Consider the following 114,715-nt stretch of genomic DNA (forward strand, 5'->3'; position numbering starts at 1 on the left):
TCGAAGACACCGGCGAGATCCAGTGCGCGGCCAAGAACTTCGTGCAGTACCACACCACCGTCGATGTGAGCATGACCCACTTGCTCAAGACCTCCCTGCGCATGCGCCCGGATCGCATCCTGGTGGGCGAGGTGCGCGGTGAAGAAGCGCTCGACCTGATCGATGCCTGGAACACTGGCCACCCCGGCGGCGCGGCGACGTTGCACGCCAACAGCGCCAGCGAGGGGCTGACCCGCCTCAAATCCCTGGTTTCCCGCAATAAATCGGCCCCGGCCGAAATCGAACCGCTAATTGGCGAAGCGGTTCACGTCGTCATCTCCATCGCCAGAACCCCAGAAGGCCGCCGCATTCAGGAAATCCTCGAGGTTTCCGGGTACGACAACGGCCGCTACATCATGCGCAATCTTTAAGGAAAACACTGCACATGCACGCCAACACTTCGCTGTTCCGTTTCAATGCCCAAACGTTTGGCTACCTTGCCTTCAGCCTCCTGCTGCTGGCGGTGATGGTTGCGCCGGACAATGCCTTTGCTGCTTCCAGCACGGGTGGCAAGTTGCCGTACGAAAGCTGGCTCACCTCCCTGCGCACGTCGGTTACCGGCCCTGTTGCCTTCGCGTTGTCGATCATCGGCATCGTTGTGGCGGGTGGCGTGCTGATCTTTGGTGGCGACCTGAACGGTTTCTTCCGCACCTTGATCTTCCTGGTGTTGGTCATGGCGCTGATCGTTGGTGCAAACAACATCATGACTGGCTTCTTCGGCACTAGCGCCGAGTTGGCGCAACTGCTGCCGCAGCAGAGCGCGACATTGAGTCAGGTCTGAGCCATGGCCCTGCGCACGATTCCCATCCGTCGGGCTGGCAACCGGGACAACCTGTTCATGGGCGGGGATCGCGAGCTGGTGATGTTCTCCGGGTTGCTCGCCTTCGCGCTGATATTCAGCGCCCAGGAGCTACGGGCAACCGTAGTGGGCCTGGTGCTTTGGTTCGGTTCGCTGTTCGTATTCCGCGTAATGGCAAAGTCCGATCCAAAGATGCGCCACGTCTACCTGCGTCACCGGCGCTACAAGGCCTATTACCCGGCGCGTAGCACACCGTTCAGAGACAATCCTCCAAGTCAGGGAAGTCAATACAAATGATCGAAGGTATTGCGTATGCCATCGCAGCCCTCGGTGCTCTGCTGGTATTCATATTGATCCAGCGGCTGCTGCAGGTGGATGCGGAACTCAAGCTGAAAAAGCACCGCTCGACTGAGGCAGGGCTGGCTGATTTGTTGAATCATGCGGCGATGGTCGATGATGGCGTGATCGTGGGTAAGAACGGCGCGTTCATGGCCGCCTGGCTCTACCGTGGGGACGACAACGCCAGTAGCACTGAAGCGCAGCGAGAGTTGGTCTCACTGAGGATCAACCAAGCCCTGGCAGGCCTGGGCAATGGCTGGATGATTCACGTTGATGCGGTGCGCCGCCCTGCGTCGAACTACTCGGCCAAAGGCGTATCTCATTTCGCCGACAGCCTCACCGAGGCCATGGACGAAGAGCGCCGCGCGTACTTCGAATCGCTGGGGACCATGTACGAAGGGTACTTCGTGCTCTCCCTCACCTTCTTCCCGCCGATGCTGGCTCAGCAGAAGTTCGTCGAGCTAATGTTCGACGACGACACTGCGCCGCCGGATGCCAAAGTTCGTACCCGTAACCTGGTTGAGCAATTCAAGCGCGACTGCGTCAGCGTCGAGGGCAGCTTGTCCTCCGTGCTCAAAATGACGCGCCTCAAGGGTAACCAGCAAATCACCGAGGAAGGTGCGCGGATAACCCATGATGATTTGCTCAGCTGGGTGCAGTTCTGCGTCACCGGCGTAAGCCAGCCTGTGTTGCTGCCTAGCAACCCGATGTACCTGGATGCCGTCATCGGTGGCAAGGAACTGTGGGGTGGCGTGGTCCCGAAGATCGGTCGCAACTTCGTCCAGGTGGTCGCCATCGAAGGTTTCCCGCTGGAGTCGGCGCCAGGCATCCTCGCCGCGCTGGCCGAGCTGCCGTGCGAGTACCGTTGGTCCAGCCGTTTCATCTTCATGGACACCCATGAAGCGGTGCAGCACCTGGAAAAGTACCGCAAGAAGTGGAAGCAGAAAGTCCGCGGCTTCTTTGACCAGGTGTTCAACACCAACAACAGCAACATCGACCAGGATGCGCTGTCGATGGTGCAGGACGCCGCCGATGCGATCGCCGAGGTGAACAGCGGCCTGGTCGCACAGGGTTACTACACCAGCGTGGTGGTCCTGATGGGTGAAGACCGCGCAAGCCTTGAAGAGTCTGCGCGCAGTGTCGAAAAGGCCATCGAGCGACTGGGCTTTGCCGCACGTATCGAGACCATCAACACCCTCGATGCCTACTTGGGTAGCCTGCCCGGCCACGGCGTAGAGAACGTGCGTCGCCCGTTGATCAACACCTTGAACCTGGCCGATCTGCTGCCCACCAGCAGCATCTGGACCGGCAGCGCCGAGGCGCCCTGCCCGCTCTACCCACCGCTGTCGCCAGCGCTGATGCACTGCGTGACCAGTGGCGCGACGCCATTCCGCCTCAACCTGCACGTGCGTGACCTGGGCCATACCTTCATGTTTGGGCCAACCGGTGCGGGCAAGTCGACGCACCTGGCGCTGATCGCAGCCCAGTTGCGTCGTTACAAGGGCATGTCGATTTTCGCGTTCGACAAGGGCATGTCGATGTACCCGCTGGCGGCTGGTATTCGCGCCGAGAGCAATGGCCGCTCCGGGCGCCACTTTACGGTGGCGGCTGACGACGAGCGCCTTGCCTTCTGCCCGTTGCAGTTCCTCGAGACCAAAGGCGATCGCGCCTGGGCGATGGAGTGGCTGGACACTGTGCTGGCGCTCAATGGCCTGGAAACCACTGCGGCACAGCGCAACGAGATTGGCCATGCGGTGATGACCATGTACCGCGACGGCTCTCGCACGTTGTCCGAGTTCTGCATCATCGTGCAGGACGAATCGGTCCGCGAAACCCTGCGCCAGTACACCGTTGACGGCACCATGGGCCACCTGCTCGATGCCGAGGAAGACGGCCTGTCGCTGTCCGATTTCACCGTGTTCGAGATCGAAGAGCTGATGAACCTGGGTGACAAGTACGCCCTGCCGGTGCTGCTGTACCTGTTCCGCCGCATCGAGTGCGCGCTCAAAGGCCAGCCAGCGGTGATCATTCTCGACGAAGCGTGGCTGATGCTCGGCCACCCAGCCTTCCGCGAGAAGATCCGCGAATGGCTGAAAGTGCTGCGTAAGGCCAACTGCCTGGTGCTGATGGCCACGCAGAGCCTGTCCGACGCGGCCAATTCGGGGATTCTCGACGTCATCGTCGAGTCCACCGCCACCAAGATCTTCCTGCCCAACGTCTATGCCCGCGACGAGGACACCGCTGCCCTTTATCGCCGCATGGGCTTGAACGCCCGGCAGATCGAGATCCTCGCCACGGCTGTGCCCAAGCGCCAGTACTACTACGTGTCGGAAAACGGCCGACGCCTTTACGACCTTGCCCTTGGGCCCCTGGCGTTGGCCTTCGTCGGTGCTTCCGACAAAGAGTCCGTGGCAGCCATCAAGCGCCTGGAAGCCAAGTTTGGCAATGCCTGGGTGGCTGAGTGGCTGGCTTCAAGGGGCCTGAGACTGAATGATTATGGAGTCGCTGCATGAGCCTTGCTGACAGCATCAAGGGACTGGTTTTCAAACGTCCCGCCAATGCCACCGAAAAGACGGAGGCACCTCAGGGCGCCGTCCTCGACAACCCGTACCTCACGGCTCGCCGTACCTGGAACGACCATGTCGGCAGCCTGGTGACCTCGCGCCAGTCCTGGCAGGTAGTCGGCATCCTCTCGATGATGGTCGCGCTCGCCGGAGTCGGCGGCATCATCCACATCGGCAGCCAGTCGAAGTTCGTTCCCTATGTGGTGGAAGTCGACAAGCTTGGCCAGCCCATGGCGGTATCGCCCGCACAGGCGGCAGCGCCGGTGGACCTACGGGTGATGAAGTCGCAGGTCGCGTCTTTTATTGCTGATGCGCGCACGGTAACGCCAGACGTCGCGTTGCTGCGTAAGTCCATCTTCCGTTTGTATGCCTTGCTCGGGCCGAACGACCCCGCGACCCAGAAGATGAACGAGTGGCTCAACGGCAGCAAGGAATCGAGCCCGTTCGTACGCGCCGCCGAAGAAACCGTCAGTGTCGATATCCGTTCGGTCATGCAGCAGACCCCGGAGACCTGGCAGGTGGATTGGGAAGAAGTCACCCGTGACCGCCAGGGCATGCTCAAGGGCAAGGCCACCTGGCGCGCCCTGGTCACCACCTACACCGCCGAACCCACTACCCAGACCAGCGAGGAGCAAGTACGGATGAACCCGATCGGGACCTACGTGCGTGACTTCTCCTGGTCCAAGCAACTTTGAAGGATCGACCATGAACCGTTACCTTTGCGCCATGCTTGCGGCGCTCTTGCCCGCGCTTGCGCAGGCTGCGCCGGGCACCAATGCCGCCGATCTGTATTTCTCCGATGCCAACCCGACCCTGACTCCTCAGGAAAAGGCTGCGCTGGCGATTTCCCAGCGTTGGCAGAAAGCCAGTGCCACTGGCATCAAACCGGTGGACGGTGGCGACGGCACCGCCCGCTTCATTTTCGGCGCTCAGCAACCGAGCATCGTCTGCGCCGTGCTGCAGGTCTGCGACATCGCCTTGCAGGCGGGTGAACAGGTCAACTCGATCAACCTCGGCGACACCGCGCGCTGGACGGTCGAGCCTGCGATTACCGGCGTGGGTGAGAGCGAAGTTCAGCACCTGATCATCAAGCCGATGGATGTCGGCCTGGAAACCTCGTTGGTGGTCACCACCAACCGTCGCACCTACCATTTCAAGCTGCGTTCGCACCGTACCGAGTACATGCCGCAAGTCGCCTTCACCTACCCGGAAGAAGCGCTGGCGAAATGGAACCTGATCAAGAACCGCGAAACCACCGAGCGCCGCAAGGCGACCATCCCGGAGACCGGCGAATACCTGGGCAACTTGAACTTCGACTACAGCGTCAGTGGTGAAACCTCCTGGAAACCGGTGCGTGTTTACAACGACGGCAGCAAGACGATCATCCAGATGCCACGCACCATGGCTCAGACCGAAGCACCGGCCTTGGTAGTAGTGCGCAAGGAAGGCGGCTGGTTCACGGATGATGAGACCGTGATGGTCAACTACCGCGTTCAGGGCGACCGCTACATCGTCGACACCGTTTTCGACAAGGCCATCCTGATTGCCGGCGTCGGCAAGTCGCAAGACCGCGTCACCATTCAGAGGGGTAAATAACGATGCGAGCATGGATCGCACCTTTTGCCTGCCTTTGGCTTGCGGCGTGTGCCAATGGCCCCTATGGCAACTTTGCCGAACGCGCCACGCCAGCGATCAACCAACAGTTGGCCAGTGCCACCGCTCGCCAGTTGGCGGTGGTGCACCCGCCGGCCAGTACGCGGCTGCGGGTCAACCAGAAAACCTCCGACAGCTACGGCGCATCCTTGGTGACTGCATTGCGTGCATCGGGCTTCTCGGTGCAGGAATTCAACCCCGAAGCTCAACCGGCGCCAGCGCCGACTGGCACGGCAGTGCCGCTTGCGGTCAATTACGTCCTCGACATGCCCAAGGATAGCGAGCTGTTGCGCGTCACCTTGTTGGTCGGGCGTGAGTCCTTGAGCCGCGTCTATGCGGTGCAAAGCGGCCGCGTGCTGCCTGCCGGAGCCTGGGTGCGCAAGGAGTGACGAACGATGAGTAGCAGCAACGATGTCATGTCTCCCGATGCATCGCCCGGCAAGCTGAACCGCAAGAGCGGTGTGCGCCGGGTCAACAACTGGCCGATGTACCTCATTGGCGGCGCCGCCATGGTGTTCCTGCTGATCATGTTACTCGTGGCCGCGGACCGAGCGGACCAGCAGGATCAGCCGGAGGATACAAAAACCGAGAAGGCCGGCAACAGCAGCGTGTTTGCCCAGCAGATCAACGGCATGGACCAGGATGGCATCATCCCCAGCAAAGCGGAGCCGCCGGTTTTGCCCACATTGGATGATACGCCAGTGCCGCAACCGTCCGGCTTGCAAGTGGTGCGCCCCAGCAACCTCGATGCGCCGCCACTCCCGCCGCGTGAGCTGCCACCGAACGTCGACGCTGAAGAGGTGGAGCGCATTCGTCGGATGAAGGCGCAGCAGTTCCAGGAAGCCGTTCGCGCACACAGTACCGTACGGGTCGATGCGCCGCGTAGCGCTGGCTCGAGCGCAGGTGCCGCAGGCGACCCGGTCAGCCAGCAGGATGCCCTGGCCCGCATCGCCGCTGCCCGACAGCGTCTGCAGGAGGAATCACGCAATGACCCGACCGCTGCGTACAAAGCGCGCATGGCCGAACTGCGTGCCATTGGCTCAGGCGGGGGGGGCGTGGCGCACGCAGAGCAGGGTGATTCACCGTTTCTGTTGACAGCATCTGCTAACGGCGGGAAGGACTATAACCAGTTCGACAGCGCTGGCGACAGCGACCGTTGGCGTATGGAGGCGGCCGTTCAGGCACCGCGTAGCCCTTATGAACTGCGCGCCGGCTATGTAATCCCTGCCACGATGATTTCGGGCATCAATTCCGACTTGCCTGGGCAGATCATCGCTCAAATATCGCAGGCTGTGTACGACACCTCTACAGGTAAGCATGTGCTGCTGCCTCAGGGCTCGCGCCTGGTCGGCTCCTACTCCAGCAGCGTGGACTACGGCCAGTCGCGGGTGCTGGTGGCATGGCAGCGCATCATCTTCCCTGACGGCAAAGCGATGGATATCGGTTCGATGCCTGGCAGCGACAGCGCCGGTTATTCGGGCTTCAACGATAAGGTCAACAACCACTATGTAAGAGTCTTTGGCTCGGCGTTGTTGATGTCTGGCATCGTGGCCGGTGTCAGCCTCAGCCAAGACCGCGGCAACAGCAATGAAAGCGACCGTGAGTCGGCCAGCAGTGCCATGAGCGAGGCGCTTGGCCAGCAGTTGGGGCAGGTGACCGCGCAGATGATCACCAAAAACCTGAACATCGCGCCGACCCTCGAAATCCGTCCGGGCTATCGCTTCAACGTGATGGTGACCAAGGACCTGACGTTCTCGAAGCCCTACCAGTCCTTCGATTACTAAGCACATGCCAAGGAGAGCAGTATGACGCACATGCCTTTGTTGAAACCCGCCATTGCGCTATTGGCCGGCATTGGCTTCACCCTGCAGGCTCACGCCGGTATTCCTGTGGTTGATGGAGTACACGCTGCGATCAGCCAGCTGGGCGTAGCCGAGAACATTGCCCAGACCGCCAAGCAGCTTCAGGAATACAAAACGCAGATCGATCAGTACACGACCCAGCTGGAACAGTACGAGAACATGATCAAGAACACGACGGCACCCGCCGCCTACATCTGGGATCAGGCGAACTCGACGATAAACAAGTTGATGCAAGCTCAGGACATGCTCAACTACTACACAGCTCAAGCGGGAAGCCTGGATTCCTACCTGAGTAAGTTCCAGGACGTTAATTACTATCGCAGCTCTTCCTGCTTCCAGTTGGGCGGGTGTTCAGAGAGCGAAAAAGCGGCCATCGAGCGCGTTGAAGACACGCATTCTGAGGCGCAAAAAGAGGCCAACGCTGCGATGTTCAAGGGCATTGCCCAGCAACAGGAAAACCTTAAGTCTGACGCACGACGGCTTGAACAGCTTCAGGGCGCAGCCAGCACTGCAGATGGCCAGGTCAAGGCGATTCAGTATGCGAGCCAGATTGCCAGCCAACAGGCGAATCAGCTGCTGCAGATTCGTGGCCTGATGCTCGCCCAGCAAAATGCAATGGCTGCGAAAGCGGCCGCAGAGCAGGACCAGCAAGCGCGAGACACCGCAGCGGAGCGCAACATGACCAGCGGTAGTTTCAAGAAAACCAGCCCACAAACTTGGTAAGGAATAAACACTATGAAGATGATCGTACAGTCTGTAGCCACGCTGATGGCCGTATTTGCGCTGAGCGCCTGCGGCAATAACGCCGACTACGAGGTCAATGACAAGAACTGCGCCCCCGACCATGTCCGTACGCTGCCTGAGGATGCCAAACGCGACACCTTGGTAGAAGGGTGCATGACGCGGTGATACGTCACGTGTTCGCGATCCGGTTCCGCTGGCTAGTGCTGCTGGGTGCAGCACTGCTGGCGGGATGCCTGGAAAAAGAGGAGCAGCTGATAGAAGCGAGCTCGGAAACGTGCACGCCGCAGTACTGGAAGACACTTGCGGCTGGCAAGACCCGGGACTCGTTGGTGGAGCGTTGCATGACCCGTGGTGGTTACAAGCATCGTGTGCCCCAGACCTTCTGATCGGATTGAATGGAAGCTATGAAACTCAAGAATGGATCTATGTCCGTGGCCTCCCTGGTGTTGGGGGCTGCGTTACTGCTTCTGGCTGTACACGCCAATGCGGCGGACTCGGCCCCTGACATTGGCTTCTTCGATACCATTCTTCAGCGCTTCAGCGATGCGGCCAAAGGATGGCGAACCATTATCCTGCAGGCCGCAACGCGCTTATTCTGGACACTGGCTGTCATCAGCATGGTCTGGACGTTTGGCCTGATGGCATTGCGTAAAGCTGACATCGGTGAGTTCTTCGCCGAGATGCTGCGCTTCATCATGTTTGTCGGTTTTTACTTTTGGCTCCTCACCAACGGCCCTAATTTTGCCGACTCGTTGGTCAAGTCGCTCTCCAAGCTGGGCTCACAGGCAGGCGGGCTACCGGTCTATAACGACAAGTTCGGCCTGAGCCCATCGGAAATCGTCCAGCTGGGCTTCGATATCTTCGGCAAGATCGTCGACAACATGTCGATGTGGCCCAGCAAGATTGCCTTCAGTATCGCGGGCGTAGTCATGGGCTTGGCGATTTTGATGGTCTTGGTCGTGATCGCCATCAATATGTTGCTATTGACGGTCTCGGCCTGGGTACTGGCCTACGCAGGCATATTTTTCCTGGGGTTCGGCGGTGCCCGTTGGACATCGGATATGGCGATCAACTATTTCAAGACTGTGCTGGGCATGGCTGTCCAGATTCTTGCGATGTTGCTGCTGCTGTCCGTTGGCAAGACGTTCCTTGACCAGTACTACGCAGCGCTGTCGGCTGACATCAATGGCACCAACCTCAAAGCGATGGCGGCATTGCTTGTGTGTTGCGTCGTCCTGATGGCGCTCGTCGCCAAGATCCCGCCCGTCTTGGCAGGCATCATCAACGGGTCGAGCGTAGGCGGCGGCGGTATTGGCAACACGATGGGCATTGCAACACTGGCGGGTGCTGCTGCAATGGCTGCTTCGGCAGGTGCATCGATAATGAGCGGTGGCGCATCGGCGATTGCATCCGGCATGGCCAACGCTGCTGGCGGTGCACAATCCATGTATTCAGCCTTCAAGAGCGCCCAGTCGAATGTGGCGTCGGGCTCTGACATTGTTTCACGCATGTCCGGGATGTTTGGTGGCGGTGGAAGCAGTGGCAGCAGCAACGGAGGCAGCGGTAGCAGTGCAAGCCCATTGAGCTCCGCAATGGGCCTTGCCAGCGCTGCGTCCGGGGGTATGGACGGTGGCGTAGCAAGCTCGGCGATGGCAGCGATGTCCTCTGCTGGCGGCCAATCTTCTGGCGGTGGAGCAGAGCAATCGTCGGAATCTGAGAGCGGGTCCGGCGGTGAGTCCGGAGGAGGTTCCTCTGGCTCAATGGACCCGTCTGGCAGCAGTGGAGCGGAAAGTGGGGGCGGGCAATCGTCGGGTGGCGGTGAAGCCAGCGCGCGCGTCGCTGATTCCGGCTCCGGTAGCCAATCCGGTGAACAAAGTGGTGCCAAAACGACCACGGGTTCAGGTGGGGGCTCAGCCTCTGCCAGCAAGCTAGGCAATGCGGGCCGTATTGCCTTGGACATGGGCGCGAACCTGGCTGCTGGCGTCGGGCGCATGGCCCAGGCGCGTATCGATCAGACAGCAGCCGGGCGGCTCGCTGCTGAGATTTCGAACCCAGGCTCCAGCCGCGCAAGCTCGAACCTGAATACGAGCTCGACCAGCCGTAATTTCGATCCAGCTTCCGAAGTGGCGGATTTCCGCGACAGCAAACAGGAAAGAAGTTGAACAAGGAGTGCATATGACTACCGCAAAAGTTCTCCCAGCCGTCGTGCTGGCCGTCAGTTTCGCCGTCGCCCTACCCGCCCAGGCCAAAGACCCCTGCGCCACTGTCCTGTGCATGTGGGGCAAGCTCAAGGGGGCGGGTGTGGTCGATAACTGCAGTGGCCCGGTCAATGACTACTTCAGCATCGTCAAAAAGAAGAAGGGCAAGATCAAACTGAGCCAGACCTCGGACGCTCGCCAGTCCTTCCTCGACAGCTGCCCGAAGGCAGACCGGGGCGCGACCAAGTCGATCAACAACAAGTTCGGCAAGGTCATCTGAGGCGCGCCACAATGCCATTCGTCGCTGACGTTCCGCCCCCGGCCCTGAGCGAACCCATCGCCTGCTCGATCATGGCGGCGGTCAAATACGAGCTGCCGGTGAACATCGTCCTGGCCGTGTCCGGCCAGGAAGGTGGCAAGCCTGGCCAGTGGGTGCGCAACCACAATGGCACCTACGACGTCGGCCCCATGCAGTTCAATACCGCCTACCTGCGCGAACTCTCGCGCTACGGCATCACCCCTGAGGATGTCGAGCAAGGCGGCTGCTACTCCTATGAACTGGCCGCTTGGCGCATCCGTGGTCACGTGCGCAATGACCGCGGCGACTTGTGGACGCGGGTGGCGAATTACCACTCGCGCACCCCCGCCATCAATGCGCGCTACCGCCAACAGATCATGCGCCGCGCTGTCTATTGGGCCGATTGGTTGGATGCCCGCTTTGCCACCCAGCAGGTGGCGCAGAGCGCGGTATTCTCCGGCGCACCGGCCGAGGCGTCCGTGGCAGTGGTCGAAGCAGTGCCGGCGGTGAAGGCGGCTGTCGTGCAGCAGCCGGTTATGCCGCAACCCGTGGGCACGTCAGCCTATGTGCCCCGGGGGCTGGTGATGGGGAGCAAATGATGGATTCGCTGGTCACAGTAGCCGCCTCTCGAAACGATACAGGGACCCGCCGCGAGGCGGATGCAAGGAGAGAAAGATTGAACCTACCCACTCTCGGTATGGGCACCCCCGTTACCGACAAGGCATCGCGCCGCCCCAGCCGCCTCTGGCCGCGGCTGCGCCTTGGCGCGCTCGTACCCCTCGTGCTGGGAGCCTGCATGCTCCTGCCTGCCACCTCTTCTGAAGTTCAAGCCAAGGAGTTTTCCATGCAAGGCAATCAAGGCCAGTACCAGCCCTACACCCCAGGCATGAAACTCCCCGAAGGCGTGTTCCCGCCGATGAAGGGTTATACCCATGAGGACTTGATTGGCGCTGCTGCCCTACCCGCAGAAGCGGTGCTGAAGGCTGAGGGAATAGACCCCACCCTGATCAGGGAATCGCTCTTCGCGCTGGCCAAACACCTCAATGAGGCACTGGAGGCGCAGAACGTCGAGTATCAGATTTCGACCTGGTACCAGAAGCCTTACGACAATCCCACGGACCGCACCAAGAGTGTTGCCGCCATGGGCGAGAGCTTTGGTGCTTTGGCGATCCGTGCTGCTGGGCAGTCGCTGCGAGGGTCCCCACTCTTGAACAAGGGCGAAGCATTCTTCGAACGCTACACCCGAAGCGCCGGTGATGGTGTCCACGATCTGATCGTGACCTTGAACAAGCCGAGCGCCTGAAAGCGACGTCTCGCCAACTAGGGACATGAGCAGGATGATGCCTTGGTGAACCCATCATCAGTAGCTTTGAATCGAAACAAGGAACCGTCGCATGGCGGGTGCAAGGAGAGATTGATTGAAACGACCAAACCACGCAGTCATGAGGGCTTATTGATGCGACTTCGCCTAAGCGCGCTCGTCCCTCTCGTGCTGGGAGCCTGTGTGCTCCTGCCTGCCACCTCTTCTGCAGTTCAAACCAAGGAGCTTTCCATGCAAGACAATCAAGGCCAGTACCAACCTTACACCCCTGGCATGAAACTGCCTGAGGGTGTGTTTCCTCCCATGCCGGGCTATACCCACGAGGACTTGATCGAGGCGGCGTGCAAGCGGGTCGAGGGCGTACTGAAAGCCAATGATGTCGATCCTACGCTGGCCAAAGAAACGCTCTTTGCCCTGGCCGACCATCTGAACCGTGCGTTCCAGTCGCAAAACGTCGAATACCAGATTGCAACTTGGTTCAAGAAACCCTACGACGACCCTGCTGCCCGCGCCCAAAGTGTTTCTGCCATGGGCGAAACCTTTGGCTCGCTGGCCATTCGGGCTGCAGGTGACTCGCTGAAGGGCTCTCCATTGCTGCACAAGAGTGACGCATTTCTGGGCAGCTTCATTGATGGCGCCGGTGATGGTGTGCACGATTTGATCGTGTCGCTGAACAAGCAGGGTTCCTGATACGAATTGGTTTGGAGAGGTGATCCCGCCCAAGGGGGGGATTATCCATAGGGATATGGCATGAGCGATGCTAAGCGCTTTACGGTGTACTTCGATGGCACCGGTAACAACAAAGACCTGGATGTACCTGAAGGCAAGCAGACCAACGTCGCTCGCCTATATGAACTGGATACGGCCCAGGGCACCAACCTGGCCCGTAACTCTGGGCAGCCTCCCCAGCAGTACGATGCCAATGAGCGCTCCGGGCAATCGGAAAAAATCTACTTCGATGGCGTTGGCAGCCAAGCCAATACCACGGGGCGTTCCTTGCTCGAGGGCGGTACCGGGCTGGGTGGCCAGGAGCGTATCGATCAGGCCTACGACGCTATCGTAGCCTTTCATAACAAGTACCCGGACGAAAAAGTCGACGTCAACATTGTCGGTTTCAGCCGTGGCGCGGCGCAGTCCCGTGCATTGGCCAACGAGTTCATCGAGCGCGGTGTGCCAAAACTGGATGGTCAGGGGCAACCCACTGGCGATTTCCTGATCCCCCCCGGCCAGGCCCATGTGAATAAGCTGGGCATCTTTGACACCGTCGCCTCGTATGGCAACGCGAAGTCCGATACCCATTTGGGCAAGAACCTGGAAATCGGCAAGAACGTCGACTCGACCACTCACCTGGTCGCGATGAACGAATACCGCGATACGTTCCGCCTGACCAGTGCGTTGCGCAATGACGACAACTCGCGTATCGAAGAGCTGAAATTCGCTGGCGCGCACTCGCAAGTCGGCGGCGGCTACCAAGACGACGTGCTGGCAGCAGGGCCGCTGGCAGTGATGTACGACCGCCTGCAGTCCGCTGGCATCGAGATGAAGCCGATGCAGCAGGAAGACGTGCAGCGCATCGAGCAGTACAACGACGTGGTCAAGAGCCCCGAAAAGGTCCAGGAAGCCCTGATCGATTCGCGCCTGAAGGAAGGTAACAAAGCGTTCAGTCGTGGCGAGGACGGTTCGTACCAGGCTGTTAACAACACGCCCTTCGCGATGGAACGCGGCACGTTCAACCCCTTTGATCGCCAGGCACGCCCCTTCGATCACGAGACCAATGGTCGGGGTGTCATCTTCGAGAATGATGACAGCCTTAGCCGCAGTGCGCTGGTGCGCGGATTTGAGGGTGTGGGCGGCAAGATTGCGGATATCGGGCGTCAGGCGCTATCGGCGTCGGCGCAGTTCTTGGGCTTGGAGGAGCGCACGCACGCGAAGTCCGAGACCCTGGATAGCTTGAAGCAGGCACGTGCACAATTGAATGCCGCTTCGCAGGAGCAGGTTGCGACGCTATCCGGCGAGCTCAAGGCTTCGCGGCCCAGCACGGACTACATCGAGGGCCTGAAGCTGCAAGCCGTACCGGTTCCACAAGGGATAACGCCGGGCCCGCAGGTCGACCCCCAAGCCCAGCAACGCAGTGACTCATTCAAGTCGATGGAAGACAAAGCCCGCGGCCTGAACCCGTCGGCCAGCATCGGTGAAGCCTCGGAAAGTGGGCGCAAGGCCGTCAGCGGGATGGTCGTCGACATGGACGAGCACCACATCCTGCAGAAGGTCGGCCAGACCGACCAGTTCGTCATTCATGACCGCCGTGACGTCGACCCGAGCCGCAACTTCCAGGTAGGCAAGAGCACGGCGATCGTCCACGAGAAAGGCATCGGCGACCTGGCCCGTGATGTGGCGCCGAAGCTAGAGCTCGATACCGGGCTTTCTCAGGCGATGCGTCGGTGATTTCGATGCCGCGCCTGCAACTCGCCGACGGTACGGTAGAAGCGCTGAAGTGGCTGGCGCTGTTGCTGATGACCGGCGACCACGTGAACAAGTACCTGTTCAACGAGACCTTGCCTTACTTGTTCGAGGCAGGGCGCTTGGCGATGCCGCTGTTCGTGGTCGTGCTGGCGTACAACCTGGCGCGGCCGGGAACAGTGGAAAACGGTGCTTACCGGCGCACTGCGCTGCGCCTGTTTCTGTTTGGGGTGTTGGCGACGCCGCCGTTCATTGCCCTTGGAGGGCTGCTGTACGGCGGCTACCCGCTGAACATCCTCTTCACGTTGCTGGTGATTACCCTGGCGACCGAGGCCTGCGACCGTGCCGCCCAAGGGCGGCCGCTGTTCTGGGGGCTGGCGTTACTGGTGGTGGTCGTGGGCGGTGCCTGGGTCGAATTCTGGTGGCCGGCCGTGCTGCTGGGGCTGGGTGTGGGGTGGTACGTGCGGCGCCCGAACCTGCTGGCTGCTGTGGGGGCCGTGCTTGCACTTGCGGCGTTAACGCCGATCAACGGCAATGCCTGGGCGCTGGCCGCGTTGCCGGTGCTGCTGGCCGCCCGCTGGGTCAGGCCTGACCTGCCGCGCTGGCGCTGGCTGTTCTACGCCTATTACCCGCTGCACCTGCTGGCGCTGTGGCTGATTCGCATCCCAATGGCCAAGGCCGGATACCTCTTCCTGATATGAAGCAGATGCCCATGAACGAGCCTAAACCGCCCAAGCCGCCGCTCGACGATGCCGGGCAGGCATTGGAGGCGCAGGCTCAGGCGCTGGCCGCCGAGCAGACCGCGCTGCTGGACGCCAGCCCGGTGCAAGCACGCTACAACCAGGCCCTTGGCGAATGCGTCGAGCAAAAGGCCGAGCAGGCCGGGGCCCTGGAGCAGCGCCTGGAGGCCATGCTGGACCGCCAACAGGCGCAATTGCAGCAGAACCAGGCCTCGCGCCCGGGCTGGCTGGCCCTGCCCTCCACCCGCGCCGCCTGGGAGCAGGGCAACCAGCGTTGCCAGGCGCGGCTGCAGCAGTTGCAAGGCCGCCTGGAGCGGGTGCAGGAGCTGCACCACGGCATGGGCCTGTACACCCCACGCATCGAGGAGTTGGCGGTGCGCCAACTGCGCGCCGAGCAGCCAGAGCTGGTCGAGCAATGGAGCTTGCAGCGTCAGGCCGAGCGCACGCTTTCTGAGGCGCAGCGGCGTACCCAGGCCCAGGACATCGGGCGTTCGCGCACAACCTCGCCATGAACCAGCACCTTCCCTATCCCATCCTTTCGTTCACGGAGCGAACCCATGAAACATAACAACGCTGTGGGCCCGCAGATCCGCGGCGGCCAGCGCAGTGGCGGCAACACGGGGCAGGCCATCCTGGCCATTTTCTGCCTGCTGGCCGGCCTGGCTACTGCCACCCAGTACTTCGCCTACCTGTTCAATAACCATGCGGCGTTGGGGGCCAACCTGAATGGCGTCTACGCCCCATGGATGATTCTGGTGTGGGCCGCCAACTGGTCCGATCAGTACCAGGACACCCTGCTGCGCGCCGGGTCCCTGGGGGTTCTGGTCAGCGGCGTCGGCATGATGGCGATGGTCGTGATCCGCATGATCAGCAGCAACAGCTCCAAGGCCAATCAGTTCCTTCATGGCTCTGCGCGTTGGGGCGAGCGCAAGGATATCGAGAGCGCCGGCCTGTTGGCTGATGATGGCGTGTACGTAGGCGCCTGGCTGGACAAGCGCAACAAGCTGCATTACCTGCGGCACAACGGCCCGGAGCATATCCTCACCTTCGCCCCGACGCGCAGCGGTAAGGGCGTTGGCCTGGTGATTCCGACGTTGCTTTCGTGGAAGCACAGCGCGGTGATCACCGACCTCAAGGGCGAACTCTGGGCGCTCACCGCTGGCTGGCGCCAGCAGCATGCGGGCAACCGGGTATTGCGTTTCGAGCCGGCCACCGCCAATGGCTGCGTGGGCTGGAACCCGCTGGAAGAAATCCGCCTGGGCACCGAGTTCGAAGTGGGCGATGTGCAGAACCTGGCCACGCTGATCGTCGACCCGGACGGCAAGGGCCTCAACGACCACTGGCAGAAGACCTCGCAGGCGATGCTGGTGGGTTGCATCCTGCACCTGTGCTACCGCTCGCAGGACGAGGGTGGTGTCGCCAGCCTGCCGGCGCTGGACGCCATGCTCGCCGACCCGTCGCGGCCAATCAGCGAGCTGTGGGCGGAAATGACCCATTACGGCCACCTCGATGGCGAAAACCACCCGCTGGTGGGGTCGGCTGCACGCGACATGCTCGACCGGCCTGCCGAAGAGGCCGGCTCGGTGCTGTCGACCGCCAAATCGTACCTGTCGCTGTTCCGTGACCCGATCGTGGCGCGCAACGTGAGCCGCTCGGAGTTCAAGATCCGCGACCTGATGAACCACGACGACCCGGTCAGCCTGTTCATCATCACCCAGCCCAACGACAAGGCGCGCTTGCGCCCCTTGGTGCGCATCCTGGTGAACATGATCGTGCGCTTGCTGGCCGACAAGATGGACTTCGAGGACGGCCGGCCCAAGGCGCACTACAAGCACCGGCTGCTGATGATGCTCGACGAGTTCCCGAGCCTGGGCAAGCTGGACATCATGCAGGAGTCGCTGGCTTTCGTGGCCGGTTATGGCATCAAGTGCTACCTGATCATCCAAGATTTGTCGCAGTTGCAGGAGTTCTACGGGCAGAACGAGAGCATCACCTCCAACTGCCACATCCAGAACGCCTACCCGCCAAACCGGGTGGAAACGGCGGAGCACCTGTCCAAGCTCACCGGGCAGACCACCATCGTCAAAGAGCAGGTGACCACCAGCGGGCGACGTTCCAGCGCATTGCTGGGCCAGGTGTCGCGCACCCTTCAGGAAGTGCAGCGACCGCTGCTGACCACCGACGAGGCCCTGCGCATGCCAGGCCCGCGCAAGGATGGCCATGGCAATATCCAGGAAGCCGGCGACATGGTGGTGTATTGCGCAGGCTACCCGGCGTTTTATGGCAAGCAACCGCTGTACTTCCAGGACCCGGTCTTCCTGGCCCGCGCCAAGGTGCCGGCACCGCGTGAAAGCGACCGCACCATCGAGTTGCCGGCATGAAGCGGCCGTTGAGCGTGGCCGCTGTCGTGGCCATTCTGGTGTTTTGCGCAGTGCCGCTGGTGCTGTGGGGTGGTGCGCGGCTCAACGTCACCAGCAGTTTTCCGCCGGGCATTTACTGGGTGGTCGACAAGGCACCGGAAAAAGGCGACCTGGTGATGTTTTGCCCGCCGCAGGAGGCTGTGTTTCAGCTAGCGCACGCGCGCGGCTACCTGGCTGGGGGAACCTGCCCTGGGGGATACATGCACCTGCTCAAGCGGCTGGTCGCGGTATCGGGTGACGACGTGCAGATCACTGCCGAGGGGGTCAGCGTCAACGGGCAGTTGCAGGTGCGTAGCCAGCCGTTGCAGCAAGACCCCAGTGGCCGCCCCATGCCGCAGCCACCGTTGGCGCACTTCCGCTTGGGCAGCGACGAGGTGCTGATGCTCTCCGATTACAGCCGCTTGTCGTTCGATGGCCGTTATTTCGGGGCCGTGCCGCAAGCGCAATTGGACGAGGTGGTCGAGCCTTGGCTGGTTTGGCGAAAAACGCCGTTGTAACCCAGCCGCTCGATCGAGCCGTTGTAGGAGCAGCCTTGCGCTGCGAAGAGGCCGGTAGCCGCACCAAACATCCATTGCAGGCTACTGGCCTCTTCGCAGCACAAGGCTGCGCCTACAGGTAACCCTAGTACCACTAATCCAAGTGAATAATTACAGTAATGGTACTAGGCAATTGATGTTTTTTTGCTATTATTCAAATCCCGCCTTACCTATCTGGAACGCCTGTTCTAGAGCCTCCGAATTAAGTTTCAGTTAAGTTTTCCCCGCTAGCGTAGGCAATCAGTCAACGAAGACTGTGATCTGTGGCCTGTGCGCGTCATCTAAATCCCTGCATAGCCTGAATCTTTCACCGGTAAAATGGACTTACCTTCACACCGTCAAGAGGATGAATCATGCCCGTCAAGGACCCATCCAAGGTCGTTCCGGATGTACCCGCCGAGAGCGCCGATGCCGCCCTGAAGCACATCGTCGACGGCTTTCTGCGCTTTCACCATGACGTCTTCCCCGAGCAGCAACAGCTGTTCAAGAAGCTCGCCACCGCGCAAACGCCACGCGCCATGTTCATCACCTGTGCCGACTCGCGCATCGTCCCCGAGCTGATTACCCAAAGCTCGCCAGGCGACCTGTTCGTGACCCGTAACGTCGGCAACGTGGTGCCCCCGTATGGTCAGATGAACGGCGGCGTCTCCAGCGCCATCGAATACGCGGTACTGGCACTGGGTGTACACCACATCATCGTCTGCGGCCACTCGGACTGCGGCGCGATGCGTGCAGTACTCAACCCGCAATCGCTGACCAAGATGCCGACGGTTTCCGCCTGGCTGCGCCACGCCGAAGTGGCACGCACCGTGGTTGAGAACAACTGCTCCTGCGGCAGCGAGCACGAGACCATGCAGGTGCTGACCAAAGAAAACGTCATCGCCCAGCTGCATCACCTGCGCACTCACCCCTCGGTCGCCTCGCGCCTGGCGGCGGGTGAGTTGTATATCCATGGTTGGGTCTACGACATCGAGACCAGCAAGATCGAAGCCTATGACGCTGCCAGCGACAGCTTCCTGCCCCTGGCTGCGGGCGAGCCGATCCCCTGCGCTACCCCGAGAGGCCGCTACTAAGCGACCCTTCCACCGCTAGAACCTTGATAGCCGGCTGCACCCTGTAGGGGTGTGGCGCGGCCTTCGGCTGCCTTGAATTCCCTGATTGCCTTGCCGGCATGCTCGCTGGCGGCCCGCGCCTGCGCGTTTTTCAGGGGCCAACGTGCTCACGGCCAGAGGAATGGCCGTGCAACAGACAAATGGAGAAACACGGTGAACATGACACAGTTGAAAGCGGCCTTGCCGCGAGAGTTGTTGGCGTCGGTGGTGGTATTTCTGGTCGCCCTGCCCTTGTGCATGGGCATCGCCATCGCCTCGGGGATGCCGCCTGCCAAGGGCCTGATCACCGGCATTATCGGTGGCGTCGTGGTGGGCTTCCTGGCGGGTTCGCCGCTGCAGGTCAGTGGCCCTGCCGCCGGCTTGGCGGTGCTGGTGTTCGAGTTGGTGCGCCAGCACGGCGTGGCCATGCTCGGGCCGATCCTGCTGCTGGCCGGGCTGTTGCAATTGCTGGCGGGGCGCTTGCGCCTGGGCTGCTGGTTCCGCGTCACGGCACCGGCCGTGGTGTACGGCATGCTGGCGGGTATTGGTGTGCTGATCGTGCTGTCGCAGGTGCATGTGATGTTCGACACGGCGCCGCAGCCTTCGGGCATGCAGAACCTGCTGGCGTTTCCGGCAACCCTGGCCGCAGCCCTGCCGTTGGAAAGCGCAGGGGCCGGCTGGCAAGCCGGTGCACTTGGGCTGGGTACCATCGCCATCATGTGGGGCTGGGAGCGCTTGCGGCCGCAACAGCTGCGGTTCGTGCCCGGTGCCTTGCTGGGCGTAGCAGCGATGACCGCCATCAGCCTGTGGCTGGCGCTGCCGGTGAACCGGGTGCAGGTGCCGGCAGACCTTTCCGAGGCCATCGACTGGATCCGCCTGGATGACCTGATGAACCTGGCCGACCCGACCCTGCTGGTGGCGGCATTCGCCCTGGCGTTCATTGCCAGTGCCGAAACCCTGTTGTCGGCTGCCGCGGTGGACCGTATGCACAGCGGCCAGCGCTCGGACTTCGACCGCGAACTGTCCGCCCAGGGCATCGGCAACATGCTGTGCGGTGTGCTCGGCGCCCTGCCAATGACCGGGGTGATCGTGCGCAGCTCGGCGAATGTCCAGGCCGGCGCGCAGACCCGAGCCTCGGCGATTTTCCATGGCTTGTGGCTGTTGGCGTTTGTCGTGGTGTTGAGCAGTGTGCTGCAGCAGATCCCGGTGGCGAGCTTGGCGGGTGTGCTGGTGTTTACCGGCATCAAGCTGGTGGACTTCAAGGCGTTTCGTGGGTTGGGCCGGTATGGCCGCATGCCGATGTTCACCTATGCGGCGACGGCCTTGGCCATCATCTTCACCGACCTGCTGACCGGTGTACTGCTGGGCTTTGCCTTGACCTTGCTCAAGCTGGCCTTCAAGGCGGCGCGGTTGAAAATCAACCTGGTGAGCCTGGGCAAGCCTGGGCACATGGAACTGCGCCTGAGTGGCGCTGCGACCTTCCTCAAGGTGCCGGCGTTGACCCAGGTGCTGGACACGGTGCCGGCGGGGACCACCTTGCATGTGCCGTTGGGCAACCTCAGCTATATCGACCACTCATGCCTGGAACTGCTTGAGGACTGGGGCCGGAGCAATGCAGCCAATGGGTCGCGCTTGTTGATCGAGCAGCGGCGCTTGAAGCGGCGCATCGAGGGGCGGCTGCGGACGACGGCTGGGGTTGGGGCTTAGTATTTAGCTGTTGTGTTGACTGATCTGGCCTCTTCGCGGGCAAGCCCGCTCCTACAGGGTGAATTGCATACCCTTTGTGGGAGCGGGCTTGCCCCGCGAAGAGGCCGGGACAGGGGTATCAGGCAGGTTGGCCCAGCTCCACACCCAGCTGACGCGACAGGCACGGCCAACGCTTCCAGGCGTTGCCGGTTTCCGGGCTGCTCAGTTTCTCGCGATAAGCCTCCACCGATTCCACCGCAAAGCTCTCGTCATTGAGCATCTCGTCGACCGAATGATGTACCACTTCATCGAGCTGGTTGGCGAAGGTCTCGCCGATCAGCTGATGGGCAATCAGGTTGGCCATCGTGGTGTCGAACGGAATCAACGGCTGCTTAAAGTGGCGGATGTACAGGTCGTTGACCTCCTCCACCAGGCGATGCGCCAGGTAGGCCTCGTCCAGCAGGCAATCCAGCCCGACATGCCCTTGCATTACCGTGGGCGGCTGCTGGAAATAAGCTTCGGCAATTTTCAGTACCGGTTTGATCTGCGACTCGATCCCCGCTTCACGGGCTACCTCGTGGGCAGCCTCCAGCAGCTCTGGAACCTGGTCGATGTAGGCGCTGACGAAACGCGCCAAACTACCCTGGGCGTCCTGCTCAGGTAGCTGGATCGAGGGGTGCAAATGCGGCAGTTGTAGCTCTAGACGTTCTTTCAGTTGGCCGGTTTCAAGTTCGTGTTGATGGGCTTGGCTAATCTGCTCGCGTACAGCAGCGATGTTCATGACAACTCCAGGGACATTACGTGTCAAACGGAAGACACTAAATTAGCTCGGTATACAGAATACCTAAGACGTATTTGTTATAAACCGCGCAAACGTGTGCTTGCTCTGGCATATCGGTATGCCACTATTGCGCCATATCCTATCAAGCGCGCGGTTTTCAGGGCATTGGGCAATTTCGTGAAGTTCATTTCACAGGCTGCATTGCGTGCCATTGGTCGCTGTCTATACTCCCGTTGAACGTGATTCGTTGATGAGGCCCGTCTGCTTTTGCAGGGGCTCGGTCGTCGAAGCCAGGCAGTCTTGACCGCCGTTCCCTCTTGCCGCAGGCCACGCCTTCGGGACTACAAGAATTAGAAGGGGAACCCGCAATGATGCGACATCCACATGTCTGGATGGGCCTCCTGTTGTGGACGGTTTTCGGACAGGCCAACGCCGCCTGGACCGTCAACATGCACCCGGGGGCGACGGAAGTCTCCAACGCCGTCTTCGACCTGCACATGACCATCTTCTGGATCTGCGTGATCATCGGCATCGTGGTGTTCGGCGCGATGTTCTGGTCGATGGTCGTCCACCGCCGTTCCACAGGCCAACAGGCAGCGCATTTTCACGAGCACACCTGGGTCGAAATCATGTGGACCGTGGTGCCGTTTCTGATCCTGGTGGCCATGGCCATCCCCGCGACCAAGACCCTGATCGACATCTACGACGCCAGTGAGTCGGACATCGACATCCAGGTCACCGGCTACCAGTGGAAGTGGCACTACAAGTACCTGGGCCAGGACGTGGAGTTCTTCAGCAACCTGGCCACCCCCGCCGATCAGATTCACAACAAGGCCCCCAAGGACGAGCACTACCTGCTCGAAGTCGACCAGCCGCTGGTGCTGCCGGTGGGTGCGAAAGTGCGCTTTCTGGTAACTGCGGCCGACGTGATCCATTCCTGGTGGGTGCCGGCGTTCGCGGTCAAGCGTGATGCCATCCCAGGCTTCGTCAACGAGGCCTGGACGCGCATCGAGAAGCCCGGCATCTACCGCGGCCAGTGCACCGAGCTGTGCGGCAAGGACCACGGCTTCATGCCGGTGGTGGTCGAGGTCAAGTCCAAGGCCGATTACGACACCTGGCTGGGCGAACGCAAGGCCGAGGCGGCCAAGCTCAAGGAGCTGACCAGCAAAGAGTGGACCCTCGAAGAGCTGGTCGAGCGCGGCGACAAGGTCTACCACACCACCTGCGTGGCCTGTCACCAGGCCGAAGGCCAGGGCCTGCCGCCGATGTTCCCGGCCCTCAAGGGCTCGAAGATTGCCACCGGGCCGAAGGAAGGCCACCTGAGCATCGTCTTCCACGGCAAGCCCGGCACGGCCATGGCCGCGTTCGGCAAGCAGCTCTCGGAAGTCGACATTGCCGCCGTGGTCACTTACGAGCGCAACGCCTGGGGCAACAACAAGGGCGACATGGTCACGCCGAAGGATGTGCTGGCGCTCAAGCAGGCAGAAGCGCAATGAACCGGGTTACTCGCGGCAATCAATGGATTGCAGGAGACAGGACATGAGTGCAGTAATCGACGACCACGCCCACGGCCATGAGCATGCCCACGGCCCGGCCAAGGGCCTGATGCGCTGGGTGCTGACCACCAACCACAAGGACATCGGCACGATGTACCTGTGGTTCGCCTTCATGATGTTCCTGCTCGGTGGCTCGTTCGCCATGGTGATCCGCGCCGAGCTGTTCCAGCCGGGGCTGCAGATCGTTGAGCCAGCGTTCTTCAACCAGATGACCACCATGCACGGGCTGATCATGGTGTTCGGTGCGGTGATGCCAGCCTTCGTCGGCCTGGCCAACTGGATGATCCCGCTGATGATTGGCGCGCCGGACATGGCCCTGCCGCGGATGAACAACTTCAGCTTCTGGCTGTTGCCTGCGGCCTTCCTGCTGCTGGTCTCGACCTTGTTCAGCCCCGGCGGCGGGCCTAACTTCGGCTGGACCTTCTACGCGCCACTGTCGACCACCTATGCCCCGGCCAGCGTGACCTTCTTCATCTTTGCCATCCACCTGATGGGCATCAGCTCGATCATGGGCGCGATCAACGTCATTGCCACCATCCTCAACCTGCGCGCCCCCGGCATGACCTTGATGAAAATGCCGCTGTTCGTCTGGACCTGGCTGATCACCGCGTTCCTGCTGATTGCCGTGATGCCGGTGCTGGCTGGTGTGGTGACCATGATGCTGATGGACATCCACTTCGGCACCAGCTTCTTCAGCGCCGCGGGTGGCGGTGACCCGGTGCTGTTCCAGCACGTGTTCTGGTTCTTCGGCCACCCCGAGGTGTACATCATGATCCTGCCGGCGTTCGGCGCGGTCAGCTCGATCATCCCGGCGTTCTCGCGCAAGCCGCTGTTCGGCTACACCTCGATGGTCTATGCCACGGGGGCGATCGCCTTCCTGTCGTTCATCGTCTGGGCACACCACATGTTCGTGGTCGGCATCCCGGTGGTGGGCGAGCTGTTCTTCATGTACGCCACCATGCTCATTGCCGTGCCGACCGGGGTGAAGGTGTTCAACTGGGTCAGCACCATGTGGGAAGGGTCGCTGACCTTCGAGACGCCGATGCTGTTCGCCATCGCCTTCGTCATCCTGTTCACCATCGGCGGGTTCTCCGGGTTGATGCTGGCCATCGCGCCTGCCGACTTCCAGTACCACGACACGTACTTCGTGGTCGCGCACTTCCACTACGTGCTGGTGCCTGGGGCGATCTTCGGCATCTTCGCCTCGGCCTACTACTGGCTGCCGAAATGGACCGGCCACATGTATGACGAAACCCTCGGCAAGCTGCACTTCTGGCTGTCGTTCGTCGGCATGAACATGGCCTTCTTCCCCATGCACTTCGTGGGCTTGGCGGGCATGCCGCGGCGTATTCCGGACTACAACCTGCAGTTCGCCGACTTCAACATGGTCTCCTCGATCGGCGCGTTCATGTTCGGTGCCACGCAGATCTTCTTCCTGTTCATCGTCATCAAGTGCATCCGCGGCGGCGCCCCGGCGCCGGCCAAACCCTGGGACGGTGCCGAAGGCCTGGAGTGGTCGATCCCCTCGCCTGCGCCTTACCACACCTTCCAGACGCCACCGGACGTGAAATAGCCATGAACGGCCTGTCGCTCAAACGCCTGGTCATGCGCCTGCTGATGCTGACGGTGGTGATGTTCGCCTTCGGTTTCGCCCTGGTGCCGATCTACGACGTGATGTGCAAGGCCTTTGGCATCAATGGCAAGACCGGCGGCCAGTACGAAGGCAGCCAGGTCAGCGACCCGTCGCGCTCGGTACGGGTGCAGTTCATGTCGACCAACGCCAGCGACATGGTCTGGGATTTCTACTCCACGGCCGACCAGATCGACGTGAACCCAGGTGCGGTCAACCAGATGATCTTCGTCGCGCGCAACCCGACCGACCGGCCGATGAGCGCCCAGGCGATACCCAGCATCACCCCGGCCGAGGCCGCGGCGTACTTCCACAAGACCGAGTGCTTCTGCTTTACCCAGCAGGTGCTGCAGCCCGGCGAACGCATCGAGATGCCGGTGCGCTTCATCGTCGACCGCGATCTGCCGGCCAGCGTGAAGCACCTGACACTGGCTTACACCTTGTTCGACATCACCGCTCGCCACCCGCCGGTCGCGCATGTTGCGGCCCAGGACGTCCAGGGCGCCCGTTAAGGGAAGGAGAACAGCAATGGCAAGTCATGAGCACTACTACGTTCCGGCGCAGAGCAAGTGGCCGATCATCGCGACGGTCGGCATGTTCATCACGGTGTTCGGCCTTGGCACCTGGTTCAACGACATGAAAGCCGGGCACCCCGACTCCCATGGGCCGTTGATTTTCTTCGTCGGCGCGCTGTGCCTGGCCTACATGCTGTTCGGCTGGTTCGGGGCGGTGGTGAAAGAAAGCCGTGGCGGGCTGTACAGCCCGCAGCTGGACCGTTCGTTCCGCTGGGGCATGAGCTGGTTCATCTTTTCCGAGGTGATGTTCTTCCTGGCCTTTTTTGGCGCGCTGTTCTACGTCCGCGTACTGGCCGGGCCGTGGCTGGGCGGTGAAGGGGCCAAAGGCGTTGCGCACATGCTGTGGCCCAGCTTCGAGTTTGCCTGGCCGCTGCTGCACACGCCTGACCCGAAACTGTTCCCGCCGCCCAAGGAAGTCATCGACCCTTGGCACTTGCCGTTGATCAACACCATTTTGCTGGTGAGCTCCAGTGTGACCATCACCATTGCCCACCATGCCTTGCGGCGTGACCACCGGGGTGCGCTGAAACTGTGGATGGCGCTGACCATCGCGCTGGGCATCAGCTTCATCACGCTGCAGGCCTACGAGTACCACGAGGCCTATACCAAGCTGGGGCTGACGCTGGGCTCGGGGATCTACGGCGCGACCTTCTTCATGCTCACCGGCTTCCACGGCGCCCACGTGACGCTAGGCACGATCATCTTGATCGTGATGTTCGTGCGCATCCTGCGCGGGCACTTCAACCCCGACAAACACTTCGGCTTCGAGGCGGCCAGCTGGTACTGGCACTTCGTCGATGTGGTGTGGGTGGGGCTGTTCATCTTTGTGTATGTGCTTTGACACATCTGCAGGCCAGTCAAGGCGATACAGGTTCAGAAGGGGGCGTGTGACACCAGCTGGCCACTGATGAAGCCGTAGGCCACCAGGCCGATGGTCAGGGCCGCCAGGGTCACGCGCACGGTCAGTGCCTTCAGCAAGCGGGTCGAGTTTTCGTCGTCCTTGACCAGGAACACCAGGCCACTGAACAGGCTGGCAACCGTGGCCAACAGCATCAGGACAATCGCGGCCTTGAGCATGGCGCTTCTCCGGGGGGATGCGGTGATGTGGATAAGTATAGCGAGGCGCCTGTGAGGCCGTTTCGCCCAGGTTGGGTCCCGACCCTGGTGGTGCTTGCGCTGCTACCGGGGTTGATCGCGCTTGGCTGCTGGCAATTGGGCCGCGCCGACGAAAAGCGCGCGCTGCTGGCGACCTATGCCGAGCGCAGCCTCGACACGCCGCTCTCCACTGCCCAGTTGCAGCAACGCGACGATGCCGCCTACCGCCGTGTGCACCTGTACGGCCGTTTCGATGGTGAACACAGCCTGCTGCTGGATAACCGAATGCGCGACGGCGAGGCCGGCGTCGAGCTGTTGCAGCCCTTCCATGACCAGGCCAGTGGGCTGTGGTTGCTGGTCAACCGCGGCTGGTTGCCGTGGCCGGACCGCCGCGTGCCGGTGCACTTCGCCACCCCGGCGCAGCCGCTGGCGCTGGACGCGTCGGTGTATGTAGCGCCTGGCAGCACCTTCCAGCTGCACCCGGACCCCGCCGGCGGCCAATGGCCGCACCTGTTGACGGCCATCGATGCCGCCCAGCTGTGGCAGCAATTGGGCCGTGAAGGCTATGCCCACGAGCTGCGCCTGGAGCCCGGGCCGGCCAGCTATCGGCTGGGTTGGCCGGTCGTCGCACTGGGGCCGGAAAAGCACCTGGGCTATGCGGTGCAGTGGTTTGCCCTGGCCACCGCGCTGGTGCTGCTTTACCTCTACTTTGGCTGGCACAACAACAAAAAGGAGAACAACCATGGCCGCCGCCACCCGTCCACTGGACGTGCCTGAACGCAGCAAGCCCAGAACCCGCGGGCGTTTGCAGCTGATTCTGATTCTGCTGGTAGTGCTCGGCCCGATGATCCTGGCCACCAGCATGTACAAGCTCAAGTTCTGGGTGCCCGAAGGCCGCAGCTACCACGGCGCGATGATCGGCAACGGCGAGAGCCGCAGCGATATCGGCATCGATGGCCAGGACGCGCGCTGGCAAGTGTTGGTCAGCACGCCCGAGGCCTGCGCCGAAGATTGCCAGCGCCTGGTGTACCTGGCCCGGCAGATACAAGTTGGCCTGGGCCGTGATGCCGGCCGTGCCAGCCATGCGCTGGCTGCCGCGCAGCCGTTGAGCGCTGACTACCAGGCGCTGCTTGGCCGTGAGTACCCGCAGTTGCAACGCTACCCGCTGGATGCCCAGCGCTACCTGAACAAGGTCGGTGAGCTTGGCCCGCAACTGTGGATCGTCGACCCGCACGGCAACCTGGTGTTGCGTTACGACGCCAAGGTCAATGGCAAGCACGTGCTGGACGACCTGCGTCACCTGCTCAAGTTGTCCAACATCGGCTAGGAGCCTGTCATGGCCAGACCCGGATTCCGCCTTGCTGTGTTCGCCACCCTGCTGGCACTGCTGGTCGTGCTGCTGGGCGCCTATACCCGCCTGACCCATGCAGGCCTGGGCTGCCCCGATTGGCCCGGCTGCTATGGCTTTATCAGTGTGCCGAAGACCGACGCCCAGCTGGCCCATGCCGAAATGCACTTCCCCGAACACCCGGTGGAAGCCGCCAAGGGCTGGGCCGAGATGGTCCATCGCTACTTCGCCGGCACCCTGGCGCTGGTGATTGCCTGGCTGGCGTTGCAGGCCGTGCGCCGGCATGCACGTGATGGCCAGCCCTACCGCTTGCCGGTGCTGTTGCTGGGGGTGGTGTTGGCCCAGGCGGCGTTTGGCATGTGGACAGTAACCCTCAAGCTGTGGCCGCAAGTGGTCACCGCGCACCTGCTGGGTGGGTTCACCACCTTGAGCCTGCTGTTTCTGCTGTCTCTGCGTCTATCCCGGGCCTTTGCGCCATTGCCAAAACTACCGTTGAGCCTGCGCCGGATCGCGGCGCTGGCGCTGTTGGTGGTGATCGGCCAGATCGCCCTGGGGGGCTGGGTCAGCGCCAACTATGCGGCGGTCGCCTGTATCGACTTGCCGACCTGCCACGGCCAATGGTGGCCGGCAGCGGACTTCAGCAACGGCTTTCACCTGACCCAGCACGTCGGCCCCAACTACCTGGGCGGGCAACTGGACAGCGATGCGCGCACGGCCATCCACATCAGCCACCGGCTGGGTGCCTTGCTGGTCAGTGCCGTGCTGCTGATGCTGAGCTTCAAGCTTTACCGCTGCGGCCTTTCTGGCCTGGCCCGGCTGGTGTTGCTGGCCTTGGCCGTGCAGGTCGGCCTGGGCATCAGCAACGTGCTGTTCCACCTGCCGCTTGGCGTGGCAGTGGCCCATAACGCAGGCGGGGCCATGCTGCTGATGAGCATGGTGCTGGTCAATTACCGCATCCGCGTGGTCGACAAAGTGCGCGTCGGCCATGGCTGGCGCCTGACGCCGGTGGTGGGCGTGGATATCTCCCACCCTATGAGGAACGATTCGTGGCGACGCTTCTAAGCGTACGACGGGCAGGTTGGCGCGATTATCTGGAGCTGACCAAGCCCAAGGTGGTGGTGCTGATGTTGATCACCTCCCTGGCAGGCATGTTCCTCGCCAGCCGCGCAGGTGTTGCCTGGAGCGTGCTGCTGTTTGGCAACCTGGGCATTGGCCTGTGTGCGGGCGCCGCGGCGGTGGTCAACCACGTGGTAGACCGGCGCATCGACGCCTTGATGGCGCGTACCCACAAACGGCCGTTGGCCACAGGCCGGGTCGCGCCGCTACCGGCGCTGGCCTTTGCGTTGGCACTGGCGGTGCTGGGCATGGCGCTGTTGCTGGTGTTCACCAACAGCCTGACCGCCTGGCTGACCCTGGCGTCGTTGCTGGGCTATGCGGTGCTCTACACCGGCTTCTTGAAGCGTGCCACGCCGCAGAACATCGTGATTGGTGGCCTGGCCGGCGCGGCGCCGCCACTGCTTGGCTGGGTGGCGGTCAGCGGCCATGTCAGTGCCGAGCCGCTGTTGCTGGTGCTGATCATCTTCGCCTGGACCCCACCGCACTTCTGGGCCTTGGCCATCCACCGCAAGGCGGAGTACGCCAAGGCCGATATCCCGATGCTGCCGGTGACCCATGGCGAGCGCTACACCACGCTGCATATCCTGCTCTACACCCTGATTCTGCTGGCGGTGAGCTTGCTGCCCTATGCCATCCACATGAGCGGCCCGTTGTACCTCGCTTGTGCCCTCGCCTTGGGCCTGCGCTTCCTGCAGTGGGCCTGGGTGTTGTACCGTGGCAGCCGGCCGCACGCGGCGATTGGCACCTTCAAGTACTCTATCGGCTACTTGTTCGCGCTGTTCATCGCGTTGCTCATTGACCACTACCTGTTGTTGAACCTATGACCCGAACCCAGAAAACCGTCTTCATCCTCGTCGCCCTGGTCGCGTTGATCCTGGGCCTGACCGTCAACAAGGTGCTCAATGGCCGCGATCAGCCGAACCCCACCGAGCTGATCGACGCCGGCATCATCCTCTTGCCGCAGAGCCGTACGGTGGCGGACGTGACCATGACCAACCAGGATGGCCAGCCCGTGCAACTGGATGACCTCAAGGGGAAATGGTCGCTGCTGTTCTTCGGCTACACCTATTGCCCAGACATCTGCCCCACCACCCTGGCCCAGTTACGCCAGGTGAAGAGCGAATTGCCCAAGGAAGCCGTGGACCGGTTGCAGGTGGTGCTGGTGAGCGTGGACCCGAACCGCGACACGCCGAACCAGCTCAAGCAGTACCTGGGCTACTTCGACAAAGATTTTGTCGGGGTGGCGGGGTCGATCGAAGACACCCAGAAGCTGGCGAATGCCTTGAGCATTCCGTTCATTCCGGCCGATACCAGTAAGCCTGGGTATACCGTGGATCACAGCGGCAACCTGGCGATCGTTGGGCCGGATGGGCGTCAGCGCGGGTTCATTCGTGCGCCGTTCAACAACCAGAAGCTGGTGGCGCAGTTGCCGGGGCTGGTCAAGCGGGACTAAACAGGCTTTAAAAGCTTCGCGGGGCAAGTCCGCTCCCACAGCATCATCCCAAAGCCTGAGGCTAGCGATGTACCTGTGGGAGCGGGCTTGCCCCGCGAAGAATCCAGCGTGATCTAGAAGCTTAGAACGCCGGTACGACAGCGCCCTTGTACTTCTCGTTGATGAACTGCTTCACCTCTGGCGAGTGCAGCGCGGCCGCCAGTTTCTTCATGTCTTCGGAGTCTTTGTTGTCCGGGCGGGCAACCAGGATGTTCACGTATGGCGAGTCGCTGCCTTCGATGGCCAGCGCGTCTTTCTCTGGGTTCAGCTTGGCTTCCAGCGCATAGTTGGTGTTGATCAGGGCCGCATCGACCTGGGTCAGCACGCGCGGGATGGTGGCCGCTTCCAGCTCACGGAACTTCACGTTTTTCGGGTTTTGTGCAACATCCTTAACGGTCGACAGGATGTTCTTGTTGTCCTTGAGCTTGATCACGCCGGCCTTGTCCAGCAGCAGCAGCGCGCGGCCGCCGTTGGTGGCGTCATTGGGGATGACCACGGTAGCGCCGGAGGGCAGCTCGTCGAGCTTCTTGACCTTGGTCGAGTAAACGCCCAGCGGCTCGATGTGCACGCCGGTCACGCTGACCAGGTCGGTGCCCTTGGCCTTGTTGAACTCATCCAGGTACGGCTGGTGCTGGAAGAAGTTGGCGTCCAGGCGCTTTTCGGCCACCTGCACGTTTGGCTGGATGTAGTCGGTGAACTCCTTGACCTTCAGCTCCACGCCTTCTTTCGCCAGCTGCGGTTTGACGAAGTTGAGGATCTCGGCGTGCGGCACCGGGGTGGCGGCGACGGTCAGGGTATCGGCGTGGGCCGAGAAGGCCGCGACAGCGGCAGCAACAGCAAGCAGCTTCTTCATTGATCACTCCTTGTGAGGGCCGCGACGGCCCCCGAACGGGTCGGCCAGGCCGACCCCATTGGGGTTACTTACGGGAAAAATGCACGACCAGTTTGTCGCCCACGCTCTGCAGGACTTGAACCAGTACCAGCAACAGCACCACGGTCACGACCATGACATCGGTCTGGAAGCGCTGGTAGCCAAAGCGGATGGCCAGGTCGCCCAGGCCGCCCGCGCCGACCACACCGGCCATGGCGGTGTACGACACCAGGGTAATGGCGGTCACGGTGATGGCCGCGAAGATGCCGGGACGGGCTTCGGGCAGCAGCGCGCTGGTGATGATCTGGCGCGTTGTGGCGCCCATCGACTGGGTGGCTTCGATGATGCCGCGGTCCACTTCACGCAGGGCGGTTTCGACCAGGCGTGCGAAGAACGGCGTGGCCCCGACCACCAGTGGCGGAATGGCGCCGGCGACGCCCAGCGAGGTGCCGGTGATCAGCACGGTGATCGGGATCATCACGATCAGCAAAATGATGAACGGCAGCGAACGCAGGATGTTGACGACCAGCGACAGCAGCGCGTACACACCTTTTTGCTCGAACATCTGGCGCGGCCCGCAAAGGAACAGCAGCACGCCCAACGGCAGGCCCAGCAGCACGGTGAAGAACAGCGAGCCGAACAGCATGATCATGGTGTCGATGGTGGCCAGCCAGATTTCGGCCCAGTCGACGTTGGCAAAGAAATTCAGGGCGTCCATCAACGCAGTACCTCCATATGTACGTCAGCTGCCTTGAAGCGGTCGAACGCCGCTTCCATGTCGCCGCCGGTGACGGCCAGGGTCAGCTGCCCATAGGGGACATCCTTGATGCGGTCGATACGCCCGGCCAGGATGCTGTAGTCAACGCCCGTCTCGCGGGCGACGGTGCCCAGCAGCGGTGCGTAGGTGGCCTCGCCCTGGAAGGTCAGGCGCACGATGCGGCCGGGTACGTGGGCGAAGTCATCACGCTGCTCGCCTTCATCGACCTGCTCGTCCTCCTGGACGAAACGCTTGGTAGTCGCGTGCTGCGGGTGCAAGAACACATCGGCCACCGGCCCTTGTTCGACGATCTGCCCGGCGTCCATCACGGCCACGCGGTCGCAGACACGGCGGATCACGTCCATTTCGTGGGTGATCAGGACGATGGTCAGCTTCAGCTCACGGTTGATCTCGGCCAGCAGTTGCAGCACCGATGCAGTGGTCTGCGGGTCAAGCGCGCTGGTGGCTTCGTCGCACAGCAGGATCTTCGGGTTGGTAGACAAGGCGCGGGCGATGCCGACGCGCTGCTTCTGGCCGCCCGACAACTGCGCGGGGTACTTCTTGGCGTGGTCTTGCAAGCCGACGCGGGCCAGCAGCTCGGTGACGCGCTTGTCGATGTCGCTGCGCGACAGCTCGCCGGCCAGGGTCAATGGCAGGGCCACGTTGTCGGCCACGGTCTTGGAGGCCAGCAGGTTGAAGTGTTGGAAAATCATCCCGACCTGCTGCCGGAAGCCGCGCAGCTGGTTGGCGTTGAACGCGGTGACGTCCTCGCCATCGACAATGATCTTGCCGCCCGAAGGCTCTTCGAGGCGGTTGATCAGGCGCAGCAGGGTGCTTTTGCCAGCGCCGGAGTGGCCGATCAGGCCGAACACCTGGCCATCTTCGATGGTCAGGCTGGTCGGGTTGAGGGCGGGGATTTCCCTACCGGCGACGCGGTAGGTCTTGTGCACATGTTGGAACTCGATCACGTAGCGAACCTTGTGGGGCGCATGGAATTTGGGGCAGCGGTTAGCTGGGGTGGCGCATTTTAGCCTTTTCCCATAGCTGTTCTTAGCATTTATTTCGTAATGCACCAACCCGGCGGGCATAACGCGACAACCGGTAAAGCTTATTGAACGTAGCCAATCGCGCTCCAGTCACTAATAGAACAAGCCCTCACGGGCAATGCCTGATGACTGATGAGGAAAGCCGACCATGCCCAGCAAGAAAGTTGATGCACCCAAAGAAAGCCAGGCCGCCGGGGTCAACAGCCCTGATCATGCCAATACCAATACCAAGCTGCAGAGCCTTGAAGGCGTGCGCAGCGATGCCACAGGCCAGGCCCTGCGCACCAATCAGGGCGTGAAGATCGCCGACAACCAGAACACCCTAAAGGCCGGGCCACGTGGGCCTTCGCTGCTCGAAGACTTCATCATGCGCGAGAAGATCACCCACTTCGATCATGAGCGCATCCCTGAACGCATCGTCCATGCCCGAGGCACCGGCGCCCATGGTTACTTCCAGAGCTACGGCAACCACGCCGAGCTGACCAAGGCCGGTTTCCTGCAGGACCCCGAGAAGATCACCCCGGTTTTCGTGCGCTTTTCCACCGTGCAGGGCCCGCGTGGGTCGGGTGACACGGTGCGCGATGTGCGTGGTTTTGCCGTCAAGTTCTATACCGATGAAGGCAATTTCGACCTGGTTGGCAACAACATGCCGGTGTTCTTCATCCAGGATGCGATCAAGTTCCCCGACTTCGTGCACGCGGTCAAACCCGAACCGCACAATGAAATCCCTACAGGTGGCTCGGCCCACGACACATTCTGGGACTTCGTTTCACTGGTGCCCGAGTCGGCGCACATGGTCATGTGGGCCATGTCTGACCGCGCCATTCCGCGCAGCCTGCGGATGATGGAGGGCTTTGGCATCCACACCTTCCGCCTGATCAATGCCGAAGGCGTGGCCAGCTTCGTCAAGTTCCACTGGAAGCCGCGCCAAGGCGTGCACTCCGTGCTGTGGGACGAAGCGCAAAAGCTTGCGGGCAAGGACACCGACTTCCACCGCCGCGACCTGAGTGAGGCCATCGAGACCGGCGACTACCCTGAGTGGGAGCTGGGCGTACAGATCGTGCCGGAAGCCGATGAGCACAAATTCGAGTTCGACCTGCTCGACCCCACCAAGATCATCCCCGAAGAACTGGTGCCGGTTACACCGTTGGGCAAGATGGTGCTCAACCGTAACCCCGACAATTTCTTCGCCGAAGTGGAGCAGGTCGCGTTCTGCCCGGGGCATATCGTGCCGGGCATCGACTTTTCCAATGACCCCCTGCTGCAAGGCCGGTTGTTCTCCTATACCGACACGCAACTGAGCCGGCTGGGTGGGCCGAACTTCCATGAGATTCCGATCAACCGTCCGGTCGCGCCGAACCATAACAACCAGCGTGACGCGCTGCACCGGCAGACTATCCACAAGGGCCGCGCGTCCTACGAACCCAACTCGATTGACGGCGGCTGGCCGAAAGAAACCCCTGCCGCGGCCCAGGATGGCGGCTTTGAGAGCTATCAGGAACGCATCGACGCGGTGAAGATTCGCCAGCGCAGCGAGTCGTTTGGCGATCACTTCTCGCAGGCGCGTCTGTTCTTCCACAGCATGAGCCCCAATGAGCAGCAGCACATCATCAAGGCCTACAGCTTCGAGCTGGGCAAGGTGGAGCGCGAGCATATCCGCGTGCGTGAGGTGAACGAGATTCTGGCCAACATCGACCTGAAGCTGGCAGCAGCGGTGGCAGCCAACCTCGGCTTGCCTGCGCCCAAGGCTGGCACGGTGCAAGTCAAAGGCAGCAAGTTGGCGCAATCACCGGCCTTGAGCCAGATGAATCACCCGGGCAGTGTCGGTATCAAAGGCCGCAAGATTGCCGTGCTGGTGGCCGATGGGGTGGATGGGGCGAGTGTCGATCAGTTGGTCAAGGCGCTGGAGGCGCACAGTGCGCGCATTCTGGTGCTGGGGCCAAGTTCGGCGCCGGTTAAAACCGCCCAAGGCAAGCCACTGCCAGTGGATGCGTCGATGGAGGGCATGCCTTCGATCATGTTCGACGGCATTCTGGTGCCGGCTGGCAAGGCGTCGCTGGAGGCGTTGGGCGCCAGTGGGCTGGCCAAGCACTTCTTGCTGGAAGGCTACAAGCACCTGAAGGCGATCGCGTTGGCCAAGGAAGGCAAGGCATTGCTGGGCAGCTTGGGGCTCAAGGAGGACAAGGGCTTGCTGCTGGGGGATGACCAGAAAACCGTGGATGCCTTTGTGAAAGCGGTAGAGGGGCATCGGGTTTGGGAGCGGGAGGCGGCTGCTGAGGCGGTGCCGGCCTAAGGGGGGCTGCTTTGCAGCCCATCGCCGGCAAGCCAGCTCCTACAAGTGCACCACAGTTCCTGAGGGCAGTGGTGGCATTTGTGGGAGCGGGCTTGCCCCGCGAAGCTGTCCAGCGCTGATGCGGGACCAGTACTGGCCTACGGGGGGCTGCTTTGCAGCCCATCGCCGGCAAGCCAGCTCCTACAAGTGCACCACAGTTCCCGAGGGCAGTGGTGGCATTGTGGGAGCGGGCTTGCCCCGCGAAGCTGTTCAGCGCTGATGCGGGACCAGTACCACCTGGGCTGGCAGCTTGCGCTGAATTTCGTGCTTTTGGTTTAGCTTGAACCCGCTGTCAATCTTGTGCACCCGCTTTTCCAGCAGCGTCTTCAACCAAGGTGCATCCTCGGTGCGCGGCACCTGGAACACCACGTCGCACTGATAACTCACCACATCGGCAGCAATCTCATCGAGCTGGCGGCGCATGGCGGCAATGTCCGTGGTCTTCAGCGCAATCACGGTGCTCGGTGCAGTCGGGTCGATCACTCGCGCCTGCGGCTTGGCCTCGGCCGCCTTCAGCGCAGCCTCGGCCTTTTCCAGCTCGGCCTTGCGGGCCTGGCTGACGGCATCGCCACCGGTGACCGCCGGGGCCTGGGGCATCAGCGCGCGGGCACGTGCCAAGGCGGTGGCTGCAGCGTTGACGTCGCCCTTCTGCAGGACAATTTGGCTACGCTGCAGATACGCTTCGGCCAGCTGCCGCTGGTACTGCTCCAGGCGCGGGTCAACGGGTGACTGGGCCTGCAAGGCAGCCAACTGGTCTTCGGCGGTAGCCAGCTCATTGCTGGCGATGTTCTGTTGCAACTGCTGCCAGGCATCGGCTTGGGCAGGTGCATCGGCCTGTTCGACCGGGGCACTGGAACAGGCAGCCAGGAACAGGGAAAACGCGGCAACAAGCAGATAACGGGAGGCGAACGGCTTCATTCCTGCGACTCTCTATTTGCGCAAAAAACGAGCAAGTCTACACCCAGGTGCGCACGCTCGAAAACAAGTCTTACAGACCTTTTACCCGCGAAAAGGTTGCAGGGTGCGCTGTTGCGCACCCCGGTTTTCAGCGTTTTGGCAGGGCCAGGCTCAGCAAGAATAGCACTGCCGCGCAGACCACGATGGAGGGGCCGGCCGGTGTGTCCTTGAACCAGGACATGGCCAGGCCGCCACACACCGCCGTCACCCCCAGCAGGCTGGCGCCCAAGGCCATCTGCTCGGGCGAGCGGGCGTGGCGTTGCGCGGCGGCGGCAGGGATGATCAGCAGCGAGGTAATCAACAGCACGCCGACGATCTTCATCGCCACGGCGATCACCACGGCAATCAACAGCATCAAGGCCAGGCGCAGGCCCGCCACTGGCAGGCCCTCGACCATGGCCAATTCTTCATGCACGGTCACGGCCAGCAACGGCCGCCACAGCGCGGCGAGCAGCAGCAATACCAGCACGCTGCCGCCGAGGATCCAGGCAAGGTCGGTGGTGCTGATGGCCAGCAGGTCACCGAACAGGTAGGCCATCAGGTCGATGCGCACATCGTGCATGAAGCTCAGGACCACCAGCCCCAGGGAAAGCGTGCTGGGGGCGAGGATGCCAAGCAGGGTGTCGGAGGCCAGCGGTTGGCGTTGCTGCAAGGTCACCAGCAAGATCGCCAGCAGCAGGCAGCCCACGGTTACCGCCAGTGCTGGGCTGACGTCCAGGGCAAAACCCAGGGCTACCCCGAGCAGCGCGGCGTGGGACAGGGTATCGCCGAAATAGGCCATGCGCCGCCACACCACAAAAGACCCCAGAGGGCCGGCCACCAACGCCAGGGACAGACCGGCAAGCAGGGCATAAAGAAGAAAATCAGCCATGCTTGCAGTGCTCTCCGTGAACATGGGTGCCAGGGGCGACCACCGAGCCGTGCAGGTCGTGGCTGTGGTCGTGATGGTGGTGATAGATCGCCAGGCTTGGCGCGTTCTGGCCGAACAGCTCGACGAAGGCCGGGTCGTTGCTGACCTGCTCGGGGTGGCCAGAGCAGCACACATGCCGGTTGAGGCAGACCACCTGGTCGGTGGCGCTCATCACCAGGTGCAGGTCGTGCGAAACCATCAGCACGCCGCAACCGTGGCGGTCGCGCAGGCGGGTGATGAGGTTGTACAGCTCGGTCTGGCCGACCACGTCGACCCCTTGCACCGGCTCATCGAGCACCAGCAGTTGTGGCTCGCGCAGCAGCGCCCGGGCCAGCAGCACGCGCTGCATCTCGCCGCCGGAAATGGTCTGGATCGGGTTGTCGATGACCTGCTCGGCCCCCACTTCCTGCAGCGCCGACAAGGCAGCTGCGCGGTCTACGCCGGGTACCAGGCGCAAAAAGCGCAGCACCGACAGCGGCAGCGTGGCATCCACCTGGATTTTTTGCGGCATGTAGCCAATGCGCAGCTTCGGCTTGCGCCAGACTTTGCCCCGGTGTGGCTTGAGCAGCCCCAGCACGGCGCGAACCAAGGTGGTCTTGCCTGCCCCGTTGGGGCCGATCAGGGTCACGATCTGGCCCGGTGCCACTGACAGGTCGATGCTGTCGAGCACCGCCTCGCCGGCGAAGGTCACACCGACCTGCTCCAGGCGGATCAGTGCGTCGCTCATGCCGCGCTCCGGCAGTTGCTGCACAGGCCGACCACTTCCACGGTCTGGGTTTCGACGCTGAAGCCGACGCCCTTGGCGCTGCTGATGATGGCGTCGCTGATGCTGTCCTGCTCCAGCTCGATGGCCACATGGCAGGTGCGGCAGATCAGGAACTGGCCCTGGTGCACATGCTCTGGGTGGCTGCAGCCGATGAAGGCGTTGAGCGAGGCGATGCGGTGCACCAGGCCGTTGTCGAGGAGAAAATCCAAGGCGCGGTACACGGTAGGCGGTGCGGCGCGGCGGCCGTCCTGCTCGCTGAGCACGGCGAGAATGTCGTAGGCCCCCAGCGGCTTGTGGCTTTGCCAGACCAGCTCCAGCACACGGCGGCGCAGTGCGGTCAGGCGCAACCCCTGGCGGGTGCACAAGGCATCGGCTTCGGCCAGTGCGCTGTGTACGCAATGGGAGTGATCGTGGGGGCGGTTGGCCAGCGGCGTGATGGACATGGGCAGCGACGGTTCTGGATGGAGACGTTATTATGTTACCTGTTTCTGTCGAGCCGAGTATTCACCGTGTCCCGATTCCTAGCCCTTTTTGTCGCTTTCATCGCATTTTCAGCCCAGGCCGACGTGCGTGTGCTGACCAGTATCAAACCGCTGCAGCAGATTGCCGCCGCCGTTCAGGACGGGGTAGGCAGCCCGGATGTGCTGTTGCCGCCTGGCGCTTCGCCGCACCATTACGCCCTGCGCCCCTCCGACGTACGGCGCGTCGCGGATGCCGACCTGCTGTACTGGATCGGGCCGGACATGGAGAACTTTCTGCCGCGCGTGCTGAAAGGGCGGGACAAGGCCACCGTTGCGGTCCAGTCGCTGACTGGCATGCAGTTGCGCCATTTTGGTGAAGACAGCCACTCGCATGATGAAGACGACCACGACGACCATGACCACGATCACCGCCCAGGCAGCCTTGACGCGCACCTGTGGCTGTCGTCGGTCAATGCCCGGGTGATCGCGGCTAAGATGGCGGCGGACCTGGCTGAGGTCGACCCGGCCAATGCCCCGCGTTACCAGGCCAACCTGAAGGCCTTTGGCGAGCGTCTGGATGCCCTGGATGGGCGTATCAAGGCGCGGCTGGCGGGTATCGCCGACAAGCCGTACTTCGTGTTCCACGAGGCGTTCGATTACTTCGAGGCCAATTATGGTCTGAAGCACACCGGGGTATTCAGTGTGGCTTCCGAGGTGCAGCCGGGCGCGCAGCATGTGGCCGCCATGCGCAAGCGCCTGCAGGAAGTGGGCAAGACCTGTGTGTTCAGCGAGCCGCCGCTGCGGCCGCGGTTGGCGCAGACGCTGACGGCGGGGTTGCCGGTGCGGTTGGCCGAGCTGGATGCCTTGGGTGGCACGGACCCGGTGGATGCCAAGGGCTATGAGCGCCTGCTGGAGAAGCTGGGTAGCGACCTGGCGGGGTGCCTGGAGCAGCTCTAGGGTCTGCACTGGCCTCTTCGCGGGCAAGCCCGCTCCCACCGGTGTTCCACCGTTCTCACGAGCGGTGGTGTACCTGTGGGAGCGGGCTTGCCCGCGAAGAGGCCGCCTCGGTTACAAGGCGAACGGCAGGTGTAATGCCACCTGCTGGCGCTGCGCCAGGCGCACCTCGAACTCGCTCGGGTCATGGATCATCACATCCATCCCGGCAAACGACTCCGCCGCAATCAGGCGCGACAGCCAGAAACGCACACACCCGACCCGCAACATCTCGGGCCACAGCTCGGCCTCGGCGGCGGTGAACGGGCGCAGCGCCGCATAGGCCGCCAGCAGCGCCTGGGCGCGTGGCACATCGAGGGCCCCGTGCTCATCGATACACCAGTCGTTCACGGTGATGGCGATGTCATACAGCATCGGCCCCGAGCAGGCGTTGTAGAAGTCGATCACACCGGTCAGGTGGGTGCCTTCGAACATCACGTTGTCGCGGAACAGGTCGGCGTGCAAGTTGGCCCGTGGCAAGGCCAGGATCTGCGCCTTGTGTGCATTGATTTCGTCCAGCGCCGGCTGCAACAGCGCAACCTGTTCGGCACTCAGGCGCGGCATCAGCTCGGCGCCAGACGCCAGCATCCAGTCCAGGCCGCGGTCGGTCTTGCGCTCGATGACGTGGTTGCGGGTGGCCAGGTGGATGTGCGCGAGCAACTCGCCAACCTGGGCGCAGTGCTGGTTGTTGGGTACCTTGATGTGCTTGCCCGACAGCCGCGGCTGCAGCAACGCAGGCTTGCCGCACAGTTCGCGCAGGCCATTGCCATCGCGGTCACGCAGGGCGTACGGCACGGGCATGTCGGCGTCATGCAGCACGTCGAGCAGCTCGATGAAGAACGGCATGTCTTCGCTCGGGCCGCGCTCGATCAGCGTCAGGACGAACTCACCCTGTTCCAGGCTGACGAAGAAGTTGCTGTTTTCGGTACCGGCGGCGATGCCCTGGAAGTCGAGCAGACGGCCCAGCTGGTACGGCGCCAGAAAGGTTTCCAGCTCAGGCCGGGTCACGGGGGTGAAAACTGACATGATGAAAAATGCCCATACGGGCACTTCCGCCGGGAAGTGCCAGGTTAATGTGAACGATACGCGTCAGCTTACCACTCGAAGATCTTCCAGGACGGAATCAGCATGTCCGGCTGGTCGGAACGAATGAAATTGGCATCAGTGCCGTCGGCGCGTACCAGGAAATAAGGCTTGCCGTTTTTTGGCGTGATCTTGATCGCATACAGGAAGCCGTTCTGACGGTATTCCTGGATGGTTTTATCGCCTTCCGTGCGAATGGTCACCTCGGGATCGGCCGAGGGGGCGTCGTCCGCCGCCAGGGTGACGACTGGCATGGTTGCCAACAGACCGAGCAGTAACAGGCGATTGAGTGTACGCATGATAACCTTGTCCCTTTGTCGTCATTGATCCGGCTATTCTAGCTCCGGACCCGCCGAAAAGGTTGATTCTGCTCATGAGCCAAGCGCCCCTCGTCCTGGTGGACGGTTCCTCCTACCTCTACCGCGCTTTCCACGCATTGCCGCCGCTGACCACCTCCAAAGGCATGCCTACCGGCGCGGTCAAGGGTGTGCTGAACATGCTCAAGAGCCTGCGCAAGCAATACCCTGACAGCCTGTTTGCAGTGGTGTTCGACGCCAAGGGCGGTACCTTCCGCGATGCCATGTTCGCCGAGTACAAGGCCAACCGCCCGAGCATGCCCGATGACCTGCGGGTGCAGATCGAACCCCTGCATGCCAGCGTCAAGGCCTTGGGCTACCCCTTGTTGTGCGTTGAAGGCGTGGAGGCCGACGATGTGATCGGCACCCTGGCGCGCAGCAGCGCGGCGCAAGGCCGGCCGGTGATCATTTCGACGGGTGACAAGGACATGGCGCAGTTGGTGGACGGTCACGTCACCTTGGTCAACACCATGACCGGCAGCGTGATGGATGTTGCCGGCGTGCACGAAAAATTCGGAGTCGGCCCCGAGCACATCATCGATTTCCTGGCCCTGATGGGCGACAAGGTCGACAACATCCCGGGCGTGCCGGGTGTGGGCGAGAAGACCGCTGCCGGCCTGCTGACCGGTATCGGTGGCGGCCTGCGTGATGTCTACGACAACCTCGACAAGGTCCCGGGCCTGAGTATCCGCGGCGCCAAGACCTTGCCGGCCAAGCTTGAGGAACACCGTGAGGCGGCGTTCCTGTCCTATGAGCTGGCCACCATCAAGATCGATGTGCCGCTGGATATCGAAGTCGAGGCGCTGGTTTGCGGCGAGCCAGACCGCGATGCGCTGCTGGCGTTGTACACCGAGATGGAGTTCAAGAGCTGGGTCGCCGACGTTCAGCGTGAAGCTGCCAGGGCCGGGGCAACCGTGGCCGTGCCTGAAGAAGCGGCGCCGGCGGCCAAGGCCGAACCGAAGTACGAGACGGTTCTCGACCAGGCCCGTTTCGACGCCTGGCTGGACAAACTGCGCCAGGCCCCGCTGTTTGCGTTCGACACCGAAACCACCGGCCTGGACGCGCAGCAGGCGCAACTGGTCGGCCTGTCGTTCGCGGTCGAGCCGTTCGAAGCCGCCTATGTGCCGCTGACCCATGACTACGAAGGCGCGCCGGTTCAGCTGGACCGCGAGGCTGTGCTGCTGGCGCTCAAACCCCTGCTCGAAGACGCAGCCAAAGCCAAGGTCGGGCAAAACGCCAAGTACGATATCAACATCCTGGCCAATGGCGCCCCGGCTATCCACATGCGCGGCGTGGCCTACGACACCATGCTCGAGTCCTATGTGCTGGACTCCACGGCCACCCGCCACGACATGGACAGCCTGGCGCAGAAGTACCTCGCCCACACCACCATCACCTTCGAGCAGATTGCCGGCAAGGGCGCGAAACAGCTGACCTTCAACCAGATCCCGTTGGACAAGGCCGGCCCGTACGCCGCCGAGGACGCCGACATCACCCTGCGCCTGCACCAGGCGCTGCAGGCGCGCCTGGCCAAAACCCCAAGCGTGCAGCCGGTGTTGATGGACATCGAGATGCCGCTGGTGCCGGTGCTGGCCAAGATCGAGCGCCAGGGTGCGCTGGTGGATGCCGAGCTGCTGCACGTGCAGAGCGGCGAACTGGGCGTGAAGATGGCCGAACTGGAGCGCCGCGCCTACGAACTGGCTGGCGAGACATTCAACCTGGGCTCGCCCAAGCAGTTGGGTGCGATCCTCTACGACAAACTGGGCATGCCGGTGCTGAGCAAGACCGCCAAGGGCCAGCCGTCTACCGCCGAGGCGGTACTCGACGAACTGGCCGAGCAAGGCTACCCGCTGCCTGAGGTACTGATGCAGTACCGCAGCCTGAGCAAGCTCAAGAGCACCTACACCGACAAACTGCCAGGGCAGATCAACCCACGCACCGGGCGCATTCACACCTCTTACCAACAGGCGGTGGCGGCCACCGGGCGCCTGTCGTCGAGCGACCCGAACCTGCAGAACATCCCGATCCGCACCGCCGAAGGGCGGCGTATCCGCCAGGCCTTCGTGGCCAGCCCTGGCTACAAGCTGCTGGCGGCGGACTATTCGCAGATCGAGCTGCGCATCATGGCTCACCTGGCCAAGGACGAAGGTTTGCTGCATGCCTTCCGCAACAACCTCGACGTGCACCGCGCCACTGCAGCTGAAGTGTTCGGCGTGCCGCTTGAGGCGGTAACCACCGACCAGCGCCGCAGCGCCAAGGCCATCAACTTCGGCCTGATCTACGGCATGAGCGCCTTTGGCCTGGCCAAGCAGATTGGCGTCGACCGCAAGCAGTCCCAGGACTACATCGACCGCTACTTCGCCCGCTACCCGGGCGTGCTGGCCTACATGGAGCGCACCCGCGCCCAGGCCGCCGAGCAAGGCTTCGTCGAAACGCTCTTCGGCCGTCGCCTGTACCTGCCAGACATCAACGCCAAGAACCCGGCCCTGCGTAAAGGCGCTGAGCGGACGGCGATCAACGCACCGATGCAGGGTACGGCTGCCGATATCATCAAGCGGGCGATGGTCAATGTGGACAACTGGCTGACCGAGAGCGGCCTGGATGCCCGCGTGATCCTCCAGGTGCACGATGAATTGGTGTTGGAGGTGCGTGAGGAGCTGGTCGAGCAGGTAAAAGATGAAATTCGCCTGCACATGAGCCGTGCCGCGCAACTGGATGTACCGCTGCTGGTGGAGGCAGGCATTGGCGCGAATTGGGACGAAGCTCACTGATTGAGCTGGCAAAGCTGTGTAGGATCTGCGACGTGGTGACGCGGATCCTGGCATGGCTAGATGCCATTAGTGCTGGAGTTTCATGAAACTATCGCAAATAGTTTTCAGGGCTTCGGAACTAAACCGGTGAAGCGGAACTCAAAGTAACTGAATGGCTGGTGAAGCCCTTCGATGCTCCTATGTTGTGTTAAGTGTTGGCAGATATCTGGACCCCGCCCTAGCGGTCCGGACTTGGACCCCGAACTTCCCCCTCCCCATACGAAGTCCGGGGTTTTTTTTGCCCGGAATTTGACCTCAAGCACTGCCCACCCCCTGTAGGAGCGGCCTTGTGTCGCGATAGGGCCGCGCAGCGGCCCCAGGATTCCAGCTTCTTAGCAAATATTGCCGGGGCTGCTGCGCACCCCATCGCGACACAAGGCCGCTCCTACAAGCGCTTCTTCAGGCCACGGGCTTGTCTTCCAGCTCCATCCAGTCCGCCAGCACGCGGTAGGCTTCGTCCAGCCCCAGGCGCTTCGGTGCCGAGAACAGCTGGATGGTCACTGCGTCGCCCCAGCCCTTGCGGATCTCCGACTGCACCTTGAGCAAGGTGTTCTTGCCGGCGCCGTGGGTGAGTTTGTCGGCCTTGGTCAGCAGGATGTGCATCGGCATGCCGCTGGCCTTGGCCCAGTCGAGCATCATCTTGTCGAAGTCGGTCATCGGATGGCGCACGTCCATCATCAAGATCACACCGCGCAGGCACTCACGGCTGCCCAGGTAGGCTTCCAGGTGGCGCTGCCAGTGCTGCTTGAGTGGAATCGGTACTTTTGCATAACCGTAGCCCGGCAGGTCGACCAAACGCCGTTCATCGTCCAGACTGAAGAAATTCAACAGCTGGGTGCGCCCCGGGGTTTTCGAGGTACGCGCCAGGCTGGCATGAGTCAGGGTATTGAGGGCGCTGGATTTGCCGGCGTTGGAACGGCCGGCGAAAGCCACCTCGTAACCCTGGTCGTCCGGGCATTGTTCGACCTTGGCTGCGCTGAGGGCGAATGTGGCTTTCTGGCAGAGGCCGAGGATGGGGTTCTTGACTTGCATGGGATATCCGATGTGGGTGTTGCCTGACTCTGAAGGCTCGAGCCTGGCAAGCGGTGTCGTTTCCGTTTGGATGGCGGAAGTATATAATGCCCCAGTTTTTGTGTGCTCATTCTCCCAGCGAAGGAGAGCGAGCATGGGGTGTCGAACAATAGCTCGCGCATCAGAACGCAGCGCGGCCCCCAACCCTGAAGGTCGTTCCGCATGGCGAAATGGCTGCTTGCTGTCGGTATGTTCCTGCCGTTTTTCAGCGCACAGGCTACACAGGATCCCGAGGTGTTGTACAACCGCACGTGTGCGGCCTGTCACGCCGGTCAGTTGCCACAGGCCCCCCAGCGGGGTGACCGGGCAGCATGGGAGCCAAGGCTGGCGCAAGGTGTGGATGTACTCGTGAGGCATGTGACCCAGGGTTTCAAGGCTATGCCGCCGCGTGGATTGTGCATGGACTGCAGTGCCGAGGACTACCGTTTGGTCATCCTTTGGATGAGCGGCAGTCCCGATACATAACATTTCACCCTTAGCCGTGTTGGATTAGCTGATGAACAAACTAGTCGTGAGTCTGCTGTTGACCATGGGTGTCGCAGGTGCGGCCATTGCTGCGGAACCTATCAAAGGCGATGCCGCCGCCGGCCAGGCCAAGACGGCCGTCTGTGGTGCCTGCCACAACCCCGACGGCAATAGCCTGGCACCGAACTTCCCGAAACTGGCAGGCCAGGGCCAGCGTTACCTCGAAAAACAACTGCACGATATCAAGTCCGGCAAGCGCACCGTGCTGGAGATGACCGGCATGCTGGCTGCCTTCAGTGACCAGGACCTGGCCGATATCGCGGCGTACTTCGCTAGCCAAAAAGGTAGCGTCGGGGCGGCCGACCCCAAGCTCGTCGAACGCGGTCGCGCCTTGTTCAATGGCGGCGACCTGGAAAAAGGCATGCCCGCCTGTACCGGCTGCCACTCACCGAACGGCGCAGGCATCGCCCTGGCGGGCTTCCCGCACCTGGGAGGGCAGCACTCGCAATACGTGACCAAGCAACTGACCGAGTTCCGTGAAGGCGTGCGTACCAACGATGGCGATGCCATGACCATGCGTACCATCGCGGGCAAGCTGAGCAACCACGATATCGAAGCGTTGGCCAGCTACATCCAGGGCCTGCACTGAGGTAAATGGCGAGTGCTTCGCGGGCAAACCCGCGAAGAAGCTGGCGTATTAACATTCGGTTAATGTTGTAAGCCAAAGATGAAAGGGCGGCCGGACCGCCCTTTTTTACGTCCGCAGCCGTTACACTACAGAACTCGGGCCTGGCCCGGCCTGTCTCAACACAGGTCGCGTCGAGGCGACCCATGAATGCTCAGGAGTAAAGCATGCGTAAACTGATTCTCAGCGCTGCGCTGGTCGCCGCCAGCGTATTCGGTATGACCGCCGTACAGGCCGCCGAGCCTGTTGCCGGCAAGGAATATCTCGAGCTGAGCAACCCTGTTCCAGTTTCCGTGCCTGGCAAGATCGAAGTGGTCGAGCTGTTCTGGTACGGCTGTCCTCACTGCTACCACTTCGAGCCGGTAATCAACCCGTGGGCTGAAAAACTGCCGAAAGACGTCAACTTCAAGCGCGTACCGGCCATGTTCGGTGGCCCGTGGGACGCTCACGGCCAGATGTTCCTGACCCTCGAAGCCATGGGCGTCGAGCACAAGGTGCATGCCGCCGTCTTCGACGCCATCCAGAACCAGAAAAAGCGCCTGACCGACCCTCAGGACATGGCCGACTTCCTCGCCACCCAAGGCGTGGACAAGGACAAATTCCTCGCCACCTTCAACTCCTTCGCCATCAAAGGCCAGGTCAACCAGGCCAAGGAACTGGCGAAGAAGTACGAAATCACCGGCGTACCGAGCATGGTCGTCAACGGCAAGTACCGCTTCGACCTGGGCACCGCAGGCGGGCCAGAGGGCGTGCTGAATGTTGCCGACCAGCTGATCGCCAAGGAGCGCGCCGCTAAGTAAGCGGCGTACCCATGCCCCGCTTCCGAAGCACGCGTGGCATTGGCCTGCACCAGCCGCAGGTCAACGAACATCACCTGCAGGCGCCTGGCCTGCCAGAGGATGGGCGCCTGCGGCTGCTCAGTTTCAATATTCAGGTTGGCATCAGCACTGAGCGTTACCGGCATTACCTGACCCGCAGCTGGCAGCACCTGCTGCCGCACACCGGGCGTGCCAGCAACCTGCAAAAAATCGGCAAGCTGCTCAGTGACTTCGACTTGGTGGCCTTGCAGGAAGCCGATGGCGGCAGCCTGCGTTCAGGCTACATCAACCAGGTCGAACACCTGGCCCAACTGGGCGCCTTCCCTTACTGGTACCAGCAGCTCAACCGTAACCTCGGGCGCTTCGCCCAGCACAGCAACGGCGTGCTCAGCCGCCTCAAGCCGCAACACCTCGAAGACCACCCCCTGCCCGGCCCGGCCGGTCGCGGTGCCATTCTGGTGCGTTTCGGCGAGGGTGAAGATGCGCTGATCGTGGTGATGATGCACCTGGCGCTCGGCGCCAAAACCCGCGCCCTGCAGCTTGGCTACATTCGCGAGCTGATTGGCGGCTACCGCCATCAGGTGTTGATGGGTGACATGAACACCCATGCCACCGACCTGCTGGAGCACTCCCCCCTGCGCGACCTGGGCCTGGTTGCCCCGCAAGTCGAGGCCACCTTCCCCAGTTGGCGACCGCAGCGTTGCCTGGACCATATCCTGCTCAGCCCAAGCCTCACCCTTGAGCGCGTGGAGGTGTTGGCGCAGCCAATTTCCGATCACCTTCCCGTTGCCGTCGAGATTCGATTGCCTGATGCATTGACTGTGGATACGCTGCCGGTTTTGAGCTAATTGCCATCACCGTTTGCGGGCCCGGGCATGACTGACGACGCTGAGCGCTGGAAAGAGAAATACCTTAAGAGCATCGAGCAGCAAGAGAAGCTTGAACGCCGTTGGGACGCACGTCTCGACCTGTTGCGTCGTGGGCTGGTGCGCAGCACCCTGGCTGCCGAAGGCAGTGACAAGGTGGTGGACCAGTGCATGAAGGAAATGCGCGAGGTCATCCGCAGCGACAACATGGACGCTGGCCTTGCCGGGCTGATTCCGCGCCTGGAAAAAGCCGTGCTGGATTCCGAGCAACGCCGGGAAACCCGCATGAACCAGGTCAGCGATGCGCTGACGGCGCTGGTCACCCAGCTGCAAGGCTTGCCGCTGCCAAGCGACATTTCGCGGCCGCTGAAAAAACTGGCGAAAAAACTCGACGGCGGGGTTGCCCAGTCGCGTGAGCTGCCCCCGTTGCTGGGGGAGCTGAGCGGCCTGCAAGGTCGCGCGCTGGATGCGTTGGGCAAGCCTGAAGAAGAGCGGCCAGGCTTTTTGCAGCGCTTGTTTGGTGGTCGTGACAGCGAGCAGCCCGACGAAGCAGAGGTTGCACTGGCGGCGGCGCCTGTTGTGGCAATGGCTGAGGCCGTGGCGCCGCCCGTTGCCGCCCCCGTTCAGCACGTTGCCGAAGACCCGCAGCCCGAGGATGTAGACGCACTGCTGCCCTTGGCACCCCCAGCACTGGCTGAGCCAGCCTTGGTAGCGGAGCTGGAAGGGCCGGCACTGATCGAAACCGCAGACGTGCCAAGCGCGCCACAAACCGAGCCTGTGCCGGATGAGGCGACAGCGCCAGAGCCAGCCCTCAGCCAACCCACGCCAGAGGCCGCACCGCCGCAAACGTTGGAAGAAACGTTCGGTGAAGATGGCCCCTATGCCCTGCCCTACGCGGTAGAGCCGCCCTACAGCCAAGTGGCCGCCCATATCGAGCAGACGCTGATCGGCTTGCTCGACGACCTCAGCCTGCCCGAGCGGCACAAGGCCCAGGCCCTGGAAATGCGCGAGCGGGTGGCGCGGGGGCTGAACTGGTACGAACTGATCCCGGTGCTCGACGACTTGGCGGTGCTGATGTTGGCGATCACCGACAGCGGCCAGCACGAATTCGAGACCTACCTGCAACAGCTCAACGAGCGCCTGGAAGGTTTCCAGAGCCACCTGCACGAAGCCAGTGCCGGGCATGCCGACAACAGCACCGCCGCCGAGGCGCTGGACACCCAGCTCCGCCAGCAGGTTGATGGGCTGCAGAGCAGTGTGAAGGGCGCCGCCGACGTGGACAGCCTCAAGCACATCCTGGAAAACCGGCTCGAGGGCTTGCTGGTGACCATGGACGAGCACAAACACGAGCGTGATCGCCGCGAGCAGGAACTTGCCGGTCGCCTGCAGGGCCTGTCCGAGCGTGTGGCGAACATGGAGCACGAGGCGCTTGGCTATCGCGAGCACCTTGAAGAGCAGCGGCAAAAGGCCTTGCTCGACCCGCTGACCGGCCTGCCCAATCGTGCGGCCTGGAGCGAGCACCTGGAACGTGAGATGCTCGACTGGCAGGAAAACGGCGGCCACTTGGCCATGGCGATTCTCGACCTGGACCACTTCAAGCGCATCAACGACAACTACGGGCACCTGGCGGGTGACAAGGTGCTGAAGATCGTCGCTGACCAGCTGCGCAAGCGCCTGCGCGGGCGCGACTTCATCGCCCGCTTTGGCGGTGAGGAGTTCGTCCTGTTGTTCCCGCAGACTTCACCGGCCGCGGCCGCACAGATGGCTGAGCTACTGCGTGCGACCATCGAAGCCTGCCCGTTCCATTTCAAAGGCGAGCGCGTGGTGATCACCGCCTCCATTGGCTTGGGTGCATTCCGCTCTGGCGAGCGCGGTGACCAGGTGCTCAAGCGCGCCGACACCGCGCTGTACCGTGCCAAGGACTTGGGGCGCAACCGAGTCGAGCAGGGGTAAGAGCGGCACTGACTCACGGCGAGCACAGGCCATTCAGAGCACGTTATACTGTAGCGCTTACACGCTGAGGCCGCCGACGTGCTTTCCACCGTTAAAAAAACACTGCTCACCTGCTTGCTGGTTGCTGTTGCAGGTTGCTCGACGGGCCTGCGCATCGACCGCAGCCACCCGTCGGCCAACCAGGACGAGCGTATCCAGTTTGTCGTCCTGCACTACACCAATGCCTCGCTCGAGCGCTCATTGGCGCTACTGACCCATGGCGAGGTCAGCAGCCACTACCTTATCGGCGATGGCCCGGCCACGGTCTATCAGCTGGTGGATGAAAGCCGCCGCGCCTGGCACGCCGGTGACAGCCAATGGCAAGGGCGCACCTGGTTGAATTCGACCTCGATCGGTATCGAAATCGTCAACCCAGGGTTCACCGATACGCCGAATGGCCGAGTCTGGCACCCCTACAGCGAAGCCCAGGTTCAGGCCTTGATCGCGCTGCTCAAAGACATCGTCAAACGCAACAACATCGACCCCCGGCATATCGTTGGCCACAGCGATATCGCGCCATTGCGCAAGCTCGACCCAGGCCCGTTGTTCCCGTGGAAGCGCCTGGCCGACGCGGGTATCGGTATCTGGCCCGAGCCTAACGCAGTGGCGCGGCAACAAGCCTTCTTCAGCGTCAACCCGCCGAGCGTGAGCTGGTACCAGCAGGAGCTGGCGCGTTTCGGCTATGCCATCGCGCAAACTGGCGAGCTGGACGTTGCCACCCGGCATGTGATCGCGGCGTTCCAGATGCGCTTCCGCCCACAGCGCTTCGATGGCATGCCCGATGCTCAGACGGCCGCCATGCTGCAAGTGCTCAACCGCATGCGTTGATGCAGGGGGAATGGGCTGCGCAGCAGCCCTTGACCCGTTAATCGCCCAACGGCGAGGATGATTCTCGATTCAGTTGCTATACCTTGGTAATCAACTGGATGCCCTTGATGTCAGCCCTCATCGCCACGCTGCGCCAAATTTTTTACCGTCCCTGGATGCTGGCCTCACTGGCAGCACTGGCCAGCGCCGCACTGTTGCTCAGCGCCAGCATCGGTATTGCCCTGCAGCAGATGAAACAAAGCGAGAGTGAACAGATGAATGCGCAGGGCGAGCGCTTTCTCGATCGCCTTGAGCAGGTATTCGGCCAGCTTCGTGAAGGGGTCGACACCCTGCAGGCGCAGCCCTTGCGCGGCTGCAGCCCAGAGATGCTGGCGGCATTGCAGCAGGTGGGCCTGAGTTCGCGCTTCATTTATGAAGCCGCGTACGTCGATGCCCATGTCGCCTGCTCCAACCGGGGGGATGAACGGGCCTTCGAGCCACTGCGCGCGCCCGACATCAAGGGGCCGACCTACAGCTACTGGTTGAACACCACGATCGAGCCCGACGAAAATCTGGCAGCCCTGATGCTGGGGCGTGGCAATTTCGTGGTGTCCACGTCGCGCGGGCACCTGACCGATGTTGTCGACCTGCCGCCCGGTGGCAGCCTAGTGGTGGTGCTGGACAACGGTACCCGGGCCATCCCGGTACTAGGCCCGCCGCAGGTGTGGCCACCGCCCTCGGCCTGGTCGGCCAGCCACAAGTCGCTGCTCGAATTGAGCGACCGCCTCATCTACCGCATGCCGACCAAATCGCCGGATTACCAACTGGTGCTGATTGCGCCACGCGCCAGCCTGCCCCTGCGCATGAACGGCATGCTCTGGCTGCTGTTCCCTGGCAGCGTACTGGCCGCCTGCTGCATTGGCTGGCTGGTGTTGCAGCTGATTCTGCAGCGCCGCTCGATGAGCTCGGAGCTGCAGAACGCGCTGCGCCGGGGCGAACTGCAGGTGCTTTACCAGCCGATCATCGAGCTCGACACACGGCGTTGTGTCGGTGCCGAGGCCCTGGTGCGCTGGCGCCGCCCGGACGGCACCTTGACCAGCCCGGACCTGTTCATTCCGTTGGCCGAAAATACCGGGCAGATCCGCCAGATCACTGACTTTGTCTTGCAGCGGGTGCTTGAGCAGTTGGGCCAGTTGCTGCGTTCGCACCGCAACCTGTACATCTCGGTAAACCTTGCGGCGTGTGATGTGATGGTCCCGCGCATTGGCCGGGTGGCGGCGCGGCTGCTGGCCTTGCACCGGGTGGCGGCCAGCCAGATCGCCTTCGAGGTGACCGAACGCGGCCTGATCGACGTGGTGGTGGCGCGCGACAACCTGCAGGCTCTGCGTGCGGTGGGCCACCAAGTGTTGATCGACGATTTTGGCACGGGTTATTGCAGCCTCGCCTACCTGCAGACGCTGCCCGTGGACTGCCTGAAGATCGACAAGGCCTTCATTGATGCCTTGGGGCACGATGCCGCCAGCAGTGGTGTGGCCCCGCACATCATCCGCATGGCCCACGACCTGCACCTGCGGGTGATTGCCGAAGGCATCGAATGCGAAGACCAGGCGGTGTTGCTCAACAGTGAAGGGGTCAATTACGGCCAAGGCTGGTTGTTCGCCCGGCCGTTGAACGCCCGTCAATTTGCCGAGCTGGTGACCCGCGGGTGGCGGGCGGTGCCGGCGCGGCGGGGTACCGATGAGTCTTGAGGGCAAACCCTGTCGTCAGACCGGCAATGCCATGTAGAACTGAGTGCCCTGCCCCGGCCGGGAAAATACGCCCATTCTGCCACCGTGCAGTTGCACGATTTCTTTGCACAACGCCAAGCCAAGCCCCGCGCCACCTTTTTTGCGCCCTACCTGCACAAACGGCTCGAAGATGCGCCCTTGCTGCCCATAGGCGATACCCTCGCCGTTGTCTTCGACACTGATGATCACCCGCTCCGCATGCCGCCTGGCGTGAAGCCGTATACGGCCACCGCTGGGGGTATGGCGGACGGCGTTGTGCAGCAGGTTGTCCAGCACCCGGTCGAGCTGGGCGATGTCGGCCTGAATACGTGGCAGCGGCAGTTCCAGCTCCTTGATCAATTCGATCTGCTTGTGCGCGGCCTGCTCGGTAAAACGCAGCTGCGCGCGCTCCAGCAGCTCATCGATGGCACAGGGGGCGAGGTCAAGCTTCTGCAGGCCGCTCTGGTAGCGCGAGAAATTGAGCAGGTCGTTGATCAGTTGGGTCAGCCGCTGCATTTCCTCGCCGATGGTCTCGAGCAGGTCGTACTCGCGCGCCTCGGGCGGGAACTTCACCCGCTCACGCAGCAGGCCGAACGCCATGTGCATGCCCGTGACCGGGGTGCGCAGTTCGTGCGAGGCACGCAGCACGAACTCGCTGCGTACGCGCTCGAAGGCCCGTTGTTCGGTGACATCGTGCAGCACCATCACCGCACCCAGGATCGGCCCCTGGGGGTGGCTGACCGGTGTCAGGCTGTAGGTCAGCAGGCGGGTTTCTTCATCGACGTCGATGCTCAGGTCGTCGGGTGGGCGATCAAGGCTGCCACCGCGCAGCACTTGGCGTAGCTGTTGCTCCAGCTCCGGGCGTTGCAAGGCTTCGGCCAGGGTGTTGCCTAGGCGGCTGTCGCTCCAGCCCAGCTGGCGCTGCGCCACAGGGTTGAGGTGTTCCAGGCGGCCTTGGCGGTCAATGATCAGCAGGCCATCGTCGATGCTGTCGAGCACGGCCTGCAGGCGTTGCTGGCCGGCCAGCAGTTCATCGACATTGGTTGCCTGGTGCTTGCGCAAGGCGTCGGCCATGAGCCCGAAGCGGCGGGTCAGTTGGTTCAGCTCGATGGCCTGGGTAACTGGCAGTGTTACGTCGAAGTCGCCCTTGCCCAATTGATCGGCCGCCTTGGCCAAGGCTTCGATCGGTTGGCCGAAGCGTCGCGCGATGTTGTGCGCCGTGATGAAACCCAGCACGAGGATCACCAAGCCCATCAGGCCAAGGACGCCGCTGACCATCAAGGCGCGATCGCGGGTATGTTCCTCGCTGCGGGTAATGTGATCCAGCGCTTGCTTGTGGGCGTCGATGAGGTCGGTGCGCACTTGGTTGAAGGCAGCCCCCAGGGGCTGGTCCATACCCATGCTGCGCGCCGGTGCAGGGCTGTCGCGGTAGGCTTCGAGGAAGGTCTGGTAATTGCTGCTGGCCTTGCTGAAGCCGGTGCGTTCGCCGCCTTGTTCTAGCCCTTGGTTGAGCAGTGACTGGAAGTTGTCTTGCAGCACTTGCAGGCTTTGCGGCGCGGTGTCTTCGTCAAGGATCAGGGTCAGCTGTTCGCCGAGGTTCTGCCGCAATTTAAGCCCCACTTCCAGGGCGTGGGTGGTGTCTCGCACGAGCTGCTGTTGCACCGAGGCCATCTGCAGCACGCTCACCAGGCCCAGCATCAGGCCGAGCAAGGCCACCGTGACCAGCGCCGAAATGCTGAGGAAAAGCCGCGTGCGCAGCTTCATCTGCCACTTCATAGGTTGTACTGCTTACGTTTGCGATACAGGGTCGAGGCATCGATGCCCAGGGTTTTGGCGGCCTGGTCAAGGGTATCGCTGGCAGCCAGCACCGCACCGATGTGGGCGCGCTCCAGTTCATCCAGGCTCAATGCCGCGCCAACCCGTGGTGCGTTGCCGGCCGGTTGTTCGCCCATGCCCAGGTGGCTGATCTCGACGCGCTCCTGCGGGCAGATGATGCTGGCGCGTTCGACCACGTTGCGCAGTTCACGGATGTTGCCAGGCCAGCGGTAGTTGAGCAGGGCTGCACGGGCTTCGTCGCTGAAGCCGCGGGCGGGCCGGGAGTATTCCTTGACGAAGCGGGCCAGAAAACGATCGGCCAGGGTCAGGATGTCTTCGCTGCGCTCGCGCAGGGGCGGCAGGTGCAAGGTGATCACGTTCAGGCGGTACAGCAGGTCTTCGCGGAAGCGGCTTTCGCGCACCATCTCCTCGAGGTTGAGGTTGGTGGCAGCCAGAATGCGCACATCGGCGCGTCGGGTGACCGGGTCACCCACGCGCTCGTACTCCTTGTCCTGGATAAAGCGCAGCAGCTTAGGCTGCAAGGTCAGTGGGAAATCACCGATTTCATCCAGGAACAACGTGCCTCCGTCGGCCTGGCTGACCCGGCCAAGGGTGCTCTCGCTGGCACCGGTGAAGGCGCCGCGGGTATGGCCGAACAGCTCGCTTTCCATGAGCTCGGCATTCAGCGAGGGGCAGTTGATGGTGACGCAGGCTTTGCGCGCACGCTTGCTCCAGCCATGAATGGCGCGGGCCAGCTCGCCCTTACCGGTGCCGGACTCGCCCAGGATGAGGATGTTGGCATCGGTGGTTGCAACCTGACGCGCCGTTTCCAGCACCACCATCATGGCCGGGCTGTGCGAGTCGAGGCCGTCCTTGGGTTTGCGCACCTCGCCTTCAAGGGCTTCGAGGCGTGCCGACAGTTGGCGCACTTCCAGCTGTTTGGCGGTGGCCAGGCGCAGCTGGTCTGGGCTGCAGGGCTTGACCAGGTAATCGGCCGCCCCTGCCTGGATGGCATCCACCGCGGTGTCGATCGCCGAATGCGCGGTCACGATCACCACCCGCATCCAGGGGGCCTGGATGCGCATCTGCGCCAGCACGTCGAGGCCGTTGTCCTCGCCCAGGCGCAGGTCGAGGAAACACAGGTCGAACACCTGGCGTTGCAGCAAGGTTTCGGCTTGGGCGGCACTGTTGGCGGTGGCCACGCTATAGCCTTCGTCTTCGAGGCAGTAGCGGAAGGTGCGCAGGATCGCGGACTCGTCATCCACCAGCAGAATGCGGCCTTGGTTGTCCTGGGCTGATTCCATTTCCTGCGCTCCTTAGGATAGATCTTCAATTAGTGTGGGAAAAATCGGGCAAGTTGCATGGTCAATTCTGAAGGATTCTGTCCTTTGCATGCTAGCCAATGGCCAAAGTAAGCCCGAAAACCGCGATATCTCGATGATTTGCTTAGAGCTACGCGCTGGCACATTGGTTGCGACTATTTTCTGTTTTTGCCAACAAAGGAGGCACAGCCATGCCCTTTTCCCCACGACTGGCCGTGTTGGCGGCCACCTTGCTGCCGGTATTGACCCCGGCATTCGCTGACCCTGTGCAGGACGCCCGCCTGGAGGGTTCGCTGCAAACCGCGTTATCGCTCAACAGGATGCTCAACCCGTTTCGCATCGATGTCGAGGTGGACGGCCAGCAGGCGCGGCTGACCGGTGAGGTCGAGAACGATGTCGAGCGCCAGTTGGCCGAGCATGTCGCCCTGGCTACGCGCGGTATCGAAAAGGTCGACAACCAGTTGAAGGTCAATGCCCAGCTGGTGGAGCGCCCGCTGGAACTGCGGGCTTATGCACAGCGGCTGGAAGATGCAACGTTGGCTGCCGTGATCAGGGCACGGCTGCTGTGGAGCCGCACGACCGAGAAAGCGCCTATCGAGGTGCAAAGCAGCGATGGCGTGGTGACGCTTCGCGGCAGGGTCGACAGCGCAGAGGCCAAGGAGCTGGCCGGGGTGGTGGCGCGGACCACCGACGGCGTGCACCTGGTCAACAACCTGGTCAGCCTGGATACCGCCGCCATGGCCAAGGCTCGCGAGAACCCGGTGGGTGCCCCGACCGGGCCGCAACCCAGCGATAGCTGGATCGTCGACAAGATCCAGAACAGCTTCCGTTTCAGCCGCAACCTCGATGGCCTGAACCTCAAGGTGGCCAGCCAAGAGGGCCTGGTGCGGCTGTCGGGAGAGGTGGTCAGCAGCGAGCAGAAAACCATCGCCGTGGAGATCGCCCGGCAGATCATCGGCGTGCGCGGTGTGGACGCCGACCTGCTCAAGGTCGCGACCAAGGTCGAGGGCTGATCGTGCAATTCGCACGACGCCAGGGACGGCATCGTGCAGGATACGTCCTTCGGTGCCATGCGTGATTATCTTAAGTATATGATTTTAAAGGAATTTTATTGAATTCAAAGGCTGGCATGCAGGCTGCAATTACCTGTTCAGGTTTGAACAACAATTACAGCAGGAGGAGCCGGCATGAACCGCCAATCTGTCAACCGCTCGCAGAACGCCGCACTGCCTTTGCGCCAGTTCCTGTTTCTCGGCATGGCGCTGCTGATGACCTTGGCCGCCGGCCTCTTCTACTACAGCTGGCAGACCGCGCGTCTGGCAGATCAAGTGGCGGCGCAGACCGCGCTGTTGACGCAGATTCAGGCAACCCGTGCCAGCACCCTGGTCAGGGCGGCTGACCCGCTGCCTTCGCCTAAGGCCAATGCCTCGCCGGCCACCGTAGAAACTGTCGTACCCCAGGATCGCTGGGTGTTCTGAGCCTGTCCTGGACGCCTAGGGCCGGATTGATTTCAAAAAAGAAAGGAGAACCACCATGCTGAGTTGGGCTATCACTTTCCTCATCATCGCCATTGTCGCCGCCGTACTGGGCTTCGGTGGTATCGCTGGCGCCGCCACGGGTATCGCGAAGATCCTGTTCATCGTCTTCCTGGTCCTGTTCGTAGCCTCCTTCTTCTTTGGACGTGGTCGAGGTTGACGATGAGCAGGAAGCTTTGCACTGCCCTGGCTGCCGCCTTGTTGTTGGGCGGCAGTGCAGGGGCGATGGCGGCCAATGACGGCCAGGTCCGGGTCGACCAGTTGCTCGGCTCGGACCCTGAATACCGGGAAGCCTGGGAGGACACGATCAAGGGCGAGGAACGGCTGCCCGATTGGGTAGTCAACCTCACCGGCAGTGCCCAGGAGCAGATGTCGGCAGTCACCGAGGACGGCGATCAGTACCTGGTCGGCCCCCTGTGCGAAACGGCGGACAACTGCACCTACAAACGCCTGATCGTGGCGTTCAGTTGGGACAAGGACGATGCCTACGGGATGCTCGTGGAGGTACCCGAAGGCTTGCCGAGCGACAAGTCGCCTACCCGTCATGCGCAGTACCGCTGGCTTGGCAAGCCGGATGACGGCATGAAGGCGATGTTGCGCGAGCAACTCAAGCGTGACCCGAAATGGTACTGAGCTTTTAGCCAGTGCTGATGAACGGTAACGCACTGTCACGTAATAGAAGCTGAACCTTTTTATAGTTCAGGCTTCTATGATGCGCCGCCCCGAGGAGGGGCAGCACATGACCATGGGGCCGGGCTGTTCTGATTGTTGCAAGATCGGAGTGGCCTAGGGGTACAGGGAGTGCCTCCAGTATTGGGCCGGGTCAGGAAAGGCGGAATCGGAAGCCTCAGGTCGGGGGTGTCATCGGGGACACCGCACCGACCTGACTTCCGAGGAGCCATCAGCCATTTCATCAATGCCATCGTCCAATGGCCCTTCTTGCGTGTTTTTCGCTTCGGGACACATTTTGTCTCGACCGTACATCACATTTTTTTTCCGTTCGATGCCGCTGCCGCAAGTGTCATTTCGGCCATTCGGATTGTCGAACAAGCCATTCATCCCCCTCCCTGTGCACTGCCATATCGGCCCAAAAATGGCGCTTTGGTCTTGTTCGGGTTTCCGAACGTTATAAATCAAGCACTTGCGACATGCCATTTTCAGCGCAAACCGTTATGCGGTATCGGCATGGGGTATGCGTTTCCGGCATTAGATTTCCCCCTTCCCCATCGCAATAGTTGCCGCCTTTTCGCTGGCCCGAGCGCCCTGTCGCTCGCTCGCGGTGTCCTTACATGAGGTCGCCGGACGGAAGCTTTTTCGCTCACCGTGACGTTGCCAACGGCTCTGTTACGCGCGTTTTCGTTCGACGCCCATGACCACTAGAACAAAGGGTAAAGACATGAAGAAGGCAAAACTGAGCCTCGCCTGGCAGATCGTTATCGGTCTGGTCCTGGGCGTTGCAATCGGCGCGCTACTGAATCATTTCAGTGCGGAAAAGGCATGGTGGATCAGCAACGTCCTCCAGCCCGCTGGTGACATCTTCATTCGCCTGATCAAGATGATCGTCGTCCCGATCGTGATTTCGTCGCTGATCGTGGGCATCGCCGGAGTAGGCGACGCGAAGAAACTGGGCAGCATCGGCCTCAAGACCATCATCTACTTCGAAGTGGTGACCACCATCGCCATCGTCGTCGGTCTGGTGTTGGCCAACCTGTTCCACCCGGGCGCCGGCATCGACATGAGCACCCTGGGTACCGTGGACATCTCCAAGTACCAGGCCACCGCGGCCGAAGTGCAGCATGAGCACGCGTTCATCGAAACCCTGCTGAACCTGATCCCGTCGAACATCTTCGCAGCGCTGATGCGTGGCGAAATGCTGCCGATCATCTTCTTCTCGGTAATGTTCGGCCTGGGCCTGTCGAGCCTGCAGGCAGAACTGCGCGACCCGCTGGTGCGTACCTTCCAGGCTGTGTCGGAGACCATGTTCAAGGTCACCCACATGATCATGAACTACGCCCCGATTGGCGTATTTGCCCTGATCGCCGTGACCGTCGCCAACTTTGGCTTCAGCTCGCTGCTGCCGCTGGCCAAGCTGGTGTTGCTGGTGTACTTCGCCATCGCCTTCTTCGCCTTCATGGTGCTGGGCCTGGTGGCGCGCGTGTTCGGCTTCTCGGTGATCAAGATCATGCGCATCATGAAAGATGAGCTGATCCTGGCCTACTCCACCTCCAGCTCCGAAACCGTGCTGCCACGGGTGATCGAGAAGATGGAGAAGTACGGTGCGCCGAAGTCGATCTGCTCGTTCGTGGTACCGACTGGCTACTCGTTCAACCTCGATGGTTCGACCCTGTACCAGAGCATCGCGGCAATCTTCATTGCCCAGCTGTATGGCATTGACCTGTCGTGGAGCCAGCAGCTGCTGCTGGTCCTGACCCTGATGGTCACCTCCAAAGGCATTGCCGGTGTACCGGGCGTATCCTTCGTGGTACTGCTGGCGACCCTGGGCAGCGTAGGCATCCCGCTGGAAGGCCTGGCCTTCATCGCCGGTGTCGACCGCATCATGGACATGGCCCGTACCGCACTGAACGTGGTCGGCAATGCCCTGGCCGCGCTGGTTATCGCACGCTGGGAAGGCATGTACGACGCTGCCAAGGGCGAGCAGTACTACGCCTCGCTGATGGCCGACAAGCAGGAAGCTGCAGTGGTTGGCCAGACCGCCAAACGCTGAAGCTAACGCGTTGAACAAAAAGCCCCGACTTGTCGGGGCTTTTTATTGCCTGTGGGATTGCCGGGGGCGCTTTGCGCCCCTTTCGCGACGCAAGGCCGCTCCTACACCGACCGCGTCATGCCCCTATTTACAGGGCATGTGCGGACACTGTGGGAGCAGCCTTGTGCTGCTCTTACAGGGGGGGTGGGCTACGTTTGGCGCTAATGAACAGCTCGATACGCTATCATTCGGGCATTTTTCAGGGGGAACACACGGATGCTCAACGGCCTTTGGCTCGGCTTTTTCCTGGTGGCGGCCGTGTCCGCCCTGGCCCAATGGCTGATCGGCGGTAACGCTGGCATCTTCGCGGCGATGGTCGAGAGCATCTTTGCCATGGCCAAGCTGTCGGTGGAGGTGATGGTCCTGCTGTTCGGCACCCTGACCTTGTGGCTGGGCTTTCTGAAAATCGCCGAGAAGGCCGGCATCGTCGAATGGCTGGCCAAGGTGCTTGGCCCGCTGTTCGCCAGGCTGATGCCAGAGGTACCCAAGGGCCACCCTGCCCTGGGCCTGATCACCATGAACTTCGCCGCCAATGGCCTGGGCCTGGACAACGCGGCCACGCCGATCGGCCTGAAAGCCATGCGGGCGCTGCAGGAGCTGAACCCCAGCAGCACCACCGCGAGCAACGCGCAGATCCTGTTCCTGGTGCTTAACGCCTCGTCGCTGACCCTGTTGCCGGTGACCATCTTCATGTACCGCGCGCAACAAGGCGCGGCCGACCCGACGATGGTGTTCCTGCCGATCCTGCTGGCCACCAGCGTGTCGACCCTGGTCGGCCTGCTGTCGGTGGCCGTCATGCAGCGCCTGCGTTTGTGGGACCCGGTGGTACTGGCGTATCTGATCCCCGGTGCGCTGCTGTTGGGCTGCTTCATGGCCTTTCTCGGCACCTTGTCGGCGGCCGCGCTGTCGAGCCTGTCGTCGCTCCTGGGCAACCTCACGCTGTTTGGCGTGATCATGCTGTTTCTAGTGATCGGCGCGCTGAAGCGGGTCAAGGTATACGAAGCCTTTGTCGAAGGGGCCAAGGAAGGCTTCGACGTGGCCAAGAACCTGCTGCCCTACCTGGTGGCCATGCTGGTGGCGGTGGGTGTGCTGCGCGCCTCGGGCGCCCTGGAGCTGGCGCTGGATGGCATTCGCCATGCGGTGAACTGGATGGGCCTGGATACACGCTTCGTCGAAGGCCTGCCCACCGCCCTGGTCAAGCCGTTCTCCGGCAGTGCCGCGCGGGCGATGCTGATCGAGACCATGCAGACGCAAGGCGTGGACAGCTTCCCTGCATTGGTCGCAGCGACCATCCAGGGCAGTACCGAGACCACGTTCTATGTGCTGGCGGTGTACTTCGGTGCGGTGGGCATCCAGCGGGTGCGCCACGCGGTCGGTTGCGCACTGCTGGCGGAGTTCTCCGGGGTGGTCGCGGCGATCTTCGTCTGCTACTGGTTCTTCGGCTGAGCCTGCGCGGCCTGGGCGACTGTCCAGGCCACCACCTGCCCTGCCAGCTGGTCGCTGGCCGCGCCGAAGCCTGCGACGACAGCCGCGACCTGCTTGTCGGCCAACGGCCGGCGGATTTCGAACCGTTTGCTGGCCAGGATGCGCTGGCTACGGCCCTGGACCAGCCGCGCATCGTAACGAATCACCACCTCCACTGCCCCGTCCGGGCGGTACTCGCTTTGAAACGCCTGCAGTTCGCCGGCCAGCTCGTAGTCAGCCTGCAGGTTGCTGTCGTCGGCGCTCAGGCGCTGCACCTGGCCGTCACGCTGGAACCCGTCGAGCAGGCGGTTGCGTAACAGTACCGGCACAGCGTCGCTCCAGCGTGCCCCCTTGTAGCTGCTGACCACGTCCCCTTGTGGAATCACCGTGATCCGTGGGCCGGCCAGCACTTCGCTGGCCAGCGGTTTGTTCAGCCGCAGCGACCAGTCCAGCGGTGTGGCAACGCGGCTTGGCTGGTTCACGGGCAGGCGATAGAGGTCCACAGGTTCGCTTGGCGGCAGGATCGAGCAGGCACTGGCCAGGCTCATCGCGGCCGCCAGGGCCAAAAGGCGCAGCGAAGGTTTCATGGCTGGAACTCCTTGTTGTTGTCGCGGCCGAGCAGGTAGCCGCTTGGGTCGGCCTCCAGTTGCCGGGAAATGCCCTTCAGTGCGTTGAGGGTCTCGCGCAGCTCGCGGATTGCGGGGGTTAGCTGGTTCAGGCCCTGGGCACCGTCGCCAATGGCCTCACTGTTGTTCTTGAGCAGCTGGTTGATGGTTGCCGTGCTGTCGGCCAGCGACTGCATGGCCTGCCCGGCATTGCCGATGGCTTGCTTGCCTTCGCTGCCGAGAAGGCCGTTGGCGTTGCGCATCAGTGCCTGGGTTTCGGCCAGGGTGGCGCTGGCCTGTTTGCCAACCTGCACCAGTTGTTCGATGGCCTGGGCAATGCCGCCGTTCTGGCCGGCGAAGGCACTGGTGGTCTTGTCGAGGTTGGCCAGGGTGCTGCTGAGGTGGCCAATGTTGTCGTCAGAGAACATCTGGTTGGCGTTGTGCAGCAGCAGGTTGATGTTGGTCACCAGGTCGCTGCTGTCGTTGAGCAGGCGTGAGATCGGCGAAGGCGACGCGATGATCACGGGCAACTTGCCGTCCTTGCCCTTGAGCTCCGGGCTGTGGGGCGTGCCGCCGCTGAGCTGGATGAACGAGTTGCCGGTGACCCCGGCCAGGGTCAGCTTGGCCTGGGTGTCTTCCTTGACCGGTGTGTCGCCGCTCAGCCGTACGCGGGCGAGCACGCGGCGCGGGTCTTTGGGGTCCAGGCGCAGGGTCGACACGTCGCCGACCTTGATGCCGTTGTACTGCACCGGGCTACCCCGGGACAGGCCCGAGACGGCTTCGTTGAACACCACTTCGTAATCCTTGAAGGCATCGTCGACACTGGACTTGGTCAGCCACAGGCCGAACAGCATGGCACCGGCCACCACCAGGACGGTGACCAGGCCAATGAGGACATGATGTGCTCGGGTTTCCATCGTTCAGCGCTCCTGCCTCGGGCGGGCGGCGGCCTGTTCGGCTGCACGCCCGCGGGGGCCGTGAAAGTATTCTTGAATCCAGGGGTCGTTGGCTTGCTCGACTTCGGCCAGGGGGCCGGCCACCAGCACCTTCTTCTGCGACAGCACCGCGATGCGGTCGGTGATGGTGTAGAGGGTGTCCAGGTCGTGGGTGATGAGGAACACCGAGAGGCCCAGTGCGTCGCGCAGGGTCAGGATCAACTGGTCGAACGCGGCGGCGCCGATCGGGTCGAGGCCCGCGGTGGGTTCATCGAGGAACAGGATGTCCGGGTCCAGGGCCAAGGCGCGTGCCAGCGCCGCGCGCTTGATCATGCCGCCGGACAGCGAGGCCGGGTATTTGTCGGCGGCCGAAATCGGCAGCCCGGCCAGGGCCAGCTTGACCCCGGCCAGGTGCTCGGCATCCGCGCGGGACAAACCAGCATGCTCGATCAGCGGCAAGGCGACGTTTTCGGTGATGGTCAGTGACGAGAACAGCGCACCCTTCTGGAACAGCACGCCGAAGCGCCGCTCGACCAATGAACGCTGCTCTTCGCGCAGCTCGGCCAGGTCTTGGCCGAATACCTTGATCTGCCCTTCGTTGGGCCGGCGCAGGCCAATGATGCTGCGCAGCAGCACCGATTTGCCGCTACCCGAGCCGCCGACCACGGCCAGGATCTCGCCCCGGTACAGGTCCAGGTCGAGGTTTTCATGCACGCTCTGGCTGCCGAAGCGGTTACAGATGCCCCGGGCCTCGATGACTGTTTCGCGCCCGCTCACCAGCCCATCTCCATGAAGAACAGTGCCGCCACCGCGTCCAGCACGATGACCACGAAAATCGACTGCACCACTGCCGAGGTGGTGTGTGCCCCTACGGATTCTGCACTGCCACTGACCTTGAAGCCTTCAAGGCAGCCGATGGCCGCGATCAGGAAGGCGAAAAACGGCGCCTTGGCCAGGCCGACGAGGAAGTGCTGCACACCGATGTCGGTCTGCAGCAGCGACAGGAACATGGCCGGTGAGATGTCCAGCGACAGCGCGCAGACCACTGCGCCGCCGACGATGCCGCAGATCATCGCGAGGAAGGTCAGCAGCGGCAACGAGATCAGCAGGGCCAACACCCGGGGCACGACCAGCAGCTCCATCGGGTTCAGGCCCAGGGTGCGGATGGCGTCGATTTCTTCGTTGGCCTTCATCGAGCCGATCTGCGCGGTGAAGGCACTGGCCGTGCGGCCGGCCATGAGGATGGCGGTCAACAGCACGGCGAATTCACGCAGAAACGAGAACGCCACCAGGTCGACGGTAAAGATGGTCGCGCCAAAGGCAGCCAGCACCGTGGCGCCGAGAAACGCCACCACCGCGCCTACCAGGAAGGTCAGCAAGGCCACGATGGGGGCGGCGTCCAGGCCGGTCTGCTCGATGTGAGCGACCACCGGGGTAAGCCGCCAGCGGTGCGGCTGGAAGGCCCTTCGCAGCAGGGTTTCCAGAATCAGGCCGACGAAGCCGAGCAATTGCCGGGTGTCTTGCCAAAGGGTATTGACGGCACGGCCGATGCGCTCCAGCAGCAACAGCAGCACCGGGCGTTCTGCTTCCTTGACCGGGATGCAGTAGTCCTGGACGGAGCAGTAGACGTTCTTGAGCAGGGCGCGGCTGGCGTCGGGCAGGCTGTCGGTGCAATGGGACAGGCGCTCGGAACCGAGCAGTTCGGCCAGCAGCGAGGCGCCGGCGGTGTCGAGGCGGCCCAGCTGGCTGAGGTCGGCAACGGTGTCGCTGCTGCATTGCGTGCGCAATTGGTCGCTTTCGCGCTTGAGGCTGGCGTAGTGGGCCAGGGTCCAATCACCGGTAATGCGCAGGCAGGCGGGGTGCTGGTTGGTGTCCAGGGTGGCGCTGGGAGGGGTGGTCATAGGCTCCATGCAACTGACTCGGCGCTAAGGCTTAGGGGCTGATCATAGCGCAGAGGGCATGGGCTGGTTTGTTGATTATGTGCTGAGTGTGGGCGCTGGGGGCCGCTTTGCGGCCCATCGCAGCGGTTTAGCGCCCCGGCAAGCCCCAACCATCACTTTGCCGCAGCGTCGTCGACCACCTTGAAGCGCAGCACACCAATCACCTGCCCGTCTTCGGTCAGCACCCTCACCTGCCATTTGCCCACCGGGTTAGGCGGGAAGTTCTGCTTGTGGGTCCAGGCGCGGTAGCCTTCCTTGCGCCCACCGTGGATGTCCAGGGCAATACGGTCGACTTCCGTGCCGTCCTTTTGCCACACGTGATAGATCCGCTCGTTCAGGCCTCGTGGTGCATTGATCGAGGTGTACGCATACAACCCGCTGCTCTTGATGCGGCTGGCAGCGATCTCGTCCAGCGACTCGCCGGGCTGGCGGTTGAGCACTTCGGTACTGACGGCCACTTCGGTCATCCACAGCGTCGCCGGTGGTACCCAGGAGCGGAGCAACCAGCCTCCGGCCCCGACCGACAGCGTCACCAGCACCAGGGCCACGCCGCGCCGCCAGGTATTCACCGGGAAGCTGCTGGCCAGGCTTGGGAAGGACAGGGCCATGGCGATGATCAACGCCAGCTTGAAGCTCTGGGCGGTGGTCAGGTGCAAAATGATTGGCAGCGCGGTCAGCAATGCTGCGAACAACGTCAGGGTGTGCAGCGCGAGGAACAGCCAGCGCCGTGGGGCCAGCCACTTGTAGTACAGCGGGTCGACGATCGAAATCAGCCCGGCAGCGCCCAGCAAGCCGGTAAACACCAGCTGGCCGCTGTTCCAGGTGGTGGTGATGAAGAAGAACGGCAGGACGAAGAACAGGGTTTCCTGGTGGATCATCTGCGTCGCGTAGCGCAGCAAGGGCTGCGGGATTTCGCGGTTGAAGGTGCGGGCGAACAGGCCGGTAAGGGTGTTTTCCAGCATCAGCCAGACCCAACTGACCAGCATCAGGACGGCTACCCAGCTGGCCAGGCCGGCCTGGCGGTCGACCAGGATGAAGCTGCCGATGCCAGAGAGGAAACCCCCAAGCGCAATGATGCCGGGGTAGCGTTTAAGCAGTTCGATGACGCGCTGGACGAAGCGGGGAATTGGGGGCATGGGTCTACAACAGGAGAGATAGGGTGGCTGTGCCGGCCGCTTCGCGGACAAGCCCGCGCCCACAGGGGCAATGTCTACCGTTGTGGGAGCGGGCCCGCGAACAGGCCGGTACTGGCTAAAGGATACCGCCGAATCACTTCTGCCGTGTAGCACCGCTCGGTGGTTGCGGGGTGTGCCGGCGCCAGCGCAGCAACCCTGCCGCCAGGAACAGCCCCAGCAGCAGGGCGAGCAGCCCGTACAACTCGTCGTAACCCAGCAGCGGTTTCTCGATGCGCAGGTAACCCGGGTCCTTGAGCAATTCCTTCAGTGCCTCATTGGCCTGTGCCAGGCTGACCTGGCGCAACTTGCGCGCAGGGTTGGCAAAGCGGCCGTCGGTGTAGTCGTTCAACGCGCCCCAGTAATAGTCGGCCAAGGCACTGTTGCCTTGGGTACTCCAGCTTTCCCGGGCAACGCTGGCGTCCTTGATACGGGCGAAGGTGTCCGGGTCGAGGCCTTCCTTGCGCAGGTGATCGAACAAGCCCTGCATCACCTTGACCGCCTTGTCGATGTCGTCGCGTTCCAGGTCGGCGTTAAGGCTGAGCATGCCACTGTCGCCGAAGCTTTCGCGCTGCACCGATGGGCCGTAGGACAGCCCATTGCGCAGGCGCAACTGGTCGTACAGTGCCCAGTCCAGGTAGCGTGACAGCAGGTCGAGGGTCGGCTGGTGGTCGTTGTCCAGCACCGGCTCGATGAACAGCCAGTGCAACTTGACGCTGTCGCCCAGCCAGCCGCGGGTCAGGTCGCGGCGTTGGTCGGCCTGCTGGCTGATGCTCTCGAGGTTGCGGCGCTCTTCCGGTTCGGTGGCAGGCAGCTCGCCAAAAGTCCGCTCCAGGTAGGCCGGCAGCAGGCGGTCGAGGCCACCGACCAGGATCAGGGTCATGTTGTTGGCCGCGTACCAGCGGTCGCGCAGGGCCTGCACCTGTTCCAGGGTCATGTCGTCGATGTTCGAGCGCTCGGCGCACTTGAGGCCCAGCTCGGTGGCCAACTGGTCACTGGCGGGGTGGCCGATGTCCTGGCGGTCGAGCCAGCGCTGCAGGTGGCCATAGTGGCCGCCATCTTCGCGCTCGATGATCCTTTTCGCCGTGGCCAGGGCCTTGGCGTCGATCGGGGTGTCGCGGATTATCGCCAGCAGCAAGTCGAGGACTTTACGCTGGTTGCGCGCCGGCGCTTCGACCACGAAGGTGGTATCGGCGCTGCTGGTGTAGGCATTCCACTCGCCGCCCAGGGCTTGCAGGCGCTCTTCCAGGCCGCCCTCGCCCGTTTCGTCGATGCCGCTGAACAGCAAGTGCTCGAGCAAGTGCGGCAGCTCTTTCTGCTCGCAACTGAAGTCATCCAGGCCGACCCCCACCACCAGGCGGATGGCCACGTGGTCGCGTTCATAGCCGTTCTTGAGGATGACCTGCAGGCCGTTGGGCAGCAGGTAGCCTTCAACCCGCGAGCGGTCGAGGGCGAGCGTGGGCAGGCTGCAGATCAGTAGGCAAACGAACATCAGGCAACGCATGGGCGAGCTTGGATCTCCTGGTTGGCGAAATCACGGCAAGCGGGCTTCGTCCGGCACGCTGTCGAGCATTAGCCCGCCCGTGTCCGAGCCACCGAGTACCACATAGGCACTGCTGCAGAACAAAGAGTTCAACCGCTTCATGTCAGCGATCAGCTCCAAGTGTAGCGAACTGGTCTCGATACTTTGCACCACCTTGCGTTGCAGGCGGCTGACATGGGCGTGGGCAAGGCGCCGTTCCTGTGCACGAAACCGGCGTTTTTCACGCAGTAACAGCTGCGCGCTTTCCGGATCGGCGCTGAGGAATACGGACAGGCCTAGGCGCAGATTCGACAGCAACTGCTCCTGCAGGCCGGTCAGTTCCTCCAGGCCGACCTGGGAAAACGCGCGGCGCTGGCTGGTTTTCTGCTGCTGGACTTTGCGCAGCATGCGTTCGACCAGGTCGCAGGCCAGCTTGAGGTTGATCGCCAACTCGATGATTTCGGCCCAGCGCCGGTTATCGCGCTCGCTAAGGTCCTCCCGCGTCATCTGCGCCAGGTACAGTTTGATGGCGCTGTACAGGGCCTCGGCGTCCTCGGCCAAGGCGCGGACCTGCTGTGGCAGGGCGGTCTGCGTGCCGCGCAAGGCCCCGAGCATGGCTTCGAGCAGGCTGTCGACGATGTCGCCCAGACGCAGGGTTTCGCGGGCCGCGTTGGCCAGTGCCAGGCTGGGCGTTTCCAGCGCTGAGGCATCGAGGTGGCGCGGGCGTACTTGGCCATTGCCGTTTTCGCGCTCGGGCAGCAAGAAGTTGCACAGCCGGCCCATGGGTTTGACGGTTGGCAGCATGAGCAAGCAGCGCAGGGTGTTGTAGAGCAGGTGGAACCCGATCACTAGCTCCTGAGGGCTGAAGCTCAAGGTGTCCATCCACTCCACCAGTGGGTGCAGCACCGGAATGATCAGCAACAGGCCGAACAGCTTGTACAGCAAGCTGCCCAGCGCGACGCGCCGGCCGGCGGCGTTCTGCATGCTGGTGCTGATGAAGGCCAGCAAGCCGCTGCCGATGTTGGCACCCACCACCAGGCCGATGGCCACCGGCAGGCTGATCACTTCAGCGCCGGCCAGGGTCGCGGTGAGCAACACCGCCGCCAGGCTGGAATAGGAGATCATGGCGAACAGCGCGCCGACCAAGGCGTCGAGCAAGATGTCCCCGGTCAACGACGCGAACAGGACTTTCACCCCTTGGGCATGGGTGATGGGCGCAGCGGCCTGCACGATCAGCTCCAAGGCCAGGATGATCAAGCCAAGGCCAATCCCTACGCGCCCCAGCTGGCCGACGCGGGTTTGTTTGCGCGAGAGGAAGAAGATCACACCCAGGAAGATCAGCAGGGGCGACAGCCACGACAGGTCGAAGGTCAGCACCCGGGCCATGAGCGCGGTACCGACATCGGCGCCAAGCATGATCGCCAAGGCCGGTGTCATGGCCATCAGGCCTTGGCCGACGAAGGATGTGACCAGCATCGCGGTGGCGTTGCTGCTCTGCACCATGGCGGTAACCAGAATCCCGGCGATGAACGCCAGGGGGCGTTTGTTCATGTTCTGGCTGATGATGCGGCGCAGGTCAGAGCCGAAAACCCGGAGGATGCCGGTACGCACGATGTGTGTGCCCCAGACCAATAGCGTCACGGCCGAGAGCAGGTTGAGCAGGGTCAGCATGGCGAAACCCCCTGTTGCCAATGGCCCATGTAGGCCAATAAGTGGAGCGTGGGCGTTTTGGAAAATTTCAGTGCCCACTCAAAGCTTTAGTTGTTTTGTGCAGCGCTTGCCAGCTTCGCATGGCTGTCGGCGATTTGAAACAACCGGTCATGAATGATTGCCCTGCTGGCCTCTTCGCGGGTAAACCCGCGCCCACAGGGATCGTTGGCGCCTGTGGGCGCGGGTTTACCCGCGAAGAGGCCGGCACAAGAAACTGCATACCTGCCGGGCAGGCACGAAAAAGGGCCCCGAAGGGCCCTTGCTTGAAACGCGCTTCCTGGGTTTATTGACCCGGAATGTCCTTGCGCAGTTTCACCGGATCATGCTCTTTGCCATCTTTGCGCGACAGGGCAGTGCGCATACGGATGTTGATCGCTTCGACCGCTAGCGAGAACGCCATGGCGAAGTAGACGTAGCCTTTTGGCACATGCACGTCGAACGATTCGGCGATCAGCACGGTACCGACCACGATCAGGAACGACAGCGCGAGCATCTTCAGCGAAGGGTGCTTGTCGATGAAGTTACTGATGGCACCGGCGCACAGCATCATCACCAGCACGGCGACGACAATGGCGGCGATCATCACCGGCACATGGGAGACCATGCCCACAGCGGTGATCACCGAGTCCAGCGAGAACACGATGTCGATGATGGCGATCTGGATGATGGTGTAGAAGAACTTGCCGCCCGCGCCTTTCGGTTCGTCCGAGCTTTCGTCTTCGCCTTCCAGGCCGTGGTAGATCTCCTGGGAGCTCTTCCACAACAGGAACAGGCCGCCGAAGAACAGGATCAGGTCGCGGCCGGAGATGCCTTGGCCGAAGACCACGAACAGGTCGGCGGTCAGGCGCATGACCCAGGTGATCGACAGCAACAGCATGATACGCGTGACCATGGCCAGGGCCAGGCCGAAGATCCGGGTACGTGGCTGCATGTGCTTGGGCATGCGGCTGACCAGGATCGAGATCATGATGATGTTGTCGATCCCGAGAACGATCTCAAGCGCGGTGAGGGTGAAAAAGGCAACCCAGATTTCCGGGCTGGTCAGCCATTCCATGTGTATTCCTTCGAACGGTAAAGGCGATGCGCCCCAATTTGGGGCGCATCGCGGGAGGGCTAATACGTGTTTATTAAAGACTACTGAACAGCGGGAAAATCCCCATCAGCAGCGCGGCGAGCATTATGCACAGGCACACCAGAACTGCCCACTTCAGGGTGAAGCGCTGGTGGTCACCGAACTCGATGCCGGCCAGGGCCACCAGCAGGTACGTGGAGGGTACCAAGGGGCTGAGCAGATGTACCGGCTGGCCGACGATCGACGCTCGGGCCATCTCGACCGGGCTGATGCCGTAGTGGCTGGCTGCCTCGGCAAGTACCGGCAACACGCCGTAGTAGAAGGCGTCGTTGGACATGAAGAACGTGAACGGCATGCTCACGATCGCGGTGATTACCGCCAGGTACGGGCCCAGGGCCTCGGGGATGACCGCCAGCAGGCTCTTGGACATGGCATCGACCATGCCGGTGCCGGACAGGATGCCGGTGAAGATACCGGCGGCGAAGATCAGCCCGGTTACCGCTAGAACGCTGCCGGCGTGTGCGGCAATGCGGTCTTTTTGCTGCTGCAGGCAGGGGTAGTTGACGATCATGGCGATGCTGAAGGCGATCATGAACAGCACCGGCAGTGGCAGCACGCCTGCGATCAGGGCAACCATCAGGGCTGCCGTCAGGGCACCGTTGAAGTACAACAGTTTTGGCCGGCGTGCCTCCGGGAACTGCGACACGGTGATTTCGCTGTGGTCGATGTCGTCGGTCGGCAGGTGCAGTTCGCCCAGGCGGGCACGTTCACGTTTGCCGTACATATAGGCAATGGCCAGGATCGCCAGTACGCCGAACAGCATGGCTGGGATCATGGGCACGAAAATGTCTGACGGGTCCACGTGCAGTGCGCTGGCGGCGCGTGCGGTCGGGCCACCCCAGGGGGTCATGTTCATCACCCCGCCGGCCAGGATGATCAGGCCGGCCATGATCCGCGGGCTCATGCCCAAGCGGCTGTACATGGGCAGCATGGCGGCGCAGCAGATCATGTAGGTGGTGGCGCCGTCACCGTCGAGCGAGACCACCAGGGCCAGCACGGCGGTGCCGACCGAGACTTTCAGCGGGTCGCCTTTGACCAGCTTGAGGATCTTGCGCACGGCCGGGTCGAACAGGCCGGAGTCGATCATCAGGGCAAAGTAGAGGATGGCGAACATCAACATCACGCCGGTTGGCGCGAGCTTGCTGATGCCCTCGAGCATCATGGGGCCGATCTTGGCGGAGAAACCGCCGAACAGGGCGAACAGGATCGGTACCAGGATCAGCGCGATCAAGGCCGACAGGCGCTTGGTCATGATCAGGTACATGAAGGTGATGACCATGGCAAAGCCGAGGAAGGTCAGCATGGCAATACTCCAGGCGTGGCGCGGCGAAAGGACAGTCGATTCGGGCGGATCAGCGCGTCAGGCGCTGTGCAGGGAGCATGCGGAGGGGGACGACATGAAGGCGGGCACAGGAATACATCAGAGTCACCATTGTTGTTGTTGATTGGGCCGGGCGCGGAAGATTCCGGGTGCCCTGGCTGACCGGTCTTGTGCCGGTAGTGGGCGCTATCCTAAGAGGGCAAGCTTTCAGCCAGCTTTCGCTGTGACAAAGGCGACGGGAGGTAGGTGATGCAGAATGTGACCGAAGGTGGCTGCTACTGTGGTGGCTTGCGGTATCGGCTGGAGGGGGCGCTGACGGATGTCGCCCACTGCCATTGTTCGATCTGTCGGCGCGTCAGTGGCGGGTTGGTGGTGACTTGGCTGACGGTGCCGCGTTCCGCATTCCAGTGGTTGGCGGGCGAGCCGCGCTGCTATGTGGCGCCGGCCAGTTGCAGCCGGTATTTTTGTGGGCAGTGTGGGGCGCATGTGGCATTGGTCACTTCGCACAGCCCGGACAGCATCGACGTGACGGTGGCGACGCTGGATCACCCGGAGCGGGTGCGGGCCAACCGGCATATCTGGACGGGTAGCCGGTTGCCTTGGTTGCACCTGGATGAGGATTTGCCTGGGGAGGTTGGGGAAAGCTTGTAGGTCATCTGTTTGGTCACATGGCCTTCGCGGGCAAGCCCGCTCCCACAGGTACCCCACTGCGCCAAGGGCGATAAACCTGTGGGAGCGGGCTTGCCCGCGATGAGGCCGGTGCTGTGATGACTACAACTGCAACCCGCCTGCGGCCTTGTGCAGCGTTCGCAGATGCTCACCCACCTGCTTCACGTTGGTCTCGATCGCGGCAATCTCCTTGGCCCGCGAGGGGTCCAGCAGCGCCCTCACCTCTTTGTCCAGGTCGGTGCTCAGGCGCAGCAACTGGGCCTGCCGCTCGCTGCTGACTTTCTCCAGGTGCTTGCGCTCATCGGGCTGCGGTAGACCATAGCCTTTGGCGTCCAGCAGTTCTGCCGGGCGGCTGAGGAAGCCGCTGTTGGCGAGCATCTGCTGCAGCGTCTGGTTGGCTTTGTCGATACTGCCATCCTTCAGCGCCGCCGCGTTCAGGTAGCGCTGCTTGACCTCGTCCTGGGCCAGCAACAGCTGGCGGCGTAGGCTCGCCTGCTCGAGCAGCAGCAAGGCAGCGCTGGTGCGCAGGTCGGCCTGGGCGAACCAGCCGCGGCGCTGTTCGGCATCCAGGGCCAGCCAGTCCTCGACCTTGTCCTGCTTGATCGGCAGCTGCTTTTTCAGCACGTCGAACATGGCCTGGTAGCGGTCACGGTAGGAGTCGAAGCGGTAACCCAGGCGCAGGGCTTCGCGGGGGTCATCGAGCACACTGGTATCGGCAATGCCCCGCCCTTTGAGCACTTCCAGCAGGCCGTTGGGCATGATGCTGTCGAGGTCGTTCAGGCGCGGGTTGGCGGTGCCACTGCGCAGCAGTTTCAGCGATTCGACCGCGCAATTGTTGGACAGGAAGTAGTAATTGCCGTCGTAGCTCCAGTGCATTTCCGCCGCCTGGCGCACCAGGTTCTCGACTTCCTGGCGGTCGAGCTTGAGGGGGATCGACGCCAGGCTGCGTAGCTCGGTCTTGGTGTACTCGTCGATGACCTGGCCCAAAGGCAACACGAACAGCCGCGATGGATAAGCGCCGACCAGGCCGTCCCAGCTGGACAACTGCACATCGTTGACGAAGGCGCGGTACGACAGCACCAGGTGCTGGTCGAGGTCCAGGCGGCAATCCGGGCCGCGCGGTCGCCCAGGTTTGCAGATGACCAGGCGCAGCATGCTGTGGCCCCAGCGGCTGACCCAGTTCTGATTGGCCTCAGCCAGCAGGTAGTCGACTTCATAAACGCGTTCGGGGTCGATTTCGCCCAGTGGCTGGCGAGCGAAGTCGCTGCCCGCGTTGAGGAATGGCAAGCCCTTGGCGCAGCTCTCTTGTGCGGGTGCCCAGCCGAAGTGGTCGCGCAGGTACTGGTTCAAGGCGGGGCGCCGGCAAGCATAGCTCGGGTCGAGGAGGAAGTACTCCATGTTGACCGCGATGAATTCCTTGGGGCTGCTCAGCTCATAGGTGTCTGGGCTGCGCACGAACTGGCCGTTGTGCTGCTCGCGCTCACCGCGGCGGCCGACATATTGCTGCCAGCCCGCAAGGTCGAGCAGGCGTGGGTCATCGCTCAAGGTGAAGCGCCGCTCGGCCTGGCCGCGGCACGCCTCTGGCAAGCCGATTTTGCCCACGGTGCCCTGCTGGCGCTTGCAACGGGCGATCAGCGAGCGCTCGGTGGCCGGCCACAACCGGGCCCGGTCGTAAATATGGGTCAGCTCATGCAGGACAGTCGCCAGCAGCTCTTCGCGCACGGTGCCGTGTGGGCGGTGGGTGCGTTCGCGGGCGGCGCTGCCATCAACCAGCCCGGGCAGCAGGCGGCTGTTGAGCTCCAGGGTAGAAACCAGCGACGCCTGGCCGTACGCGTCGGCCGGCATGCGCGCAGTCCAGCTGACCTGCACACGCCGGTCCAGTTGCTGCTTGAAGCGCGGCGGCAGCTTGCTCAGTGCTTCGTCGAGCAGTGCCTGGCTGGCTTGGCGTTGTTGAGGGTCGAGGCCGGAAGCCTGCAGCTCAAGCTGCAGGTCGGCCAGGGCGGGTGTGCCGAGCAGCGTCAGGGCGCAGCCGAGCAGCCAGGCACGCACCTGGTTCACAGCGCGAGAATGGCTTCAGCCAGCACTTGGTCGCTGGCGCCTCGCGCTTCAGGCAGGCGCTCGCGCAGGGTATTGAAAGCAGCTTCAAGCTGGGCGCCACGGATATCACCGTTGCTGGCGACGAAGCTGGCGGCATCGTCGTGCGCTTCACGCACGACTTTGGAATCACGGATCGAGGTGGTGGTGTCGGACGTGAAATCGATCGAACGGCCAAAGGCACGCACGATGATGTTGCTGGTGGCCACCAGCGTCTGTGCCTGGGCCAGGTCGGCCAGCAGCAGCATGCCGAGGGTAGCGGCAATCAGCGGTTTACGCATGGAGCATCTCCGAAAAATACAGGGAGTCAGGTGTAGTCATTGGACGAGAATTGCCTGCGCCAGTTCCAGGTCGCCGACAGCCTGTGCGGCACCGTGCTGGCGCAGCGAGGTGAAGGCCGCTTCCAGGCGCGCACCGAGGATCAGGCCATCGCTGGCGACGAATGCCGCAGCATCGTCACGGGCCTGGCTGACCAGCTTGCGGTCGAACGGCGCGGTGGTGACTTGGCTGGTGACATAGCCTGTGATGACCAGGCTTTGCGTGGTGGTGTCCAACGCATGGGCAGGTGCCATGCTCAGGGGAATGCCAACGGCGACAAACAACAACGGCAACAGATAACGCATGGGCTTCTGACGGCTGGGAACGAGGGGGTGAAGACACCTGCGGCTGTGCGGGCGAGCACCCGTACAGCCGCAGGGTTGAGTGCAGGTCAGATGGCCAGGATGGCCTGTGCCAGCTGTGCGTCGCTAGCCTGCAGGGTCGGCATTTGTGCGCGAATGTGCAGGAAGGCGCTTTCCAGCTTGGCGCCGCGAATGTCGCCTTGGCTGCCGACGAAGCTGGCGGCATCGTCACGGGCGGCTTGGACGATCTTGTCGTCGCGGAACGACGACGATACGTCGGAGGTGGCGTCGGTGGATGCAGCGACAGCGCCCACGACTGCGTCAGTGGTGACGACGAAGCTGGTGGCGCTGGCGGTGCCGGCCAGGCTCAGCATCAGGGCGGCGCCAATCAGGTGTTTAAGGGACATGATCGTGGACTCCTAGGGAATTCTGCTAATCGGACGCTCGCACTGCGCGTCTCGGTACTTTTCAACATCTGGTTTCTACCAGACTGTTAAGCCAAGCGTATCACGCGTCGATGTTTCTGGATGTTAATGAACACCCCTTCCCAGTACTGTACTGGTGTGTTTTTGCATTATAAGAAACTGTACCTGTAGAGCTGTGAGCCGCTCTGGTACGTAGCTTACAAACAAAAAACCCGCTGCAGTCACCTGCAACGGGTTTAGGAATTCGCGGTGCCGGGCATAGCCGGCAAGCCGGAGCTTAGCGCCAGAAAGGCTTGCTCAGCTCTTCGTAACGCTGCGACTCGCTGATACCGGCGTCGGCCAGCAGGCGGGAGTCCAGGCGAGCCAGTTGACGGCGGCTGGCCATGCGACGCTGCCACAACAGCAGGGTGGACAGGGCGCGCAGAGGCATCGAAGCGTTGGATTGTTGGGCGTTGCTTTCAAAAACCAGACCGGAACTGAGTGTACGTTCCATGATGTTTCATCCTTCCGCTTATGGCGGGATTAGGTAGTGATTTAACTGATGCCAATGATCCTCCTCTCTTGTCCATAACAGTAGATACAGTTCTGCGGCATTACGATGGTTCAGTTAACTGTGTAACCCTACTGTTGCACTCGAAATAGGCGCAACTGTACTGGTCTGCACTTATATGGTGCAAAATGCTCGGTAGGGAGAGGTGGTTAGCAGAGGGTCAGCTAAAAATACCAGTACAGTAGTACAGTTTTGTAGCTTGCTTAGGCGTTGTATCGAGCGAGGGCTTTGACTGTACCGGCCGTATCGCCGGCAAACCGTCTTCAACCGGCACGGCGCTGACGACGAATCGCGCGCTGTACCGGCTGAAGGCGGCTTGTTTGGAGCGGTGTAACTACAGGCGTGTGGGTATCAGCTGGCGAGCATGCGCCCGGTCTCTTCCAGGTTTTCGTGCCAGCTCAATGCTTCGCGCAGAATGTGCGGCGTATGGCCGCCGCGCTGGCAGGCGCGATCGAAGTAGTCGTTCAGCGCTGCGCGGTAATCCGGGTGCACACAGTTGTCGATGATTGCCCGGGCACGCTCGCGTGGCGCAAGGCCGCGCAAGTCTGCAAGCCCCTGCTCAGTGACCAGGATGTCGACGTCGTGCTCGGTGTGGTCGACGTGGCTGACCATCGGCACCACGCTGGAAATCGCGCCACCCTTGGCAATCGACTTGGTGACGAACACGGCCAGGTGCGCGTTACGGGCGAAATCGCCAGAACCACCGATGCCGTTCATCATCCGCGTGCCGCACACGTGGGTGGAGTTGACGTTGCCGTAGATATCGAACTCCAGCGCGGTGTTGATACCAATGATGCCCAGGCGACGGACCACCTCTGGGTGGTTGGAGATCTCCTGTGGGCGCAGCACCAGCTTGTCCTTGTAGCGCTCCAGGTTACCGAACACATCGGCATTGCGGCGGGTCGACAGGGTGATTGAGCTGCCGGAGGCGAAGCTCAGCTTGCCGGCGTCGATCAGGTCGAAGGTCGAGTCCTGCAGTACTTCGGAGTACATGGTCAGGTCTTCGAACGGCGAATCGATCAAGCCGCACATCACCGCGTTGGCGATGCTGCCGATACCGGCCTGCAGTGGGCCGAGCTTGTTGGTCATGCGGCCAGCGTCGACTTCCTTCTTGAGGAAGTTGATCAGGTGGTCGGCGATGCCCTGGGTTTCGTCGTCCGGCGGCAATACTGTGGATGGCGAGTCCGGCTGGTCGCTGATGACGATACCGACGATCTTGGCCGGGTCGATCGGGATGGCGGTGCTGCCGATGCGATCATCAACCTTGACCAGCGGGATCGGTGTGCGGGTTGGGCGGTAGGTCGGGATATAGATGTCGTGCAGGCCTTCGAGGTTGGCGTTGTGCGACAGGTTGATCTCGACGATCACTTGCTTGGCGAAGATCGCGAAGCTGGCCGAGTTGCCTACCGAGGTGGTCGGCACGATATGGCCTTGTTCGGTGATGGCCACGGCTTCGATGACGGCGATGTCCGGCAGCTTGAGCTGCTGGTTGCGCAATTGCTCGACGGTTTCCGACAGGTGCTGGTCGATGAACATCACCTGGCCGTCGTTGATGGCCTTGCGCAGGGTGCTGTCGACCTGGAAGGGCATGCGGCGAGCCAGCACGCCGGCCTCGGTCAGCTGCTTGTCCAGGTCATTGCCCAGGCTGGCGCCGGTCATCAGGCTGATTTTCAGCGGCGACTGCTTGGCACGTTCGGCCAGGGCATGGGGTACGGCCTTGGCTTCGCCGGCGCGGGTGAAGCCGCTCATGCCGACGGTCATGCCGTCCTCGATCAGACCAGCGGCATCAGCCGCACTCATTACCTTGCTGTGCAGGGAGGACAAGCGGATACGATCACGGTACATGGATTGTTATCTCAGGCTACTGAAGCTACTGGAGCGCAGTCTAGAGATTTCGCCGGTTGCCGTCCCACGACCATGGTCGTATGAGAAGCCCGGAAGTAGAGCCGTTGATCTGGATCAGGCAAATGTAAAAGCCCCGCAGATTTCTCGGCGGGGCTTCTTATATAGCGCACGGTTTGCAGCCAGTGGGTTACTCCACGGCTTTGACCATATCCTCGATTACCTTCTTGGCGTCACCGAATACCATCATGGTCTTGTCCAGGTAGAACAGTTCGTTGTCCAGGCCTGCATAGCCGCTGGCCATGGAGCGCTTGTTGACGATGATGGTCTTGGCCTTGAACGCTTCCAGGATCGGCATGCCAGCAATCGGCGACTTGGGATCGTTTTTCGCTGCCGGGTTGACCACATCGTTGGCGCCCAACACCAGTACCACGTCGGCCTGGCCGAATTCGGCGTTGATGTCGTCCATCTCGAACACCTGGTCGTAGGGCACTTCGGCTTCGGCCAGCAACACGTTCATGTGCCCCGGCATGCGGCCTGCCACCGGGTGAATCGCGTACTTCACGGTCACACCGTTGTGGGTCAGCTTCTCGGTCAGCTCCTTCAGCGCGTGCTGGGCACGGGCGACTGCCAGGCCGTAACCCGGCACGATGATTACCGTGTCGGCATTGCTGAGCAGGAAGGTAGCGTCGTCGGCCGAACCCGATTTTACCGGGCGAGCTTCCTGGGTGCCTGCGGGCCCACCGGCATCGGTCGCGCCGCCGAAGCCGCCGAGGATGACATTGAAGAACGAACGGTTCATCGCCTTGCACATGATGTACGAGAGGATCGCACCGCTGGAGCCGACCAGCGAGCCTGCGATGATCAGCATCGAGTTGTTCAGCGAGAAGCCGATACCCGCTGCTGCCCAGCCCGAATAGCTGTTGAGCATCGACACCACCACCGGCATGTCCGCGCCACCGATCGGAATAATGATCAGCACGCCCATGATGAAGGCCAAAACCAGCATCAGGGTAAAGGCACTGTAATGGCCGGTGAAGGTGAACAGCAGGCCCAGGGCGATGGTGGTCAGGCCCAGGATCAGGTTCAGCTTGTGCTGGCCGGCGAACTGTACCGGTGCGCCTTGGAACAGGCGGAACTTGTACTTGCCCGACAGCTTGCCGAAGGCGATCACGGAACCGGAGAAGGTGATGGCACCAATTGCCGCGCCGAGGAACAGCTCCAGGCGGTTACCCGTCGGGATCGGGTCGCTGATGCTGGCGACGATACCCATCGACTGCGGCTCCAACACGGCGGCAATGGCGATGAACACCGCGGCCAGGCCGATCATGCTGTGCATGAAAGCGACCAGTTCCGGCATCTTGGTCATCTCGACCCGCTTGGCCATGATCGAACCGGCGGTACCACCGACCAGCAGGCCGACGATCACGTAGCCGATACCGGCCGTTGCCAGTTCTGCGCCCAGCTTATAAATGAGGCCAACCGTGGTGACGATGGCCAAGCCCATGCCGATCATGCCGAACAGATTGCCGCGGCGTGACGTGGTCGGGTGCGAAAGGCCCTTGAGCGCCTGGATGAAGCAGATCGAGGCGACCAGGTAGAGAAGCGTTACCAGATTCATGCTCATGCTTACTTCTTCGCCTCGTTCTTGGCTTTCTTCTTGAACATCTCAAGCATGCGACGGGTGACCAGGAAGCCACCGAACACGTTGACCGCCGCCAAGGCCACGGCCAGCGTGCCCATCAGCTTGCCGGCGGGCGTCACGGTCAGCGCCGCCGCCAGCATGGCACCGACGATGACGATGGCCGAGATGGCGTTGGTGACCGCCATCAGCGGCGTGTGCAGCGCCGGGGTGACGTTCCACACCACGTGGTAGCCCACGTAGATGGCCAGCACGAAAATGATCAGGTTGTAGATGCCATGGGAAATCAGCATGTCTTCCATTTGTCGTGCTCCTTAGCCGTTCTTGCGGACGACTTGGCCATCGCGGCACATGAGGCAGGCCGCGACGATGTCGTCTTCAAGGTTAATGACCAGCGCGTTGTCCTTGTCGAACAACAGCTTCATGAAGTCCAGCAGGTTGCGTGCGTACAGCGCCGATGCATCGGCCCCCACTTGGGCAGGCAGGTTGGTCGGGCCGACGATGGTCACGCCGTTATCCTGCACCACCTGGTCGGCGACGGTCAGCGGGCAGTTACCGCCTTGGGCGGCGGCCAGGTCGATGACCACCGACCCAGGCTTCATCTGTGCGACGGTTTCGGCGCTGAGCAGGGTCGGCGCCTTGCGGCCAGGGATCAGTGCGGTGGTGATGACGATGTCGGCCTGCTTGGCGCGTTCGTGTACGGCCTGGGCCTGGCGCTGCATCCAGCTGGCCGGCATCGGCCGCGCATAGCCACCAACACCCTCGGCGCACTCACGTTCCTCATCGGTTTCGTAAGGCACGTCGATGAACTTGGCGCCCAGCGATTCGATCTGCTCTTTGACGGCGGGGCGTACATCCGACGCCTCGATCACGGCACCCATGCGCTTGGCGGTAGCAATGGCCTGCAGGCCTGCAACGCCTGCACCGAGGATCAGCACGCGAGCAGCCTTCACGGTACCGGCGGCCGTCATCAGCATGGGCATGAAGCGAGGGTAGTGGTGCGCTGCCAGCAGTACCGCCTTGTAACCGGCGATGTTGGCCTGGGACGACAGCACATCGAGGCTTTGTGCCCGCGAGGTACGCGGCGCTGCTTCGAGGGCGAAGGCGGTGATACCGCGCTCGGCCATCTTGCCGATCAGTTCACTGTTGAACGGGTTGAGCATGCCCACCAGCAGGCTGCCGCTGTTGATCAGCGCCATCTCCTGGTCGTTGGGCGCGACTACTTTAAGTACCAGTTGCGCGCCGTAGGCATCGGCGGCGGTACCCAGGGAGGCACCCACAGCCTCATAGGCACTGTCCGGAATGCTGGCGTTTAGCCCTGCCCCCCGTTGGACGGTGACCTGATGGCCCTGGGCAACCAGTTTTTTGATGGTTTCAGGGGTCGCGGCGACCCTTGTCTCACCCGTCTGCGTCTCGAGAGGAACACCAATGTGCACGACTATGTCTCCTGCGGTGACCTTTTGTCTTTGTTGAAGCCAGCGTACTTCGGCTGGTGCGCTGGTGCGGTCCAACCCGCCGAATCCTAGGCGGGCCAGGCATTTTGCAGATGAACCCAAGGGGCTTCAACCGGTTCTGGAGCGAAACGAAGTTAAAACTACAAGTCACCCTGTGACCGTATGTCGCAAGCCTTCGGTTGCAGCCCGTCAAACATGGGCCATTGGGAGATTAGGAGATAAAACTAAAAAAAATTGCGGTATTTCGCTTACAGTTCGCTCAATGTCGCAATTTAAGCCTGAAAGCCGCGCAGTCAGCAGGGTTAAACGGGATTTTCAGGCTTGCGTAACAGTTTTCGAATATGCGACAAATACATATATCTGTAGGTGTTTAAAATAATTGACTACGAAGTCAGGTTGTTTGGCTGTGACTAGGCAGAGGCGGTGGTGTAAGCCTGCGCTTGTGCTACCAGCCAGTCGCGGAAAGCCCGTAGCGAGGCAGACTCCACTTTGCGTTCGGGAATCATCAGATAGTAGGCCTTGTCACTGCTCAGGGCATGCCTGTTAGCGACCACCAACCTACCCTCCTGCAACTCCCGCTGAATCAGAAAGGGCGGGATCAGCGCGATCCCCATTTCGTGCATCGCCGCCTGCGCGAGCATCGAGAATAGTTCATAGCGCGGGCCTGTCATGTCGCGCTCCACGTTCATGCCCAGGCCGCCGAACCATTGCCGCCAGGCATAGGGGCGCGTGGTCTGCTGCAGCAAGGGCAGTTGCGCAATGCGGCGGGCGTCTAGCATGCCTTGCCCGTCCAGCAACGCCGGGCTGCAGACGGGGACAGGGTTCTCGCCCATCAGCCTATGCGACTGGGTGCCGGACCAGTCGGCATCGCCGAAATAGATGGCTGCATCAAAGGCTGTGTCGGCAAACAGAAATGGCCGGGTGCGGTTGGTCAGGTTGACGGTGACGTCGGGGTGGCGCTGCTGGAAGTCCTTGAGCCTGGGGAGCAGCCATTGGGTGCCGAAGGTGGGTACCACGGCCAGTTCGATCACATTGGCGCCCTGCTGGCGCATGACCGACAAGGTATCGCGCTCTACCGCATCCAGCTGCGCGGCAACCTGGCGGCTGTAGGAAAGGCCAGCCTCGGTCAGCTTCACCCCGCGCCTTGAGCGGCGAAATAGTTCCACATTAAGGAAGGCCTCCAGGCCGCCGATCTGCCGACAAACGGCGCCCTGGGTCAGCGCGAGTTCTTGCGCGGCCTTGGTGAAGCTCTCGTTACGCGCCGCCGCCTCGAAACAGACCAGGGCGGCAGTGCTGGGGATCTTGCGGCGCATGTACGTCAACCTCACTTGTAAGGCTGTCAATGTGGCGTTTTGCTGATTTACGAAGTGACAAATTATCACTAATCCGTGCGCAATCCTCGTTTGTCCCGACGGCCGATCAGGCCTAGGCTCAAGGGCACAAGAATTTGCTCTCTCTTTTCGAGGATTTCGCTCATGGCCGGTAAAGCAAGCTTCAACTGGATCGATCCGCTGCTGCTCGATCAGCAGCTCACTGAAGAAGAGCGCATGGTGCGTGACAGCGCTTATCAGTTCGCCCAGGACAAGCTGGCGCCGCGCGTGCTCGAAGCCTTCCGCCATGAGCAGACCGACCCGGCGATCTTCCGCGAGATGGGTGAAATCGGTTTGCTGGGTGCCACCATCCCCGAGCAGTATGGCGGCAGCGGTCTTAATTATGTGTGTTACGGGCTGATCGCTCGCGAGGTCGAGCGGATCGACTCTGGCTATCGCTCGATGATGAGTGTGCAGTCTTCCCTGGTGATGGTACCGATCAACGAATTCGGCACTGAGGCGCAGAAGCAGAAGTACCTGCCCAAGCTCGCCACGGGTGAGTGGATCGGCTGCTTTGGTCTGACCGAGCCTAACCACGGCTCCGACCCGGGCTCGATGATCACCCGGGCCAGAAAGGTGGACGGCGGCTACCGCCTGACCGGCAGCAAGATGTGGATCACCAACAGCCCGATCGCCGATGTGTTCGTGGTGTGGGGCAAGGATGACGCTGGCGACATCCGCGGCTTCGTGCTGGAAAAGGGTTGGGAAGGCCTCAGCGCCCCGGCGATCCACGGCAAGGTGGGCCTGCGTGCTTCGATTACAGGCGAGATCGTAATGGACAACGTGTTCGTGCCTGAGGAGAACATCTTCCCAGACGTGCGCGGCCTCAAGGGCCCGTTCACCTGCCTGAACTCGGCACGCTATGGCATCTCCTGGGGGGCGTTGGGCGCTGCCGAGGCCTGCTGGCATACCGCGCGCCAATACACCCTGGACCGTCAGCAGTTCGGCCGCCCGCTGGCAGCCAATCAGCTGATCCAGAAAAAGCTGGCCGACATGCAGACCGAGATCACCCTGGCACTGCAGGGCTGCCTGCGGTTGGGGCGCATGAAGGATGAAGGCACGGCGGCTGTCGAGATCACCTCGATCATGAAGCGTAACTCTTGCGGTAAAGCCTTGGATATCGCCCGCATGGCACGTGACATGCTGGGGGGTAACGGCATTTCCGATGAATTTGGCGTGGCTCGCCATCTGGTGAACCTTGAGGTGGTCAACACCTATGAAGGTACCCATGACGTGCATGCGTTGATCCTGGGGCGTGCTCAGACCGGCATCCAGGCCTTCTATTAATAAGGAGCCAGCCCATGGGCGCGCTATCACATCTGCGGGTGCTGGACCTTTCGCGCGTGTTGGCCGGCCCATGGTCTGGCCAGATTCTCGCTGACCTTGGGGCTGACGTGATCAAGGTCGAGCGCCCTGGTAATGGCGATGATACCCGCTCGTGGGGGCCGCCTTTCCTCAGAGATGTCCGGGGTGAGAACACCAGTGAGGCCGCCTATTACCTCTCGGCCAATCGCAACAAGCGTTCGGTGACGATCGACTTCACACAGCCTGAAGGGCAACGCTTGGTGCGTGAGCTGGCGGCGAAGTCGGATATTGTCATCGAGAACTTCAAGGTGGGTGGCCTCGCAGCCTATGGGCTGGATTACCAAAGCCTGAAAGCGCTCAACCCGAAGCTTATCTATTGCTCCATTACCGGTTTTGGCCAGACCGGGCCCTATGCCAAGCGCGCGGGCTATGACTTCATGATCCAAGGGCTGGGTGGGTTGATGAGCCTGACCGGTCGGCCTGAGGGGGAAGAAGGTGCTGGGCCGGTAAAGGTTGGCGTGGCGCTGACTGACATTCTTACTGGGCTGTACTCGACTGTGGCGATTTTGGCTGCCCTCGCCCATCGGGACCAGACCGGTATCGGCCAGCATGTCGACATGGCACTGCTCGATGTGCAGGTGGCCTGCCTGGCGAACCAGGCCATGAACTACCTGACCACGGGCACCCCGCCCCGGCGCCTGGGCAATGCGCATCCCAATATCGTGCCTTACCAGGACTTCCCTACAGCAGACGGCGATTTCATTCTTACCGTGGGTAATGATGGTCAGTTTCGAAAGTTTGCCGAGGTGGCTGGGCAGCCGCAGTGGGCGGATGATCCGCGCTTCGCTACTAATAAGCTGCGTGTGGCCAACCGTGGTGAGCTGATTCCGTTGATTCGTCAGGCTACGGTGTTCAAGACCACGGCGGAGTGGGTGAGCCAGTTGGAGAAGGCTGGGGTGCCGTGTGGGCCAATCAATGACCTGGCGCAGATGTTCCAGGATCCGCAGGTGGTGGCTCGAGGGTTGGCGGTGACTATCCCGCATCCACTGGCGGGGAGTGTGCCGCAGGTAGCCAGCCCTATTCGCCTGTCGGAGACGCCGGTGGAGTACCGGCGGGCGCCGCCGCTGTTGGGTGAGCACACCGAGGCGGTATTGAGTGAGGTGCTTGGGTTGGATACGGATGCCGTGCACCGCTTGCGCAGTGCTGGGGTGCTTTGAGCCTATATAGAGAAGTGGAATAGCGGGGAGGCCGAAGGCCTCCCCGCTTTGCTTTTTAGCGATATTAAGGTTTCGTGAAATTAAAGGTTGACGGGGTTTCGAATCCCCTTATAATGCGCCCCACTTCCAGCGTAGTCGGAACGAAAAACTCCTTGAGATTCAATGAGTTAAATAGTGAAGACGAAGTTTGAAGGGCTTCGATCGAAAGATCGTCAGCGGTTGAAATGGTGGTTGACAGCGCTTCTAAACGCTGTATGATTCGCCTCCCGCTACGAGAGATCGCAGCGAGTCAAGTGTTTGAAGCTAAACGAGTTTCTCGCGAAAAACTTCAAAATAAACGCTTGACAGTAAATGAGGGAAGCGTAGAATGCGCGCCTCGGTTGAGATGAAAAGCTCTTAACCAAACGCTCTTTAACAAATTGAATCAAGCAATTCGTGTGGGTGCTTGTGAGTACGGACTGATAGTCACAAAGATTATCAGGAAAAGCTCTTAACCAAACGCTCTTTAACAAATTGAATCAAGCAATTCGTGTGGGTGCTTGTGAGTACGGACTGATAGTCACAAAGATTATCAGCATCACAAGTGACCATGCGAGAAATCACATAGTCATTTGAGATTGCTGAGCCAAGTTTAGGGTTTCTTAAAAACCCAAGCAGTATTGAACTGAAGAGTTTGATCATGGCTCAGATTGAACGCTGGCGGCAGGCCTAACACATGCAAGTCGAGCGGATGAGAAGAGCTTGCTCTTCGATTCAGCGGCGGACGGGTGAGTAATGCCTAGGAATCTGCCTGGTAGTGGGGGACAACGTTTCGAAAGGAACGCTAATACCGCATACGTCCTACGGGAGAAAGCAGGGGACCTTCGGGCCTTGCGCTATCAGATGAGCCTAGGTCGGATTAGCTAGTTGGTGAGGTAATGGCTCACCAAGGCGACGATCCGTAACTGGTCTGAGAGGATGATCAGTCACACTGGAACTGAGACACGGTCCAGACTCCTACGGGAGGCAGCAGTGGGGAATATTGGACAATGGGCGAAAGCCTGATCCAGCCATGCCGCGTGTGTGAAGAAGGTCTTCGGATTGTAAAGCACTTTAAGTTGGGAGGAAGGGCAGTAAGCGAATACCTTGCTGTTTTGACGTTACCGACAGAATAAGCACCGGCTAACTCTGTGCCAGCAGCCGCGGTAATACAGAGGGTGCAAGCGTTAATCGGAATTACTGGGCGTAAAGCGCGCGTAGGTGGTTTGTTAAGTTGGATGTGAAAGCCCCGGGCTCAACCTGGGAACTGCATCCAAAACTGGCAAGCTAGAGTACGGTAGAGGGTGGTGGAATTTCCTGTGTAGCGGTGAAATGCGTAGATATAGGAAGGAACACCAGTGGCGAAGGCGACCACCTGGACTGATACTGACACTGAGGTGCGAAAGCGTGGGGAGCAAACAGGATTAGATACCCTGGTAGTCCACGCCGTAAACGATGTCAACTAGCCGTTGGAATCCTTGAGATTTTAGTGGCGCAGCTAACGCATTAAGTTGACCGCCTGGGGAGTACGGCCGCAAGGTTAAAACTCAAATGAATTGACGGGGGCCCGCACAAGCGGTGGAGCATGTGGTTTAATTCGAAGCAACGCGAAGAACCTTACCAGGCCTTGACATGCAGAGAACTTTCCAGAGATGGATTGGTGCCTTCGGGAACTCTGACACAGGTGCTGCATGGCTGTCGTCAGCTCGTGTCGTGAGATGTTGGGTTAAGTCCCGTAACGAGCGCAACCCTTGTCCTTAGTTACCAGCACGTTATGGTGGGCACTCTAAGGAGACTGCCGGTGACAAACCGGAGGAAGGTGGGGATGACGTCAAGTCATCATGGCCCTTACGGCCTGGGCTACACACGTGCTACAATGGTCGGTACAGAGGGTTGCCAAGCCGCGAGGTGGAGCTAATCTCACAAAACCGATCGTAGTCCGGATCGCAGTCTGCAACTCGACTGCGTGAAGTCGGAATCGCTAGTAATCGCGAATCAGAATGTCGCGGTGAATACGTTCCCGGGCCTTGTACACACCGCCCGTCACACCATGGGAGTGGGTTGCACCAGAAGTAGCTAGTCTAACCTTCGGGAGGACGGTTACCACGGTGTGATTCATGACTGGGGTGAAGTCGTAACAAGGTAGCCGTAGGGGAACCTGCGGCTGGATCACCTCCTTAATCGACGACATCAGCCTGCTGATGAGCTCCCACACGAATTGCTTGATTCAAGGCGTTGAGCTAACCAATACTAATTGCCCGTGAGGCTTGACCATATAACACCCAAGCAATTTGCTAGCGCGAATTGCGGTGGTGAAGACGAAAGACCCGAAAGTTCGTAACCACAAAATCGCATATCCGAATTCGCTGGGCTGTCCATCTGGACATTCTGGCTACAGAATTTCTTGACGACCATAGAGCATTGGAACCACCTGATCCCATCCCGAACTCAGTAGTGAAACGATGCATCGCCGATGGTAGTGTGGGGTTTCCCCATGTGAGAGTAGGTCATCGTCAAGATTCATTTCGCAAAACCCCTATCTGCGCGGTAGTGTGGGGTTTCCCCATGTGAGAGTAGGTCATCGTCAAGATTCATTTCGCAAAACCCCTATCTGCGCGAGCAGGTAGGGGTTTTGTCTTTAAGTAGAAGCTCAAGCTTCTTGCTGACCAGGTTGAATGACCGCTCAGCAGCGGTAAAAAGGTGGTTGACAGCGTTTTTGAATGCTGTATGATTCGCCTCCCGCTACGAGAGATCGCAGCGAGTTAAGTGTTTGAAGCTAAACGAGTTTCTCGCGAAAAACTTCAAAATAAACGCTTGACAGGCTCTGAGGAAAGCGTAGAATGCGCACCTCGGTTGAGACGAAAAGCTCTTAACCAAACGCTCTTTAACAAATTGAATCAAGCAATTCGTGTGGGTGCTTGTGAGTACGGACTGATAGTCACTTTTGTCAGATCGTTCTTTAAAAATTCGGATATGTGATAGAAATAGACTGAACACTACTTTCACTGGTAGTGGATCAGGCTAAGGTAAAATTTGTGGGCTCGAAAGAGCAAAACGAATTTTCGGCGAATGTCGTCTTCACAGTATAACCAGATTGCTTGGGGTTATATGGTCAAGTGAAGAAGCGCATACGGTGGATGCCTTGGCAGTCAGAGGCGATGAAAGACGTGGTAGCCTGCGATAAGCTTTGGGGAGTCGGCAAACAGACTGTGATCCAGAGATCTCTGAATGGGGGAACCCACTCAGCATAAGCTGAGTATCTTGTACTGAATACATAGGTGCAAGAGGCGAACCAGGGGAACTGAAACATCTAAGTACCCTGAGGAAAAGAAATCAACCGAGATTCCCTTAGTAGTGGCGAGCGAACGGGGACCAGCCCTTAAGTTGGTTTGAGATTAGTGGAACGCTCTGGAAAGTGCGGCCATAGTGGGTGATAGCCCCGTACACGAAAATCTCTTATCAATGAAATCGAGTAGGACGGAGCACGAGAAACTTTGTCTGAATATGGGGGGACCATCCTCCAAGGCTAAATACTACTGACTGACCGATAGTGAACTAGTACCGTGAGGGAAAGGCGAAAAGAACCCCGGAGAGGGGAGTGAAATAGATCCTGAAACCGTATGCGTACAAGCAGTGGGAGCCTACTTGTTAGGTGACTGCGTACCTTTTGTATAATGGGTCAGCGACTTATATTCAGTGGCGAGCTTAACCGAATAGGGGAGGCGTAGCGAAAGCGAGTCTTAATAGGGCGTTTAGTCGCTGGGTATAGACCCGAAACCGGGCGATCTATCCATGGGCAGGTTGAAGGTTAGGTAACACTGACTGGAGGACCGAACCGACTACCGTTGAAAAGTTAGCGGATGACCTGTGGATCGGAGTGAAAGGCTAATCAAGCTCGGAGATAGCTGGTTCTCCTCGAAAGCTATTTAGGTAGCGCCTCATGTATCACTGTAGGGGGTAGAGCACTGTTTCGGCTAGGGGGTCATCCCGACTTACCAAACCGATGCAAACTCCGAATACCTACAAGTGCCGAGCATGGGAGACACACGGCGGGTGCTAACGTCCGTCGTGAAAAGGGAAACAACCCAGACCGTCAGCTAAGGTCCCAAAGTCATGGTTAAGTGGGAAACGATGTGGGAAGGCTTAGACAGCTAGGAGGTTGGCTTAGAAGCAGCCACCCTTTAAAGAAAGCGTAATAGCTCACTAGTCGAGTCGGCCTGCGCGGAAGATGTAACGGGGCTCAAACCATGCACCGAAGCTACGGGTATCACCTTTTGGTGATGCGGTAGAGGAGCGTTCTGTAAGCCTGTGAAGGTGAGTTGAGAAGCTTGCTGGAGGTATCAGAAGTGCGAATGCTGACATGAGTAACGACAATGGGAGTGAAAAACTCCCACGCCGAAAGACCAAGGTTTCCTGCGCAACGTTAATCGACGCAGGGTTAGTCGGTCCCTAAGGCGAGGCTGAAAAGCGTAGTCGATGGAAAACAGGTTAATATTCCTGTACTTCCAGTTATTGCGATGGAGGGACGGAGAAGGCTAGGCCAGCTTGGCGTTGGTTGTCCAAGTTTAAGGTGGTAGGCTGAGATCTTAGGCAAATCCGGGATCTTAAGGCCGAGAGCTGATGACGAGTTGCCTTTAGGCGACGAAGTGGTTGATGCCATGCTTCCAAGAAAAGCTCCTAAGCTTCAGATAACTGGGAACCGTACCCCAAACCGACACAGGTGGTTAGGTAGAGAATACCAAGGCGCTTGAGAGAACTCGGGTGAAGGAACTAGGCAAAATGGCACCGTAACTTCGGGAGAAGGTGCGCCGGCGAGGGTTAAGGACTTGCTCCGTAAGCCCATGCCGGTCGAAGATACCAGGCCGCTGCGACTGTTTATTAAAAACACAGCACTCTGCAAACACGAAAGTGGACGTATAGGGTGTGACGCCTGCCCGGTGCCGGAAGGTTAATTGATGGGGTTAGCGCAAGCGAAGCTCTTGATCGAAGCCCCGGTAAACGGCGGCCGTAACTATAACGGTCCTAAGGTAGCGAAATTCCTTGTCGGGTAAGTTCCGACCTGCACGAATGGCGTAACGATGGCGGCGCTGTCTCCACCCGAGACTCAGTGAAATTGAAATCGCTGTGAAGATGCAGTGTATCCGCGGCTAGACGGAAAGACCCCGTGAACCTTTACTATAGCTTTGCACTGGACTTTGAATTTGCTTGTGTAGGATAGGTGGGAGGCTTTGAAGTGGGGACGCCAGTTCTCATGGAGCCATCCTTGAAATACCACCCTGGCAACTTTGAGGTTCTAACTCAGGTCCGTTATCCGGATCGAGGACAGTGTATGGTGGGTAGTTTGACTGGGGCGGTCTCCTCCCAAAGAGTAACGGAGGAGTACGAAGGTGCGCTCAGACCGGTCGGAAATCGGTCGTAGAGTATAAAGGCAAAAGCGCGCTTGACTGCGAGACAAACACGTCGAGCAGGTACGAAAGTAGGTCTTAGTGATCCGGTGGTTCTGTATGGAAGGGCCATCGCTCAACGGATAAAAGGTACTCCGGGGATAACAGGCTGATACCGCCCAAGAGTTCATATCGACGGCGGTGTTTGGCACCTCGATGTCGGCTCATCACATCCTGGGGCTGAAGCCGGTCCCAAGGGTATGGCTGTTCGCCATTTAAAGTGGTACGCGAGCTGGGTTTAGAACGTCGTGAGACAGTTCGGTCCCTATCTGCCGTGGACGTTTGAGATTTGAGAGGGGCTGCTCCTAGTACGAGAGGACCGGAGTGGACGAACCTCTGGTGTTCCGGTTGTCACGCCAGTGGCATTGCCGGGTAGCTATGTTCGGAAGAGATAACCGCTGAAAGCATCTAAGCGGGAAACTTGCCTCAAGATGAGATCTCACTGGGATCTTGAATCCCCTAAAGGGCCGTCGAAGACTACGACGTTGATAGGTTGGGTGTGTAAGCGCTGTGAGGCGTTGAGCTAACCAATACTAATTGCCCGTGAGGCTTGACCATATAACACCCAAGCAATTTGCTAGCGCGAATTGCGGTGGTGAAGACGAAAGGTAGTGTGGGGTTTCCCCATGTGAGAGTAGGTCATCGTCAAGATTCATTTCGCAAAACCCCTATCTGCGCAAGCAGGTAGGGGTTTTGTCTTTAAGTAGAAGCCATAGAAATTCGCGGGCACGTCTTGAAGACGGGCCGGCACACAGAATTTCTTGACGACCATAGAGCATTGGAACCACCTGATCCCATCCCGAACTCAGCAGTGAAACGATGCATCGCCGATGGTAGTGTGGGGTTTCCCCATGTGAGAGTAGGTCATCGTCAAGATTCAAACCCAAAGCCCCTGTCTGCGATGCAGACAGGGGCTTTGTCTTTTCCGGTCAGAATTGATAGCTGACCGTAGCGCTTACGTTTCGCTCTTCACCCATGTAGCAGTAGTTCAGGCTGGCACATGAGGTGATGTAGCTTTCGTTGGTCAGGTTGTTCGCATTCAGGCGCACATCCACCCCGGTGAGGCCGATCTTGCCCAGGTCATACCCGATCGAAGCGTCAAACAGCGTGTAAGAGGGCACCTTCATGCTGTTTTCCGCATCAACCCAGCTATACCCCACATAGCGCATCCCGCCGCCCAGTCGCAGGCCGTCCAGCGCCCCCTGCCGGAAGTTGTAGTCGGCCCACAGCGAAAACATCTGCTTGGGTGCCTGGGTGGGCGAATTACCCTTGTTGTCCAACTGGGTCGACACCAGGCTCGGCATCGTCTTGGCGTACTCGATGTCGGTAAAGGTGTAGCCGCCCAACAGCTTGAGGTTATCAGTCAGCTGAACATGGGCCTCCAGCTCCAGCCCTTGTGAGCGAACTTCACCCACAGGGCGATAGAACTCTTCGTTCGGTTGTTTGGAGGCAAGGTTCTCTTGCTCGATGCGGAACACCGAGGCGGTGAACAGGTTGTCACTGCCTGGCGGCTGGTACTTGATACCTGCTTCCCACTGGGTGCCCTCGGTTGGCGCCAGTGGGCGGCCATCCTGGTCGGACACGGTATTGGGGTTGAACGACTCCGAGTAGCTGACATAAGGCGCCAGGCCATTCTCGAACAAGTAGAGCACGCCTGCTCGGGTGGTGAACTTGGTGCGCTCGTCATTGACCTTGGTGTTGCTGTCGCGGTTTTCCTCAGAAACCTTCACCCAGTCCTGACGCAGCCCCAGCGAGAAGCGCCACTGGTCGAGCTCGACCAGGTCCTGCAAATACACCCCTGTCTGCTGCAGGCGACGCTGGTAGCGGTTCTCGCCGAGTACCTGCAGGTTGCCATTGCCATATTGAGGGTTGCCGGCATCCAGCGCATCCACCGTGCCGTAGCGCCATTCCACGTCGGCTTTGCGGCGTTGATAGTCGGTGCCAAGCAGCAAGGTATGCTTGGCCGCACCGGTGAAGAACTCTGCCTGCAGCATGTTATCGATGATGTAGGAGTGCAGGCGCTCGTCGCCGCCGGTATAGGCGCGGTTGAGGATATTGCTGTCGGCATCTGCCCAGCCGGCCGAATACACCTGGTCCATCGAGACATCAGAGTCCTGGTAGCGGAAGTTCTGTCGGGCGGTGAACACGTCGTTGAAACGGTGCTCGAACTGGTAGCTGAACGACTGCTGAGTGCGTTCGTAGTTGTCGATCCCAGGCTCGCCTTCAAAGAAGTGGTCTGACAGGCGCAGCCCGTTGCGCTTGTGCAGCATGCCGTCTGCCGGGTTACCGCCGTGGTACCCACCATTCGGGTCATGCTGCAGATATGCCTGAAGCGTCAGCGATGTGTCTTCAGTGAAGTCGATGCTGACAGCCGGTGCTATGGCGTAGCGTTCTTCCTTGTTGTGGTCGAACTGGGTATCAGCGCTATCGGCCAAACCTGTCAGGCGATAGGCGATACGTTTGTCGTCATCAACCGGGCCGCTGAAGTCGAAACCCATGCCACGCTGGCCCTGGGTGCCGACTGTGGCCTGCACTTGATGGAATGGCGTGAACAGTGGCTTTTTGGTGGTCAGTGCCACCAGGCCCCCTGGGGAGCTGCGGCCATAGAGTACCGAAGACGGCCCTTTCAGGATGTCGATGCGCTCAAGGAAGTACGGGTCCACTTGCATGGTGCTGTAGGTGCCGTTGTCACCCATGGATTTCAGGCCATCGACGTAGATGTTGTCTACCGAGCCGTCGTTGAAGCCGCGCATGGCCACATAGTCGTAGCGGTGCGTGGCGCCATAGGGGTTAGTCAACACACCTGGCGTATAGCGCATGGCCTGGGCAACCGTCTGCGAGCCCTGGTCGTCCATCTGTTGACGGGTGACCACCGAAACCGACTGTGAGGTTTCCACCAACGGCATGCTGGTCTTGGTGGCCACCTGGCTGTGCGTGGCGTTGTAGCCGTCCATGCTGCCCAGGGCATTACCCAGGGTAAAACTGCGCACGTCGGTGTCTGGCAACGACAAGGCCGCCTCTTCAGGCTGGGCCCGCAGCACGTAGCTGTGCCCACCCTGGCTGACGGCTTCCAGGCCGCTGCCATTGAGCAGTTGGCGCAGGGCCTGATCAGGCGAGTAATGCCCTTGCAAGCCATTGGACTGCAACCCGTTGGTCAACTGCGGCGTGCTCGACAGGGTGATCCCCGCCTGGCGGGCAAACTGGTTGAGTACATCGTTCAGTTCCCCACCCGGGATCGCGTACTGCTGGCTGACCTGGGGCGCTTCGGCGGCCAGAGCATGGAGGGGCAGGGTGGACATGCTCAAGGCTGTGCCGAACACAGCTGCCTGGACTGCTTTGCGCAGAGTGGCTGAATTCAAGACAGGTCGAAAATCATTCTCGTTGAGCGGGCGTGTGTGTGGTGAGGCGATGGGCATGAAAGAGTCCGTTGAAGGGTGGGAGGGCAGAAGACGATGTTTACTGTCCTAGCCGGATCGCCACCCAAAACCCGCCAAAAAGATCAGCGCTTGGGTGAGGTCAGGCAACCTGCTCCACACGTATCCACCAGCGCGTGCGTTGACGAAGCCTCACCGGCAGCGTTTGTGGAAGCAATTGCAGCAACTGCTCAGGGGCCTCGAGGCGGAACACACCTGACAGGCGTAAATCGGCAATCTCATCGCTGCAACCCAGGTAGCCGTGGCGATAACGGCTCACCTGTTCAAGAAAGTCGCGCAAGCGCATGTCGCGGGTAACGATCAGCCCTTCGCTCCAGGCCGCTGGGTCCATGGCCACGCTCTCCAGGCGTTGTGCGCCCTGTGTGTCCAGGCGCCAGTGCTGGCCGCTGGCAATCCACTGCACCTGGCCGTTCCCCGGCCGGTGTATCGCCACGTTGCCGTGGCTGACGCTGACCTGCGTGCAGTCTCGCTCCTGGCGCACCACAAAGCGCCCGTCGAAACCTTCGAGCAGGCCATCTTGCGTCTGTACCAGCAGAGGGCGAGCCTGGTTCGGTACGTCACTGCACGTGAGCATCAGCTCCCCATATCTGAGGCGGAGCAAGCGCTGCTGATCGTCGAAAGCGAGGTCTACCGCACTGTGCGTGTTGAGTTGCATCAGCGAGCCATCGGGCAGCCGGAAGCTGCGCCGTTCGCCCGTGGCAGTCGCGTAGTCCGCTGCCCATCCGCTGACGGTATCGAGGTCTTTGGCCAGCCATGTCGCCGAGCCCGCCATGGCGGCGCAGCCAAGCAACTTGAGCGCCTGGCGACGGTGCAGGCGCCGCTGGCTGGTTTCCAAGGTCTGCAGGGCAACCCCCGCGCCGGGGATGGCGCGCAGGTCAAGGTCCTGATGCAGGTGAACCACCCGTTGCCAGGCCAGTTCGTGCTCGTGCCGTGCGCTACGCCACTGCTCGCATTGCTGCAGCAGCACGGGGCTATTGCCGCTTTCTCGTAGCCTGAGCATCCACTGAATGGCTTGCTTGACCGCTTTGGCGGAAGGAGCGGCGGCTGTCATCGCTCGTCTTCAAAGCGCAGCAGGTAGCAATGATAAAGCGCATCAGCAATGTAGCGCTCCACAGTGCGCACCGAGATACCCATCTGCTCGGCGATCGCCTGGTGTTTCAGCCCTTCGCACTGGGCCAGCAGAAAAGCGCGGCGCACCTTTGGCTTGAGGCCATCGAGCATGCGAGCGATACGCTCCAGCAGTTCGAGCAGCACCTCTCGGGTTTCCGCCGAGGGTGCCGAAGCTTCCGGCAGGTGGGCCAAGGCTTCAAGGTAAGCCCGGTGCAATTCTTCACGGCGCCAGTGATCGATCACCAGCCCGCGCGCCACGGTGCGCAAGAAGGCCCTTGGCGTATTGAGCTGTACCTGCTCGCCACGCTGTAACAGCCGGACGAACGTGTCCTGGGCCAGGTCTGCGGCATCGGCGGCGTTACCTAGCTTGCTTCGCAGCCAGGCATGCAACCAGCCGTGGTGGTCACTGTAGAGCGTTTGCACGGAGTCATTGGAAGGCATGGAAGAGGGCGCTGGCTTCAATGGACATAAATGATAATTAGTCTCATTGTTTGCGGAGCCCGTTTATTTTGCAACAGGCTGATGTCGGGCGACCGGCTATCCCGCTCAGAACCGGCTACCGCCCTAGCTGTGAATCCAGATACTGCCTGATAACACGCGCCCCTGAGTTCAAGTGCTGCTCAAGCACCGCGACCGCTTCTTCCACCAGCTTGTCGCTGGCCGCATCCACCAGCGCGTTGTGATCGTCCTGGGTGAGCTTGCCCAGCCCCATCGACGAAAGATGGAAGCGCAGAAAGCGCTCTTCTTCGTTCAGTTCGTTCTCGATCAGGCGCAGTAACTTCTTGTTCGGCGCCTTGCTGTACAGCGCCATGTGGAACAGGCGGTTGAGGCGGCCGATTTCGGCGTGACGGGTTTCGTTTTCCAGTTGCTGGATATACCCGCGCGCGCGGGCGATGTCATCGGCATCGAGCAACGGAATGGACTGGCGCAGGGCCTCGCTTTCGAGCAGAACACGGAGGGCGTAGGTGTCCACCGCGTCTTCGCCAATCAAGGGCGCAACCACTGCGCCCTTGTGCATCTCCACGTTCAGCAGCGACTGCGCTTCGAGCTGGCGCAAGGCCTCGCGCACGGGCATGCGGCTGACCCCGAACAAGGTGGCAAGCTCTTGCTGACGCACGGCAGTACCTGGCGGCAGACGACCATCAAGAATGGCGCTGCGCAGGCGCTCCTCGATAACAGCACGTGCCATGTGTGGGGATAGCTGTTCGCTAGCCAGCACGTTGCTCAGTTTGATTTTCTCGGCCACGCGGAGTCTGCCTCGACGATAAGAAAAGTTGGATCCAATGACACTAGTAACAGGCAAGGGGGCTTGTCAAACCGTCGACCGCACTGGAGCGGCCGACCCAAGGCCGCGGCTATGGTGTATGAAGTCGCTTGGCAAAGGAAGCGGTACATAGAACGAGATAGCCATAAAGTCAGTATGGCCCGACCATTGGCTGCGTGATTGCAGGGTGCCATTGTTTTTTGCACGGGCAGGCCGCACCATCGCTGCTTTCGACGGGTCTGAACAGGTCTTCGCAGTGGCGATATCCTGGATGTTCAAAACCGCTGTGCGACGTGTCGGCCTTGCCGCGCTGCTGGGTAGCTTGCTACTGGGCGGCTTGCACGCGGACTGGGATTTTTCCCAGATCAGCCGCCAGTCGCAGGCGCTGTATGGCCCGCTTGGCGCGGGGCAGGGGCGTATCGACGCCTGGCAGAACCTGATGGCCACGCAGAAGCAGGGCAGTGAGCTGGAACGGCTGCAAGTGGTCAATCGCTTCTTCAACCAGCAATTGCGCTACGTCGAAGACATCGACTTGTGGCATGAGGTCGATTACTGGGCCACGCCGGTCCAGGCCCTGATCAAGGGGGCCGGTGATTGCGAGGACTACGCTATTGCCAAGTATTTCAGTCTGCGACGTATGGGCATCCCCAGCGAGAAGCTGCGCATCACCTACGTCAAGGCGCTGCGGCAGAACCGGGCGCACATGGTACTGACCTATTATGCCAGCCCACAGGCTCAGCCGTTGGTGCTCGACAGCCTGATGGATGCCATCAAGCCGGCGAGCCAGCGCCCCGACTTGCTGCCGGTGTACGCCTTCAATGGCGAGGGCTTGTGGCTGACAGGCGCCGCCGGCAACAAGAAGGTCGGCGATACCAAGCGCCTGTCACGTTGGCAGGATTTGCTGAAGAAAATGCAGGCCGAAGGGTTCCCGGCCGAGCCGGTTTACTGAAGGAGCACAGATGTCACTGTTCAAACAATTGCTGTTGGCCATTTGCCTGTTCCTGGTGGTCGCTTTCAGCGGCAGCTTCATGGTCAGCCTGGAGAGCTCGCGCAGCCAGTACGTCAACCAGCTGCGTTCGCACGCCCAGGACGCGGCCACTGCCTTGGCGCTGTCGCTGACGCCTAATATCGACGACCCGGCGATGGTCGAACTGATGGTTAGCTCGATCTTCGACAGTGGCTACTATGCGAGCATCAAGGTTGTCGACCTGGGCTCCAATGCCGTGCTGGTGGAACGCCACGCCGAGCCCGACCCAGGGGGTGTGCCGGCCTGGTTCGTCCACCTCATCGGCCTTGAAGCCGCAGGTGGGGATGCCATCGTCAGCCGTGGCTGGCAGCAGGCGGCGCGGGTGGAGGTGATCAGCCATCCGATGTTCGCCATTGCCAAACTCTGGCAGAGTGCCTTGGGCAGCCTGGGTTGGTTGTTGCTGTGCGGTGCCGCCAGCGCGGTGCTCGGCGCCTTGTTGCTGCGTCGGCAATTGCGGCCGCTGGATTACATGGTCGAGCAATCCCATGCCATCGCCCGGCGCGAATTCCTCAGCCTGCCAGACCTGCCGCGCACCCCTGAGCTGCGCCGTGTGGTGCAGGCAATGAACCAGATGGTCGAGAAGCTCAAGGCACTGTTTACCGAGCAGGCCGAGCGCAGTGAGCGGCTGCGTGCAGAGTCCTACCAGGACAGTCTCACCGGCTTGTCCAACCGCCGCTATTTCGAGATGCAACTGAATACGCGCGTCAGCAACCTGGAAGAGGCGCGCGCCGGTTACTTGCTGTTGTTGCGGGTTCAGGGCCTGGCAGGCCTTAACGCGCGCCTGGGGGGGCAGCGCACCGATCAGCTGTTGCAGGCAGTGGGCGAGCAACTGCGCCGCACCTGTGCGAGCTACCCGGAGACCAAAGACCTGATCTCGCGCAGCCGTGGGGGCGAGTTCGCCGTGCTGGCGCCGGGCATGGTGCATGAAGAAGCGGTACAGCTTGCCCAGGCCCTGGAGGCGACACTGCAGAGTCTGCACGAGACGGGCGCCAGTGATGTCGACCCGGTGGCGTGCATCGGCCTTGCGCCATTTACCCCCGGCGATGCGCCGCAGGCATTGCTGAAGCTCGCCGACGAGGCCCTGGCGCGTGCCGAAAACCAGCCTGCGCCGGGCTGGGTGTGCCTTGAACAGGGTGCGGCCGCGGTGGCCGGTGATAGCCATCATGCCTGGCATGAGCGGCTCGACCAGGCCTTCGTCAATGGGCAATTCGAACTGTTCTTCCAGCCGGTGGTGGACTGCGGCACAGGGCAACGGGTACTGCACCACAAAGTGATCTCGCGTTTGCACGATGAGCAGGGCGAGGCATTGCCGGCCGGGCGCTTCTTGCCTTGGCTGGAGCGCTTTGGCTGGATGCCGCGCCTGGATCTGCTGGTGCTGGAAAAGGTGCTTGCCCACCTGCGCACTCATGATCAGGTGCTGGCGCTGAACCTGTCCGCTGCAACCTTGGCCGACCCCAAGGCGCTGCAACGCGTCTACGAGCTGTTGAGCCAGCATGCGGCGCTGGGCCCACGCCTGACATTCGAGATCGGCGAAGAGCAATTGCCCGAACAGTCAGCCCTCGAACAGCTGACCCGGCGCCTGCACGCGCATGGCTTCGGGCTGGCGCTGCAGCGCTTTGGCGGGCGGTTCAGCATGATTGGCAACCTGGCGCACCTGGGCCTTGCGTACCTGAAGATCGATGGTAGCTATATCCGTAACATCGACCATGAACAACACAAGCGCCTGTTCATCGAAGCGATACAGCGCGCGGCGCACAGCATCGACCTGCCGTTGATTGCTGAACGGGTCGAGACGGAAGGTGAAAGGTTGGTGCTGCGGGAAATGGGCGTGGGTGGTATTCAGGGGCAGTTGGTGGGTGAGCCCGCACCCTGGCGCTAACGGGTAGGCGCAGCCTTGTGCTGCGAAGAGGCCAGCGGCAGCACAGAAGATTCTCGGTACTGCCACTGGCCTCTTCGCAGCACAAGGCTGCTCCTACCGGGATTGCGTAAAACTCAACGCTCGCGCAAGGCTTCCGACCGCGCCTTCATGATCGGCTTGAGCAAGTAGCTCATGATGGTCTTCTTGCCGGTCATGATATCCACCGTCGCCACCATCCCGGGGATGATCAGCAGCGGCTTCTCGTCGGTGCCCAAGTGGCTGCGGTCGGTGCGCAACTTGATCAGGTAGTACGTGGTCTTCTTGTCTTCATCGGTGATGGTGTCGGCACCGATCTGTTCCAGCTTGGCCTTCAGGCCACCGTAGATGGTGTAGTCATAGGCGGTGAACTTGACGGTCGCCTCCTGCCCAGGGTGCAGGAAGGCAATGTCCTTGGGCAGGATTTTCGCCTCGATGACCAGCGTGTCGTCCAGCGGCACCACTTCGACGATGTCGCTACCCGGCTGGATGACCCCGCCGATGGTGTTGACCAGCAGCTGCTTGACGATACCGCGTACCGGCGAGGTGACCATGGTGCGGTGTACCCGGTCATCCAACGCCTTGCTGGTGGCAGTGGCCTTGTTGAGCTCGGTGCGGGCCTCGTTGAGCTGGGTCAGCGCCTCGCTACGGAACTTGCCGCGGGTCTCCTCGACCTTGCTCTGCACTTCGCGGATGGCCGCCTCGGCGCGCGGGATGGCCAGCGCGGTGGAGTCCATCTGGCCACGGTTCTCCACTTCGGCACGGCGCAGGCGCAGCACTTCGACCTGGGAAATCGCGCCCTGGGCCACCAGCGGCTCGGACATCGCGATTTCCTGACGCAGCAGTTGCAGGCTGTTGGCGTACTGGGCGCGCTTGGAGGTGTACTCGCGCAGCTCTTGCTGGCGCTGTACCAACTGCTGCTGCAGGCCGCCGATTTCGTCCTGCAGTTGCTGGCGCCGGCTCAGGTACAGCGACTCTTCGTTGGCTGCCTGGTTGGGCGCTGCCTTGCGCAGCTCTTCATCGATTTTCAGCGGGCGGTCTTCGACCTCGGCACTCAGGCGTTCGACCCGCAGCGCCATGGCCAGGCGGTCGGCCTCGGTTTCACCGACGTTGGAGGCGAAGCGGGTTTCGTCCAGGCGCAGCAAGGGCTGGCCGACTTCGACGATTTGCCCTTCCTTGGCATAGATCTCGGCGATGATGCCGCCCTCAAGGTTCTGGATCTTCTGCACCTTGGAGGACGGAATGGCCTTGCCTTCGCCGCGCGTGACCTCATCGATCGGCGCGACGCTGGCCCAGACGATCATGAACACGAAAAACGCGATCACACCCCAGATGGTCAGGCGAACCACCCGTGGCGCGTCCTCGATCAGCGCCTTGTTGACCTCAGGCAGTGGCTGCCCGCCAAGCGAGTCGGAGCCTTTGAAGTAGCGCCGCAGGCCATCCTTGAATTGCCCCATATCGAGCTTATGCAACACTGATCTGCCCCTTCTTCAGCGCATCCATGACCGCGGCTTTCGGGCCGTCGGCGACAATCTGCCCGCGATCGATCACGATCAGCCGGTCCACCAGCGACAGCAACGAGGCGCGGTGGGTCACCAGCAGCACCGTCTTGTTTTCGATGACCGCCTGCAGGCGCTGCTTGAGGCGCTCTTCACCGGTGTTGTCCATGGCGCTGGTCGGTTCGTCGAGCAGCAGGATCTGTGGGTTGAGCAGCAATGCACGGCCCAGGGCGACGTTCTGCCGCTGGCCGCCGGAGAGGTTCTGGCCGCGCTCGCCCACCTGCAGCTCATAGCCGTCAGGGTGCAGCCTGGCAAACTCATGAACACCTGCCAGCTCTGCGGCCTGCAGGATCATTTCGTCTTCGATGTAGCGGGCGCCGCTGACCAGGTTGTCGCGCAGGGTGCCGGCCATCAGCTGGATGTCCTGGGGCACGTAGCCGATATTGTGGCGTAGCTCGCTGACGTCGATCTGGCGGATATCCACGCCATCGACCAGCAGCGATCCGCCGTCGGATTCATACAGGCCAACGATCAGCTTGGCCAACGAGCTCTTGCCCGAACCGCTACGGCCAATGATGCCCACCTTCTCGCCGGGGCGAATGGTCAGGTTGATGTTCTTGAGGGCCAGGTTCTGCTGGTTAGGGTAGGTGAAGTCCACCCCACGGAACTCGATGCTGCCCTGCAGCACCCGGCGGCTCAGTGGGCGTTCTTCGAAGTTGCGTTCCTGCGGCAGCTCCATCATGTGGTCGGTGGAGACCATGGTCACCTTGGCCTGCTGATAGCGGGCCAGCAAACCATTGAGCTGCCCCAGCGGGCCAAGGGCACGGCCGCTGAGCATGTAACAGGCGACCAGACCACCCATGCTCAGGTTGCCGTCGATGATCATGTAGACACCGACGCAAATCATCGCCACGCCAGCCAGTTGCTGGATCAGCAGGGTGATGTTCATCGCCAGGCTCGACAGCACCTTCACGCGCAGTTCCAGACGGCTGAGGGTGCCGAGCGTCTGTTCCCACATGTACTGGCGCTCGCTTTCAGCGTTGTTGACCTTGACCGCATCCAGGCCTGCCAGGGTCTCGATCAGGCTCGACTGGCGTTCCGAGGCCAGGGCCATGGTCCGCTCCATGGTCGCCATCAGCGGCCGTTGCAGGGCGTAACCGATGCCCAGGGCCAGCGGGAAGGCGATGACCGGGATCCACACCAGGTGCCCGCCAATGATGGCGATGACGATCAGGATCAGCAGCGTGAACGGCAGGTCGATCAGGCTGGTCAGGGTCAAAGAGGCGAGGAAGTCGCGTAAACCCTGGAACTCATGAATGTTTTGGGCAAAGCTGCCGACCCGCGCCGGGCGGTACTTCATCGACATCCCGACAATGCGTTCGAACAAGGTCGCCGAGATGATCAGGTCGGTCTTCTTGCCGGCCAAGTCCAGGCAGAGGCCGCGCAGGCCCTTGAGGATCAGGTCGAAGAAGTAGGCCCCGGCGATGCCGACGGCCAGTACCCAAAGGGTCGAGGTCGCCTGGTTGGGCACCACCCGGTCATACACGTTCATGACGAACAGCGGCGCTGCCAAGGCGATCAGGTTGATCACCAGGCTGGCAGCGATGGCGTCGATATACAGCCATTTGCTGCGCAGCAAGGTGTCGCGGAACCAGGATTTCGCGCGCGGGATGAGGTTGCCGTGGTTGACGTCGAACTTGTGCTGCGGCTGGGCGAAGAACACACGCCCGCTGTAGTCACTGAGCAGCGCTTCGCGGCTGACGTGCACCTCGCCACCATCGCTCTCGCTGAGCAGCAGGCGTGCGGTGTCTTCATTCTCCCAGCCCAGCAGGACGGCGCTGCGGCCTTCCTTGAGCAACAGCATGGCAGGCATTGCGATACTGGGGATCTGCTCCAGTTTACGCTGCAGCAGCCGCCCCTGCAGGCCGGCCCTGGCCGCCGCACGGGGCAGCAGCTCGGGGCTCAGGCGCTGCGCGGGCAGCGGCAGGCCGGTGGTCAGCATGACCCGGCTTGCAGGTTTCTGGTGCAGGACACACAGGCTCAGCAGACTATCCAGCAAGGGATCGTCATGCTGACTGCGTGGATCGTGGCTGAGTTGGACTCGACTGACTTCGGATTCCACGCGGCGCTCTCTTCATCCTTGCGGTGGGTGGGGCAGGGTGCGCTTCAGTTCAGGCCTGGCAGGCTCACCCTTGGTTTCAGATCGTTCTGCACAATGGTGGCCATCGGGGCTACGACACCCTGACTCTTGAGCAGTTGGCCAATGGTCGCCTTGATTCGATACTGAGTAAACAATTGTATGTTCTTCACTTCCACCAGGCGACGCTGGGCAGTGAAGGTTTCATTCTCGCTGTCGAGCAAGTCGAGCAGGGTTCGCTCGCCCAGGCTGAATTGCTGTTGGTAGGCGCTGCGCACACGGTTGCTGTGATCGACGTACTGCTGGGCGATCGGCAACTGGGCGTTGGCGTTCTCCTGAGCATTCCATGCCAGGCCCAACTCTTCATTGAGCTGACGCAAGGCATTGTTGCGGATATCCAGCGCCTGGTTGGACAGGTACGACTTGGACTCCAGGTCTGCCTTGTTGCTGCCGCCAGCATACAGGTTGAAGTTCATTCGCAGCATAGCCTGCCATTCGTTGTTATGGCCTGCTGTGCCGTCGATATTGTTATCCGCCGTTCGTCCGAGTTCTGCATCGAAACGCGGGTAGAAGGACGACTTTGCGGCCTCGTACTGTTTTTCTGCGGCGGCAACGTCCGATTCGGCCGAGCGCAGCACCGGGCTGCTTTCTACCAACTGTGTGCGGGCTTCCTCCAGCGTGGCCGGCAGCAGGTCGATGAACGGCGCCGGTGCGCTCAATTCATCGGGCATCTGGCCGACGACGCTGAGGTAATTGGTGCTGGCATCGGCCAGGTTGGTCTTCTCAGTGATCAAGTTGTTTTGCGCCTGCGCCAGGCGTGCCTCGGCCTGGTCCAGGTCAGCCAGGCGGCCGACGCCGCGGCTGGTGCGCAGTTTGATCTGATCCAGAATACGTTCGTGGTTGCTCAGGTTGTCTTCGGCCAGGCGCACCATCTCGCGCCGCGACAGCACATCCAGATACACCTGGGCGACGTCGAGTGCGGTGCGCTCGGAGGTGCCCATCAGGGAGTAGGCCCGGGCGTTGGCGGTGGCTTGTTGACGTTCGACTTCGTTTGACGTGGCAAAACCGTCAAAAACCATTTGGCGAAGACGGATTGCTGACTCACCTCTGTTCAGTGTGTCCCAGCGGTTACCGGTGCTCGGGCTATCGGTACCTTCGCGCCCATAGCCCGCCGTTACATCGACCCTCGGCAAGTAGCCGCCCTTGGCCGCGCGCAGCTGGTAATCCGCGGCCACGCGAGCATTCACGCCGGCCTGGATTTCCGGGTGTCGCTCAAGGGCTGTTTGCATGGCTTCGGGCAAGGATTGTGCTTGTACGAACGTGGCGGCTAGGGTGATGGGAAGAACGGTAAACAGTGACGCACGCATTTTTGGCGGGTTCCCGAAGGCGCAGTTGTCCTGAATCACGGTTGAGGTTTTCAGGGCCTGGAAAATGGCACCTGATCTGACCGATGAGCGAACTTCCGACGGGCACTGGATTAGTACTAAAGGAAGGGGTGGCAAAGGTGCAAATATCAATGTGACATTACATTGCCGATTGTTTAGGATGGCGAGTATAAGGTCAATAGTTTGGCAGATAGTTAATTCCAAACAGTTATAGACGGAATTTTGACGTCAAAAATCGTCAACACATCAATCTACACAGTTCCGCCTGAAGTGGCTTTAAAGAGCGCCGCTCTGGCAGGGAAGTACCCCAATCGGGTCACACGGAGAGTCCAATGAGCAGCGTTGTAGCCATCGTCAAAAGCATTGTCGGCCAGGTTATTGCGGTATCCCCAGAGGGCATCCGGCGTGTACTCATCGAAGGTGACCGCCTGTTGGCGGGTGAGGAAGTCCTCACCGGCCCAGGCGGCGCGGTAACCCTCGAGTTGGCCGACGGCCGTATGCTCGACCTGGGCCGTGACAGCCAGTGGAGCGCGGATGCGCCTTACAGCAGCGCTGACCTGAGCCAGGCCACTGCGCAGGCTGCACCGTCGGTGGAAGAGCTGCAGCAGGCGATCGCCGCGGGTGTCGACCCGACCACCGAGCTTGAAGCTACCGCAGCAGGCCCGGCAGCGGCGGGCGGTGGCGGTGCGCTGGGCGGTGGCCACAGCTTCGTCATGCTTGAGGAGACCGCAGGCCGGGTCGACCCGAGCATCGGCTTCCCGACCGGCCCGTTGGGCTTTGCCGCAGCGCTGGACAATGAAGACGTTGGCGCGGTGGACACCAGCAACAACAACCAGGTCATTCCGCCCACAACGGAGACCAACGTCTCCACCGCCCTTGTACTCAACGCCACCCCTTCCATCACCGAAGCGGGTGGCGTAATCGTTTACACCGCGACAGTTGGCCAGGCGCCGACGTCCAACCTGATCGTCACCCTGGCCAACGGCGCAGTGATCGTCATTCCGGCAGGGCAGACCAGCGGTAGCGTCAACGTCACCATCCCGGCCAATGACACGCCGTACATCGACGGTGGTCAGATTTCGACCACCGTAACCGGCACCACCGGTGGTAACGGTCTGATCGTGACCCTGCCGCAAACACCGGCGGTTACGCAGATTACCGATACCATCGACACCACCACGGCGACCTTGACCGCCACCCCTTCGGTGACCGAAGGCGGCGTGATCACCTACACCGTGACCCTGAGCAACCCTGCCCAGACGCCGGTTACCGTGATCCTGTCCAATGGCCAGACGATCACCATTGAGCCTGGCAAGAGCCAGGGCAGTGTTGATTTCCAGACGCCGGCCAATGACGTTTACAACAATGGCTCGACCGTTAGCACCACCATCACCGGTGCCACTGGCGGCAACTTCGAGCAGCTGACGCCGAATCCGACCCCGGCTCAGACCACGATCAATGACTCGGTAGACGTCACTACCGCGACCCTGACTGCCAATCCGTCGGTCACCGAAGGCGGCGTGATCACCTACACCGTGACCCTGAGCAATCCTGCTCAGACGCCGGTAACCGTGACCCTGTCGAACGGCCAGACCATCACCGTTGAAGCGGGCAAGACCCAGGGCAGCGTTGATTTCCAGACCCCGGCCAACGACGTCTACAACAACGGCTCGACCGTCAGCACCACCATCACCGGTGCCACTGGCGGTAACTTCGAGCAGCTGACGCCGAATCCGACCCCGGCTCAGACCACGATCAATGACTCGGTAGACGTCACCACCGCGACACTGACTGCCAATCCGTCGGTCACCGAAGGCGGCGTAATCACCTACACCGTGACCCTGAGCAACCCTGCCCAGACGCCGGTGACCGTTACTCTGTCGAACGGCCAGACCATCACCGTCGAAGCGGGCAAAACCCAGGGCAGCGTTGATTTCCAGACTTCGGCCAACGACGTCTACAACAACGGCTCGACCGTTAGCACCACTATCACCGGTGCCACCGGCGGTAACTTCGAGCAGCTGACGCCGAACCCGACCCCGGCTCAGACCACGATCAATGATTCGGTTGATGTCACTACCGCGACCCTGACTGCCAATCCGTCAGTCACCGAAGGCGGCGTAATCACCTACACCGTGACGCTGAGCAACCCTGCCCAGACGCCGGTGACCGTTACTCTGTCGAACGGCCAGACCATCACCGTCGAAGCGGGCAAAACCCAGGGCAGCGTTGATTTCCAAACCCCGGCCAACGACGTCTACAACAACGGCTCGACCGTTAGCACCACCATCACCGGTGCCACCGGCGGTAACTTCGAGCAACTGACGCCGAACCCGACCCCGGCTCAAACCACGATCAATGATTCGGTAGACGTCACTACCGCGACCCTGACTGCCAATCCGTCAGTCACCGAAGGCGGCGTGATCACCTACACCGTGACCCTGAGCAACCCTGCCCAGACGCCGGTAACCGTGACCCTGTCGAACGGCCAGACCATCACCGTTGAAGCGGGCAAGACCCAGGGCAGCGTTGATTTCCAGACCCCGGCCAACGACGTCTACAACAACGGCTCGACCGTCAGCACCACCATCACCGGTGCCACTGGTGGTAACTTCGAGCAGCTGACGCCGAACCCGACCCCGGCTCAAACCACGATCAATGACTCGGTAGACGTCACCACCGCGACCCTGACTGCCAATCCGTCAGTCACCGAAGGCGGCGTGATCACCTACACCGTGACCCTGAGCAACCCTGCCCAGACGCCTGTGACCGTTACTCTGTCGAACGGCCAGACCATCACCGTCGAAGCGGGCAAAACCCAGGGCAGCGTTGATTTCCAAACGCCGGCCAACGACGTCTACAACAACGGCTCGACCGTTAGCACCACCATTACCGGCGCTACTGGCGGTAACTTCGAGCAACTGACGCCGAACCCGACCCCGGCTCAAACCACGATCAATGATTCGGTAGATGTCACTACCGCGACCCTGACTGCCAATCCGTCAGTCACCGAAGGCGGCGTGATCACCTACACCGTGACCCTGAGCAACCCTGCCCAGACTCCGGTAACCGTGACCCTGTCGAACGGCCAGACCATCACCGTCGAAGCGGGCAAAACCCAGGGCAGCGTTGATTTCCAGACCCCGGCCAATGACGTCTACAACAACGGCTCGACCGTTAGCACCACCATTACCGGCGCTACTGGCGGTAACTTCGAGCAACTGACACCGAACCCGACCCCGGCGCAGACCACGATCAATGACTCGGTAGACGTCACCACCGCGACCCTGACTGCCAATCCGTCGGTCACCGAAGGTGGCGTGATCACCTACACCGTGACCCTGAGCAATCCTGCCCAGACGCCGGTCACCGTGACCCTGTCCAATGGCCAGACCATCACTGTTGAAGCTGGGAAGACCCAGGGCAGCGTTGATTTCCAAACGCCGGCCAACGACGTCTACAACAACGGCTCGACCGTTAGCACCACCATTACCGGCGCTACTGGCGGTAACTTCGAGCAACTGACACCGAACCCGACCCCGGCTCAAACCACGATCAATGATTCGGTAGACGTCACTACCGCGACCCTAACTGCCAATCCGTCGGTCACCGAAGGTGGCGTGATCACCTACACCGTGACCCTGAGCAATCCTGCCCAGACTCCGGTCACCGTGACTCTGTCCAATGGCCAGACCATCACCGTTGAAGCCGGCAAGACTCAAGGCAGCGTTGATTTCCAGACTCCGGCCAACGACGTCTACAGCAACGGCTCGACCGTAAGTGTCACGATCAAGGACGCTACTGGCGGCAACTTCGAGCAACTCACGCCGAACCCAACACCAGCGTCCACTGTAATCAATGACAGTGTCGATACCGTCACCGTAAGCATCGTCAGCAACGGTAATGTCACTGAAGACCAGCAACCATCCTTCACGATCAAAGTGAGCCAGGCGCTGGACCGTCCGCTGACCGTGACCCTGTCGAATGGCGAAACCGTCACCATTGAGGCCGGCAAGACCGAAGTCGAGTACAAGACCCCGGCTCAGGGCGATGACGTCATCAAGGACGCGGGCTCCGTGACACTGAGCGTCACCGATGCCACTGTTTCGGGTGCAACCTTCGAGCATCTGGCCATCGGTGGTCCCGCTACCGTCGAGATTTCGGACACCATCAGCGAAGTCGTTGCAACCTTGACTGTCGACAAGGCGACTGTGGCGGAAGGCGGCCAGGTGACCTACACCGTCACGCTGACCAACGCGCAGGGGCTTTCGGTCACTCAGCACGGGGCACTGACCTTCACCCTGACCGACGGCACAAAAGTTACGATTCCGGCTGACAGTGCCTCTGGTACCGCGACCATCACGGTTAACGATGACGTGTACGTCGGCGGCCAGGCCGCTATTGCCAACAAGCTTGAGTCGGTTTCGGGTGCAGACAGCTTCGAGAAGCTGACTCTGGGTGGTGAAACTGTCACCACTTCTGTGACGGACGAACCGGGTTCGGGTACTCCAGGTACCGGTAACCAGGGCGACTTGGTGCAGGTCACCATTACCGCTGACCAGGTTTCGGTTGCTGAGAACGTCAAGCCGACGTTCACCGTCCACATCAACACCGCTCTGACCCACGACCTGGTTGTGACCCTGAGTAACAACGCTCAGGTCACTATCAAAGCGGGTGAAACCAGCGCGCCGTACACCCACGAAGCACAGGGCGACGACGTTTACAAAGACGCCGGCGAAATCAGCCTGGGCATCAAGTCCGCGGTCGATGTTGACGGCCGTGCCTTCGAGAACCTGCAGCTGGGCGACGCAGCGTCGGTCAAAGTGACTGATACCACTGACGACGTCATCGCCAAGCTGACCGCCACCCCTTCGGTTACCGAAGGCGGCGAGATCACTTACACCGTCACCCTGACCAACAAAGATGGTCTGCCGATCGACAACCACGCGCCGTTGTACTTCACCCTGAGTGACGGCAAAACGGTCATCACCGTCCCGGCGAACGGCACCACCGGTTCGATTACCGTGACTGCGCCGGACAACGTCTACACCGGGAAGTTCGAAAACCTGGTTCTGGACAAGACTCCAGTCAGCACCACTGTCACTGACGAGCCGGGTACCCCAGGCAACGAAGGTGATGTGGTCAAGGTCACCATCACCGCCGATCAAATCTCGGTGGCTGAAAACGTTAAACCGACCTTCACCGTCCATATCAACACTGCCCTGGCCCACGACCTGGTCGTGACCTTGAGCAACAACGCCACCGTCACCATCAAAGCGGGTGAAACCAGCGCGCCGTACACCCACGAAGGAAATCGAGTTGGGCGTGAAGTCGGCAGCAGACATCGATGGTCGTGCCTTCGAAAACCTGCAGCTGGGCGATGCGGCCTCGGTCAAAGTGACTGACACCACCGACGACGTGGTGGCCAAGCTGACTGCCACCCCTTCGGTTACCGAAGGTGGTGCAATCACTTACACCATCACCCTGACCAACAAAGACGGTCTGCCGATCGATAAACACTCGGCACTGACCTTCACCCTAAGCGACGGCACCACCGTCATCACGGTTCCGGCCAACAGCACCACCGGTTTCACCACCCGTCACCCTGACCAACAAAGATGGTCTGCCGATCGACAACCACGCGCCGTTGTACTTCACCTTGAGTGACGGCAAAACGGTCATCACCGTACCAGCCAACGGCACCACCGGTTCGGTTACCGTGACCGCCCCGGACAACGTCTACACCGGCGCTAACCCACCGGTAGAGCAGAGCCTGCAGGCGGTCAGCGGCGCTGACGCCTGGAAGTTCGAAAACCTGGTTCTGGACAAGACTCCAGTCAGCACCACTGTCACTGACGGGAAGTTCGAAAACCTGGTTCTGGACAAGACTCCAGTCAGCACCACTGTCACTGACGAGCCGGGTACCCCAGGCAACGAAGGTGATGTGGTCAAAGTCACCATTACCGCTGACCAGGTTTCCGTCGCCGAGAACGTCAAACCAACGTTCACCGTCCACATCAACACCGCGCTGGCTCACGACCTGGTCGTGACCTTGAGCAACAACGCTACCGTCACCATCAAAGCGGGCGAAACCAGCGCGCCTTACACCCACGAAGCACAGGGCGATGACGTTTACAAAGACGCTGGCGAGATCTCGTTGGGCATCAAGTCCGCGGTCGATGTCGATGGTCGTACCTTCGAAAACCTGCAGCTGGGTGACGCGGCGTCGGTCAAAGTGACTGACACTACTGACGACGTCATCGCCAAGCTGACCGCCACCCCTTCGGTTACCGAAGGCGGCGAGATCACTTACACCGTCACCCTGACCAACAAAGATGGTCGCCGTACACCCACGAAGCGCAGGGCGACGACGTCTACAAAGACGCCGGCGAAATCGAGTTGGGCGTGAAGTCGGCAGCAGACATCGATGGTCGTACCTTCGAGAACCTGCAGCTGGGTGACGCAGCGTCGGTCAAAGTCACCGATACCACGGATGACGTGGTGGCCAAGCTGACTGCGACGCCTTCGGTGACCGAAGGTGGTGCAATCACCTACACCATCACCCTGACCAACAAAGACGGTCTGCCGATCGATAAACACTCGGCGCTGACCTTCACCCTGAGCGACGGCACGACGAGCCGGGCTCGGGTACTCCAGGTGCTGGCAACGAAGGCGACTTGGTCAAAGTCACCATTACGGCTGACCAAGTCTCGGTTGCCGAGAACGTCAAACCGACCTTCACCGTCCACATCAACACCGCCCTGGCTCACGATCTGGTCGTGACGCTGAGCAACAACGCTACCGTTACCATCAAAGCCGGTGAAACCAGCGCGCCGTACACCCACGAAGCGCAGGGCGACGACGTCTACAAAGACGCCGGCGAAATCGAGTTGGGCGTGAAGTCGGCAGCAGACAGTGGTGCAATCACCTACACCATCACCCTGACCAACAAAGACGGTCTGCCGATCGATAAACACTCGGCGCTGACCTTCACCCTGAGCGACGGCACTACCGTCATCACCGTGCCGGCCAACAGCACCAGCGGTTTCACCACCGTGGCTGCCCCGGATAACGTTTACGTTGGTACCAACGATGCGGTGATCAAATCGATCGCATCACCTACACCATCACCCTGACCAACAAAGACGGTCTGCCGATCGATAAACACTCGGCGCTGACCTTCACCCTGAGCGACGGCACCACCGTCATCACCGTGCCGGCCAACAGCACCACTGGTTTCACCACCGTGGTTGCCCCGGATAACGTTTATGTCGGTACCAACGACGCGGTGATCAAGTCGATCGCCACCGTCGATGGCGCGGATGTCGGCAAGTTCGAGAACCTGACGCGGTGATCAAATCGATCGCCACCGTCGACGGCGCGGATGTTGGCAAGTTCGAAAACCTGGTTCTGGACAAGACGCCGGTCAGCACCGCTGTTACTGACGAGCCTGGCTCGGGTACTCCGGGTGCCGGCAACGAGGGCGACTTGGTCAAGGTGACGATCACGGCTGACCAGGTATCGGTCGCCGAGAACGTGAAGCCGACCTTCACCGTTCACATCAACACCGCGCTGGCTCACGACTGCCCTGGCCCACGACCTGGTCGTGACCTTGAGCAACAACGCCACCGTCACCATCAAAGCGGGTGAAACCAGCGCGCCGTACACCCACGAAGCACAGGGCGACGACGTTTACAAAGATGCCGGTGAAATCTCCCTGGGTATCAAGTCCGCGGTCGATGTCGATGGTCGTGCCTTCGAAAACCTGCAGCTGGGCGACGCGGCATCGGTCAAAGTCACCGATACCACTGACGACGTCATCGCCAAACTGACCGCTACCCCTTCGGTCACCGAAGGCGGCGAGATCACCTATACCGTCACCCTGACCAATAAAGACGGCTTGCCGATCGATAACCACGCGCCGTTGTACTTCACCTTGAGTGACGGCAAAACGGTCATCACCGTACCAGCCAACGGCACCACCGGTTCGGTTACCGTGACCGCCCCGGACAACGTCTACACCGGCGCTAACCCACCGGTAGAGCAGAGCCTGCAGGCGGTCAGCGGCGCTGACGCCTGGAAGTTCGAAAACCTGGTTCTGGACAAGACTCCAGTCAGCACCACTGTCACTGACGAGCCGGGTACCCCAGGCAACGAAGGTGATGTGGTCAAGGTCACCATCACCGCCGATCAAATCTCGGTGGCTGAAAACGTTAAACCGACCTTCACCGTCCATATCAACACTGCCCTGGCCCACGACCTGGTCGTGACCTTGAGCAACAACGCCACCGTCACCATCAAAGCGGGTGAAACCAGCGCGCCGTACACCCACGAAGCGCAGGGCGACGACGTTTACAAAGACGCTGGCGAAATCAGCCTGGGCATCAAGTCCGCGGTCGATGTTGACGGCCGTGCCTTCGAGAACCTGCAGCTGGGCGACGCGGCATCGGTCAAAGTCACCGATACCACTGACGACGTCATCGCCAAACTGACCGCCACTCCTTCGGTCACCGAAGGCGGCGAGATCACTTACACCGTCACCTTGACCAACAAAGACGGTCTGCCGATCGACAACCACGCGCCGTTGTATTTCACCCTGAGTGACGGCAAAACGGTCATCACCGTACCGGCCAACGGCACCACCGGTTCGATTACCGTGACTGCGCCGGACAACGTCTACACCGGCGCTAACCCACCGGTCGAGCAGAGCCTGCAGGCGGTCAGCGGTGCTGACGCCTGGAAGTTTGAAAACCTGGTTCTGGACAAGACTCCAGTCAGCACCACTGTCACTGACGAGCCTGGTACCCCTGGCAACGAAGGCGACGTGGTCAAGGTCACCATCACGGCTGATCAGGTTTCGGTCGCCGAGAACGTGAAGCCGACCTTCACCGTTCACATCAATACTGCCCTGGCCCACGACCTGGTCGTGACCTTGAGCAACAACGCCACCGTCACCATCAAAGCGGGTGAAACCAGCGCGCCGTACACCCACGAAGACGTTTACAAAGACGCTGGCGAAATCAGCCTGGGCATCAAGTCCGCGGTCGATGTTGACGGCCGTGCCTTCGAGAACCTGCAGCTGGGCGACGCAGCGTCGGTCAAAGTGACTGATACCACTGACGACGTCATCGCCAAGCTGACCGCCACCCCTTCGGTTACCGAAGGCGGCGAGATCACTTACACCGTCACCCTGACCAACAAAGATGGTCCTGCCCTGGCCCACGACCTGGTCGTGACCTTGAGCAACAACGCCACCGTCACCATCAAAGCGGGTGAAACCAGCGCGCCGTACACCCACGAAGCGCAGGGCGACGACGTTTACAAAGACGCTGGCGAAATCAGCCTGGGCATCAAGTCCGCGGTCGATGTTGACGGCCGTGCCTTCGAGAACCTGCAGCTGGGCGACGCACGTTTACAAAGACGCTGGCGAAATCAGCCTGGGCATCAAGTCCGCGGTCGATGTTGACGGCCGTGCCTTCGAGAACCTGCAGCTGGGCGACGCGGCATCGGTCAAAGTCACCGATACCACTGACGACGTCATCGCCAAACTGACCGCCACTCCTTCGGTCACCGAAGGCGGCGAGATCACTTACACCGTCACCTTGACCAACAAAGACGGTCTGCCGATCGACAACCACGCGCCGTTGTATTTCACCCTGAGTGACGGCAAAACGGTCATCACCGTTGGTCAAGGTGACGATCACGGCTGACCAGGTATCGGTCGCCGAGAACGTGAAGCCGACCTTCACCGTTCACATCAACACCGCGCTGGCTCACGATCTGGTCGTGACCCTGAGCAACAACGCGGTTGTGACTATCAAGGCTGGCGAAACCAGCGCGCCTTACACCCACGAAGCGCAGGGCGACGACGTTTACAAAGACGCCGGTGAAATCGAGTTGGGCGTGAAGTCGGCAGCAGACATCGATGGTCGTGCCTTCGAAAACCTGCAGCTGGGCGATGCGGCCTCGGTCAAAGTGACTGGAAACCAGCGCGCCGTACACCCACGAAGCGCAGGGCGACGACGTTTACAAAGACGCCGGCGAAATTTCCCTGGGTATCAAGTCTGCCGTCGATGTTGACGGCCGTGCCTTCGAGAACCTGCAGTTGGGCGACGCGGCATCGGTCAAAGTCACCGACACCACTGACGACGTCATCGCCAAACTGACCGCCACTTCACCCTGAGTGACGGCAAAACGGTCATCACCGTCCCGGCGAACGGCACCACCGGTTCGATTACCGTGACTGCGCCGGACAACGTCTACACCGGCGCTAACCCACCGGTCGAGCAGAGCCTGCAGGCGGTCAGCGGCGCTGACGCCTGGAAGTTCGAAAACCTGGTTCTGGACAAGACTCCAGTCAGCACCACTGTCACTGACGCCGTCACCCTGACCAACAAAGATGGTCTGCCGATCGACAACCACGCGCCGTTGTACTTCACCTTGAGTGACGGCAAAACGGTCATCACCGTACCGGCCAACGGCACCACTGGTTCGGTTACCGTAACTGCCCCGGACAACGTCTACACTGGCGCTAATCCACCGGTCGAGCAGAGCCTGCAGGCGGTCAGCGGCGCTGACGCCTGGAAGTTTGAAAACCTGGTTCTGGACAAGACTCCAGTCAGCACCACTGTCACTGACGAGCCGGGTACTCCAGGCAACGAAGGTGATGTGGTCAAGGTCACCATCACGGCTGACCAGGTTTCGGTTGCCGAGAACGTGAAGCCGACCTTCACCGTTCACATCAACACCGCCCTGGCCCACGACCTGGTCGTGACCCTGAGCAACAACGCTACCGTCACCATCAAGGCTGGCGAAACCAGCGCGCCGTACACCCACGAAGCACAGGGCGACGACGTTTACAAAGATGCCGGTGAAATCTCCCTGGGTATCAAGTCCGCGGTCGATGTCGATGGTCGTGCCTTC

At 61.3% G+C, this 114,715-nt stretch carries 104 protein-coding genes and 4 rRNA genes (2 of these 108 running past the window's edge); 68 read left to right on the top strand and 40 right to left on the bottom strand.

Annotation, left to right across the window (positions count from 1 at the left end; translation table 11 throughout):
• The 23 genes from trbB to ACMCNM_RS00655 all read left to right on the top strand — a co-directional run.
• On the top strand, nt 1-410 hold the 3' end of the coding sequence (trbB, locus tag ACMCNM_RS00545; RefSeq protein WP_309475947.1) for a P-type conjugative transfer ATPase TrbB. The gene continues 541 nt to the left of window position 1, outside the view; the window shows 410 of its 951 coding nt (coding positions 542-951); its start codon lies off the left edge, out of view; it ends in the stop codon at nt 408-410.
• Nucleotides 411-424: 14 nt separating this feature from the next.
• A complete protein-coding gene (gene trbC, locus ACMCNM_RS00550) occupies nt 425-820 on the top strand; it encodes a conjugal transfer system pilin TrbC (protein WP_099427994.1) in 396 nt (131 codons plus the stop codon).
• Between the two features lie 3 nt (nt 821-823).
• Nucleotides 824-1,135, top strand: a complete 312-nt coding sequence (locus ACMCNM_RS00555) for a conjugal transfer protein TrbD (RefSeq protein WP_027592014.1) — start codon at nt 824-826, stop codon at nt 1,133-1,135.
• On the top strand, nt 1,132-3,690 hold the full coding sequence (locus ACMCNM_RS00560) for a VirB4 family type IV secretion/conjugal transfer ATPase (RefSeq protein ID WP_027592013.1): 2,559 nt from the start codon (nt 1,132-1,134) through the stop codon (nt 3,688-3,690). Before ACMCNM_RS00555 ends, ACMCNM_RS00560 begins: the two co-directional genes overlap by 4 nt.
• A complete protein-coding gene (locus ACMCNM_RS00565) occupies nt 3,687-4,436 on the top strand; it encodes a conjugal transfer protein TrbF (protein ID WP_027592012.1) in 750 nt (249 codons plus the stop codon). Before ACMCNM_RS00560 ends, ACMCNM_RS00565 begins: the two co-directional genes overlap by 4 nt.
• Nucleotides 4,437-4,446: 10 nt before the next feature.
• Nucleotides 4,447-5,337: a P-type conjugative transfer protein TrbG gene (trbG, locus tag ACMCNM_RS00570; protein WP_027592011.1), complete on the top strand. Its 891-nt coding sequence runs from the start codon at nt 4,447-4,449 to the stop codon at nt 5,335-5,337.
• Between the two features lie 2 nt (nt 5,338-5,339).
• Nucleotides 5,340-5,783: a hypothetical protein gene (locus ACMCNM_RS00575; RefSeq protein WP_027592010.1), complete on the top strand. Its 444-nt coding sequence runs from the start codon at nt 5,340-5,342 to the stop codon at nt 5,781-5,783.
• 6 nt (nt 5,784-5,789) lie between these two features.
• The gene (locus tag ACMCNM_RS00580) at nt 5,790-7,178 is read left to right on the top strand and encodes a TrbI/VirB10 family protein (RefSeq protein ID WP_085272115.1); all 1,389 of its coding nucleotides are present in this window, start codon (nt 5,790-5,792) and stop codon (nt 7,176-7,178) included.
• 21 nt (nt 7,179-7,199) lie between these two features.
• On the top strand, nt 7,200-7,979 hold the full coding sequence (trbJ, locus tag ACMCNM_RS00585; RefSeq protein ID WP_081717435.1) for a P-type conjugative transfer protein TrbJ: 780 nt from the start codon (nt 7,200-7,202) through the stop codon (nt 7,977-7,979).
• A gap of 12 nt (nt 7,980-7,991) precedes the next feature.
• A complete protein-coding gene (gene trbK, locus ACMCNM_RS00590; RefSeq protein ID WP_081717434.1) occupies nt 7,992-8,165 on the top strand; it encodes an entry exclusion lipoprotein TrbK in 174 nt (57 codons plus the stop codon).
• 8 nt (nt 8,166-8,173) lie between these two features.
• Nucleotides 8,174-8,386 (top strand): entry exclusion lipoprotein TrbK, encoded by a 213-nt coding sequence (gene trbK / locus ACMCNM_RS00595; protein WP_157765530.1) that lies wholly within the window; start codon nt 8,174-8,176, stop codon nt 8,384-8,386.
• An 18-nt stretch (nt 8,387-8,404) separates the two neighbouring features.
• The gene (gene trbL / locus ACMCNM_RS00600; RefSeq protein WP_216642085.1) at nt 8,405-10,162 is read left to right on the top strand and encodes a P-type conjugative transfer protein TrbL; all 1,758 of its coding nucleotides are present in this window, start codon (nt 8,405-8,407) and stop codon (nt 10,160-10,162) included.
• A 13-nt stretch (nt 10,163-10,175) separates the two neighbouring features.
• A complete protein-coding gene (locus tag ACMCNM_RS00605; protein ID WP_099427996.1) occupies nt 10,176-10,478 on the top strand; it encodes a TrbM/KikA/MpfK family conjugal transfer protein in 303 nt (100 codons plus the stop codon).
• 11 nt (nt 10,479-10,489) lie between these two features.
• Nucleotides 10,490-11,095 carry a muramidase gene (locus tag ACMCNM_RS00610; RefSeq protein WP_099427997.1) on the top strand — a complete coding sequence of 202 codons (606 nt, stop codon included), beginning with the start codon at nt 10,490-10,492 and terminating at the stop codon, nt 11,093-11,095.
• Nucleotides 11,095-11,799 (top strand): hypothetical protein, encoded by a 705-nt coding sequence (locus tag ACMCNM_RS00615; RefSeq protein ID WP_412763784.1) that lies wholly within the window; start codon nt 11,095-11,097, stop codon nt 11,797-11,799. Before ACMCNM_RS00610 ends, ACMCNM_RS00615 begins: the two co-directional genes overlap by 1 nt.
• Nucleotides 11,800-12,000: 201 nt before the next feature.
• The gene (locus tag ACMCNM_RS00620) at nt 12,001-12,507 is read left to right on the top strand and encodes a hypothetical protein (RefSeq protein ID WP_274884374.1); all 507 of its coding nucleotides are present in this window, start codon (nt 12,001-12,003) and stop codon (nt 12,505-12,507) included.
• A gap of 60 nt (nt 12,508-12,567) precedes the next feature.
• The gene (locus ACMCNM_RS00625) at nt 12,568-14,262 is read left to right on the top strand and encodes a phospholipase effector Tle1 domain-containing protein (protein ID WP_412763785.1); all 1,695 of its coding nucleotides are present in this window, start codon (nt 12,568-12,570) and stop codon (nt 14,260-14,262) included.
• Between the two features lie 5 nt (nt 14,263-14,267).
• Nucleotides 14,268-14,978 carry a TraX family protein gene (locus tag ACMCNM_RS00630; protein WP_412763786.1) on the top strand — a complete coding sequence of 237 codons (711 nt, stop codon included), beginning with the start codon at nt 14,268-14,270 and terminating at the stop codon, nt 14,976-14,978.
• Nucleotides 14,979-14,989: 11 nt separating this feature from the next.
• Nucleotides 14,990-15,529, top strand: a complete 540-nt coding sequence (locus ACMCNM_RS00635) for an IncP plasmid survival protein KfrC family protein (protein WP_186679173.1) — start codon at nt 14,990-14,992, stop codon at nt 15,527-15,529.
• Between the two features lie 45 nt (nt 15,530-15,574).
• Nucleotides 15,575-17,398, top strand: coding sequence for a type IV secretory system conjugative DNA transfer family protein (locus ACMCNM_RS00640; RefSeq protein ID WP_412763787.1), 1,824 nt, complete (start codon nt 15,575-15,577; stop codon nt 17,396-17,398).
• The gene (traF, locus tag ACMCNM_RS00645) at nt 17,395-17,934 is read left to right on the top strand and encodes a conjugative transfer signal peptidase TraF (protein ID WP_412763788.1); all 540 of its coding nucleotides are present in this window, start codon (nt 17,395-17,397) and stop codon (nt 17,932-17,934) included. The genes ACMCNM_RS00640 and traF overlap by 4 nt, the downstream gene beginning before the upstream one ends.
• Before the next feature lie 392 nt (nt 17,935-18,326).
• On the top strand, nt 18,327-19,046 hold the full coding sequence (locus ACMCNM_RS00650; RefSeq protein ID WP_238209817.1) for a carbonic anhydrase: 720 nt from the start codon (nt 18,327-18,329) through the stop codon (nt 19,044-19,046).
• 198 nt (nt 19,047-19,244) lie between these two features.
• On the top strand, nt 19,245-20,771 hold the full coding sequence (locus tag ACMCNM_RS00655; protein ID WP_172960331.1) for a SulP family inorganic anion transporter: 1,527 nt from the start codon (nt 19,245-19,247) through the stop codon (nt 20,769-20,771).
• Nucleotides 20,772-20,889: 118 nt separating this feature from the next.
• On the opposite strand, the gene ACMCNM_RS00660 is transcribed toward ACMCNM_RS00655, so the two are convergent.
• Complete coding sequence (locus ACMCNM_RS00660; protein ID WP_027591997.1) at nt 20,890-21,531, bottom strand: hypothetical protein; 642 nt, start codon at nt 21,529-21,531, stop codon at nt 20,890-20,892.
• A 368-nt stretch (nt 21,532-21,899) separates the two neighbouring features.
• Between ACMCNM_RS00660 and coxB the strand changes: the two genes are divergently transcribed.
• From coxB to ACMCNM_RS00680, 4 genes are read left to right on the top strand one after another with little or no spacing between them, the layout of a single operon-like run.
• Entirely contained in the window at nt 21,900-23,027 is a 1,128-nt protein-coding gene (gene coxB, locus ACMCNM_RS00665) for a cytochrome c oxidase subunit II (RefSeq protein ID WP_085272114.1), read from the top strand.
• Between the two features lie 43 nt (nt 23,028-23,070).
• Nucleotides 23,071-24,660 (top strand): cytochrome c oxidase subunit I, encoded by a 1,590-nt coding sequence (ctaD, locus tag ACMCNM_RS00670; protein ID WP_027591995.1) that lies wholly within the window; start codon nt 23,071-23,073, stop codon nt 24,658-24,660.
• A gap of 2 nt (nt 24,661-24,662) precedes the next feature.
• Nucleotides 24,663-25,229, top strand: a complete 567-nt coding sequence (locus ACMCNM_RS00675; protein WP_027591994.1) for a cytochrome c oxidase assembly protein — start codon at nt 24,663-24,665, stop codon at nt 25,227-25,229.
• A gap of 16 nt (nt 25,230-25,245) precedes the next feature.
• Nucleotides 25,246-26,133: a cytochrome c oxidase subunit 3 gene (locus ACMCNM_RS00680; protein ID WP_027591993.1), complete on the top strand. Its 888-nt coding sequence runs from the start codon at nt 25,246-25,248 to the stop codon at nt 26,131-26,133.
• 32 nt (nt 26,134-26,165) lie between these two features.
• Here ACMCNM_RS00680 and ACMCNM_RS00685 read toward each other — a convergent pair whose 3' ends face one another.
• Entirely contained in the window at nt 26,166-26,369 is a 204-nt protein-coding gene (locus tag ACMCNM_RS00685; RefSeq protein WP_027591992.1) for a twin transmembrane helix small protein, read from the bottom strand.
• Between the two features lie 51 nt (nt 26,370-26,420).
• Here ACMCNM_RS00685 and ACMCNM_RS00690 point away from each other — a divergent pair, with 51 nt between their 5' ends.
• From ACMCNM_RS00690 to ACMCNM_RS00710, 5 genes are read left to right on the top strand one after another with little or no spacing between them, the layout of a single operon-like run.
• Complete coding sequence (locus tag ACMCNM_RS00690; protein WP_412765893.1) at nt 26,421-27,164, top strand: SURF1 family protein; 744 nt, start codon at nt 26,421-26,423, stop codon at nt 27,162-27,164.
• Complete coding sequence (locus ACMCNM_RS00695; protein ID WP_238209815.1) at nt 27,130-27,714, top strand: hypothetical protein; 585 nt, start codon at nt 27,130-27,132, stop codon at nt 27,712-27,714. Before ACMCNM_RS00690 ends, ACMCNM_RS00695 begins: the two co-directional genes overlap by 35 nt.
• Nucleotides 27,715-27,723: 9 nt before the next feature.
• Nucleotides 27,724-28,797, top strand: coding sequence for a COX15/CtaA family protein (locus ACMCNM_RS00700; RefSeq protein ID WP_027591989.1), 1,074 nt, complete (start codon nt 27,724-27,726; stop codon nt 28,795-28,797).
• Nucleotides 28,782-29,675: a heme o synthase gene (gene cyoE, locus ACMCNM_RS00705; RefSeq protein WP_027591988.1), complete on the top strand. Its 894-nt coding sequence runs from the start codon at nt 28,782-28,784 to the stop codon at nt 29,673-29,675. The genes ACMCNM_RS00700 and cyoE overlap by 16 nt, the downstream gene beginning before the upstream one ends.
• Nucleotides 29,672-30,304: an SCO family protein gene (locus ACMCNM_RS00710; protein ID WP_027591987.1), complete on the top strand. Its 633-nt coding sequence runs from the start codon at nt 29,672-29,674 to the stop codon at nt 30,302-30,304. Before cyoE ends, ACMCNM_RS00710 begins: the two co-directional genes overlap by 4 nt.
• Nucleotides 30,305-30,425: 121 nt before the next feature.
• On the opposite strand, the gene ACMCNM_RS00715 is transcribed toward ACMCNM_RS00710, so the two are convergent.
• The 3 genes from ACMCNM_RS00715 to ACMCNM_RS00725 all read right to left on the bottom strand — a co-directional run bounded on the left by ACMCNM_RS00715 (nt 30,426) and on the right by ACMCNM_RS00725 (nt 32,939).
• A complete protein-coding gene (locus tag ACMCNM_RS00715) occupies nt 30,426-31,196 on the bottom strand; it encodes a MetQ/NlpA family ABC transporter substrate-binding protein (protein ID WP_027591986.1) in 771 nt (256 codons plus the stop codon).
• 64 nt (nt 31,197-31,260) lie between these two features.
• Entirely contained in the window at nt 31,261-31,932 is a 672-nt protein-coding gene (locus tag ACMCNM_RS00720; protein WP_027591985.1) for a methionine ABC transporter permease, read from the bottom strand.
• Entirely contained in the window at nt 31,932-32,939 is a 1,008-nt protein-coding gene (locus ACMCNM_RS00725) for a methionine ABC transporter ATP-binding protein (protein ID WP_027591984.1), read from the bottom strand. Before ACMCNM_RS00725 ends, ACMCNM_RS00720 begins: the two co-directional genes overlap by 1 nt.
• 226 nt (nt 32,940-33,165) lie before the next feature.
• Here ACMCNM_RS00725 and katE point away from each other — a divergent pair, with 226 nt between their 5' ends.
• On the top strand, nt 33,166-35,310 hold the full coding sequence (gene katE, locus ACMCNM_RS00730; protein WP_412763789.1) for a catalase HPII: 2,145 nt from the start codon (nt 33,166-33,168) through the stop codon (nt 35,308-35,310).
• Between the two features lie 249 nt (nt 35,311-35,559).
• Here the strand turns inward: katE and ACMCNM_RS00735 are convergent, their stop codons facing one another.
• The 4 genes from ACMCNM_RS00735 to zur all read right to left on the bottom strand — a co-directional run bounded on the left by ACMCNM_RS00735 (nt 35,560) and on the right by zur (nt 38,425).
• Complete coding sequence (locus ACMCNM_RS00735) at nt 35,560-36,267, bottom strand: PA5502 family lipoprotein (RefSeq protein ID WP_085272111.1); 708 nt, start codon at nt 36,265-36,267, stop codon at nt 35,560-35,562.
• 127 nt (nt 36,268-36,394) lie between these two features.
• Entirely contained in the window at nt 36,395-37,177 is a 783-nt protein-coding gene (gene znuB, locus ACMCNM_RS00740) for a zinc ABC transporter permease subunit ZnuB (RefSeq protein ID WP_085272110.1), read from the bottom strand.
• Entirely contained in the window at nt 37,170-37,943 is a 774-nt protein-coding gene (gene znuC / locus ACMCNM_RS00745) for a zinc ABC transporter ATP-binding protein ZnuC (protein WP_027591980.1), read from the bottom strand. Before znuC ends, znuB begins: the two co-directional genes overlap by 8 nt.
• Entirely contained in the window at nt 37,940-38,425 is a 486-nt protein-coding gene (gene zur, locus ACMCNM_RS00750) for a zinc uptake transcriptional repressor Zur (RefSeq protein ID WP_186679163.1), read from the bottom strand. The genes znuC and zur overlap by 4 nt, the downstream gene beginning before the upstream one ends.
• Nucleotides 38,426-38,443: 18 nt before the next feature.
• Here zur and ACMCNM_RS00755 point away from each other — a divergent pair, with 18 nt between their 5' ends.
• A complete protein-coding gene (locus tag ACMCNM_RS00755; protein ID WP_412763790.1) occupies nt 38,444-39,400 on the top strand; it encodes a zinc ABC transporter substrate-binding protein in 957 nt (318 codons plus the stop codon).
• Between the two features lie 111 nt (nt 39,401-39,511).
• Here ACMCNM_RS00755 and ACMCNM_RS00760 read toward each other — a convergent pair whose 3' ends face one another.
• Together ACMCNM_RS00760 and ACMCNM_RS00765 are read right to left on the bottom strand one after the other, a co-directional pair.
• On the bottom strand, nt 39,512-40,462 hold the full coding sequence (locus ACMCNM_RS00760) for a homoserine kinase (protein WP_099452553.1): 951 nt from the start codon (nt 40,460-40,462) through the stop codon (nt 39,512-39,514).
• Nucleotides 40,463-40,530: 68 nt separating this feature from the next.
• On the bottom strand, nt 40,531-40,818 hold the full coding sequence (locus ACMCNM_RS00765; RefSeq protein WP_010951520.1) for a DUF2782 domain-containing protein: 288 nt from the start codon (nt 40,816-40,818) through the stop codon (nt 40,531-40,533).
• A gap of 74 nt (nt 40,819-40,892) precedes the next feature.
• Between ACMCNM_RS00765 and polA the strand changes: the two genes are divergently transcribed.
• Nucleotides 40,893-43,646, top strand: coding sequence for a DNA polymerase I (gene polA / locus ACMCNM_RS00770; RefSeq protein ID WP_412763791.1), 2,754 nt, complete (start codon nt 40,893-40,895; stop codon nt 43,644-43,646).
• Between the two features lie 438 nt (nt 43,647-44,084).
• Here the strand turns inward: polA and yihA are convergent, their stop codons facing one another.
• Nucleotides 44,085-44,717: a ribosome biogenesis GTP-binding protein YihA/YsxC gene (yihA, locus tag ACMCNM_RS00775; RefSeq protein ID WP_099428013.1), complete on the bottom strand. Its 633-nt coding sequence runs from the start codon at nt 44,715-44,717 to the stop codon at nt 44,085-44,087.
• A 201-nt stretch (nt 44,718-44,918) separates the two neighbouring features.
• On the opposite strand from yihA, the gene ACMCNM_RS00780 reads away from it, so the two are divergent.
• The 7 genes from ACMCNM_RS00780 to ACMCNM_RS00810 all read left to right on the top strand — a co-directional run bounded on the left by ACMCNM_RS00780 (nt 44,919) and on the right by ACMCNM_RS00810 (nt 52,137).
• Nucleotides 44,919-45,221: a c-type cytochrome gene (locus tag ACMCNM_RS00780; RefSeq protein WP_186655332.1), complete on the top strand. Its 303-nt coding sequence runs from the start codon at nt 44,919-44,921 to the stop codon at nt 45,219-45,221.
• Nucleotides 45,222-45,252: 31 nt separating this feature from the next.
• Nucleotides 45,253-45,870: a c-type cytochrome gene (locus tag ACMCNM_RS00785; RefSeq protein ID WP_099452557.1), complete on the top strand. Its 618-nt coding sequence runs from the start codon at nt 45,253-45,255 to the stop codon at nt 45,868-45,870.
• Nucleotides 45,871-46,073: 203 nt separating this feature from the next.
• Nucleotides 46,074-46,706: a thiol:disulfide interchange protein DsbA gene (gene dsbA, locus ACMCNM_RS00790; protein ID WP_085272105.1), complete on the top strand. Its 633-nt coding sequence runs from the start codon at nt 46,074-46,076 to the stop codon at nt 46,704-46,706.
• A gap of 11 nt (nt 46,707-46,717) precedes the next feature.
• On the top strand, nt 46,718-47,572 hold the full coding sequence (locus ACMCNM_RS00795) for an endonuclease/exonuclease/phosphatase family protein (protein WP_027591971.1): 855 nt from the start codon (nt 46,718-46,720) through the stop codon (nt 47,570-47,572).
• A 27-nt stretch (nt 47,573-47,599) separates the two neighbouring features.
• Nucleotides 47,600-49,543, top strand: coding sequence for a diguanylate cyclase (locus tag ACMCNM_RS00800; RefSeq protein WP_412763792.1), 1,944 nt, complete (start codon nt 47,600-47,602; stop codon nt 49,541-49,543).
• Nucleotides 49,544-49,621: 78 nt separating this feature from the next.
• Entirely contained in the window at nt 49,622-50,410 is a 789-nt protein-coding gene (locus ACMCNM_RS00805; RefSeq protein WP_027591969.1) for an N-acetylmuramoyl-L-alanine amidase, read from the top strand.
• A gap of 107 nt (nt 50,411-50,517) precedes the next feature.
• On the top strand, nt 50,518-52,137 hold the full coding sequence (locus ACMCNM_RS00810; protein ID WP_027591968.1) for an EAL domain-containing protein: 1,620 nt from the start codon (nt 50,518-50,520) through the stop codon (nt 52,135-52,137).
• A 15-nt stretch (nt 52,138-52,152) separates the two neighbouring features.
• Here the strand turns inward: ACMCNM_RS00810 and ACMCNM_RS00815 are convergent, their stop codons facing one another.
• Both ACMCNM_RS00815 and algB read right to left on the bottom strand, forming a co-directional pair.
• The gene (locus ACMCNM_RS00815; RefSeq protein WP_027591967.1) at nt 52,153-53,931 is read right to left on the bottom strand and encodes a KinB sensor domain-containing domain; all 1,779 of its coding nucleotides are present in this window, start codon (nt 53,929-53,931) and stop codon (nt 52,153-52,155) included.
• Complete coding sequence (algB, locus tag ACMCNM_RS00820) at nt 53,928-55,274, bottom strand: sigma-54-dependent response regulator transcription factor AlgB (RefSeq protein WP_027591966.1); 1,347 nt, start codon at nt 55,272-55,274, stop codon at nt 53,928-53,930. Before algB ends, ACMCNM_RS00815 begins: the two co-directional genes overlap by 4 nt.
• Nucleotides 55,275-55,483: 209 nt before the next feature.
• Here algB and ACMCNM_RS00825 point away from each other — a divergent pair, with 209 nt between their 5' ends.
• The 6 genes from ACMCNM_RS00825 (at nt 55,484) to ACMCNM_RS00850 (ending at nt 61,037) form a co-directional block, all read left to right on the top strand.
• Complete coding sequence (locus ACMCNM_RS00825; protein ID WP_027591965.1) at nt 55,484-56,305, top strand: BON domain-containing protein; 822 nt, start codon at nt 55,484-55,486, stop codon at nt 56,303-56,305.
• A gap of 174 nt (nt 56,306-56,479) precedes the next feature.
• Entirely contained in the window at nt 56,480-56,770 is a 291-nt protein-coding gene (locus ACMCNM_RS00830; RefSeq protein WP_085272104.1) for a hypothetical protein, read from the top strand.
• A 55-nt stretch (nt 56,771-56,825) separates the two neighbouring features.
• Entirely contained in the window at nt 56,826-56,987 is a 162-nt protein-coding gene (locus ACMCNM_RS00835; RefSeq protein ID WP_003252966.1) for a DUF1328 domain-containing protein, read from the top strand.
• A 2-nt stretch (nt 56,988-56,989) separates the two neighbouring features.
• Nucleotides 56,990-57,460 carry an inhibitor of vertebrate lysozyme family protein gene (locus ACMCNM_RS00840; RefSeq protein WP_027591963.1) on the top strand — a complete coding sequence of 157 codons (471 nt, stop codon included), beginning with the start codon at nt 56,990-56,992 and terminating at the stop codon, nt 57,458-57,460.
• Nucleotides 57,461-58,223: 763 nt separating this feature from the next.
• Nucleotides 58,224-59,552: a glutamate/aspartate:proton symporter GltP gene (gene gltP / locus ACMCNM_RS00845; protein WP_027591962.1), complete on the top strand. Its 1,329-nt coding sequence runs from the start codon at nt 58,224-58,226 to the stop codon at nt 59,550-59,552.
• Between the two features lie 255 nt (nt 59,553-59,807).
• The gene (locus ACMCNM_RS00850) at nt 59,808-61,037 is read left to right on the top strand and encodes a nucleoside recognition domain-containing protein (protein WP_027591961.1); all 1,230 of its coding nucleotides are present in this window, start codon (nt 59,808-59,810) and stop codon (nt 61,035-61,037) included.
• Here ACMCNM_RS00850 and ACMCNM_RS00855 read toward each other — a convergent pair.
• The 9 genes from ACMCNM_RS00855 to ACMCNM_RS00895 form a co-directional block, all read right to left on the bottom strand.
• On the bottom strand, nt 61,019-61,642 hold the full coding sequence (locus ACMCNM_RS00855) for an ABC-type transport auxiliary lipoprotein family protein (RefSeq protein ID WP_027591960.1): 624 nt from the start codon (nt 61,640-61,642) through the stop codon (nt 61,019-61,021). The two genes, ACMCNM_RS00850 and ACMCNM_RS00855, sit on opposite strands and share 19 nt — an antisense overlap.
• Nucleotides 61,639-62,577, bottom strand: coding sequence for an MlaD family protein (locus ACMCNM_RS00860; protein WP_027591959.1), 939 nt, complete (start codon nt 62,575-62,577; stop codon nt 61,639-61,641). Before ACMCNM_RS00860 ends, ACMCNM_RS00855 begins: the two co-directional genes overlap by 4 nt.
• A gap of 3 nt (nt 62,578-62,580) precedes the next feature.
• Entirely contained in the window at nt 62,581-63,372 is a 792-nt protein-coding gene (locus ACMCNM_RS00865) for an ABC transporter ATP-binding protein (RefSeq protein WP_027591958.1), read from the bottom strand.
• Nucleotides 63,369-64,505, bottom strand: coding sequence for an ABC transporter permease (locus tag ACMCNM_RS00870; protein ID WP_186679092.1), 1,137 nt, complete (start codon nt 64,503-64,505; stop codon nt 63,369-63,371). Before ACMCNM_RS00870 ends, ACMCNM_RS00865 begins: the two co-directional genes overlap by 4 nt.
• 143 nt (nt 64,506-64,648) lie before the next feature.
• Nucleotides 64,649-65,671: a DUF5924 family protein gene (locus ACMCNM_RS00875; protein ID WP_099452569.1), complete on the bottom strand. Its 1,023-nt coding sequence runs from the start codon at nt 65,669-65,671 to the stop codon at nt 64,649-64,651.
• A gap of 133 nt (nt 65,672-65,804) precedes the next feature.
• Nucleotides 65,805-67,211: a M16 family metallopeptidase gene (locus tag ACMCNM_RS00880; protein WP_186703878.1), complete on the bottom strand. Its 1,407-nt coding sequence runs from the start codon at nt 67,209-67,211 to the stop codon at nt 65,805-65,807.
• Nucleotides 67,212-67,241: 30 nt separating this feature from the next.
• The gene (locus ACMCNM_RS00885; protein ID WP_027591954.1) at nt 67,242-68,900 is read right to left on the bottom strand and encodes a Na/Pi cotransporter family protein; all 1,659 of its coding nucleotides are present in this window, start codon (nt 68,898-68,900) and stop codon (nt 67,242-67,244) included.
• 322 nt (nt 68,901-69,222) lie between these two features.
• Nucleotides 69,223-69,993, bottom strand: a complete 771-nt coding sequence (locus ACMCNM_RS00890) for a TerC family protein (protein WP_027591953.1) — start codon at nt 69,991-69,993, stop codon at nt 69,223-69,225.
• 73 nt (nt 69,994-70,066) lie between these two features.
• Nucleotides 70,067-71,374, bottom strand: coding sequence for a CitMHS family transporter (locus ACMCNM_RS00895; RefSeq protein ID WP_085272100.1), 1,308 nt, complete (start codon nt 71,372-71,374; stop codon nt 70,067-70,069).
• A gap of 267 nt (nt 71,375-71,641) precedes the next feature.
• On the opposite strand from ACMCNM_RS00895, the gene ACMCNM_RS00900 reads away from it, so the two are divergent.
• A complete protein-coding gene (locus ACMCNM_RS00900; protein ID WP_412763793.1) occupies nt 71,642-72,043 on the top strand; it encodes a GFA family protein in 402 nt (133 codons plus the stop codon).
• 120 nt (nt 72,044-72,163) lie between these two features.
• Here ACMCNM_RS00900 and ACMCNM_RS00905 read toward each other — a convergent pair whose 3' ends face one another.
• The 10 genes from ACMCNM_RS00905 to ACMCNM_RS00950 all read right to left on the bottom strand — a co-directional run bounded on the left by ACMCNM_RS00905 (nt 72,164) and on the right by ACMCNM_RS00950 (nt 82,001).
• The gene (locus ACMCNM_RS00905; protein WP_186703876.1) at nt 72,164-74,119 is read right to left on the bottom strand and encodes a DUF4105 domain-containing protein; all 1,956 of its coding nucleotides are present in this window, start codon (nt 74,117-74,119) and stop codon (nt 72,164-72,166) included.
• Nucleotides 74,116-74,436 (bottom strand): DUF2388 domain-containing protein, encoded by a 321-nt coding sequence (locus tag ACMCNM_RS00910; RefSeq protein ID WP_027591949.1) that lies wholly within the window; start codon nt 74,434-74,436, stop codon nt 74,116-74,118. Before ACMCNM_RS00910 ends, ACMCNM_RS00905 begins: the two co-directional genes overlap by 4 nt.
• A 36-nt stretch (nt 74,437-74,472) precedes the next feature.
• Nucleotides 74,473-74,778 (bottom strand): DUF2388 domain-containing protein, encoded by a 306-nt coding sequence (locus ACMCNM_RS00915; protein WP_412763794.1) that lies wholly within the window; start codon nt 74,776-74,778, stop codon nt 74,473-74,475.
• 86 nt (nt 74,779-74,864) lie between these two features.
• The gene (locus ACMCNM_RS00920; RefSeq protein ID WP_027591947.1) at nt 74,865-75,182 is read right to left on the bottom strand and encodes a DUF2388 domain-containing protein; all 318 of its coding nucleotides are present in this window, start codon (nt 75,180-75,182) and stop codon (nt 74,865-74,867) included.
• 295 nt (nt 75,183-75,477) lie between these two features.
• Entirely contained in the window at nt 75,478-75,693 is a 216-nt protein-coding gene (locus ACMCNM_RS00925) for a DUF1127 domain-containing protein (RefSeq protein ID WP_012269957.1), read from the bottom strand.
• A gap of 408 nt (nt 75,694-76,101) precedes the next feature.
• A complete protein-coding gene (locus ACMCNM_RS00930; RefSeq protein ID WP_027591946.1) occupies nt 76,102-77,595 on the bottom strand; it encodes an acetyl-CoA hydrolase/transferase family protein in 1,494 nt (497 codons plus the stop codon).
• Between the two features lie 187 nt (nt 77,596-77,782).
• The gene (locus tag ACMCNM_RS00935) at nt 77,783-79,219 is read right to left on the bottom strand and encodes an NAD(P)(+) transhydrogenase (Re/Si-specific) subunit beta (RefSeq protein ID WP_027591945.1); all 1,437 of its coding nucleotides are present in this window, start codon (nt 79,217-79,219) and stop codon (nt 77,783-77,785) included.
• A 2-nt stretch (nt 79,220-79,221) separates the two neighbouring features.
• A complete protein-coding gene (locus tag ACMCNM_RS00940) occupies nt 79,222-79,536 on the bottom strand; it encodes an NAD(P) transhydrogenase subunit alpha (RefSeq protein WP_027591944.1) in 315 nt (104 codons plus the stop codon).
• A 12-nt stretch (nt 79,537-79,548) separates the two neighbouring features.
• A complete protein-coding gene (locus ACMCNM_RS00945; RefSeq protein ID WP_412763795.1) occupies nt 79,549-80,670 on the bottom strand; it encodes a Re/Si-specific NAD(P)(+) transhydrogenase subunit alpha in 1,122 nt (373 codons plus the stop codon).
• A 428-nt stretch (nt 80,671-81,098) separates the two neighbouring features.
• Nucleotides 81,099-82,001, bottom strand: coding sequence for a LysR family transcriptional regulator (locus tag ACMCNM_RS00950; protein ID WP_099428023.1), 903 nt, complete (start codon nt 81,999-82,001; stop codon nt 81,099-81,101).
• Between the two features lie 162 nt (nt 82,002-82,163).
• Here ACMCNM_RS00950 and ACMCNM_RS00955 point away from each other — a divergent pair, with 162 nt between their 5' ends.
• From ACMCNM_RS00955 to rrf (ACMCNM_RS00980), 6 genes are all read left to right on the top strand, one after another.
• Nucleotides 82,164-83,345: an acyl-CoA dehydrogenase gene (locus ACMCNM_RS00955; protein ID WP_027591941.1), complete on the top strand. Its 1,182-nt coding sequence runs from the start codon at nt 82,164-82,166 to the stop codon at nt 83,343-83,345.
• Between the two features lie 14 nt (nt 83,346-83,359).
• Entirely contained in the window at nt 83,360-84,580 is a 1,221-nt protein-coding gene (locus ACMCNM_RS00960) for a CaiB/BaiF CoA transferase family protein (RefSeq protein ID WP_238209770.1), read from the top strand.
• Between the two features lie 661 nt (nt 84,581-85,241).
• A 16S ribosomal RNA gene (locus tag ACMCNM_RS00965) occupies nt 85,242-86,778 on the top strand.
• Nucleotides 86,779-87,001: 223 nt separating this feature from the next.
• Nucleotides 87,002-87,117, top strand: a 5S ribosomal RNA gene (gene rrf / locus ACMCNM_RS00970).
• A 591-nt stretch (nt 87,118-87,708) separates the two neighbouring features.
• Nucleotides 87,709-90,600: ribosomal RNA gene (locus tag ACMCNM_RS00975) — 23S ribosomal RNA — on the top strand.
• Between the two features lie 202 nt (nt 90,601-90,802).
• A 5S ribosomal RNA gene (gene rrf, locus ACMCNM_RS00980) occupies nt 90,803-90,918 on the top strand.
• The 16S, 23S and 5S rRNA genes sit together here, the layout of an rRNA operon.
• Before the next feature lie 53 nt (nt 90,919-90,971).
• Here rrf (ACMCNM_RS00980) and ACMCNM_RS00985 read toward each other — a convergent pair.
• The 4 genes from ACMCNM_RS00985 to ACMCNM_RS01000 form a co-directional block, all read right to left on the bottom strand.
• Nucleotides 90,972-93,341, bottom strand: a complete 2,370-nt coding sequence (locus ACMCNM_RS00985) for a TonB-dependent siderophore receptor (RefSeq protein WP_412763796.1) — start codon at nt 93,339-93,341, stop codon at nt 90,972-90,974.
• 217 nt (nt 93,342-93,558) lie between these two features.
• Nucleotides 93,559-94,527 (bottom strand): FecR domain-containing protein, encoded by a 969-nt coding sequence (locus ACMCNM_RS00990; protein WP_186704244.1) that lies wholly within the window; start codon nt 94,525-94,527, stop codon nt 93,559-93,561.
• Complete coding sequence (locus tag ACMCNM_RS00995; protein WP_099452576.1) at nt 94,524-95,027, bottom strand: sigma-70 family RNA polymerase sigma factor; 504 nt, start codon at nt 95,025-95,027, stop codon at nt 94,524-94,526. The genes ACMCNM_RS00990 and ACMCNM_RS00995 overlap by 4 nt, the downstream gene beginning before the upstream one ends.
• 115 nt (nt 95,028-95,142) lie before the next feature.
• Complete coding sequence (locus tag ACMCNM_RS01000; protein ID WP_412763797.1) at nt 95,143-95,832, bottom strand: GntR family transcriptional regulator; 690 nt, start codon at nt 95,830-95,832, stop codon at nt 95,143-95,145.
• A gap of 205 nt (nt 95,833-96,037) precedes the next feature.
• Between ACMCNM_RS01000 and lapG the strand changes: the two genes are divergently transcribed.
• Complete coding sequence (gene lapG / locus ACMCNM_RS01005; protein WP_172960332.1) at nt 96,038-96,799, top strand: cysteine protease LapG; 762 nt, start codon at nt 96,038-96,040, stop codon at nt 96,797-96,799.
• 10 nt (nt 96,800-96,809) lie between these two features.
• Nucleotides 96,810-98,756, top strand: coding sequence for a cyclic di-GMP receptor LapD (gene lapD / locus ACMCNM_RS01010; RefSeq protein ID WP_027595478.1), 1,947 nt, complete (start codon nt 96,810-96,812; stop codon nt 98,754-98,756).
• A gap of 113 nt (nt 98,757-98,869) precedes the next feature.
• Here the strand turns inward: lapD and ACMCNM_RS01015 are convergent, their stop codons facing one another.
• From ACMCNM_RS01015 to ACMCNM_RS01025, 3 genes are read right to left on the bottom strand one after another with little or no spacing between them, the layout of a single operon-like run.
• Nucleotides 98,870-100,228 (bottom strand): HlyD family type I secretion periplasmic adaptor subunit, encoded by a 1,359-nt coding sequence (locus ACMCNM_RS01015; protein WP_186683338.1) that lies wholly within the window; start codon nt 100,226-100,228, stop codon nt 98,870-98,872.
• Nucleotides 100,229-100,235: 7 nt separating this feature from the next.
• Entirely contained in the window at nt 100,236-102,392 is a 2,157-nt protein-coding gene (locus ACMCNM_RS01020) for a type I secretion system permease/ATPase (protein ID WP_027595480.1), read from the bottom strand.
• A 44-nt stretch (nt 102,393-102,436) separates the two neighbouring features.
• On the bottom strand, nt 102,437-103,774 hold the full coding sequence (locus tag ACMCNM_RS01025) for a TolC family outer membrane protein (protein ID WP_412763798.1): 1,338 nt from the start codon (nt 103,772-103,774) through the stop codon (nt 102,437-102,439).
• A gap of 350 nt (nt 103,775-104,124) precedes the next feature.
• On the opposite strand from ACMCNM_RS01025, the gene ACMCNM_RS01030 reads away from it, so the two are divergent.
• From ACMCNM_RS01030 to ACMCNM_RS01080, 11 genes are all read left to right on the top strand, one after another.
• Nucleotides 104,125-109,197, top strand: coding sequence for a retention module-containing protein (locus ACMCNM_RS01030; RefSeq protein WP_412763799.1), 5,073 nt, complete (start codon nt 104,125-104,127; stop codon nt 109,195-109,197).
• Nucleotides 109,118-109,459, top strand: a complete 342-nt coding sequence (locus tag ACMCNM_RS01035; protein ID WP_412763800.1) for an immunoglobulin-like domain-containing protein — start codon at nt 109,118-109,120, stop codon at nt 109,457-109,459. The genes ACMCNM_RS01030 and ACMCNM_RS01035 overlap by 80 nt, the downstream gene beginning before the upstream one ends.
• The gene (locus tag ACMCNM_RS01040) at nt 109,452-110,201 is read left to right on the top strand and encodes an immunoglobulin-like domain-containing protein (protein WP_412763801.1); all 750 of its coding nucleotides are present in this window, start codon (nt 109,452-109,454) and stop codon (nt 110,199-110,201) included. Before ACMCNM_RS01035 ends, ACMCNM_RS01040 begins: the two co-directional genes overlap by 8 nt.
• A complete protein-coding gene (locus ACMCNM_RS01045) occupies nt 110,198-110,575 on the top strand; it encodes an immunoglobulin-like domain-containing protein (RefSeq protein ID WP_412763802.1) in 378 nt (125 codons plus the stop codon). Before ACMCNM_RS01040 ends, ACMCNM_RS01045 begins: the two co-directional genes overlap by 4 nt.
• Complete coding sequence (locus tag ACMCNM_RS01050) at nt 110,470-110,928, top strand: immunoglobulin-like domain-containing protein (RefSeq protein WP_412763803.1); 459 nt, start codon at nt 110,470-110,472, stop codon at nt 110,926-110,928. The genes ACMCNM_RS01045 and ACMCNM_RS01050 overlap by 106 nt, the downstream gene beginning before the upstream one ends.
• A 20-nt stretch (nt 110,929-110,948) precedes the next feature.
• Nucleotides 110,949-111,146 (top strand): immunoglobulin-like domain-containing protein, encoded by a 198-nt coding sequence (locus tag ACMCNM_RS01055; RefSeq protein WP_412765894.1) that lies wholly within the window; start codon nt 110,949-110,951, stop codon nt 111,144-111,146.
• Nucleotides 111,143-111,442 carry a hypothetical protein gene (locus tag ACMCNM_RS01060; protein WP_412763804.1) on the top strand — a complete coding sequence of 100 codons (300 nt, stop codon included), beginning with the start codon at nt 111,143-111,145 and terminating at the stop codon, nt 111,440-111,442. Before ACMCNM_RS01055 ends, ACMCNM_RS01060 begins: the two co-directional genes overlap by 4 nt.
• Nucleotides 111,399-113,258, top strand: a complete 1,860-nt coding sequence (locus ACMCNM_RS01065; RefSeq protein ID WP_412763805.1) for an immunoglobulin-like domain-containing protein — start codon at nt 111,399-111,401, stop codon at nt 113,256-113,258. Before ACMCNM_RS01060 ends, ACMCNM_RS01065 begins: the two co-directional genes overlap by 44 nt.
• Nucleotides 113,170-113,502: an immunoglobulin-like domain-containing protein gene (locus ACMCNM_RS01070; RefSeq protein ID WP_412763806.1), complete on the top strand. Its 333-nt coding sequence runs from the start codon at nt 113,170-113,172 to the stop codon at nt 113,500-113,502. Before ACMCNM_RS01065 ends, ACMCNM_RS01070 begins: the two co-directional genes overlap by 89 nt.
• Nucleotides 113,503-113,771: 269 nt before the next feature.
• Nucleotides 113,772-113,975, top strand: coding sequence for an immunoglobulin-like domain-containing protein (locus ACMCNM_RS01075; RefSeq protein ID WP_412765895.1), 204 nt, complete (start codon nt 113,772-113,774; stop codon nt 113,973-113,975).
• A 17-nt stretch (nt 113,976-113,992) separates the two neighbouring features.
• On the top strand, nt 113,993-114,715 hold the 5' end (the start) of the coding sequence (locus tag ACMCNM_RS01080; protein ID WP_412765896.1) for an immunoglobulin-like domain-containing protein. 13,149 nt of this gene lie beyond the right edge of the window; 723 of the gene's 13,872 nt are visible here — the first part of the coding sequence; the start codon lies at nt 113,993-113,995; the stop codon falls past the right edge of the window.

It is taken from the genome of Pseudomonas sp. NGC7, assembly GCF_047159675.1.
Lineage (GTDB): Bacteria > Pseudomonadota > Gammaproteobacteria > Pseudomonadales > Pseudomonadaceae > Aquipseudomonas > Aquipseudomonas kermanshahensis.

Excerpts from the sequence above, each read along its gene's own strand:
- trbC (WP_099427994.1), top strand. The coding sequence starts at position 425 with ATGCACGCCAACACTTCGCTGTTCCGTTTCAATGCCCAAACGTTTGGC.
- ACMCNM_RS00555 (WP_027592014.1), top strand. The coding sequence starts at position 824 with ATGGCCCTGCGCACGATTCCCATCCGTCGGGCTGGCAACCGGGACAAC.
- ACMCNM_RS00560 (WP_027592013.1), top strand. The coding sequence starts at position 1,132 with ATGATCGAAGGTATTGCGTATGCCATCGCAGCCCTCGGTGCTCTGCTG.
- ACMCNM_RS00565 (WP_027592012.1), top strand. The coding sequence starts at position 3,687 with ATGAGCCTTGCTGACAGCATCAAGGGACTGGTTTTCAAACGTCCCGCC.
- trbG (WP_027592011.1), top strand. The coding sequence starts at position 4,447 with ATGAACCGTTACCTTTGCGCCATGCTTGCGGCGCTCTTGCCCGCGCTT.
- ACMCNM_RS00575 (WP_027592010.1), top strand. The coding sequence starts at position 5,340 with ATGCGAGCATGGATCGCACCTTTTGCCTGCCTTTGGCTTGCGGCGTGT.
- ACMCNM_RS00580 (WP_085272115.1), top strand. The coding sequence starts at position 5,790 with ATGAGTAGCAGCAACGATGTCATGTCTCCCGATGCATCGCCCGGCAAG.
- trbJ (WP_081717435.1), top strand. The coding sequence starts at position 7,200 with ATGACGCACATGCCTTTGTTGAAACCCGCCATTGCGCTATTGGCCGGC.
- trbK (WP_081717434.1), top strand. The coding sequence starts at position 7,992 with ATGAAGATGATCGTACAGTCTGTAGCCACGCTGATGGCCGTATTTGCG.
- trbL (WP_216642085.1), top strand. The coding sequence starts at position 8,405 with ATGAAACTCAAGAATGGATCTATGTCCGTGGCCTCCCTGGTGTTGGGG.
- ACMCNM_RS00605 (WP_099427996.1), top strand. The coding sequence starts at position 10,176 with ATGACTACCGCAAAAGTTCTCCCAGCCGTCGTGCTGGCCGTCAGTTTC.
- ACMCNM_RS00610 (WP_099427997.1), top strand. The coding sequence starts at position 10,490 with ATGCCATTCGTCGCTGACGTTCCGCCCCCGGCCCTGAGCGAACCCATC.
- ACMCNM_RS00615 (WP_412763784.1), top strand. The coding sequence starts at position 11,095 with ATGGATTCGCTGGTCACAGTAGCCGCCTCTCGAAACGATACAGGGACC.
- ACMCNM_RS00625 (WP_412763785.1), top strand. The coding sequence starts at position 12,568 with ATGAGCGATGCTAAGCGCTTTACGGTGTACTTCGATGGCACCGGTAAC.
- ACMCNM_RS00630 (WP_412763786.1), top strand. The coding sequence starts at position 14,268 with ATGCCGCGCCTGCAACTCGCCGACGGTACGGTAGAAGCGCTGAAGTGG.
- ACMCNM_RS00635 (WP_186679173.1), top strand. The coding sequence starts at position 14,990 with ATGAACGAGCCTAAACCGCCCAAGCCGCCGCTCGACGATGCCGGGCAG.
- ACMCNM_RS00640 (WP_412763787.1), top strand. The coding sequence starts at position 15,575 with ATGAAACATAACAACGCTGTGGGCCCGCAGATCCGCGGCGGCCAGCGC.
- traF (WP_412763788.1), top strand. The coding sequence starts at position 17,395 with ATGAAGCGGCCGTTGAGCGTGGCCGCTGTCGTGGCCATTCTGGTGTTT.
- ACMCNM_RS00650 (WP_238209817.1), top strand. The coding sequence starts at position 18,327 with ATGCCCGTCAAGGACCCATCCAAGGTCGTTCCGGATGTACCCGCCGAG.
- ACMCNM_RS00655 (WP_172960331.1), top strand. The coding sequence starts at position 19,245 with ATGACACAGTTGAAAGCGGCCTTGCCGCGAGAGTTGTTGGCGTCGGTG.
- ACMCNM_RS00660 (WP_027591997.1), bottom strand. The coding sequence starts at position 21,531 with ATGAACATCGCTGCTGTACGCGAGCAGATTAGCCAAGCCCATCAACAC.
- coxB (WP_085272114.1), top strand. The coding sequence starts at position 21,900 with ATGATGCGACATCCACATGTCTGGATGGGCCTCCTGTTGTGGACGGTT.
- ctaD (WP_027591995.1), top strand. The coding sequence starts at position 23,071 with ATGAGTGCAGTAATCGACGACCACGCCCACGGCCATGAGCATGCCCAC.
- ACMCNM_RS00675 (WP_027591994.1), top strand. The coding sequence starts at position 24,663 with ATGAACGGCCTGTCGCTCAAACGCCTGGTCATGCGCCTGCTGATGCTG.
- ACMCNM_RS00680 (WP_027591993.1), top strand. The coding sequence starts at position 25,246 with ATGGCAAGTCATGAGCACTACTACGTTCCGGCGCAGAGCAAGTGGCCG.
- ACMCNM_RS00685 (WP_027591992.1), bottom strand. The coding sequence starts at position 26,369 with ATGCTCAAGGCCGCGATTGTCCTGATGCTGTTGGCCACGGTTGCCAGC.
- ACMCNM_RS00695 (WP_238209815.1), top strand. The coding sequence starts at position 27,130 with ATGGCCGCCGCCACCCGTCCACTGGACGTGCCTGAACGCAGCAAGCCC.
- ACMCNM_RS00700 (WP_027591989.1), top strand. The coding sequence starts at position 27,724 with ATGGCCAGACCCGGATTCCGCCTTGCTGTGTTCGCCACCCTGCTGGCA.
- ACMCNM_RS00710 (WP_027591987.1), top strand. The coding sequence starts at position 29,672 with ATGACCCGAACCCAGAAAACCGTCTTCATCCTCGTCGCCCTGGTCGCG.
- ACMCNM_RS00715 (WP_027591986.1), bottom strand. The coding sequence starts at position 31,196 with ATGAAGAAGCTGCTTGCTGTTGCTGCCGCTGTCGCGGCCTTCTCGGCC.
- ACMCNM_RS00720 (WP_027591985.1), bottom strand. The coding sequence starts at position 31,932 with ATGGACGCCCTGAATTTCTTTGCCAACGTCGACTGGGCCGAAATCTGG.
- katE (WP_412763789.1), top strand. The coding sequence starts at position 33,166 with ATGCCCAGCAAGAAAGTTGATGCACCCAAAGAAAGCCAGGCCGCCGGG.
- ACMCNM_RS00735 (WP_085272111.1), bottom strand. The coding sequence starts at position 36,267 with ATGAAGCCGTTCGCCTCCCGTTATCTGCTTGTTGCCGCGTTTTCCCTG.
- znuB (WP_085272110.1), bottom strand. The coding sequence starts at position 37,177 with ATGGCTGATTTTCTTCTTTATGCCCTGCTTGCCGGTCTGTCCCTGGCG.
- znuC (WP_027591980.1), bottom strand. The coding sequence starts at position 37,943 with ATGAGCGACGCACTGATCCGCCTGGAGCAGGTCGGTGTGACCTTCGCC.
- zur (WP_186679163.1), bottom strand. The coding sequence starts at position 38,425 with ATGTCCATCACGCCGCTGGCCAACCGCCCCCACGATCACTCCCATTGC.
- ACMCNM_RS00755 (WP_412763790.1), top strand. The coding sequence starts at position 38,444 with ATGGAGACGTTATTATGTTACCTGTTTCTGTCGAGCCGAGTATTCACC.
- ACMCNM_RS00760 (WP_099452553.1), bottom strand. The coding sequence starts at position 40,462 with ATGTCAGTTTTCACCCCCGTGACCCGGCCTGAGCTGGAAACCTTTCTG.
- ACMCNM_RS00765 (WP_010951520.1), bottom strand. The coding sequence starts at position 40,818 with ATGCGTACACTCAATCGCCTGTTACTGCTCGGTCTGTTGGCAACCATG.
- polA (WP_412763791.1), top strand. The coding sequence starts at position 40,893 with ATGAGCCAAGCGCCCCTCGTCCTGGTGGACGGTTCCTCCTACCTCTAC.
- yihA (WP_099428013.1), bottom strand. The coding sequence starts at position 44,717 with ATGCAAGTCAAGAACCCCATCCTCGGCCTCTGCCAGAAAGCCACATTC.
- ACMCNM_RS00780 (WP_186655332.1), top strand. The coding sequence starts at position 44,919 with ATGGCGAAATGGCTGCTTGCTGTCGGTATGTTCCTGCCGTTTTTCAGC.
- ACMCNM_RS00785 (WP_099452557.1), top strand. The coding sequence starts at position 45,253 with ATGAACAAACTAGTCGTGAGTCTGCTGTTGACCATGGGTGTCGCAGGT.
- dsbA (WP_085272105.1), top strand. The coding sequence starts at position 46,074 with ATGCGTAAACTGATTCTCAGCGCTGCGCTGGTCGCCGCCAGCGTATTC.
- ACMCNM_RS00795 (WP_027591971.1), top strand. The coding sequence starts at position 46,718 with ATGCCCCGCTTCCGAAGCACGCGTGGCATTGGCCTGCACCAGCCGCAG.
- ACMCNM_RS00800 (WP_412763792.1), top strand. The coding sequence starts at position 47,600 with ATGACTGACGACGCTGAGCGCTGGAAAGAGAAATACCTTAAGAGCATC.
- ACMCNM_RS00810 (WP_027591968.1), top strand. The coding sequence starts at position 50,518 with ATGTCAGCCCTCATCGCCACGCTGCGCCAAATTTTTTACCGTCCCTGG.
- ACMCNM_RS00815 (WP_027591967.1), bottom strand. The coding sequence starts at position 53,931 with ATGAAGTGGCAGATGAAGCTGCGCACGCGGCTTTTCCTCAGCATTTCG.
- algB (WP_027591966.1), bottom strand. The coding sequence starts at position 55,274 with ATGGAATCAGCCCAGGACAACCAAGGCCGCATTCTGCTGGTGGATGAC.
- ACMCNM_RS00825 (WP_027591965.1), top strand. The coding sequence starts at position 55,484 with ATGCCCTTTTCCCCACGACTGGCCGTGTTGGCGGCCACCTTGCTGCCG.
- ACMCNM_RS00830 (WP_085272104.1), top strand. The coding sequence starts at position 56,480 with ATGAACCGCCAATCTGTCAACCGCTCGCAGAACGCCGCACTGCCTTTG.
- ACMCNM_RS00835 (WP_003252966.1), top strand. The coding sequence starts at position 56,826 with ATGCTGAGTTGGGCTATCACTTTCCTCATCATCGCCATTGTCGCCGCC.
- ACMCNM_RS00840 (WP_027591963.1), top strand. The coding sequence starts at position 56,990 with ATGAGCAGGAAGCTTTGCACTGCCCTGGCTGCCGCCTTGTTGTTGGGC.
- gltP (WP_027591962.1), top strand. The coding sequence starts at position 58,224 with ATGAAGAAGGCAAAACTGAGCCTCGCCTGGCAGATCGTTATCGGTCTG.
- ACMCNM_RS00850 (WP_027591961.1), top strand. The coding sequence starts at position 59,808 with ATGCTCAACGGCCTTTGGCTCGGCTTTTTCCTGGTGGCGGCCGTGTCC.
- ACMCNM_RS00855 (WP_027591960.1), bottom strand. The coding sequence starts at position 61,642 with ATGAAACCTTCGCTGCGCCTTTTGGCCCTGGCGGCCGCGATGAGCCTG.
- ACMCNM_RS00860 (WP_027591959.1), bottom strand. The coding sequence starts at position 62,577 with ATGGAAACCCGAGCACATCATGTCCTCATTGGCCTGGTCACCGTCCTG.
- ACMCNM_RS00870 (WP_186679092.1), bottom strand. The coding sequence starts at position 64,505 with ATGGAGCCTATGACCACCCCTCCCAGCGCCACCCTGGACACCAACCAG.
- ACMCNM_RS00875 (WP_099452569.1), bottom strand. The coding sequence starts at position 65,671 with ATGCCCCCAATTCCCCGCTTCGTCCAGCGCGTCATCGAACTGCTTAAA.
- ACMCNM_RS00880 (WP_186703878.1), bottom strand. The coding sequence starts at position 67,211 with ATGCGTTGCCTGATGTTCGTTTGCCTACTGATCTGCAGCCTGCCCACG.
- ACMCNM_RS00885 (WP_027591954.1), bottom strand. The coding sequence starts at position 68,900 with ATGCTGACCCTGCTCAACCTGCTCTCGGCCGTGACGCTATTGGTCTGG.
- ACMCNM_RS00890 (WP_027591953.1), bottom strand. The coding sequence starts at position 69,993 with ATGGAATGGCTGACCAGCCCGGAAATCTGGGTTGCCTTTTTCACCCTC.
- ACMCNM_RS00895 (WP_085272100.1), bottom strand. The coding sequence starts at position 71,374 with ATGCTGACCTTCCTCGGCTTTGCCATGGTCATCACCTTCATGTACCTG.
- ACMCNM_RS00900 (WP_412763793.1), top strand. The coding sequence starts at position 71,642 with ATGCAGAATGTGACCGAAGGTGGCTGCTACTGTGGTGGCTTGCGGTAT.
- ACMCNM_RS00910 (WP_027591949.1), bottom strand. The coding sequence starts at position 74,436 with ATGCGTAAACCGCTGATTGCCGCTACCCTCGGCATGCTGCTGCTGGCC.
- ACMCNM_RS00915 (WP_412763794.1), bottom strand. The coding sequence starts at position 74,778 with ATGCGTTATCTGTTGCCGTTGTTGTTTGTCGCCGTTGGCATTCCCCTG.
- ACMCNM_RS00920 (WP_027591947.1), bottom strand. The coding sequence starts at position 75,182 with ATGTCCCTTAAACACCTGATTGGCGCCGCCCTGATGCTGAGCCTGGCC.
- ACMCNM_RS00925 (WP_012269957.1), bottom strand. The coding sequence starts at position 75,693 with ATGGAACGTACACTCAGTTCCGGTCTGGTTTTTGAAAGCAACGCCCAA.
- ACMCNM_RS00930 (WP_027591946.1), bottom strand. The coding sequence starts at position 77,595 with ATGTACCGTGATCGTATCCGCTTGTCCTCCCTGCACAGCAAGGTAATG.
- ACMCNM_RS00935 (WP_027591945.1), bottom strand. The coding sequence starts at position 79,219 with ATGAGCATGAATCTGGTAACGCTTCTCTACCTGGTCGCCTCGATCTGC.
- ACMCNM_RS00940 (WP_027591944.1), bottom strand. The coding sequence starts at position 79,536 with ATGGAAGACATGCTGATTTCCCATGGCATCTACAACCTGATCATTTTC.
- ACMCNM_RS00950 (WP_099428023.1), bottom strand. The coding sequence starts at position 82,001 with ATGCGCCGCAAGATCCCCAGCACTGCCGCCCTGGTCTGTTTCGAGGCG.
- ACMCNM_RS00955 (WP_027591941.1), top strand. The coding sequence starts at position 82,164 with ATGGCCGGTAAAGCAAGCTTCAACTGGATCGATCCGCTGCTGCTCGAT.
- ACMCNM_RS00960 (WP_238209770.1), top strand. The coding sequence starts at position 83,360 with ATGGGCGCGCTATCACATCTGCGGGTGCTGGACCTTTCGCGCGTGTTG.
- ACMCNM_RS00985 (WP_412763796.1), bottom strand. The coding sequence starts at position 93,341 with ATGTCCACCCTGCCCCTCCATGCTCTGGCCGCCGAAGCGCCCCAGGTC.
- ACMCNM_RS00990 (WP_186704244.1), bottom strand. The coding sequence starts at position 94,527 with ATGACAGCCGCCGCTCCTTCCGCCAAAGCGGTCAAGCAAGCCATTCAG.
- ACMCNM_RS00995 (WP_099452576.1), bottom strand. The coding sequence starts at position 95,027 with ATGCCTTCCAATGACTCCGTGCAAACGCTCTACAGTGACCACCACGGC.
- lapD (WP_027595478.1), top strand. The coding sequence starts at position 96,810 with ATGTCACTGTTCAAACAATTGCTGTTGGCCATTTGCCTGTTCCTGGTG.
- ACMCNM_RS01015 (WP_186683338.1), bottom strand. The coding sequence starts at position 100,228 with ATGGGGCAATTCAAGGATGGCCTGCGGCGCTACTTCAAAGGCTCCGAC.
- ACMCNM_RS01025 (WP_412763798.1), bottom strand. The coding sequence starts at position 103,774 with ATGCGTGCGTCACTGTTTACCGTTCTTCCCATCACCCTAGCCGCCACG.
- ACMCNM_RS01030 (WP_412763799.1), top strand. The coding sequence starts at position 104,125 with ATGAGCAGCGTTGTAGCCATCGTCAAAAGCATTGTCGGCCAGGTTATT.